Here is a 115,343-nt window from a genome sequence, read left to right as displayed (position 1 = left end):
ATAAAGATTCAATACTCTTGGTAGGCCGATTTCACCATGGACGGCATCTTTTTTACGCAAGGAACGGTACTTAAACAAGCGGCGATATTTTTCATCCACAAGATTGACTTTGCGGTCTTCTTTCTTGATTTTGATTCGCGCACCACGTTCGCAGCGATTTCCGGTAATAAATTTTCGACCGTCAGAAAAGAGGGTCACCGTCAACAAGCAATTGTTTTCGCATAGACCGCAATTCGTAAATTCTTTTTCTGCTTGGAAATCGGCCATTTCTGCAGGAGACAACAACGTACTAACATCGTCAAGGGCTGCTTCTTCTAAAGCGATCAAAGCAGCACCATATGCCCCCATCAAACCGGCGATCGATGGTCGAACGACTTCACGGCCGCTGATCAATTCAAAAGCGCGCAGAACCGCTTCGTTATAGAAAGTCCCTCCTTGACAGACGATTTTCTCGCCGAGGTCTTCAGGTCGCCGAACCTTGATTACTTTATAGATAGCATTTTTTATGACCGAGTAAGACAAGCCGGCTGAAATGTCGCCAACAGAAGCCCCTTCTTTTTGGACCTGTTTCACTTTTGAGTTCATAAAGACGGTACAACGCGAACCAAGGTCAACCGGTGCTTGGGCTTTTGTCGCTGCCAACGCAAATTCTTTGACATCCTGATTCATAGATTTGGCAAAAGTCTCAATGAAGGAGCCGCATCCTGAGGAACAGGCTTCATTCAATTGAATCGAAGACAACGCGCCATCTTTGACCGTCATCGCCTTCATGTCTTGCCCACCGATATCGAGGATAAAATCAACCCCCGGCTGGAAATGTTCGGCAGCTTTGTAATGGGCCATCGTTTCCACTTCACCGATATCGACTTTCAGTGCATGTTTGATCAAATGCTCGCCGTAACCTGTGATCGTTGACTTTGCGATGTAAACGTCAGAAGGCATCTGACAATAAAGCTCTTGTAAAACCGCCATCGTTGTCGCTAACGGTTCGCCTTCATTATTGCCATAAAAAGAAAACAATAATTCCCCTGCATCATTGATCAAAACCACTTTCGTTGTGGTTGATCCTGCATCGATGCCTAGATATGTAGCGCCTGTATGCTCAGACAACGCTTTTTCTGTGGCCACCGCTTGAGCATGGCGAGCACGAAAAGCAGTCAATTCCTCCTCGTCTTTAAACAATGGGGCTAATGTATCAGTTGGCGCGAGTTTGCCATCTTCTCCGTTGGCTAAGCGGGCTAATAGCACGGAAAGCTGTTGCTCTTCTTCTGCATATAGTGCAGCCCCCATCGCCACAAACAGTTCTGGGTTCTCGGGAAAAATGATATCTGCTTCTTGCAGGTTCAACGTATCGATAAATCGTTGACGCAATTCCGACATAAACGTCAACGGTCCACCTAGAAAGGCTACCTTGCCTTTGATTTTACGACCAGCAGCCAAGCCAGCAATCGTTTGATTGACCACCGCTTGAAAGATACTCGCCGCAATGTCTGCTTTTGCTGCTCCTTCATTGATCAGCGGCTGCACATCGGTTTTGGCAAAGACCCCGCAGCGTGAGGCAATCGGATAAAGGGTTTGATAATCTTTGGCTAGTTCATTGACCCCATTGGCATCCGTTTTCAATAAAACCGCCATCTGATCAATAAACGCACCCGTTCCACCGGCACAACTGCCGTTCATTCGCTGCTCCAATGCCCCTTCAAAAAAGGTGATCTTCGCATCTTCGCCGCCTAACTCGATAGCCACATCGGTTTCGGGAATCATTGTCTCAACTGTTTTGGTACAAGCGATGACCTCTTGGACAAATGGGATCCGCAAAACTTCCGCCAGACCCATCCCACCCGATCCGGTAATCGCCAGCGCCAGCGGCTGATCTTCGATCACTTCTTGCGCTTCTCTAATGATTTTTTCCGCTGCCTTCTGGATATCTGCATAGTGCCGTTCATATCTTGAAAAACACGTTTGATTGCCTTCATCTAACAGAACCATCTTGACTGTTGTCGACCCGACATCGATACCCGCTTTATATTTTTTCATTTGTTGCCTCCATCTAAACAACACTTTGTTGATTATCTAACAAGCCGTTTGTTATAATACTTATGTTCATTGTAATTCTTTTGATTGATAATTCAACAAACAATTCTAAGGAAGGTGTGGGATAAACAACAATTACCCGTTTTTTGTTGTTTATTTTGAAAGGAAATTCACAATATGAAAAAATTGGATTTACGTGTCAAACGAACCAATAAGTACATTATTGAAGCTTTTATCCGCTTAGTGGAAGAAAAAGGCTTCGAGCAAGTGACTGTCCAAAATATCGCCGATGAAGCCATGATCAACCGTGCAACCTTTTATGCCCATTACAAAGACAAACAAGACTTGTATGAAAAGATATTTGACTTGGCTGTCGAATCATTTACCGCGATTCTTGATTTTGAAGATTTTGTTCAAGGTAATCGCATCAAAATCCGCAAAATCGAAGCGGCCATGACCGAACTTTTTTTACACATTCAAAACAATCGTTCCTTTTATTTGACGATCATGGATGCCTCTGCCATTGAGATCATCCGTAAAAAGTTGGGCCTGATTTTGACTGAACGTTACCAAGAGATCTTTTCAACGTTAAGAATCACCGAAGGAGACATTGAAGTGCCCTTAGACTTCATCATTGACTATATGACCTCGATATTTGTTGGTACCTTGCATTGGTGGCTAACGGCAGAAACAACGATGACACCCGACCATCTAGCAAAACTTGTCATTAAACTGGTGGCAAACGGCCACCTGACTGTCTTGGGGATTGAGATTGAGGAATAAAAAAAAGAAGCTGCGAATATGCAGTTTCTTTTTTATTCCTCAATTAGTGATTCTTTGAACGCCATTTGATCGTGTCTTTCGTCTTGCGCTGTTTCGTTACTTTGATTCCTTTTGGAGCCACACGAATCGCATAATCTTCCTTTTTCACCACATCATAGACATGCTCTGCAACTTCCGTTACTTTTTCTTTTAGATTCAATTTAAATTTCATGTGTTTTCATCTCCCGAATGCTTTACTAATAGCCTATCGCAAATAAAAAAAATCTTCAACTTATAGCCCTTCATAAAAAAGGATTTTTAGGGTTTTCGTTCCTCTTTATTGGACAAGCGATTTAGACACAACCAATACTTCGTAATGCTGAACTGTTTTTCTAGGTTTAAAGGATTTGTTCAACAGATTGCCTCCAGTTAGACGCACTTATTTTCTATTTTCAATAAAAAAGTGTCAGTAGAAAATCCAACGATTTCCCACCAACACAAAATAGTGTAGTTTCCAACTACCACGAAGTTCGATTAATAAATCAAATAGTCAGAAGCACCAGCTTGCTTGATCTCGATCACTAGCTTATGAGGCAGGCAAATGCTCGTCTGTCCATTGCGATAGATCCAGCTGGTTTTGACAGCAATTTGGTCCGGGCTATTGTCTTCACGCACTCGGATCGCACCATCTTTGATCTCGACGATATTGTACTGACCTTCTGCTGGATAATACGTTTTTTCCATCGCATCGATTTCTTCCAAGTTGAAACGGTCAACTTCTTCCCCATTGATTCGCACGATCGCATAACGATCCCCAGTATCACTTTGGGCTTGCGCTTCAAATAGAAAAAGCGGTAAAAAAGAGCCAACAACTAATAGAACAAACAATAGATAATCATAGGGCTTTAATAGTTTTAAAAATGGCTGGATCGTCTTTTTCATCACATGTACGCCTTTCACTGTTCATTTTCGGAAGGTAATCGCTCTTCAAAAAAGGCAGTCAGATCAATGATCTCTTCCTCTGTGAAGGTTTCTCGTTCCCATTGGTCAAGAATTTTTTCTTGCAAAGCCAAATCCATTTCCCAAAAATGATTGATTTTTTTGAAATGCTTTGGATCAAAGGACCGAAAAACCGGATAGATCGCTAAAAACGCTTCAAAGGTAAGATCCCAGTCCTCAGTATAATCTTTAACGACCCCTTCTGACAAGGCTTTTTCCGTCGGATCGCCGTTTTCTTTGATCAAGCCTGCTTCGTAAAAATGGCGATAGATGGCCTCTTTGGTGATCTCAGGATGAAATTTTTTACTGTGATGGTAGGCTTCTTCAATCAATGACGGATAAATGATCTCCATTTTCCCCCTGCTTTCTGGACGGCGTCATAAGACGGCGTTAATTCTTTTCGATCGGGTGCTGTGCTTTGTATTCTGCTAAAGATACATGGTGGCTGCGCTTGAAGGTTCCTGTTGTCCCATCAAACGAAATCGCTGGGGATTTGACGCCATGGTGGGTCCGACGCTTATTCTTTTTTGCTTTTGATGTTTTTCTTGCAGGTACTGCCATGTCATTTCCAACTTTCTTTCACTTTTTCATTATGCACGCAGCTGCAATGCATTTTTTCGTTTGTTTCGTTTAAATTCATGAATGATTTTTAATGCGCGTTTCCTTGTTTTGATGTTCGGGCTCTTTAAACGTCGATACGCACTAGACAAGTCCGTTTTTTCCATGTTGACTCCTTTCTGTTACCAGCTTGCTTTTGTAACGCCGGGAATTTCTCCGAGGTGTGCATGCTTACGGAAATTGATCCGTGACATGCCGAATTTATTCATGTAGCCGCGCGGACGACCATCGATCATATCCCGTTTTTTCAAACGAGTCGGATTCGAATCCTTCGGTAGTTTGGCCAATGCTTGGGTATCTCCTTGTGCTTTTAGTTCTTGACGTACTGCTCGGTATTGTTCGATGAGTTGTACTTGTTTGTTGTATTTTGCAATTTTTGATTTTTTTGCCATTCAGTTATTTTCCTTCCTATTTCTTGATTTCACGAAAAATCGCTCTGCGCCGCAACTTTGGTGAATATTTTTTTAATTCTAAACGTTCCGGCGTATTGCGCTGGTTCTTATTGGTCAAATAAAGTCTTTCCCCTGTCTCCACACATGCCAAAATAATATTGTTTCTCATAATAACCAGCTCCTTTCTCTTGCGTCACACCAAAAAAGGTTAAAGTGTAACGATTACGTTTTGTATCATATCACACTAAAACACAGGAAGCAAGCAAAACTATTTCTTCTTTTTGTTATTTAACAAGTGAAGAAAACGTCATATGAATTTGGTTTCAATCGTCGCTGTTATTGGCGGCAAGGTAACAGGAACCTGTAGCTTTTGATCGCGCAAAAAAACCACCTGATCTTTAAGGAATCACTGGTCGGGCTTTTCAAGCAGCCCAAGTCGTGATTCTTTGTCAGGTGATTTCATTCGGTTAATTTACTGATTGGTTCTCATGTGATGCAAGCCATTCACTGATCGCCTGCAAGCGTTCTATCCGCAAGTTCGGCAAGCCATTGCGTGATAAACCATGAGAGGATTGAGGAAACAGCATCAGCTTCGTATCGACGCCTTGACGCTGCAACGCCATGTAAAACTGCTGTCCTTGTTCTTGCGGACATCGCAAATCATTTTCCCCATGGAGGACTAGCGTAGGTGTCTTGACTTGGCTAGCATAGGCCAAAGGCGACATCTTCCAAAGTCCTTCGATCGCATCAAGTTCCCGCAACAATTGGAATTTGACAAAGGCAGGACCAATGTCGCTCGTCCCATAAAAGCTGATCCAATTTGAGATCGAGCGTTGCGTAACTGCCGCACAAAAACGATCGGTATGACCAACGATCCAGTTGGTCATAAAGCCACCATAGCTGCCGCCAGCTACATGGATCGTGTTCGTATCGATTTCTGGATGGTTTGCCACCACGGCATCAACCCCCAACAATAGGTCTTGATAATCTTTATTGCCATAATCACCTAAAATCGATTTGACAAACGTCTGCCCGTACCCTTGCCCGCCACGAGGGTTCAACAAGATGACCCCATAGCCGTTAGCGGCATGGACTTGCATCTCGTGGAAAAATGTTTCGCCGTAGCAGACTTGCGGACCGCCATGGATGTACAAAATTGCTGGATGACTTTCTTGTGTTTCGGTCGGGGGTAAATACCAGCCTTGAATTTGCCAACCATCTGCTCCTTCGTACCAAAATGCTTCGGGTTTACTGATCGCTAACTGTGACATAACTGCTTGGTTGGGATCGTATAGATCGTTTACTTCGCCACTTGTTAAGTCAATCAAGCCTAAACGACTAGGGATCGTTGGCGTCGCATAAGCAACAGCAAGTTTGGCTTCCGAATAGATCGCCGCATCAAGGATATCCATTTTTTCATCAAGCAGTTTGGTCCATTCTCCATGGATCGAGGCGCGGTACAATTGTAGCTTGCCATGCTCCGTTACGGGTACAAGGAATGTGTCATCTGTCAACCAAGTGATCGCTACGCCACGATTTTTTTGTTGAAAATCACTGATGATCGCATTGCCAAAAGCGATGTCAAGATCTTGGGAAAGATTTTTGACCGCTTTTGTTTTTAAGTCGACCAAAAACAAATCATCCAAGGTCACAAAACCATAGGAAAGATCATTGCCTAATAGTAATAGCTGATCATTGCGCGCTGCAGCAAAAGCATACGTTCCTTCTGGCAGAATGTTTTCTAAACTTTCTGTCTTTTTCGTCTGACTATTTAGGAGACAAACCTTCGATCCATAGTCCCACTCGTCTTCTTCCTCTTTGTCAAAGGTGAGGAACAACGTCTTCTGATCATCCGCGATGCCAGAAAAAACAAAGGGAGAATCATGCTCAAAAATCAGTTCCGTTTCTTGTGTCGTGATCGTTTTTTTGATGATCGAATGTTTTTTTTCTTTTAAAAAGCCGACGCCATCCGCCAAGTAATTGACTTTCGTAGTAGCTTTTACTTGTGGAAATTCCTTTTGCTTGTCCGTCTTTTCTTTGTCAGCTTGATCCTCTGAGACTGTCTCTTCTTGTGCCAGCTTATAATAGACCGCCGTTGCGTCTTGCTTCCAAAAATAGTCGCCCAGACCTTTTTCAGTGACAAGTGCTTGGGGCTTGCCGCCGGACACTGGCATCGTCCATAACGTACTTTCACCTTTTTTTGGATCGGTCGTCACAAAACTGAGCCATTGCTCATCTGGCGAGACCTTTAGGTTGTTGTGGGTCGTCGCTTCGGTGCCCCACTCACGCCGTTCGTTGGTCTTTGGGTCAATACTATAAATCGCTGAATCATACGTATTAGTCTCTTGGTTGACTGCCGTTTCCAAGTAAAAAACCTGATTTTGCCCCACTGCAGGCTGCGCAATCGTTTTCAGTTCAAACAGTGTCTCATTCGTTATTTTTTCCATTCATTTCCCTCCAAAGATACGCATTTTCGCAGTAACTATCTACTAGTATATCAAAAGAAACGAATTTTTCTGCATTTTTTAATAGTGAAATCCTCGCAAATTCGCTACTTCTTCAAAACCAGCCGACTTCCCTGTCTGCCTTAAGATCTCTTGCCCATTTTCTAAAAGGGTTAAGGTGATTTCCGTACTGGCGCTTTCGCGAATGATCCGATTCATTTGTCCAATAGAAGGTGCTAACAACGAATGGCCTTCTTTCGTCAACACTTCGATCGTCAGCAGCCACTGTTTTTGTTTGAGATGGATCACTAAACGGTCTTCCGTGCGTTTGACATCATGAATCTTTGCACCATGATAAGTAGCAAAACGATATTCTTGGCTGCCGACTTGCAGAACACAAATCGTTCCCAAAAAAGCAAAACCAGCAAAGGGAATGTCGGCTGCGGAGAAAAAGAACCGAACATCTGGCGCATCAAAGCTGTTGCACTGAACCCAAATATAAGCTGCTGGAAAGGAGGTTCCCCAATCTTTTTCCAAATAACCGATCCCGTTCGTAAAATCGATTGGTTCTTCGTTCCAGTACAGCGTACCTTCTAAGGTATGACTCATGCTCAAGACCCCGTGGTAGCACTCCATAAATGACAGATACGAAAAAGGCCCCATGATACTCGGCGCATAACGTGTCCGCTGAATCGGTTTGTGGTCGTTGTATTTTACTGCTCCTTGTACTTGGAGATCGTTATTTTTTAAAGAAACTTGAATGCCTGCTTCACTAAAGATATTGTCACCAATCGTTACTTTTCGCTCCTCTTCTGAAACCTGAAAATCAGTTTCTGGAAAGGAGAAGTAATGCGCGCCCTCATGATTGATCACTTGAATGAACACTTCTTTGGTACCGTCTTCTTGAATCGAAAGACCAGGAATAAAAGCATAGACTTCTTCACCAATTTGGTGCTTATGGTACCAGCCTTCAAAAAAAGCGGTCTGCTTGTCGTGGCCGTGAAAGAACCGATCTGTTGTCAACATCTTGATTTCCCTCCGTTTCTTTTTTAGTGTAGCATGAAGCAGAAAGATTCCTCAGGATAATGCTTTTCTATGTAAAAAAAGCCAGAAACAAGTAAGACACTTGTTTCTGGCTTTGCTTATTGCTCTTTCATCACTCGTTTGAAAAATATTCTAGCAGAATAAAAAAATCGCCTAAGAAGAATTTTCTTCTAGGAGATTTTTTTATCAAATATATCAACGCTTCACCCCACGTTGATAGGAATCATTGTACGCTTGAAAGGACTTATCGTGAAGTTTAGCCGCTGCATCTGCCAACCAGTTGACATTTCTGATCAATGCGCGGCCTTGTAAAACCAAATCCACTTGATTGGTTTGCAAAAGATATTCGCAAAGATCAGGATTATCCAATAAACCGACTGCTGCTACGGGAATATCGACCACTTGCTTGATAGCTGCAGCAAAGGGCACTTGGTAGCCATCATAGATCGGAATATTAGGCTTTTTATCCACCACTCCACCTGTGGAACAGTCAAGACAAGCAATGCCATCCGCTTGAAGCCATTGGGCTACTTGCTGCCAATCTTCCAACGAATTTTGGCGTCCTGGTTCTTCATAGTCTGTCAGTGACAAGCGCATCCACAAGGACCCAGAAAAGACTGCCCGAACTGCTTGTACCGTTTCTTTTACAAAGCGATAGCGATTCTCTAAAGAACCACCATACTGGTCGGTGCGTTGATTGACGAAAGGCGAAAGAAATTGGTCCATCAAGTAGCCATGAGCCCCATGAAGTTCGATCATCGTGACACCCGCATTGGCTGCTCGTTGGGCAGCCTGAACAAAACTATCTTGCACCCGTTTGATGTCCGACAGGGTCATTTCTGACGGTAACGGGTAGCGTTCGTTAAAGGCAACGGCACTTGGTGCCAAAGGATTGCTGGCATCAACTGCTTTTCGTCCTGCATGGCTTAGTTGGATGCCTACTTGCGCATCGAACCCATGCAGCAGTTCCACCAATTTCGTCAGCTCTGTTTGCTGTTCTTCATTCCATAGCCCTAGATCATTGTTTGTGATTCGTCCGTCTGGTTCAACGGCAGTCGCTTCAATAATGATCAAGCCGACTTTGCTTAATGCTCGCGCCCCATAGTGAACAAAATGAAAGGGCTCCGCAACACCGTCTTCTTTTTTTACTTCATACATACACATCGGCGACATAACGACGCGGTTGGCCAATGTTAAATTCGCTAGCTTCACTGGTGACAATAGTTTGGACATGCTGACACTCCCTCAACGATTTTTCGCTTTGTATTTTTCTCTATATTCAGTATAAACAGCACCTTCAAAAACACAAGCAATGACCCTTTTTCTCATTTTTAAAACAAAAAAATAGACGCATTCTGCTTGCTCCCATGACATTGGAACAATCAGCTGCCTCTTCCCACTATTATTATACCGCATCCAGAGTCAAAAAAATAGACTAGTATTTTTGGTGGATGCTCGTATAATTGAGATACTTTGGAGAATGGATGTGAGTCTGAATGAACGACCTAAAGGCTGAAAAGAAGCATCTCGCAGACACGTACCAGCAATTGCTGACACGAAAGACAGTGTTGAACAGCTTCTTGACTGAAGGCAGAAAAAAAGATCGCCTTGCGATGCAAAGCATCGGCGAAGAGATTCGCTTAAACTTTGATAGTTTTGCTGACCGTTTAGATACTTTTGCTGCCATCGAAAGTAAGAACCGTGAGATCGACCAAATGAACGCCGCTCTTCAATCTGCTGAATGTGAATTAGCTGCCATCGACCGTCTACTGGATAGTCCCTACTTTGGTAAAATCTCCCTACAATTTGAAGATGAGGAAATGATAGAAGATTTTTACATTGGGATCAATGGTTTTGTTAATGAAAATAAGGAAGGGCTGATCTATGATTGGCGCTCCCCTATTGCCGAATTGTTCTATGCAAAACGCTTGGGCCCGGTCTCTTATCAAGTGAACAATCAGACGATTTCTGCTGCTCTTGAACATCGCCGACAATTTATTATCGAAAAAGATCACATGAAGCAAGCCTTTGATACCTCAGTCGCGATTCAAGATGAAGTGTTACTGGCAGCCCTTGAAGCCAATAATAGTCAAAAAATGCAAGATATCACTGCTTCGATCCAACACGAACAAAACGTCATCATCCGTGACTTAGCGCATAAAAACCTACTGGTCAACGGTGTTGCTGGAAGCGGAAAAACTTCTGCTGTCATGCAGCGGATCGCCTTTTTGCTGTACCATTTTCGTGATGAGATGACCGCAGAGAATGTCTTGATCCTCTCTCCGAACTCTCGGTTTATTGATTATATTTCGCAAGTGCTGCCTTCCCTCGGTGAAAAAAATCCATTGACGCTGACCATGCGGCAGTTTTGCCAAGCATTTCCTAGCGTTGACTTAGAATCGGAAGCGGCGTATTTTGACCGCATCCAGCAAGCCCCCTGTGAAGCAATCGACCTTTTGCGCAGTGCGGACTTCAGTCACTTTCTTCAATCCTTGAGCAAACAGCTGCCAGAAGAACTTGTGCTTCATTTTAAACCAATCAAAAGAAAAAACGTCGTCCTTTTTTCTGAAGAAACGATCGAGACTTTCTTCCAAGAGACACCGAAACAGGCACCCTTGCGCGATCGCATCCAAGCTGTCAAAAAGAAATTGGCTTACGCTTGGGAGGATCGATTGCAAAAAAATGCCTTAGCAGCGAATGTTCACGACCAAGTTCGTTCTTTGACTGAAGACGAGCAACGATCCCTTTTAGGGACAGTTTTAAAAGATGATTCAGAAAAAACGATTCAGAAAGCAGCCCTTCGCCTCCTGAAGAAAAAATATGCAAAAGTTACGAAACAAATCAACGACCTTACTTGGTTTGATACGAAACGATTGTTAGCAGACAGTGCCGACTATTTTACTCATGGACAGATCACTTTGACGCCAACAACAGCTAGTTTGGATTATACTGTTTGTCTATTGCTGATTCGTCATTTGCTTGCCGAAAAACAACCTGTCCCTGCGTTGCGCTATCTGTTTATTGATGAAGTCCAAGATTATACGCCAGCACAAATTCAGTTTCTATTATGTCTTTTTCCTATGACCGCTTTTACCCTCGTGGGGGATCAGCAACAGGCGATCTTTACTAGTGCCATCACCGTATCAGAAATCCAAACGTTGTTTCAACAACAGGCGAAATCCCTCGAAACGTATCAGCTGACTACGAGTTATCGGTCTAGCGGTGCAATCACACGGTTATTTGCCCAAATGCTGCCAAAAGAAACCAATTTAAACATCTCTGCCGTTCGACCAGAAGGAAAGTTGCCACAGTTTTATGCCAATCTGACTGACGTTGCGTTAGTAGACATAGTAAAGGAACTTAAGCAGCCAGTAACGATCATCACCAAAGATAGTCGATCCAGTGAGGAGCTCAAACAGTTCTTCGATAAACAGGCCGTGTCATTTCATGGAACGGTTTTACCGATTCATCTTGCCAAAGGATTGGAATTTAAGCAGGTCCTATTATATGATGTCTCAGAAGAAAATTATCATACCGATCAAGATCGACGGATTCTCTATACGGCGATTTCTCGGGCAATGGAAGAACTGGTGGTAACTTCAAAAGGAACCTTTTCGCCGTTTCTCACTCCTTGAATAGTAAAACGAGAAACCTCCTACTTTCTATAGAATCTTGATGAGATTTGAAAGAATCCTGTCTTGTCTCTCTAGGTAGTTCTCTCACCTAACTGATCAAGAAGTGAAAAAGCTATCGATCAAATAAAAAAGCATCAACGCGATTGCGTTGATGCTTTGCTTTTGATTTGATTAGCGATGGATGTAAGTATATCCAGATGCGCTCATTGTTGCAGTGTTTGGTCCACCAGGACTGTCAAAGCCCATTCCGCCTTGAGAGATCGTGATCGTATTGTTTGATGGGTTGTATGATTCAACATAGGCTACGTGTCCATAAGTTGGATCAGCAGTCCATTCACCACCAACTGATTGACCAGCGGCAAAGACTACAACGGCACCGGCTGCTGGTGTACCATTGACAGTGTACCCATCAGCTGCAGCTGACGCACCCCATTGTGCACCATTTCCCCAGTAAGTACCTACCCAAGGAGCACGGCTTTTCACGTACCAAGTACATTGACCCCAAGCATACATGTTCCCTGAGCTTGAATGATCTTTTCCGCCGCCAGTAGAAGTACTTCCGGTAGAATTATTGTTTGATGAAGAGTTTGAACCTGAGTTATTTGAACTTGAATTGCTTGAACCAGTGTTTGAAGAGCCTGCGTTCGATGAACTTGAGCTGTTAGAACTGCTGGTATTGCTGCTTGAGCTTATGTTGCTTGAAGAACTACTTGTTGCTGTTTCAGTAGAAGCAGTTGTGTTCTCTGTTGTGCTTTCCGTTGATTGAGCAGCAGCTTCTTGCGCTTCTTTCAAAGCAGCAGCTTGTCTTTCCTCTTCTGCTTTTTGAGCAGCAGCAGCTTCTTGTTGTTCTTTCAAGACACGGGCTTTTTCAGCTTCTGCTTCTTGTTTTTTCTTGTTCAATGCATCTTTGTCTTTTTCAGCAGTTGCTTGTTCAGCTGCTAAGTTTGCTTTCAAGACATTTAAATCAGCTTGTTTTGCTGCAATGGCATCTTTTTGTTGGCTAAGTTCTGCTTGGTTTGCAGCAACTTCTTGGATCTTGCTTTCGTTTTCTTTGACTTTGTCTTCAACATCTTGTTTGTCTTGTTTTTGTTGTTCAACTAAATCATTGTTCGCATTGACGATCGTTGTCATCGCTTGTACGCGACCGATAACATCCGTTAAAGAGTCTGCTTCTAAAACAGCATCAATGAAATTGGTGCTTTGACCGTTAACTTGTACATCACGGGCTTGCTTTTGGATTGCTTCTTCACGTTTGGCAATACGCAATTTCAATGTTGCGATTTTGTCTTGCAATTTCTCAGCTTCTTGACCTAACTCAACTTGTTTTGCTTCTAATGAAGCAACTTTTGCACTCACTGTTTCAATTTCTGCTTCTAGAGAATCGATCTGTGATTGGGCGTCAGCTTGCTGACCTTTAAGAGAATTGATTTTTTGGTCTTGCTGCTCGATTTGATCATCAATGGAATCTGCAAATGCTAATGCAGGTGCTGCAACTGCGGTTAATGTTAGTGAACACACCATTAATGCTGATAACAAACTATTCTTCACTCGTTTTTCCTCCGACTAGCTGGTTGATTTGACAGATGAACTGCCTTTATAAAAACTTAATTTTGTCTAAGAAAGTTTAATGTTCGATTTAACGACAAATGAATTCTACCATAATGATATGACACACAGATAAAGGAAATGTTACAAAAATGTTTCAATCTAACACTCCCTTTATCTCAGCGATAAATAACAGGACAATTAAAGACCGTTAAATCAATGTTTCTGAATAAGTCACCACGTTTTCTTTTCATTTTCAAAAAGTGACGTTCTTTCCATTTTAGTTATTTTTATCCCATAAAAACACCTAATTAATAGCACTTATAGTTTTTTTTGAATTATCTTAAAAGAAAAATTATGAAAACAAGAAATCATTCAAAAAAAGACCATTTATGTGACAAGATCCCTATTCCTTTCTATAATAAATAAAACAAGCGAGGAGGGAATCGCGATTCGTACACACAAAAAATGGTTTTGGCCATTGGCACTTCTTACACTTTTAGTCACCTGTTTCCTGTTATTCTTTCAATTTCGTAAGGTGCATGAAGCCGATACTCCATTGCAACAGGCAAGCAACAGTGAGTTTTGGCTCTTAAGTGATATTCATTTTCTTTCCTCCACGCTTCATGATAATGGCGCAGCCTTTCAGACCTTCACACAAGGAGCTGCTGGCAAAGAGATGACGTATCAAGAACAATCAATCGAGGCCTTCACCGCTCAAGCCTTAAAAGAGAAACCCACGGGAATTATTTTGACTGGTGATATGACGCTCAATGGCGAGAAAGCAAGTGCTCAAGAGTTGGCAAGATTGCTTGCACCATTGCAAGAAGCTGACATTATGGTTTTCGCATTACCTGGCAACCACGAGATTTACAATGGTTGGGCGCGAGCATTTAAAGGTGAAAAGGAATACTATGCCGATCAAATCAGTCCTGAGGATTTTCAAACGATTTTTGCTGAAGGTTACGAAAAAGCCAACAGTATCGACAAGTCTTCCCTTAGCTACAGCATTCAGTTAAATGACAAGTATCGCCTCTTTTTGCTCGATTCATGTATCTACGATTCTGAGGTTAATTGGGATGATCCTACAACGAATGGTGAGTTGAAACCAGCTACTCTAACTTGGTTGGATGAGCAATTAACCCTGACAAAAGAAGCAGAGCAAGTACCACTGGTCTTTTTACACCATAACTTGTTCAGTCATAATGAGTTGTTACAAGACGGTTATGTTCTCGACAATGCCTCCGAAACTGTCGCTTTGTTGGACCGTTTCAACGTGCCAGCCGTTTTCTCTGGTCATATCCACATTCAAGACATTAACGAAGGGAATGATTCGCTTTATGAAGCAGTCACTGGGTCTTATTCAACAGCAGAATTAGGCTACGGTGTCCTTTCTCTTTCTGAAAAGGAAATCGACTATGAAGCTCGTCAAATTGATCTCGATGCTTGGGCGGCTGAAACGAAGCAAACTGATGAACAGTTGCTGGACTATCAAAACTACCAGAAAAGTGTTTTTGAAAATGATACCGACCAACTGGTCCGCGACCAATTGTCCGCCGTGTCTGAACTGTCAGATGCCCAGATCACACAACTTTGCACGTTTGTCACGAAGCTGAACACTGCCCTTTTTACTGGCAATGATACTTACTCAGCCGAGAAAATAGCTGCCATCAAAGATTCCGAGGAGTATCAGTGGTTAGCGACCTATTCTTACTTTTTGAAGCAATATGTCGATTCAATGCTGGACGATCAAACCGATGATCGCAAGCTGACGATCCCCCTCACAGCAGAATAAAGCCAAAAAGTGTCTTCTTCCTTTCTTTTAGGAAAAAGACACTTTTTCTTTTCTAATGAACGATAGCCCTCTCGTTTGGGTAAACGAGAAGGCTATCTGACGAGTCAATATTTATTCTTTGAAAGTGCAGCATACTATTACTACTATTATTTATTTCTCATTTAAACGATACAATCCCTAACCTCTATTGTATCCTTGTAACTCTGAAGTTACGCCAGGTTTGAATAAATTTCTTCAAAACAAGTAACGTGTGGTACAAAAATATTTGTCGCTTATCAATAACTATACCATGAGACATAGTGCAAATGGAAGAAAACGTACTTATTCTTAAACATTACTTAAACAAAAAGCTTTGTTTTCATACAGTGTTGCCCTTTAAAAATTTTAAGTGAAGCGATTAACCTTCCTGTCATGCATATCTGCTAACCATTCGTATAAAGGAAATCCTTTTATTCAATAGGCAAGTCGTGCTGTTTTAAGAAAGATAATTTATCCCAGTAGCCTCTTTGAAATAAAATTTTATCATTTACTATTTGAAAAAAACCGCAGCCTCTCAAACCTAAAGGGTCACGCCACTCTAAAATTGCCCATTGTCCATCTTCAAAAATATTCTCCACGATACAAACCATTTTTGCGTTAGAAAAATCTTGCTCAAACATCTGCTTTATCGCTTCTTTTCCAATAACTGGTTCATTGGCAACCTGATGATTGATTGCATTGTCATCATATAATTCTGAAATACTTTCTACATCTGCCTGATTAAACGCATCAACCCATTGGCAAAGTATTTCTTTTGGCTTCATATAAATCCCCCCCTCGATAGGTAATCATCTTTGTTCCCATCTGCAATAAAAAAAGCAGCTAATTTGTATCAATATATTCTACTTTTACAATTGATTCAAGACAATATCGATGAAATGAATAAGAATTATCGATCTTTCACATCAATTACTCTTGTATAAGTACGGGGGACCATATATTGAATCGTGGCATTTTCCATTGTACCTGTTTCTTTATTCCATTCAAATGAGACATGCCATTTGAATCACGAGCGATCATTGCTTTTATTGATAGCGATGTTACTAAACCTATTCAATCACTTTTTCATTTACTTTGAACGGCATTTATTTATTGAATACGGTATAGTGCCCTCTTTCTCTTTTCCTCTTTTGATACGCTTATCATCGAATGAGAAATCATGGGTAAGATTAACGCAACGCTTAGGGCTAGTTGACTATTGAAAGCAAAGATGTGCTATTTACCATGTCAGGCACTCAAAACCTGCAACTATTCTCTTGTAGCAGGTCATCAAAACCCGATCCTTTTCAATATTTATATAAAATAAAACCAAAAAAAGCGAGAACCCAATGGATTCTCGCTTGTTAACGTCAATTAACCTTTAACGATGTTTGTTGCTTGTAAGCCACGTTGGCCTTCTTCAACGTCGAAAGTCACTGCTTGACCTTCTTCTAAAGTTTTGAAGCCGTCGCCTTGGATAGCTGAGAAGTGAGCAAATACATCATTGCCGTCTTCACCTGTAATAAATCCAAAACCTTTATCTGCATTAAACCATTTTACTGTACCGTTATTCATAAACGTATACCTCCATATTACACATCGACTGTGTTTATTTGTTTGTAATAGAAAATGATGTGTAATTGAAGTGTGTATCAATAGAAAAGATAAACAAGTATTAACATATCAGAACTTTACCTATTCATCATAGCACGGTTAAAATAAAATAGCAAATAAAGTTGGGCTTTTTTCTTGATAAAAAGCGAAATTGTTAAGAAACCTTATGATTAAGCCTAGCAATTGCTTTATCTGGAAGAATCAAAAATCAAAGAGTTGCGCCGTTTGAAGCAATTACTTTTTTGTACCAATCAAATGACGCTTTCTTGATGCGTTTCTTTGTGCCATTGCCTTCATCGTCTTGGTCAACATAGATAAAGCCATAACGTTTCGACATTTGTGAGGTCGAAGCACTGATGATATCGATGCAGCCCCATGCCTTTATGTATCAGTTCATCATGGATTTGATCGTATCGAGGTTCAAGCAGTTGACTGATCGAAAGCGAATGTAGCAAAAAAAACACACGCACAGCCGATAGTGGAAAGAAGCCTCCGCTCACATGACTGGACGTGTGTTTGTTTTTTATAGGAAAAATCTGCTTATTTATTGTCCGTTTCGCTACCTCTCATACGGTTCGAAGCTAAAACAAATGGAGTATAGATCAAAAAGGCTAGCACCAAAATAACTACTTGAACCAAAATGGCCGCAAAACTTTGATAACCTACAAAAGCATTGACAAATAAGGGCAATCCAAACGGCACTTCCACACTAGCTGCTGGAATAATCTGGGTCACTGTAGCAATGTAAGCAACAACGGTAGCCATCAATTGCGAAAGGATAAATGGAATCGCAAAAATTGGATTCATAACGATTGGTAATCCATAGACTAGCGGTTCATTGATACCGAAAATCCCAGGAATCAAAGCTAGTTTTGAAATGAGTTTTTGATCTTCTCTTTTTGAAAAAACCAGTAAAGAGAGAATCAAGGCAATCGTCACTCCAGCCCCACCCATTACCACATATACTCGAAAGAATGTCATGGTCAACGGATTTGTAGCAGCTTCTCCTGCTTGAACTTGCGCAATATTGTCTGCAAGACCTGCTAACGCCAATGGACTTAAGATAGGCATGATCACCATATTGCCATGCAGACCAAAGACCCAAAAAATGGCTGAAGCAAAAGCTAATAAAATGATTCCAACAGGACCGTTTTGCATCACTTTTTGCATCGGTACTTGCAATGTATTATAGATAATGTCACTTAAATAATTGCCCGTCCAATTGAAAATAACGGTACTAATAATTGAAAATACTAGAAGAACGAGTAGTACTGGTATCAAAGAATTAAAAGACCGAGCAATTCCGCTTGGTACGCTTTCTGGCATTCGGATTTTCAATTTTTCTTTTTTCATTAACCAAGAAAAAAGTTCCACTGAAAGAATAGCAATTAGCATCGCTACAAACAAGCCTTGTGCATTGATACTTGTTGTTGCAATACCACTGGTTAAAATGTCCTCCATTCCTTCCACCACTGTTACGATCGTTTGTGGCACGATCGTCAAAAATGAAACGACTGCTACTAACGCACTATAGTTTTCATCCACACCATTTCTTTGCCCAATAATTTTCCCAATCAAAAAGGCAATGGCAATACTCATCGTCGACATAGTTGCATAATTAATTGCTGTAAAAGCTGGACCGATAGCGCTTAAAAAAGAAAAAGCTGCAAATTGCGCCAAACCGACTTCTTCAGAACAAAGAATGGTGTTAAATAAAGTTGCGAACGAGCCAACAATAATAAATGGCATATAAACGGTAAAGGCTGTTTTAATACTGTAAAGATATTTATTCTGATTGATCGCTTCGGCAGTGTGGCCGATTTTATTCGCAAAAGAATCAAAAAAAGACATGATTTCCCCTCCTACATATCAGCTAGATTTTTATTTTGTTCGATTATTTTTTTGTAATACGCAAAGCTGTCTTTCTTGCGACGCTCAAATGTTCCGTTTCCTTCATTATCAACATCTACGTGGATAAAACCGTATCTTTTATTCATTTCTCCTGTGCCTGCACTTACAATATCTATGATCCCCCACCACGTATAAGCAAGGATTTCACAGCCATCATGGATGGCTTCAGATAAGGCAAGCAAATGATCTCTTAAATAGTTTTGGCGTTCTTTATCAATAATCTTGCCATTAGCGTCTATGTGATCTTCCATGCCGAGGCCATTTTCAGCAATCATTAATGGAATTTGATAGCGATCATACAATTCGTTACATACATACCGCAATCCCAAAGGATCAATTTGCCAGCCCCAAGGCGAAGTTTCTAAATAGGGATTTTTTTTCCCTTGTGGACCGCCAGTTCCCGTCTTCATCTTTAAATCATGAGAGTAGACTGTCGTTAAGTAGTAACTGAATGCTAAATAGTCACTCGTATAGGATTGAATCGTTTCTAAATCGCCTTTTTCTATTTCAAGATTGATAGATAACTCTTCAAATAATCGTTTAGAATATGCTGGATAGGCACCTCGGATCATCACGTCTGAAAAAAACAAAGATTTTCTGCGAAACTCATAACTACCAAATATATCTTTCGGATTGGGTGTATCAGGGTACACACCACTAAGTGAAAGCATACAGCCCATTTTTGCTTTAGGATTTATCTTCTTCAATGATTTGTTTGCTAAAGAATGGGCAACGAACATATGATGAGCTGCTTGATATTGCGCTTGTGCAGGATTTTCGTCTTCCTCAGTTCTTAAAGCGCCCGCAAACCACGGAATTTTTACAATATTATTGATTTCATTAAAGCTCATCCAATAAGTGACCTTTTTACCATATTCTGAAAAAATCAGCTCACAATAATTAAGAAAAAAAGAAATCAGTTGCCGATTTTTCCAGCCACCGTATTCTGTCGCCAAGAATAATGGTGTTTCATAATGAGAGATGGTCACGATTGGTTCGATCTTGGCAGCTATTAGTCCATCAATCAAGCGATGGTAAAAGTCTATTCCTTCTTGATTCGCTTCTTTCTCATCGCCACGTGGAAAAAGTCGCGCCCAGTTGATTGAAAAACGAAAGCATTGTAGACCCATTTCTTTTAACAAAGCAATGTCTTCTTCAACATGATGATAAAAATCGATTGCCTTGTGGGAAGGATAATAGTGATCTTTTTTTAACTGAGGATCAATCGTCAGTAATCGATCTTTCCCCACCGGTAAAATGTCGCAGATTCCCAATCCCTTGAACCCCTCTTGGTAGGCTCCTTCCGCTTGGTTTGCTGCAATGGCTCCGCCAAATAAAAACTTGTCGGGAAATCCTTTGCTCATAACTATCACTCCTCTTTCTTGATAGCTAAAATTTATCATAGAAAAAGAAAAGCACAATTTTATAAAAAGGCTTACAATTTTTGATTTAAAAAGGTTTCACAAAAAATCTGGTACCTTTTAAAGATAGAAATCCATCTATAAAAAGTACCAGAAAAATCAAAAATCATGAAGTTTATCTTGTTGATGTCGAAAATCGAAGGTTTCTTTATTAAATGGCAAACGGAAAGTCCCTTTATAATCTACAGCAATTCTTGAAGTTAACTCAACAATCAGTCCCTCAGTAGTAATCGTTCGGCTGGTGACTTTCATTGCAGCACTATTTTTTTTAAGATGAAAGACTTGCGCATCTTGCTCCGAGAGATTTACAGCTTCAAAACTCGTCAAACTATGAGAGATATAATAACCAGCATCAATCAATAGTTTCTGAATCGAACCTTTCCCCATCTCTTCATCAAAATAAGGAAATACTTTTTTAGGAAAAATCGACTCTTGGATCTCCGTTACCTTTTGATCAAGAATGCGTAGACGCTTCAATTCCCAAACAGATCCAATCAATTGGGCATCAAAGATATTCGCTTCTCTTTTTGTCATTTCTCGTTCTTTTAATAAAAGGACTTTTGATTCTATTTGATTCGACTTTTTTTCAGTTACCGAGCTGTAGATCAAGCTTGGGTTTACTTTTGTCTTCTTGATTAGATAACCTTTTTTAGGGACAGCTTCCAAAACACCTATATCGATCAATTTTTTTAACGCTTTTCTAACAGTATTTCGCGATACTTCATATTTTTCCGCGAGATTTCTTTCTGAAAGAATTTTTTGGGAGGGTTTGCTCTTCTTTTGATAGATTTTGCTTAATAAATCCTCCACAATAAACTCAGCTTTACTCATTCTTTCCCCCCCTCTTTTTCAGACCATAGCTTCCTTCAAATTTTAGCATTAATCTTTGTCAATAAACCACCTACGATTTTTTTAACCTACAGAAATTTTCCTATCTCTCCCATCTGTGAATTTGAAATTTTTTTAATCCTAGGCTGCTATTTATTAAATTTCTCCTCATTTATGTTTTTTGTTTCACAAACTTCACTTCGGTATGGTATAATCATTTTGTTTTTAAGAAAACTATGGGAATACAAAGGAGAAGGAAACATGAAAAAAACTAAAATCACTTTAATCGCTGCATCATTGCTTATGGGAGGCACTCTTTTAGCTGCATGTAGTTCAGATAACGATACAGCTGCAAGCTCATCATCATCAACAGCAGCTTCAACTGCTGCATCAACTGAATCATCAGATGACGTTGTTTCAACTGCTTCTATCAGTGACCAAACTTCAGTGATCGAAAAAGCATTGAGCGCAGATGGTAACTGGATCGTTGCTGTAACTGCTGACATGACATTTGATAACGATGTAACCGTTGATGGCGAATTCCACGACAAAGGTGACGACTCTGCTGATATCTACCGTAAATTTGCATTGTACTCACAAGATGAAGACCGCAACGTAACAGCTGAATACACAGTAACTGTTCCTAAATTGATCGTTAACTCAGAAAACTTCAACATCGTTCACGGTGTAATCAAAGGTGACGTTGAAGTGAATGCTAACGGCTTTGTATTGAACGGTGCAAAAGTTGAAGGTAACGTAACATTCACTTCAAAAGAATTCCAAGATTCAGCAACACTTGACGAAGATGGCGCTTCTGTAACAGGCGACGTAACAGTTAGCGAATAATCTTTCACTGGATTTCTGTGAAATAGATGAACAAAAAACGAGGTTGGCAAGTTGATCATTGATCCCTTGCCAACTTTTTTTGTTTTTTTATAAACAATTGCATCCGCTCTCATTACTAACATTGTGTAAGTAAGAACAAAGCACAAGAAAAAAACTGGTTTGCTTACGCAAAACCAGCTTCTTCTTTAGACGCTTATTCTTCAATAACTGCCCACTTGTAATCGTATTGCGCACCGGCACCGTGAGAAACGACCCCTTTTACTTTTGGTGCACGTAAATGAGCTTCAACGTTTTGGTACACAGGGATAACCCCTTGTTGATCCATAATGATTTTCTCTGCATCCAACAAATCTTGCCAGCGGGCATCGGGATTGCCAGCATTTGTCGTGGCAGATGATTTCACTGCTGCATCGTACTCCTCGCTTGTCCAACGACCGCGGTTGTAAGAATTATCGGTAACAAACAAATCAGTAAAACTGCTGGCATCCGCATAGTCAGCACCCCAGCCACCCATAACGACATCAAAATCACCTGAGTTTGAACGATCAAGGCGAACGGAGAAAGGTACGGGACTTAGGCTAACTTTCACCCCATCAAGCGTATCTTGAATCGCACTTTGAATATATTCAATGGCTTTTTTGGTTGAGTCTGTGTCAGAGGCCAAAATTTCAAAACTTAAAGAATCGATTCCCAAAGCCTCTTTGGCTTTTTCCCAATGTTCTTTGGCTTTTTCTTGATCGTATTCAATGACACTTTCCGCTTCATCGACAAAATCAGTATTATCAGTTGGGTTAAAGGTCATTCCTTTTGGTATCAATCCTGTGGAAGCCAATGAACCATCACCTAAAATCGATGTCACTAATGCATCACGATCGATGGCATAAGAGATTGCTTTACGTAGATCCTCATTGCGGAATGGCGAATCTTCTTCTCGCTGATTCAACTCAATATAGGAAGTACGGGCTAATGGTTCTGACACAAATGCTTCATCATTGGCCATTTGCTGTGCCAATTCTCCTGTTAAGATGACGTCGTCCGCTTGCCCATCCTGGAATAGATTCAAGGAGGTCGATGATTCTTTTACGACACTGACATTGATCGTATCAAGTTTCACCGTCTCTTTATCCCAATATTGGTCGTTCTTTTCATATGACCATTCTGTATCGGTTCCTGGACCATCAAAGCCAGCTAACACAAACGGTCCATTGTAAACAGCATTGTCGCTTGTTGAAGCATATTGATCGCCATTGTCTTCTACGACTGCTTGGCTTTGTGGGAAGAAGGATGGGAATGCCAATAAGTATTGGAAGTATGGTGTAGGAGTCGTCAGCGTGATTTCTAATTCATAGTCACCGACTGCTTTGATCCCCAATTCTGAGGCATCTTTTTCACCTGCTGTTATCGCTTCGGCATTGGTTACGGGCGCAAATAAGTACGCATATTCAGAACCTGTTTCCGCACTTACGGTGCGTTGCCAGCCAAAGACATAATCCGCTGCTGTTACTGGTTCTCCATTTGACCATTTGGCATCTTCTCGTAGTTTCAATTTATAGGTCAGACCATCTTCACTGACTTCCGCTAATTCGGCGGCACCTGCTGGTTCGGGCTTACTATCAGCATCTAAGCGGTACAACCCTTCATACACATTATTTAAAGCACTGAAACTGATCGTATCGGTGGCTAAGGATAGATCGGCACTCGGCATTTCTTGTTGAACCACAACATTAAAAATTTGTTCGGCAGCTGCTGTCCCACTACCACTTGAACTTTCACCTGTACTTGATGTCCCTCCTGTTGAGCAACCTGCTAATACGATTCCACAAACAGCGACGACACCATATCCCCATTTTTTCTTCATCTTACCTACCCCTTATGAAAATCCAAAATTTTCAGAATTATTACAAAAATCTGAATGTAAATAAGATTTTAATAAATATTAATTATAAAAGCAAGCTATTTTTCTCATTTTATTATTATTTATTTTTTATATTAACACTACATGTTATTATTTATGACACAAAAACAAAAAACACAAAGCGAACAAGATCTCGCTTTGTGTTTTTTTATCTTTGGATAGAAAAGTGGATTACTCCATTTTGTAGCTTTGACGCGTCACTTTACCATCTCGTACCGCAGCGATAATAGTTGGCACCGCCCCAATCGCCGTAAAGAGATAGACCAGACCTAAGTTCCCGTAATATTGACTCGCTTCCAAATACCCTTCACGAATCAAATCAGGTAAAATACGGAAAGCATAGAAGACATCAACGTCCGTGTAATAATTCGCTACACTGATCGACCAGTCAATACGATTCCCGACATAGACCATGATGATCATGACGATAATACTACTAATAATACCTTTTGTGCTGAGTTTTCCACCTAATAATTCATACCCTTTGATGGCACAGATCGCCATCGCGATCCCAGACAATGCAGCAACATACCCCAGTTGTCCTAATAAAATAATTGCGCCGGCACCAATCAGTGAGCCAAGAAACGCACCCATGGTTCCAGCTAACCAATTTTCTTTTTTCTGCCCTTTTTCCCGTTCTTGCGCAAGGACTGCTTCTTGTTGTTTCTTAAAGCAAGCTTCACAGGCAATGACGGGAGCGCCGCCAATAGCATACAGCGAAACCGGCTCAGTGACCGCGCCGCAGAAGGTACAAGCATTTTGGAAGCCTTTCGTCTTCAAAAAATTCGTCAACTGGTCCAACGCAGTACGTAACTTGTCCACAGTTTTCCCTGCAGTCATCGCTCCGCGTAATGTATAGGCAACTTGATATCCTTGGATCACACAGTCGATGATCTCTTTTGACTCACTTAAAACTTCTTTGACTTCTTCTTGGTTGGGAAGTTCGCCATCTTTGCTAAGTGAAAAGTGAGCCACTAGAGAATAACTATTGTTATTCTCTTGAACTAAAAAAAGTTTATAACTATGATACGTTCCATAAATCACCCCAGTGGAAGTATCAACGGAGAGCCCCAACGGCTCGGCAAATTTGGTCAATGTCTTCTCGATCTTCTTATTCATTTTTCTCCTTCTTTCCAACAAACACTTACCTTTTTAGGTATAGCTAAAAGTTTAAGGAGAGTAGAAATGAAAGTCAATCAATTTGTTCAAAAAACCTAGTTTTTTTATCTATTCTGTGACAAATCGTCGCAACGCATCAGTAACCCCATGATCTGTATTGCTAGCCGTCACAAAATCAGCTTTTGCTTTGACCAATTCGGGCGCATTCTCCATCGCAACACCAATACCAGCTGAAGCAATCATTGGCAGGTCGTTAAAATTATCGCCGATCGCTAAGGTTTGCGCCAGCGGCACTTGAAAATAGGCCGCCAATTCATTTAGCGCCTTATCTTTTCCCACAGCTTGATGAGTGACTTCCAAATAATTCTCTTTGGATAAGTAAAAGGCGCTTTCTAAAAATCCAGCGTTCTGGCAGGCAGCATGAAGCGCTTGGATTTCTGCCGTTGTGCCGATCAAAAGAAACTTATGAACCTCAAAAGCTTCTTGTGCCAACAGTTGTTCTAATAAAGTTTCTACAGGAGTCTCTTTGGTGATCGCCGCTTCTGCTAGTGCCCATTGGTCCACTCTTTCGCAATACCACTGATCACCAGAGTAGACATTGATGGAAACACCAGGAAAATCAGCTTTGATGCGCGCAACCAAAGTTTTTGCTTCTGCTTTTTTGACCTCATGACTGAAAATCGGTACCAGTGTGCCCTTTTGATCGTACCCTCCAATCAGGGCACCGTTGTAACAAGCCAAGGGCCAGTCTTCTATCCCTAATTCTTGAGCTATCGGTAGCATTCCTTTCGGGGAGCGAGCGGAAGCCAAAACAAAAGGAATCGCTTGCTGCTTCAATCGTTTGATTTCTTCAATCAAATCCAGATCGATTTGATGCTTATGATTCAAGATCGTCCCATCAATATCACTTAAAATAAACCCTATCTGCTTTTTTTCCAAATAAACCATCCTTTCCCATTCCCCATCCTTTTTACGAAAGCGGATCGATCCATCGCTTTCGACCAAAATAAGCGCCGTTTCCATAAAACGAAAACAGCTTCCTTGACCTTCTTTGCTTCCAGTTTACCATACTAGCCAATGAAAAAAGAGTGCGTCGCTGCACTCTTAGGAAGTATAGATATAAAACTCGATTTCCTTCTTGATTGGCTTTTTGATCCAGCGTTTCACAGCTGCTGCCCGCTTCAAGCCCATATGCTCATAAAAACCGTAATTACAGGTGGTATCGGTATAAAGGAAAAACGGAGCCGTTTTTTCCTGCTGGACCATCGCTAAAAAGGAAGTAAAGAGCTGCTTGCCTACACCCAATCCTTGTGTTTTGGGACTAACGGCAAACAAACCAACTTCGGTCTGAAAAGGAGTTTGTAAGTCTTTCAACATCGCTTGATTTAACTCAGCCACCTCTTTGGCATAATGCAACAGCGTGTTTCTCCCTTCTTTCGTAAGCAGTAAGCAGCCAGCATGCCAAATCGTTTTCCCCCAATAGTGCATTGGATGAAGCTTCTTCTCTCTTTTACTGTCTGCTAATAAGATACCGACAGCTTCACCATTTAAAAGAGCCACACGTGAATAGGTCGCACGGGCAAGTTCATAACACAAAAAGACGTGAGCAAAGTGCTTGGCGGTCTTCTTGTCAAATTGCTTGTCGTAGTTCCAGCTATCAATAATTACTTGCACAAGCGCAGGCAGATCTTCTCGTTTAAATGGTCGATATGTTACTTGTTTATTCATTCTATCTTCCTCCCAGTAGTTGACTATCCTTAGTATAAAGTTTACAGTAACTGTAAAGTCAAGGAGGAACGCCATGAAAACCAAATTAAAAGTATCGGAAATGGCACGCTTAGCGCGGATCAATCCTCGGACACTCCACTATTATGACGAGATTGGGCTATTTCAACCAAACAGCAAAGACGAGAATGGGTATCGGTATTATTCCCTTGATCAACTTTTGGATCTTGGATTGATCCTGTCATTGAAAGAATTATCGATGCCCTTAAAAGAGATCCAAACAGCGTTGCAGGGGGATGCCGAGACCATGAGAAACTTATTGGAAGCCAAGCGGCAAACCATTGATGAAAAAATTCAGCAGTTGATCAACATCAAAAAAATCATCGAACGAAAAGCGGCGGATTTGCGCCTGGCTGCAGAAAAAACTTCCCCCTTCACCTTAAAGGAACAGCCAGAGGAATATTTCTCCCTTAGTCCTAGATTAAACGGTAGCTCCATCCCAGAGATGATCACCCAAGCCTACGACCTTTTGATGGCACAGCCTTATCTTTTCTCGAATAACGAATATGGTTTTATGATTCGGACGAACAAAGACGATACGCAAGACATCGACTACGTTTATGTGCAGCAAGAAGAACCACAACGAGCTTCCTTCGTGAAACCGGCAGGTTGCTACTTAACCACCATTTATCAGGGGGATGACGAAGGATTGAAGCAGTTCTATCAAAAACTCAAGCAGCTGATTGCGACGCACCAATGGCAAATCGATGACTACTTCTATGAACGATCGATCCACGAAACGACCCTTAGCAACGAGCAAGCTTATTTGACAGAGATCCAAGTACGGATTTTATCTGAGGAATAAGGATTCGTTCAAACAACACTAAAAAGTAAATGAAAAAACGCAACGACCACGAGCAGTTTCTTTCGCCTCGTTGTCGTTGCGCTTTATTTAAATCAAATGGTTTTCTTTCAACAGATCGCCAATGTAGGTATGTTCGGTTTTCTTAACGAAGCCTTCCAAGAGTTTCCGTTCGATAAACGGCAGCTCCATTTCCGTGATTTTTTTCTTATCGGTCAGATAATAGACAGCTTTGGCCAAAGTACGTAGATCATAAGCGGAAGCAAACACTTCCGGCACCCCGCGTTCCACATCTAATAGCTGATAAACAGCCTCCATGGCGGTCCGAACGGAATATTCTGTTGTAAATACAGTGTCTCGTTCAGTCTCTGCGAAATTACCGATAAAGGCTAAGTTTTTGGAGCCATTTGGAATAACTAATGGCCGATCCCCTGGTTCACGCAGCATGAAGTAGGAAGTGATAAACGGCATGTAGACTGGAACTGCCACACTTGATTCTTTTGAAATGCGTTGGATTTCTGCTTCCGGCACGCCTAAATGGTAAAGCAGTTCTTGCACGATTTCTTGTCCAGAACATTGTTCAATTGGTTTTTTGATGTAGTTTCCTGGCGTATTTGACAACAAGCCATACACCCATGTGATCGTTTGTTGGTCTTTTTGTTCTTTAAAGTGCGGTTGGCGATGGGTCGCAAAGCTCATCATCCAATTGGAATCTTTGATGGTGATGATCCCGCCAGTGACGATTCTGCCTGTTCGTAACTTGCGATGGGTCAATTTTTCTAAATAAGGTTCCACATCAAAATTCTGCCAAGTAACAGTTGCCGAAACAAACCAGCTTTCTTCAGGTAAGTTTTCATAAAAGACTTCTGGATGACCAAACTCAGGCGATTGCGCCGCCAAGTTTTTCCATAAACGCCAGCTGCCACCAGGTGCTTTTGAGATAGGCGCTGGAGTATAATGGTCCCCTTGCGTGGAACTTTCAGTGATCGATCCGTTTGTAACAAAGACCAAGTCATCTTCTGACAAAGGAATTTCTTCGATTGCCCCCGCTTTTTCTAGCACAAGTTTTTGAGCAACTTTTTCCTCGCCCACGATCCGAACATCGATATTGCTGACTGTGCATTCATATTGGAAGTCGACTCCTTGTTCTTCCAAATAAGCAAGTAGTGGTTTGACCAATGACTCATATTGGTTGTAACGGGTAAATTTTAACGCGGTAAAATCAGGCAAGCCATCGATATGATGTACAAAACGCAACACATAGCGACGCATTTCAATCGCCGAATGCCATTTTTCAAAGGCGAACATCGTACACCAGTATAGCCAAAAATTGGATTCAAAAAATTCTTCGCCAAAAACATCTTCGATTTTTTTCCCGATCAATTGATCTTCTGAAGTCATAAATAATTGGGTCAATTCTTTTTGTGCTGTAGCAGACAACGTAAATTCTCCATCATCTGCTGCTCGTTGACCGCGATTGTGGATGATCCGACAGTTAGACGAATTTGGATCATCGTGATCCAACCAGTAAAACTCATCTAGCACCGAAGCATCTTCCACCTCCAAGGATGGAATCGAGCGAAATAGATCCCACAGGCACTCAAAATGATTTTCCATTTCGCGACCGCCGCGGGTCACAAATCCATCATGGGGAATGAATTTTCCGTCTAATGAACCGCCTGATAAAGAAAGTTCTTCAAGGACGTGGATTTTCTCACCCGCCATATGGCCGTCACGGATCAAGAAGACTGCCGCAGCAAGTCCTGCTAATCCCCCACCAACAATATAGGCTTCTTTCTTTTCGACATCTTTCGGTTTTCTGCTTCTTGCAAAAGCTTCGTAATTTCCGTTCGTATATCTCATGTAGATCCCTCCTAATATTGGTACGTTTTTATGGTATCAGTAACTATTTTTTTTGACAAAAATTTGTACTAGTAAAAACAAGATATTTTGACAAATCGGCCTTTTTGTCAAAAAAAAACAAGGGCAATGTCCCATATTTTAGAAGATCTGCGCCCAGCACAAAAAGCGCCCCTAAGAAAACTGATTGCAGCTTTCTTAGGGGCGTTTCTAACAAAGGACAAACCCTTTGCCTTTTCAATGAAATATTTATTTCACACGTAGAGCGAAGCTAGCAGTCGAAAAGCCTGATTGTGCTTCGGTGACTGTATAACCCGTGCTTGGCGCATGGATATAGCTTGTATTACTTGTAGCGATCGCTACGTGGTAGGTATTCCCTTTTTGACCCCAGAACAGCAAGTCGCCAGCTTGTGCTTGCGAGACAGGAATGATCGTCCCTGCGCTTTCTTGTGGGACTGTCCAATCACCGATGTTTTTGCCCGTCACTTTTAAGAAGACGTAGCGTGTAAACCCAGAACAGTCGAAGACATCTGGTCCTTTGCCTCCCCATTGATAAGGAGTGCCGATATGTTTTCTAGCTTCTGCAACGATCGCTGCTCCATCAACGCTCATTGGAACATTGGTATTGCCTGCGTTGTTATTGTTGCCATGAGTCGTTGCACTGACTTCTTTGACATATGCTGCAGATACCCAGCCACCCGTTGATAACTTATACCAAGTGGTATTGCCATTGACTGACGTGCCTTGTTTTTGAGCAACTGCTTTGAAGGTCGCATTGCTGCCCAAACTGCTGACTACACTTGCAGAAGTTGATGCATTTGAGCGGACATTCATACCAGTAGTTGTTTGGAACGTCTTATTGATGGCTTGCTCACTCGCATTGCTTGAGCCGTTTGATGAGCCAGTATTGTTTGAACCTGTGTTTGAATTATTGTTATTACTTGTATTTCCAGAACTAGACGTGACATCACGCACATATGCCGCTGTGATCCAGCCACCGGTCGATACTTTGTACCAAACATTGGTGCCGCCAACGGATGTGCCATTTTTCTGGGCAACGACCTTCACCGTCGTGCTGTTGCTTAGGCTGCCAACGACACTGCCGCTTGTGGACGCACTCGAACGAACATTTAATGCCGCTGTTGTTTTCACGTTCTTGTTGATAGCCGTTTCTGCAGAAACACTTGTATTGCCGCCAGAAGAACTATTGCCTGTGGAGCTACTGGAAACATCTTTGACATAGGCTGCCGTGATCCAACCGCCTGTGGACAATTTGTACCAAGTGGTCGTGCCATTCACCGATGTCCCACTCTTTTGTGCAACGACCTGTACTGTCGCATTACTGCTCAAACCGCGTACGACACTAGAACTTGTCGTTGCATTTGAACGGACGTTCAATGCAGTAGTCGTTTTCACTGATTTCGAAATTGCTTTTTCCGATGAAGAAGACGACGAATTGGACGAGCCTGTATTGGCAGAAGAAGAGCCTGAGGTGCTTTTCACATAAGCCCCTGAGATCCAGCCACCTGTTGATAGCTTATACCATGTTGTATTGCCATTCACTGAGGTACCGTTCTTTTGAGCCACCGCAGTGATTGTTGTATTTGCTCCTACACCACTTACGATAGAGGCACTTGTTGAAGCATTTGAACGAACATTCAGTGAAGCTGTTGTTTTAAATTGTCGATTGATCGCCGTTTCAGCTGACGATCTGGCAATAGTAGCAGTTGTGTTGGTTGATGACGAAGCGTTCGTCGTTTCGGTCGCATGAGCAAGAGACGTAAAGACACCTGATGTTGATGCTAACGCTGCTGTGATACCCAATCCTTTTTGTACGAAAAGGGACCGTTTTTGTTTCACTAAACGCTTACGTTTGATTTTCCGAGATTCCAATAAAACACCCCCTGTACCCCATTTTAACAAAAATTAATATTTTTTGATATTGTTTTCGTTTTGTATTTTTTTACTTTACGTTTAATAAAACGTGTCATTTATTTTCCTGCGTTATTCTTTTTGATCACTTTCTCTTTGGTGTTGCTCAATGGTACTCTATTTACAAAGATTTCTATAAACCACAGAAAAACGCTATTTCATTCAACGTTATTTTAAATCGCGAATAAAAACAGGAATTTTTTTGCAAACAAACCCACTTTTTGAAAAACAAGACTGTTATTTGAATAACATTTCTTTCCAAATCCCCTTTTTCAAAAATCGATACTAAAACCACCCATTTATCATTCCTTTTTTACACGAGGGATTCTGTGAAAAAGTTGTTTCAAAAAGAACACTGCTTCCAGCTGTGTGATCGACGCTAAGATGAGATCCTGTTACATCGCTTCCAACCGCATGCGAATTTCTTAATAGAGAAGTCCCACATCTCTGCCAAAAGAAATATTTTCACAATGTATTTCACGAGAAAGATTATAATACCAAGGAGAAAACTAAGAATTTGCATAAGTTTGTGAAATCATGCTATACTTAAAAAAAGGAAGAGGTGACCGAGTATGAAAACAAAGACGAAAGAAAAAGTGTATGCTGAACGACAACATAACTATAAAACGAAAAAAGAAGAGATTTTCAAAAAAGCCCTAGATTCCGTACCGACCACAGACAAGAAAAAAGAAGAACAGAAAAAGAAAGCGTAGACTCCTGCGTTTTCTTTTTCTGTTGATTTATAAAAAAGACGAGACTTCACCGATTTTGGCGAATCTCGTCTTTTTCACAATTTTTTTTGTAAACACATGATGCTCCCTATAACTGCCATAAATCCTACTAGCTCCACCACTGTGAAGTGATCATGAAAAACAATGATCGATAAGAAAGCAGCCAGCAGTGGCTCAACTGCTGTTAAAACTGTTGCAAGTGTTGAGGATAAATAGCGTAAACTTGTTAAAAAAATCAAATACGCTAGTGCTGTTCCAAATAAAATGACCACCAGCAAATAAAGAATCACTTGAACGTTCAGTTGACTATCAATCTGCCACATTGGATGAACCACATTCGCCAAGCCTCCACCAATCAACATCCCCCAGCCGACAATTGGTAAACTCCCATATTTTTGCAAGAGTTTACGCGGCTGTATAGAATAAAAAGCTAGTGATATCGCTGATGCTAACCCCCAGCCTAGCGCAGATTGGGAACTCGCTAATTGCTCAATCTGTCCTTTTGATGCCACAGCCGTCACGCCAAGTAAGGTTACCAATAACCAGAAACATGTCTTTAAAGAGGGGAACTGCCTTTTGGCTATCGCAGCATAGAGTAAAACAAAGAAAGGTCCAGTATATTGAATAATCGTTGCAAACGAAGCATTGCTTTGCTCAATCGTTTTAAAGTAGGTAAATTGAACGAGAAACATGCCTAAGAAAGAAAACAAGAGCAGCTGAATGAAGTCCTTTTTCTCACGAAATGGGGAAATCAATCGGGCGCGATCCTTTAACCCAATGCTTAGCAACAAACACCCTGAAAGAACCAATCGTGTTGAAACGAGCCAATTTGCTGAAATACTATATTTCGTAAATAAAATTTGTCCAGCGATGCCAGAAACTGCCCACAAAGCTGCTGCTGAACAAGCATAAACAATCCCAACTGTTTTTTTCATAAAAACACCTTTTGTCTTTCACTTTACTTTGTTAGTATTATACCGAATCAGATAGTGAACTTTTGTCAATATCCTGATTGTTTTTAACACTATTCTGTAAAAAGGTGGTGCAGTATGTACTTTGAACGCACAGAAGAAAACGAAGAAACGACCAAACATACAACTACAAATCGCTCCTTTGCAATTTATCAGCGTTGCTTGCAACAAAAGCGTGGCGACCAGCTGCCATTGCATTGGCACGACGAGCTGCAAATTGTATGGGTCGAAGAAGGTAGCTTCGTGTATACGATAGACGACGAGCAAATTTTGCTAAGCAAGAATGAGGCGATCATTATTAATAGCCGTGTACTCCATGGTGCTGTTTTAGCTTCAGAAAACGTCCGATATTGCTGCTTTGATTTTTCTTCAGGCTTTATTGCTGACCCTGCTTTTAAAGAAGCGATCGAACAATTAGTCCACGATCGCACCCGCAGCTATCGGCGCTTAACCTTAACCGCCCAACATCAAGCATTTGTTCAAGCCGTGCGTCTGCCTCTGCTTATTGAACAACGATTTACTCTCTATGAATTGTTTTTAGCTGCCCTTTCACAGCTAATGGCTGCAAGACCTGCTTCACCAAAGAAAGAAACTATCTACTTAATGCTGGCATTTGTCCATGAGCATTATCAAGAACCATTAACGGTTCCTGCGATCGCTAAAGCTGCTGCCATCAATACACGTACTTGTACCGCCCTTTTTCGGCAATACACGACATTGACCCCAATCAACTATCTGATTGATTATCGATTGTCTCAAGCCAAAAACCTATTGATCGAAACGGATGAGCCGATCTCAACCATCTGCTACCACGTTGGCTTCAATCACTTGAGCTACTTTAGCAAAAGATTTCAGCGTAAATTTGGTTTAACGCCGCTACAGTATCGCAAAACCTATCGCGAAGATGATAGAAATTAGCTGATCGGTACCAACAGAGCCTCTCATCTAGATAAATTTTGCTATATTCTATAAGCGTTTCAGTACTTTTTTCACTTTTACGCTCATTGGTCCATAAGAATCTCTTTGAAATCCTTTTCTAAAAACCACACACCCAATATTTAGTAGGCGAAAACATGTTCCTACAACATATTGTGGATAAACCTGTTGAAACTGTGCATAACTAAAAAGCCTGCGATTTTTTCGCAGACTTTTTTATTTATTGACAAGCTATTATTATTCTAGAGATAAATAATAGCTTACATTATCTGGTAGCGGTTTAAAGCCATTCTTTTTATAAAAATCCGCTGCTGGCATACTTTCTTCGGTATCTAACAGGATCGTTGGAATCTCTTTCTTGAGCAGATCCTCTTTGATCCTTTCTAAAAAAGTGGAACCAAGGCCTTTTCCTTGATGCGTGCCAGTAATTAAAAAGGTATCGATCACATACTCTTTTCCTTGATACCAGGGCTTGATAAAGCCTAATGAAAGACCAATCAATTCATTCGATGCTCGGTCTGTTAGTCGATAACCAATAAAAGTATTCATTGCCATCATTGAAGATACATAGTCGGTGATTTGCGGCACTGTCAATTGGTCATTCCATGGTTCTGCTGAAAATACGGCAATATAGTGGTCCACGACTTCTGCTAAATCCGCCGTGGTTAATTCACGCATGCTTACGTTCTTTTCCATCCTATCTCCTGCTTCCATTTCTATTTCGGTAAGGGCCTATACTCGAGGAATCCACTAGTTTTTGTGTGTGTATCAATTATCGATTCGTTTGGCATAGCCATTGCCATAACTCGTATAACGACGCTTTTGGTTGACGGCCATTTTTTTATTAATCTCTGCTTCAAGATCGATGGAAAGGATTTCCGCTAACCCAAGAAGATAAATCGCCACATCCGCCAATTCTTCTCCTACCTCTTGTTGCTTCCGATACGCGTCAAAGGCTTCCCCTACTTCAGCATATAAAGCCAAAAACTCTTTTTCAATATTTGTGACATTGAATTGGTGATCGATTTTGTTTTGATAAATCGCTTTTTGCATTTCTGAAAGTTTCATAGTCGCTCCTTTTGGGATAGTATACCATTTAATTAAAGTTCAAAATAGAAACTTAGTAAAAAAATCACCTCAAAAAATAGTGACCCCCAAAACGTTAGAATTTTGTTCTAACTTTTGTAGGTCACTCTAGTATAGGATTCATTCTGTTTTGTTTATTCTGCCCGCTCCAATTCAGCAGATTTGATTGCAACCCGTTGAGCGATTTTTAAAAATGGAAAATAGATTGCTACACAAACGACGATGATGATCACTTGAACCATAACAACTTTGAAATCCCCTTTTGATGCCAATAATGCACTAAGAATTGGCGGTGTCGTCCAAGGAACCATGACTGAAAGTGGCTCAATGAATCCTACTGCGGTAGCAAAGTAGCCAATCAACGTTGCAACAATTGGACTTGCAACGAAGGGAATGATCATTGGTAAATTGAAGACGATCGGTAAACCAAAGATGATTGGCTCGTTGATATTAAAAATACCCGGAGCTAAGGATAGATTGACGACATCCCGAAAAGGTTGGTAATTGCGGACGAATAAGAGCACTGCAATGATCAAACTGATCGTAAATCCAGTCCCGCCTAGTTGTGCGAAAACCGTCACGAATGCTGAATTTAAGATATTGGGCGGCGCAGCGCCTTCTTGCACGGCTTGCATGTTTTCATTCATATTGACTAACAGCAATGGATCTAATAAGGTGCCATTGATGACGGTTTGGTGAATGCCTAAAGTAAACAGAAAGTTGCCCGTTGAATAGATGATCAAGAACCCAAAATCGATGTGTTCAATAAACGCAGTGGTTCTTGGATCACTGTGGAAATGATTTGAATCAGATCGGTATCAAAGGCTGCTAGCACGGTCGCAACTACGGCAAAGAAGGAAATCACTAAAATAGCAGGGATCAACGTACTGAAGGATTTGCTGACGGCAGGAGGAACTTGATCCCCTAAATTGATTTTTAAGTGCTTGTTTTCTGACAGTCGAATAAATAATTCCGTGGCAACTAACCCACAAATGATGCCTGAAAACATCCCTTTGGTCCCGACATCGTCAAAAAGCATCACACCACTGATGGTCACTTCTGCTTGGGCGCCTTCTGGCATCACGGCATGAGCCATCGCCAACATGACCACTAAGCAAGTCGTTGCCACAAAGGTTGCATTGATGGCGCTCGGATTATTTTTGTTGCGGCAAAGAAAATAAGCGATCATCGGGGCGATCAGCAGACCGGCGATATTCAATGTTCCATTGGTGATGGAATTGCCAAACACTTGCATTCGCGCCAAGGCAGCCCCTTGTAAAAACCATGGAAAAAAGACATTATTAAACAACACAGCGATCCCTGCGATAATAAAGGCAGGCATTAAGGTCGCAAACGCATCACGAAGACTTTTGAGATGAACCTGATTGCCGAGACGGACCGAAAACTCTGTAAATTTATCTAAAAACGTGCGCTTTTCTGCTGCCATTTTCTGTTCCTCCTATTCTGTATATGGGTTTGTATAGATCGTACTACCATTCGTTTTGATCACTTCTTTGAACCATTCATACGATTTTTTCGGCACACGTTTCATATCTCGCAACTCATGATTGCCACGATTGACATACACAAGTCCGTATCGTTTCTCCATATCACCTTGGGAGCTCAAAATGTCGATCAGTCCCCAGCCAAGATAACCAAGGCAGACCACTCCATCTTCCACCATCGCTTCAAACATCGCTCGAATATGCTCTTGATGGTAGGCAATACGGTAATCATCTTGAATCGGTTCGTTGCCATTCCAATGCTCTCTGACACCAATTCCGTTTTCAATCGGAAACACTGGCAACCGATACCGCTGATAGACTTTATTTAAGACATCACGGAAGCCCAGCGGATCAATTTGCCAGTTCCATTCCGTTGTTTCAATATACGGATTGTCTTGTTTTCCAAAAGTCATGTACCGATTCGGCGGCGTTCCTTCAGGAATTTTTTCAGCATTCAAGGTAGAAGAAGCATAATAGCTAAAGGCAATGTAATCATTTTTCTGCGCTGCGATCGCTTCTAATTCCCCAGGTAAAATATTCATATTGAGTTGATGATTTTTCACGTATCGGTCTTGTGCTGCCGAATACTTGCCGTGCGCATAGCAATCTAATAAAGTAAAATTCGCAAATTCATCAAACTCTCTTGCTGCTTTGATGTCTTGTGGACGACAAGTCGCTGGATACGCTTCAGAATACGCCAGCATGCCGCCAATCTTCGCATTTGTTGTTTCATGAAGATAGTTACAGATCTCTGCATGGCAAACCATGACATTGTGGAAAATTTGATACAATTCTTCTGTTGTTTCTTCCCCTTCTAAATAGCCGCTGATCTTAAAACCATGGTCTTGGTGGAATAGATTTTGTTCGTTAAAGGTTAACCAATAATGGACTTTATCCACAAAACGATCCACCATTTCTTTTCCAAAGCGAATGAATGCGTCCTTCACTTCTTTGCTGATGAACCCGTTATAGGTTTTCGCCAGATGCAGGGGCATATCAAAATGATACAAACAAATCATGGGCTCGATTCCTCGAGCTAACAGATCATCAATAAAACGATCGTAATAGGCGATCCCTTCTTCATTAAAGGCACCATCTCCATCGTGAACGACCCTTGACCAAGAAATTTGGAAACGATACATGTTCATCCCCAAATCTTGCATATAATCAAAGTCTTCTGTATACGCATGATAGTTATCATTTGCTACATGCCAATCGCTAGCCTGTTCCGAAGCTTCCCGTATATCATAAACGGATAAGCTTTTACCACCTTCATTCCAACCACCTTCTGTTTGCATACTGCTGACACTGTTCCCCCAGTAAAAAGTTGTCATATTGATCCCTCCATTGTTTGTATTCGCTTATAAAACCTATTATAATTAGATGAAATCGGCATGTAAATTTTTCGAAAACACATGTAAAGCTTTTTCTGTACATGTGAATTGCAGTTGATTCTTTGGTGATAGAGCTTGTTTTTATCCCCTTCAAACAAAACTCAAGTCCATGAATTTTTTTACATAAGGAGTGATGACTATGACAAAATACAAAGAGATCGTTGATCAGTTGCGGACGAACATTTATGAAGGTGTTTTTCCAGCTTTATCAAAATTACCGGAACAGACTGCGTTAGCCAAACGATTTCAAACCTCGCGAATGACGATCCAAAAAGCGCTAAATCAATTGAAGCAAGAAGGCCTGATTTCTACCAAAAGAGGTCATGGCACCTATGTCAATTCAGCGACCTATCAAGGACAGATCAATGAGTATATTGGTCTAGTCAACCGATATGGCGGGCGGCATAAAGTGCAAAGTAAAATCATTAGTTTCAATGTTCGTTTTCCAGAAGCCAACGAAATGGATTACTTGTCCTTGCGAGAAAACGAACCTGTTTATGATATCGTACGACTGCGCTATGTTGATAACGAACCCTTTGAATTGGAGTACACGATCATGCCCATCAAAACCATTCCCGATATTGATATGGCGATCCTTGAACACTCGATCTATCGATATATCACTGATTCCTTACATCTCAAAATAGGTCCCGCCATACGTAAAATCCGTGCCGACAAAGCAGATTCCTATGATATCAAATATTTAGAAGTCGATCCCAATGATCCGATCTTAGAATTAGAACAAGTTGCTCGTCTCTCCGACGGACGGCCCTTCGAATTTTCGCAAACTCGTTATCCATACCAAAATCGTGAGATTTACTATCTTTCTGAACCTTAATGGCAAAAAAACAAGTCTGAAGAAAACTCAGACTTGTTTTTATTGTCCAGGGAAGGTGAATTCGTTAAGATTCTTCGTTTTTTTTCGCCGTTCGCTCAGGGCTGACCCAAACGCCGCTACCGTAGCCAAGGATGGTCTTGACGGCTGGAATAAAGGTAGTGACGATCGTTATGGCATTGATCATCCAGTAAAACAGCATGTAAAAAGGGGCAAAACGGAAATATTTCAGCTTGCTGCGGTTATCATCCGCCAAGAGGCTGGTAAATAGCTGCATGACCCCCGCAATCATCTCAAAACAAACGAAGAGAAAGGCCATCGTAAACATATGGTAGATCCGCTCGTAATTCCCAGTTGCCCCATAATAAATCAGATAAAAAACAAACAAAGCCGAAGACAACCAGAAAAAGAATGACCAGATAATACTTAAGGACTGATCCACAAACATGGCGGTTCGACCGATATTTTCAAAAGGGTGTAAGAACACTTTTTTAAAATTGGTCAACCACACTTCCGTTCCGCCTTTCGCCCAGCGTTTCCGTTGCCGATAGAGCATCTTGAGTGTTTCTGGCACCTCCATGAAAAACATCACTCGTGACGCAAATAGTGACAACCAACCACGGAATTGATGATCCCAGGCAATACTGATATCTTCCGTGGCACGATTTTGTCGAAAGAGACCAACATCCATCAATGCGGCTCTACGATACATTGTGTTGGCACCGCTATAGGCATAGATGACGCCGAAAACGGCTTGCTGGGTCCGTTTGATAATTCCTACGATACTTGAAAATTCAACGGTTTGTGATTTCCCGACGATGGTTGTGCGATTTTGAACGTCCATATTCGCCGTAATAGCAGAGATATTGATGGAATCTTGACGGATAAAATAATTGACATATTTCCACAATGCATCAGGTTCAGGGACCGTATCTGCGTCGTTACTCAAGATCAATTCCCCATTGGCAAACCCTACCCCAATATTAAAGGCATGAGCTTTCCCTTGGTTTTTTTCGATACACAAAACCCTTAGATTCGGGTACTGTTCCATCAAGCGATCCAGTATCACAGGAGTTTGATCCGTTGAGCCGTCATCCGTCACCAACACCTCATAGTTGCTGTAGTTTAGATTGTTCATTAAATAATGAATCGTGTCTTCAATGACGACTTCTTCATTATGAGCCGGCACCATAATGGTGATCATCGGCTCGATCTCTTCGGGGATCGGTATCCACTCTAACTGACGATAACGGAACAAAAAACGATTGCAGATCACCCCGATGAACCAAGCAAAGCCACCTAAAATGGGATACGTGAACAGAATCATTAAAACGACTGTTAAAAATGTATCCAACCACGGGAACCCAGTATCAAAATTGACAACCATCAGCCCACCCCATTTCTACGGAAAAGTTCTTGGATCTCTCTTTCTCCGATGTTTTGCTCCGGTGCAACCGCGTAGTATTTTGCCCCATGGCGTTCTTCTTTCGTCCCGAAGCGTTCTTCGTAAAATGCTTCTAGCAACTCTTTGCGTTTTTCCAAAGCAGCTTCATCATGCATCGATTGCTTTTGCAGCAATCGTTTGAAGCGGCGGTTGTTCCTCAAGGTCAACAAAGTAAATGTCAGAACCAAGACCAAAAAAGAAATTCCTAAAAACAACGCCAAAAAATCAAAAGTCACTGCTTCTTCCAGATATGTCCGAAAGGCAATCCGATCCGCCAGATTCGGTAAAGTCAGCGGAATGGCCAGCCAGACAAAAGGAACCAAGACCATCAGCCAAGCAAGAATCGTCAAAATCGTTTGGCGGGTCTTTAAAGCGGAACGACCTTTTTGAAAATACGCATCGGTGACCAACCGTTCTTTGACTTCTTCCCGTGTCACTCGTTGTTTCATTTTACTCACTCCTTTAAAATAACTATTTATTTGCTGTGAAGAAAAAGAAGCAACAAAAGCAAGTCCTCTGGACCTGCTTCGTTCTTCTTCTGTTTGTCTCACTTGGATTTCTTGCCAACTTTCAACGCATTGAACAGCGTGTGAAATTGGCCTTTAAAGGACATCACTTGCTCAAACACATCTTCCCCATCATTCAGCATCTTGACCGTCACCCAGCCTAATGCTTCGGTGATACCACTAGCCACACTGGCATTGATCGCAGCTCCAGCAACGGTGCCGACTGCTGGGACAAATTTCAAGATATTGCCAACGGCACTGCGACCAAAACTCACAACGACTAGCTCTTTCGAAATACTTTTCGCTAACCCTTCACGCCATGTTCGCCCAAAAATACGATACAAACGTGCCATCATCGTCATTTGAACCGGTACAAGTAACACTGCGTCTGAAAAGGGAATCGGTGAACAGCCGATGATCGCCGCCGTTAAAGAAGCCGCATGGATCGTGCGGTGGGCTTTTTTTCGCGTTTCATCATCTACTCCCACCAAAAACTCCTCAAACACCTGATCAAATTGATCCTTACTTTTCGCTAACACTTTTTCCGCCTGGGCTTTTGATCCGTCATAGCCTTTCATCACAAGGGCAGCCGATTTTTTCGGCATTCGCTTCATGACATCCGCAAAAAAAGAAGTAAACTCCGCTTCTTCTTGCAGCTCTTCTCTCGTTTGACTTTGCTCGACTTGAACGGACTGTTCCGTTAATAATTCATTTTCGTTTTGCTTCTTTTTGCGTTTTATCCATGGTTTTTTCAAAGAAATGTCTCCTTCTTTCGACTCGTTGTTCATTTAAAAATCAAAGTGAGCCATGATTTTGTTCCTCTTTCTATTTTAGCTCAGGTTTTTCAAGATAGCGAAAATGTAGCTTGAGAGAGCTTACACTTGCTAAAAAATGCAAATTTGCATCTTTAAATTATTTATTTATATTATCGTTTTTTTATGCTATGATACACAAAAGGAGTGGATCGAATGAAAAAGAAATTGAATTGGAAAGTCCTTTTTTATCTAGGCTTATTGACTTACTTTCTTTTAAGCGGGATCTTCGCATTCTTTGGCGTCGAAATACCGTTTCTTTATAAACGTTGATCTTCACGTTTTCTCAGAACCATATCATTCAACCCTTTGCTCTATGTTAAGATAATCCATCATTCTATCGTCCATTCAATCTAATCAGAAAAGGTGATTTTCTTGTCCATTTTATTTGATCTCTTGCAGCTGCTTTCCGTTATCTGTATCGCGTATTTATTATTCACAAAAAACCATTTCCTCAAACAATTAACAGATGTTCAGAAAATGGTCTTTCTCGTCTTATGTGTTTCGGTGATACTGCCGGTTCTCTACGAATTTAGTACTGGCTTTGCGCAGGGATTTTGGGAACGGTTGTAATTGACTTTCCTTAGAAAACACGCTGCCATTACAAGACAAATAGATAGCTCATATCTACCAATCCTTTCTCCTTTGATTCAAGCAATGAACCAATTCTTTGGTGCTTAGAATACTAAGAAGAAAGGTTTTTTGTCTTTTTCTGTGCTGAAGTATTTTTTGATCGCACAAAAAAAGAACCCCTCAAAAGAGGAGTTCTCAAGGCTTGCTTACATCATGCCGCCCATACCCATTGATGGGTCCATTGCAGGAGCTGCTGGTGCTGCTGGTTCTGGTTTGTCGGCAACGACTGCTTCAGTTGTTAACAATAATGCGGCAACAGAAGCTGCGTTTTGTAATGCAGAACGCGTCACTTTTGTTGGGTCAACGATACCAGCTTCTAGCATGTTTACCCATTCGCCAGTTGCTGCATTGAAACCAACGCCTAAGTCAGCGTTTTTCAATTTGTCGATGATGACTGAACCTTCGTAGCCTGCATTTTCAGCAATTTGACGAACTGGTTCTTCTAAGGCACGTAAAACGATTTTGACACCTGTTGCTGCATCGCCATCTGTTTCGATTTCTGTAACTTTGTTGATGACATTGACTAAGGCAGTTCCCCCACCTGAGACCATGCCTTCTTCCACAGCGGCACGTGTTGCATTCAATGCATCTTCAATACGTAATTTCAATTCTTTCAATTCAGTTTCAGTTGGTGCCCCAACTTTGATCACTGCAACCCCACCAGCAAGTTTTGCTAAGCGTTCTTGTAGTTTTTCACGGTCAAAGTCAGAAGTTGTATCAGCGATTTGGTTTTTGATCAATTGAACGCGTGCGTCAATTGCTTCTTTTTCACCAGCACCTTCAACGATTGTTGTGTTGTCTTTATCCACAACCACTTTGCTTGCTTGACCTAAGTTATCGATGGTTGCATCTTTCAGCTCAAGACCTAAGTCTTCAGTGATCACTGTACCACCAGTTAAGATCGCAATGTCTTCTAGCATTGCTTTACGACGGTCACCAAATCCTGGTGCTTTCACTGCAACAACATTGAATGTTCCACGGATTTTGTTCAATACAAGTGTTGGTAATGCTTCGCCATCAACGTCATCAGCGATAATCAATAATGGTTTTGATTGTTGTAAGATTTGTTCTAACAATGGCAAGATATCTTGGATGTTAGAGATTTTTTTGTCAGTGATCAAGATGTATGGATTTTCTAACGCTGCTTCCATTTTATCGTTGTCAGTTACCATGTATTGTGATAAGTAACCACGATCAAATTGCATTCCTTCCACAACATCTAATTCTGTTTCAATCCCTTTTGATTCTTCAATAGTGATAACACCGTCATTGCCGACTTTTTCCATTGCATCAGCGATGTATTGTCCAACTTTTTCACTACCAGAAGAAACAGCACCAACTTGTGCGATTGCTTCTTTTGAATCAACGATTGATGAAATGTTGTGTAGCTCTTCTACAGCCACTTTTGTTGCCATTTCGATCCCACGACGAATACCTAATGGGTTCGCACCAGCGGTGACATTTTTCAATCCTTCACGAACGATTGCTTGTGTCAATAACGTAGCAGTCGTTGTTCCGTCACCAGCGATATCGTTTGTTTTTGAAGCGACTTCAGAAACAAGTTTTGCGCCCATGTTTTCAAAATGATCTTCTAATTCGATTTCTTTAGCGATCGTTACACCGTCATTTGTGATCAATGGTGAACCGTAAGATTTTTCTAAAACCACGTTACGACCTTTAGGGCCTAAGGTTACTTTTACTGTATCTGCTAATTTATCTACCCCACGAAGCATTGCTGCGCGTGCGTCTTCTGCAAATTTGATTTCTTTTGCCATGATTTCATCACCTCAAGTATTTTTTATTTTTCTTATTCTACTACTGCAATGATATCTTTTGCAGCAACGATCAAATATTCTGTTCCTTCATATTTCACTTCTGTGCCAGCGTATTTTTCGAACATTACTTGTTCGCCAACGTTGACAGCAACAGGAGCTTTTTCACCGTTTTCGAGCGTGCGTCCTTCGCCGACTGCAATAACGGTACCCGTTTGTGGTTTTTCTTTTGCTGCTGATGCAAGCACGATTCCGCCTACAGTTTTTTCTTCTTCTTTTGCGACTTCGATAATCACACGATCACCTAATGGTCTTAACACGATAAATCCCTCCAATGAATGTTATAGAATTTAGCATTAGCACTCTCTTGTATCGAGTGCTAACTTACAGTTTCAATATTACTCATTTTCCCAAATTTTTGCAAGCCTTTTGCTAAATTTTTTTTTGCATTTCTAATTGATTGATAAATATAGTAGGATTTTTTGTTTCTAGAAGCAACCTAGTCTATAATGAAGCAAAGGAGTGTGAGGAAACAACTATGTCTTTATCAAAATATTCTTTAGCCACGATTCTTACTTACGGCATCGTCTTTTTTCTACCGATCGCCTTCGTCCCTAGCGGACATCAAGTAGCAGCAACGACGATCGGTTACTTAGCTGGTGCAGCGATCATGTTTTTCTTGTATTTCAAACAAACAGAACCGCTATCGTTTGAACACAAAAAAACCAAAGTCTCAGCGATTCTTATTTACGGGCTAACAGGCATTGTCGCAGCGATTTTGTTGCAAAATCTAGCCATCTTTATCGAATCCTTTTTCGGAGAAGTCAGCGCTTCGCAAAATACCGAAAACATTATTGCCATCGTGGTGCAAAACCCACTCTTTGCTCTCGCAGCAATGGTCGGTGGGCCAATTATGGAGGAATTTGTCTTCCGCAGAGCCTTAGTTGGCATCATTGGGAAATACAGCAATGTTTGGGTCGGTGTAGTGGTCAGCGCCGTAGCCTTTGCCTTTGCCCACAATGACAATCATCTCTTAGTCTATATTTTCTTAGGACTGTTCTTTTCTGGGCTGTATGCTTTGACCGGCAGTATTTGGACTTCCATGATCACCCATGTGGGAATGAACACTTTAGTGATTATTATTCAGTTATTGCTTCATTACGGCTATATCCAAATGCCCTAAAGAAAAAACGCTACGCAGAAATTTTGCGTAACGTTTTTTTCTTTAGACCTTCGTGCCATTGGACGCAATCACTTGCTGATACCATGCAAATGAATCTTTCTTCCGACGAGCAAGGGTTCCATTTCCTTCATTGTCTTTGTCCACATAGATCACACCATAGCGTTTCTTCATTTCCCCTGTCCCCGCAGAAACCAAGTCAATGATGCCCCACGGTGTATAACCTAATAAGTCGACGCCATCATAAGCTACTGCTTCTTTCATCATTTCGATATGGGCTTTTAGGTAGTCAATACGGTAGTCATCGTGGATCTGTCCATCCTCTTCCACCGTATCCACCGCACCAAAGCCATTTTCTACAATGAAAAGCGGCAATTCGTAGCGTTCGTTAAACCAGTTCATGGCATAGCGCAAGCCTACGGGATCAATCTGCCAGCCCCATTCAGAAGCATCGACATAAGGATTGTCCACCAGATCTTGGCTCTCATCATAGTCATAGGTTGGATCATTCTCCTTGCCTTTGATCGCAAAAGACATATAGTAGCTAAAACCCATGTAGTCAACACAGCCTTTTGCCAAAGCTGCTTCATCTTCAGGGGTGATATCTAAATCAAATTGTTTTCTTTCAAAATAGCTGCGCATATAACTCGGATAGTGCCCACGGGCATGAACATCTGAAAACCAATAGCGCCGCTGCATGGCCACCGTGGCTGCCATCATGTCTTTGGGATCGCAAGAATACGGATAGATTGGGCACATCGCGATCATCGATCCGATTTGAAACGCAGGATTGATCGCATGTCCTAGCGCCACCGCTTTTGCACTGGCAACGAGCTCGTAATGAGCTGCTTGGTACATGACTTTTTCTCGGTCTTCTCCTTCCGTAAAGAACAGACCAGAATTGGTAAATGGCGCAAAATCTTCTTTATAGTTTGCTTGATTATTGATTTCATTGAAGGTCATCCAATACTTCACTTTCTTTTGATAGCGCGTAAAACAAACTTCTGCAAAGCGGACAAACAAATCGATCAATTTACGGTTACGCCAACCTCCGTATTCGGTCACTAAATGATAAGGCATTTCAAAGTGAGACAGGGTAATGACTGGCTCAATGCCATAGCGTAAACACTCATCGAATAATTGATCATAAAAGGCCAGGCCTTCCTCATTCGGCTCGCGCTCATCCCCCTTTGGAAAAATACGGGTCCAGGCAATCGATGTTCGGAAGCACTTCAACCCTAATTCGGCAAAAAGCTTGATGTCTTCAGGATACCGATGATAAAAATCGATCGCTTCATGATTGGGATAGCTTTCGCCCGGTTGGATACCTTCCGTGATTCGGCGAGGAATTCCGTTGCCTCCGACAGTCATGACATCAGCAACACTCACGCCTTTTCCACCCGCACGATAGCCGCCTTCCAATTGGTGAGCAGCGACTGCGCCACCCCATAAAAAATCGCTTCTTAGTTTATTCATTTCTATTCAACCTGCTTCCTTGGTATTAAACGATCTCTGTTTCTTGTTTATAGTTCAAACTATCGACCTTACGAATGAAAGGATAGTAAATAAAGAAGCCGATTGCTAAAACAACAAATTGTAAAATAGCGGTACGGATGCCCCCTACTAGAAATCCTGAAATGATCGGCGGGGTCGTCCACGGAACTTGCACAGCAGTAAATAGCGGTACGATACCGGTATAAAGTGCAAAATACGTGATCACGCCTGATACCATCGGTGTCAAAATAAATGGTAATACCATGATTGGGTTCATGACGATCGGTGTCGCAAAAATAATTGGTTCATTGATATTAAAGAATGCTGGGATCAGGGAGAGACGTCCTAATTGTTTGAACTGCGCTGAACGGGCAAAAGCCACCATGTATAGCACGATGCCAATTGTCATTCCTGCACCAGTTACCGTCATAAATTGATCCAAAAACTGTTGGGTCACGATGTGTCCGCCATTTTCCAATGTCAATGCTTTACCAGATTCAAGAATAGCCGTATTTGCTAATGAATTGGCTTGTAAAATCGGCCCCATGATACCGCCCACGATCGTCGAACCATGAACCCCGAAGAACCACAAGAATGGCACTAAGAAGCCTAGCATCAAGGCACCGCCAAGGGAATCCGTCACCCCTTGCATCGGACTTTGAATCACGGTGTAGATCCATTCGACCACGGTTGTCTGAAAGACCTTATCAAAGAAAACATAAATGCCTAATGCGATGGTCGTCAAAACAGCTGCCGGAATCAACGCTGTAAATGAGTTTGCGACATTGGTGGGTACTTGTTCTGGCAGTTTGATCCGGATGTCGCGTTTTAAGAACCACGTATAGCCCCAGCCCACAAAAAGTCCCACTAAGATGGCACTGATCATGCCTTGTCCACCGGTCCATGTTTTATCAATGACATTTGCGATGGTCACACTTGTTTCAGCATCCGTCACACTTGACTCCATAGTTAATAAGAAAATAACTAAACCAATCATTCCTGCAGGGAGTCCTTCATAACCTTCTGCTTTTACATATGAATAGGCGATACCCATTACGGCGAAAAAGGCCATAATTGCAAAAGAGGCGCCATAGGCTTGGTTGAAATATTCACCTAAGCCGCTATTCGTTACCCAATCCGCAATCGACTGGACGGGAAAGTTTGCTAATAGTAGGAAAATCGATCCTACGATTGAAAAGGGCATCGTATAGAGCATGCCGTTCCTTAATGCAGTAATTGCTTTCGTATTGACAAATTTTAATATTGGGGGTAATAATTTCTCATTGATCCATTCGTTCATCTCACATCACTCCTAAAATAAAATTCTATCCACCGGCCGATGAATTCGCTTACAAATAAATCTTAATGGATAATACGCTCCTTGCCTATAGCTTCTCTGAGATATGAAACATGTTCCAACAAAAAAAACAGCCGAAGCTGTTTTTTTACGATCACTTAGATTTGCTTGTAGACTTGATGGGCTAAAAGTTCGATCAGTGTAATCACCGGGACTTGCGTCGTCAGGTTCAAATCGACTTCTTTTCCTCCACTGACAACAGGCATATAGTAGGAAATATTGTAATCGGCCATTTGGGCGATCGTCGATTTTTCATCATTGGTGATGCTGAGTACTTTTGCCCCATACCGTTTAAAGTCCTCCGTTTGCTTGATCATTTGAATGGTTTCACCCGACACCGATAAAATGATCGCTAACGTATTTTCCATCCCACGAGGCGGTACTGGCAAAAAGGGATCGACGATGCTATAAGCATTGATACCTAAGTTGGCAAAATAGCGACTGCCATAAGTACCAAGAATCCCACTTGTGCCGATTCCTGAAAACGCCACATGGCGTGCGGAAAGAATCAGTTCTACTGCCGGCTGGATAAACTTACGGTAATCTTCATTATTGACTTTTTTTAAGAATGTATTGACTTGAATCGTTGCATCATAGAAAAGATCAAACGCTCGTGCGTCTTGTTCCTTTTTTTGACAGATCGCATACTTTAACTCTGAATATCCACGATAGCCCAATTTCGTGATACATCGTAAAATCGTCGACGTTGAGACGTGGCATGCAGCTGACAATTCGCGAATCGTCAGCTGATCGATCTCTTCAAAATGCTGGACAATGTATTTATAAACTGCCATTTCCAGCTCGTTCAAAGTCTTGATTTTTTCTTCATCAAACATCCCACTGCCTCCACCCAACAAATTCATCCCTCTGATGATCGATTAGATCGCAAATAATTCCGTCGCTTTGTCAGGATCGGTATCATAGACTTCAAACGTTTCTCCAACACCTAGATCATGTTCTTTCATGGTGTTGACCATCGTTAAGTGCGCCAACTCTTTCAGGTTGTTTTCTTTACTTAAATGACCAAGATAGACCCGTTTGGTGTTGTCGGTCAAGATGTCCGTCATGACCAGAGCCCCATCTTCATTCGATAAGTGACCGCGATCTCCAAGAATCCGCTGCTTGAGGCTCCATGGGTAAGGGCCCATTCGCAGCATTTCTAGGTCATGGTTGCTTTCCACAAGGTATGCATCGGCGCCTTTGATGATGCCTCGCACATGATCACTGCAATAACCAGTATCCGTCAGCATCACGAATGATTTGCCGTCTTTATGGAAACGATAAAATTGTGGCGCTGCAGCATCGTGGGAGACACCAAAGCTTTCGATGTCCAAGTCACCCAAAGTTAGCACTTTTCCCATCTCAAAGATGTGTTTTTGTTCGACAGCGACGTTGCCGATCATTGGGTCCATCGCTTGCCATGTTTTTGTATTCGCATAGACATCAAGTTTGTATTTTCGCGCCAGCACTCCGACACCGTGGATATGATCCCGGTGTTCGTGGGTCACAAGAATGGCGTCCAAGTCTTCTGGTTTACGCCCTACTTCATCCAATAATGAAGTGATCTTCTTGCCGCTCAAACCGGCATCCACTAAGATCCGCTTTTTATTGCTTTCGATATAGAGCGAATTCCCTGAGCTTCCGCTGGCTAGAATACTTACTTGAAAGGCATTTTCCTTCATCATGGTTTACGTGACTTCCTCTCTGGTTGTTTCAACGAGTTCCATTATACCCGCTTTTTTATGGATTTTCTACCTTTTGAACGGCATTATTCGTGATGATCCGATTGCTGAAGGCATTGACCGTTTCGATTTGGATGGTGTCATCGCCATCTAATTGGAAAGCAATAAACCATGCAGGAATATACACATTTTTTTCCCTAACTTTTAAAATCATCGTATAGGCTAATTCCGTCCAGAGAATTTTCGAGTGACTCGGCAGCTTATTGTTCAGATAAAGTGTATTTACTGCTTCTTTTTCTGAATAGACCGTCATCTTTTCCCTTAGAGGCGTAATATTGGAGATATGTGTTTGCGTGTAACGGGCAATCTGCAAAAGATCATCCGTTTGTTCTAAGGTGATATCGATTCGACTTGAGCTGTCATTGAAAGGAATGCCTTCATAGGATTGAACCGCCACCACGGTCGGATGATTGGCGTTCAAGACAGAGAGGTTTTCCAAATAGTCATATTCATCCCCAAACAGGACTTGATCTTTTCGTTGCAAAAAACCATTGACGGTTTCTTCCGTTTGGGAATCATCACTGATATAAAAGCCATTGGTTGAGACATGGATCAACTGCTGCCCTTTGACCGTCGACCCTCTTTTGAACTGAGTATTAAGTTGCGGATCTCGTAGTTCCACATCAAAATCCGTCTGTTCACCGCTCAAATAATAGCCACTCAAGACCTCATCTGATAATTCGCCAGAATACCGAATGTCCTCAGAATCGAGTCGTTGTTCGATAGGAATCGTTTGGTTTGATTGTGAAACCATCTGATGCTCGCTGCGAGCCTCACTGTAGACATTGAAAAGGAAGACATTCAGGCCAAGAAAAGCGAGGAAAAAAATCCATTCGATTCGTTTAAAATCCAATTAATTCTCCTCCGTTTCTGCTAATTTTGTCATTAATGCATCATAACTGATCCAAGACGAGTCATAATTGACATACCAAGCAGGCGTCAAATCAACAAGTGGTGCATCTTTGATCTCCCCCCATTGATAGCCGACGATGATCTGTTGCAACAATTCAGGATCAGCCCCTGCCGCAATCAGCTCATTTTTGACCGACAAACTAGAGGGCAATTCAATCTCCGTTTCAGAAGGAATCGGCACTTGGATCGCGTTCAAGCTGGCAGAAATCGTCATTTCCCGACTGCCGGTCTGACCACTTTCTGAAAAAGCCACACTGATCACCCCTTGACCACCAGTACTAAAGACTGGATAGCCTTCAACGAAAACCCGATAATCCAAGTGCTTGTCTTGTTGATCAAAATAGCGGATCGTCCCAAAATTGTTGCCTAAACGAATAATATAATCCGCACTCAACATCGCCAGATCCGTTTCATCGGAACCATCTGTGGTGGTTTCAAACTTGACTTGCTGTTGATCTTGCAAGACCGTCATGTTTTGCCCACCTTCATAATAGTAGGTATCGACACTTTCATCATTGATTTTGACGTTTTTAGGATTGCTGAAAAAGGCTTCTCGAAATAAACTCTGAGACTGTGTCGAAGAATAGTAGCTGTATTTTTTCAGCTTGATCGAATCTTGCGTATAATATTGATTGCTGGATCGTTCTTGATCAGTCCTCATTGCCGTCCATTCCCGAGGATTGTCTGCCAGTAAGTGTTTTACTTGGCTTTTATCCCAGTCGATCTTGCCTCGAACTACTCGTTGATGGGTAAAGTCAACAAATTGGATCGTGTTTTCTTCGAGATCAAACTGGATGCGAGAAAACGGAAAATCCTCTGTTTCACTTTCGTCCTCTAAGGACAGCTCTTTATCAAAGGTTTTCTCGTAGTCTTTCAAGTAAAACGTCGTATAGTAGTTTAAGGATATTCCTTGATTGACTTCTTGGGCTTTTGAAAAAGCTTGTTCCTCACCATAGGTCCGCAGGGTCAAATCACTGATCGTTGCCTCGTTGATCACCTCTTGGATCTCTCGAATCACCGCTTCAGAATTGGTTTCTTTGATATCCTCTTCATCATTCCAAGTCAGATATAGGGGCAAAAACAAATCGCTTTTTTGTTTGTAGGTTTGAACCGAAGGATTGACGCCAGTGTCTGTTTCCGTGCTGGCATTGTTGAACCCGGTCGGATTTAGCCAAATCATATAGGAGAAATAAAAACTCAAGGCGATCATCACGATCAAGCCTACACGAATGATTTTTTCTGAGATTCTCATACCCACCAATCCTCCTCATACGGTTCATACGGCAACATGATGTAAAATGTTGACCCGCGATTTTCTCGACTTTCCGCCCAAATCGCACCTCCATGAGCTTTGATGACTTCACGTGAGATCGCCAACCCTAAGCCGGTGCCTCCTTGTTGGCGGGCTCGAGCTTTATCGACTCGGTAAAAACGATCAAAGATCTTCGTGAGATCTTTTTTCGGAATTCCTAGTCCTTGGTCATTGATGCTAAGGACGATGTTGTTATGAGTCTCCATCAATTTCACCGTAATAATCCCACCATCTGGGGAATATTTGATGGCATTATTCATGATGTTGTCGATCACTTGGATCATTTTGTCCGTATCGACTTCCACCCACAATTCTCGTTTGGTGAACTCGCGGCGAATCAAATATTTTTTACTTTCATTCGTCACCATCATGTCAAAACGATCCAACACGAAATTAACCATTTCATTGAAATTGATATATTCTAACTGCAGTTGCGAATTGCCACTATCCATCCGCGACAAACTCAACAGATCATTGATCATACGAATCATCCGATCCGTTTCATCCAAGGTCACTTTCAGAAAGTTCGGTGCAATTTCTGGATCTTTCCAAGCCCCTTCACTCAGCGCTTCGATGTAGCTGCGCATACTCGTTAGAGGCGTTCGCAACTCATGAGAAACGTTGGAGACAAATTCTCGCCGTTCCTGCTCATTCTTTTCTTGTTCCGTGACATCGTGCATTACGGCAACTAGACCGGAAATGAACCCGGACTCTCGACGGATCATGGAGAAATCAATGCGCAAAATCAGATTTGTTCCCGTCGAATCATTGCTAGGACGCTCCAATAGCATGTCTTCAGGGTTTTCCAAAAGCTTTCGTAACGTGTATTCTTCATCGATTTCCAATAACGTCAAAATCGACTGCCCGATCGCTTCTTCGTTAGTGACATTCAATAAGGACATCGCCATCTCATTGATGGTAATGACTTTGCCTCGTCGGTCGGTGGCAACAACCCCATCTGTCATGTGAGACAAGACGCTGTCCAAGCGGTTTCGCTCGGACTCCATCGCCTCTTGGGTCTCTTCGATTCGTTCCCCTAATTGATTAAAGGTTTCCGCCAGTTGCCCCAATTCATCTTTTCCATGAATCGCGACCTTGCGGCTATAATCTCCTTTGGCGATACGAATCGCTTGTTCCCGCATCTCTCCAATTGGTTGGGTAATGGAACGAGAGACCAATAGTGCCACAATGATCGAAATCACTGCCGCAATTAGCGAAGCGGTAACAAAGATGACCGCTGTTGTACTAACTTCATTGTATTTTGACTCAAGATTGCTCCGTAAATAAAGCGTTCCTAAGACGGTATCCCCTGTCGGTGATTGGATCGACTGTACGATATTGAACACCCGCTGGCCGCTGGATTCATCATAAAGGACTTCACTACGGTTCGTATCGTAATCACGGTAATCATTTTTTTCTCCCACCGAGCCACGATCATTGATATTGGTGGTTGCACGAATAATCCCTTGCTCATCCACCACCCGCATCTCCAAAATTTCCGATGAGTTGGTACTCGTTAAGATTCGATTCAAGGAAGCATTCATGGAATCCCAATCCAAACCGTCATCATTATCCATTCGACTCAATTCAGAGCCTAACGTTACCACTAACGTACTGGCCCGTGCCTCCATGTCGCGTTTGAAGGCATCGACCGTTGTTCTTTCCAATTCGCGAATAAAATACGCCCCGATAATCTGGATCGCAATCAATAAGATCAAGATAAAAGTCAGGGCGATTTTGAAGTTCACCGATTGAAAAAAGCGAACTCTATTTTTCATAGCTTATTCCTGTTCTGGGTTCCGCAAGTAATAGCCCACTCCGCGACGAGTAACCAAATAATTTGGATGGCTCGGGCTGTCTTCGATTTTTTCACGTAAACGACGCACCGTCACGTCAACGGTCCGAACATCACCAAAGTAGTCATAGCCCCAAACCGTTTGCAATAAATGCTCCCGGGTCATCACTTGACCAAGATGTTTTGCCAAGTAGTGCATCAATTCAAACTCTCGGTGCGTCAATTCGATGGCTGCACCATTTTTAGTGACCATGTAGGCATCCGGATGAATGGTTAAATCACCAATCGTTAATTCGCTGTTGGCGTTATCGTCTGCTTCCTTCGCAGCTGCCGAGCCGCGACGCAGATTGGCTTTGACGCGGGCCACCAATTCCCGGTTTGAAAATGGTTTGGTTACATAATCGTCCGCACCAAGCTCGAGGCCTAGTACTTTATCGATTTCAGAATCTTTGGCTGTGACCATGATGATCGGCATGTCATGGGTTTTGCGCACTTCCCGTGCAACTTCCAACCCATCCATTTTTGGTAACATCAGATCAAGCAAAATCAGATCAGGATCGACCTCGGCTACTTTTTCTAATGCCTCTTCTCCATCATAGGCGGTATATACTTCATATCCTTCTTTGGTTAAATTAAATTTGACGATATCAGAAATTGGTTTCTCATCGTCCACGACTAGGATCTTTTTCAAAAATGTCACCTCAATTTTTTTTGGTTTCTTACTTATTATACATTATTTAAACAGGCTTTTCATCTTTCCCAAAAACCGCCGCCTCATTCTTAAGGAAAGCACAAAAAAAGAAAGGCACGGGGCCTTTCTTTTTTACTCTTCTAAAAGCTGGATACCGATCCCTAACAACCCAGGACCCGTGTGGACAACTAATGCGGGAGAGATTTGCCCAAACAAGATTTCTTTGACCTTTGGAAATTCGGCTTCTAATCTTGCCTTCATCTCTTTGGCTTCTTGTAGTGCATCACCTTGGGCCACAGCTAAACGCACATGGCGATGATCACCGATAAATTGCTTGATCAAGTCGACGGTTTTGTCCAAGCTTTTCTTCCGTCCACGAGATTTTGCGACCGTATAGTAGATTCCCTCTTCATTACAAGAAATGATGGGATTCAATTTTAAAGCATTACCTAAGATGGATGCGACAAGACCGATCCGGCCGCCTTTTTGTAAATACTCTAAGGTAGCTACGTTGAAAAAGACTTTGTTTTTCGGGACTTCATTCGTTAGTTGTGCCCGCAATTCTTCCCAGGTCACGCCTTTTTCTAACAGTTCTGCTGTACGAATCGCTTGCAGCCCTGCACCGATTCCGATATTTTTCGTATCAAGCACGAAAACCTCAAGGTCGGTCCGTTGTTCACCTAACAGGCGAACAACATTAAACGTTCCACTCAATCCGCTGGAGATGGTTACGGCAAAGACTTTTTCATACCCATCGGCTTTGATCCGATCAAAGATTTCCCCGATCGCCGCACCATCAGGTAATGAAGTACTAGGAATCTCTTGCGGCAAACGTTCGTAAATTTCTTCGGCAGTAATATCAACTTTATCGGTATAGGTCCGATCCTTGTAAATAATTTGCAATGGCAGCATATACATGCCGTATTGCTCCATGATCTGTGCGGGAACATCGGTACCTGAATCAACTAATAGGGCAATTTTCTCTTTATTCATGGGCTTCTCCTTTATGTGTTTCTAAATAAATGACTTCTAATTCGATTGTTTTTTCTGCCAATAATTTATTAGCAAAGGAACGCGTTGCACCTTTCATGGCCACTAATTCAATCGGGATTGGTTCCGATGCCATTTGCTCGGGCTCTCCCATTGCTTCTTTGCCAACAAGATGAATTGCTTTTTCTTGTTCTTCACAAAATACATTATAGGCATTTCTGATTCCGACAGCTTTCCCTTGAAAAAGGATGCCTGTCTTTATTTCTGGAATCGTCAACACTTGCTTCAGCATCGTGATCGCGATCAAAAATGCGAGATGCTTTTGGTTGTAACGTTTTTTTTCTGGTGCGGGGATCATCCCTTTTTTGACATAATTATTGACCATAGACGAGGTCAATAGCGGATGTTTTTCTGTTTGGATCACTGGTGATAAATATTGGTCAATCAAAGTGATTACCTGATCCATATACAGTTCCAGGGTCGGTAATTCTTCCCACCTAGGCAGATGGAATTCCAGCAGCGATTCGCCCCATGTTTTCATGTCCGATCGTAATTTTTCCATGTCATCCTCCATTTTGACTAACAGAAGGTTAGATTATCACAAACTAATCACCTAGTTTCGATAACTAGATACATTTTATCACGGCTTTCTGAGTTTTTAAAGCATTCTGATCAATCTTTTAAGAATTTCCTATCATTTGAAATTGGGGAATGAATGGTATTTTTTTAAGATAACCTCTGTTTTCCAACTGAAAAAGCACACATTTTTTTCAAAAGAATGATTGATTTTTAAACAACGGAGTGCTAAGATAATGAAGTACTTTTGGTACGGGCCGTTAGCTCAGTTGGTAGAGCAGCTGACTCTTAATCAGCGGGTCGCGGGTTCGAGCCCCTCACGGCCCATTGGGTGCCAAACCCACGGAACAGGTAAATGTTGGTGCGAAAGCATTTCGAAAACATTTATGCTGTTCCATTTTTTTGTTTAAGCCTTTTTTTATCACCTTGAAAAGATGCACCAGGGTTTCCTTCTCCACTGCTGATCATTCAGAAACTTATATGACTCTCCTTAACACTTATCTCTATCCCCAAAAAACACCTCGCTTCTAAGTAGTTCAGCTATGCTCTTTTCAAAAATCAAAGTAATTCGGTCTAACTTTTTAGGAAGAACTTCCACTTCTCAGACGTCTTTCAATGATAGATTGCTGCCATTTATTACAAATATTAGAAACCTTTTGATTCAGCCTCCCTCTTTTTCCCGTTAACTTTAAACTAACTTAATTGCCTTTCGTTAGTTTGTTATCAACAAGGAAGTATTAGATTTTAGTAACTGTTTAAGTCCCTTCAAATCCTTTCCCTTTTTCTTTTCGTTTCTTTTTGCTCCTCCAATAAATACCAAAAAAGCGTTCCATCAACATTTAGTTAACGAAACGCTCTATACATTGTTAAATTATGAATTCAGGTGTTCTTCATTTATGAAGTTTAAGAATAGATCACTTTTTCTTATTAAGGTAGCTTCCCTATCCACTCCATAGAAACATTATATTTCAGTGTTCTTTTGGGTTATCTTTCTATCGATCCTATTCCTCTTGGTTTTCTATCAGTACTCGAATTGGCGATAGTAGCGCCGAATTTCCATTGGGTGACAATTCATTTGTTCGACATAGGCATCAATGCGCTGCGTCACACAATGCATCAGTAAGTGGGACAGCACTCGGCCGCGATATTTCTCACTGATTCCTGAAACAGGATAATCCTTGGTATCGATCAATGTATAGTTTCCACAAATTCTTGGCAATAATTTAGCTACTCTTTCTGATAATGGACGTTGCTCGTCTTCTCCTAAAAACACTGTGACAGGTGTGGTTTCGTCAACGATTTCCAACGTTCCGTGAAGAAACTCAGCAGCATGGATCGATTTTGAACGCAACCAGCTTTGCTCCTCCCAATAACACATAGCATAAGAATAGACAGCCCCCCATTGATTTCCCGCACCGATAAAATAATGCATCGCATCATGACGATGCTGCTCCGCAAATGCTCGCCCAAATTTATCCGCCTGCTTTTCAGCTTCTACTAATCCTTTTGCTAAATATTGATCCAATTCTCGATAGTAGGCGTCGTAATCAGGAAAATCCCCATGGTTTTTCATCAATCGATCGGCAACCATAAAGAATTTGATTTGTTCGGTTCCCGGTGCAGGATACGTGATGACATGGTCACATTGTTCCGCCAAAATACTGCCTTTTGAATCAATAAATCCTAGTAATGTCGCTCCTACTTTTTTGATTTCTTCAACTGCTTTAACCACTTCTTGTGTCGTTCCAGTAACAGAGGACAAGATGACTAACGAGTCTTTGGTCAAACGACGGTTGCCGGTTGTATAATATTCTGCCGCATGTTGGACGTAAACCGGTAAGTCACTTTTTCCATTAATGTAAGTGACAGCTTGCATCGCAGAAGCATAGGTACCGCCAATTCCTAGATAATAGATGGCGTCAAAGCCATTTTCGTCAAGGGCGTCGACTAATTTTTCAACTTCTGGACGTAACGCTAACATTCCTTGAATATCATCAATTTGTTGTTGTTCATTAAATTTCAGCATCTTTTCCACCTCTAAATTTTACTTTTTAGCACTTGATCAAAGTCATCAAAAATACGTTTACTCAAATCGATCCCTTTAGCAGCAGCCCCGAGATAGGAGAAAATTTGGAACGGAATAACTAAGAGCAAAGAAGAAAACGTTTCTTCACATGCAACATCCAACCAAAGTGTATCGGGATTCTTTGCCGCTGCTGTGGTGATCGTATAAGCTTTTCCCACATGGGATGCTAAATAATCATGCAACAGTTGGGCTCTTGATTGATTCGGGCTTGGTGCTTCAATAAAGAAAAGCACATGTTCATGGTTGGCTTCAAGATACGGCCCGTGCATATACGCTTCCAATTCAAATCCTTGCGAAGGCACTCGAATCGTTTCCGTAAATTTCGTTTCAAATTCTTTAGCGGTTCCCCAGTTTGGTCCATAACCGACTGCCACAAACCGATTCGCTAGTTTAAAAATACTTGCGTTTTTCTCAAAAAAATCAATTGTCTTAGCAATGACCTGAGGAATGGCTTCAATCATCTCCTCTAACTGATTTTTGATCATCGACACTTGGTCGTCGGATAATATACCTTTGCTGTAGCCAATAGATACCCCCATTAAATAGAGTTGCAATACTGTAGCTACATATCCTTTGGTCACGAATCCAACGGTCTCGATCCCAGTTCCTAGATCAATGCTTTCGTTAACTTTTTGAGCAAGGGTACTTTCAGGATCACTGCTTAAACCGATCGTATAAATATCTTGCTTGGACAACTGCGCCACTGCATCTATCGTAGAAGCACTTTTTCCGCTTTGAGAAACCGCCAAAACTGTCTCGACTTCTTTAGAAAGATGGCCGTAATGATTAAAGTGGTATGGCTCTTCAATCGTGACAGTGATCTGCGCTAATTTCTCCATTGCGTACTTTGCTGCTAAACAGGCATTGGCAGAAGAGCCCGTTGCCAAAATCAGTAAATTCTCGATTGCAGCTCTTTTTTCTTCTTTTTTAGGAACAAACCCCTGCAAAATCTCAACTAGTGTTACTTGCTCTTCTTGTATATAGTCCATCATCGTTGCCACAACAATTCCTCCTTAAAAGAGTCCAATCAAGGATCCTAAAATACCTACGACTGCTAATCCCAGCAGAATAATTAGCGGTTTGACTTCTTTTTTCAAAAGATAAAAGACAGCCCCAAAGGCACCCAATGACAATATTTTCGGAACGATATCATCAAAGATACTTTGAACCGTAACTGCATTTTCTCCTGAACCAATCTGCAACGGAATGTTGATGTCGATCATCGTAGCGGTCATTCCTCCTACGACCATCAAACCAATGATTGCAGCGCCATAGGTTAAACTTTCCATCAAACCGTTTTCCTGAATTTTCTTTAAAAATCCTGTCCCAAGTTTATATCCCCAACCAGTCGCAAAATAACGAAATAGTAGATGAGGAACATTGAAAATCACTAGAAACAGAATCGGACCTAAGATATTTCCTTGTAATGCCAATGAAGTTCCTACCCCAGTAGCAATTAGCCGCAACGTTCCCCAAAAGAAGGAATCTCCGATTCCCGCTAAAGGGCCCATCAAAGAGGTCTTGATGTTATCAATCGCTGAAGAATCAAAATTTGGATCATTGACATTTTCTTCTTCCATCGCCGCATTGATTCCTAAAATAAGCGTGACGATATGCGGGGTCGTGTTGAAAAATTCCAGGTGCCGTTTCAACGCATCGGCCATCGATTCTTTTGTTTTGTAGAGTTTCTTTAAAATCGGAATCATCGCATAGACATAAGCTAGGTTCATCTGTCGCTCATAGTTCCATGAGAACTCCATTTGAAACGAACGCCAGAAGACACGATTCAACTCTTTTTTGGTAATTTCGGATTTCTCATTAGAAGTCTTCATCATCATCTAGTACCTCCCCTGAAGTCATTTGAATAGATTGCCCTTGTCCACGAATGTTTCTTAAATTCACGACTACAACAGCCGTTATTGCTCCGAAGATTGCAATCCCTGTAACAGGAATCTCTAAATAAGCTGCTAATGCAAAACCTAAAAAGAAGTACGGTGCAACTTGTTTGTTAATCAGTAACCTAGCCAACATGGCAAACCCAAGGGCTGGAATCAAACCAGTTGCAACTGATAGGCCGTTCTGTACAAAGGCTGGAATCATAGCCAATAACTTACTAATCGTATTGCTGCCTACCATAAAGGAGATCGTCACTACAAGGGCTAACATCAGAGATAGGCCAAAACCTGCTAATAAGTGCATTCGTTCTACACCTTTGTAGTTTCCATCTGCCGCGTATAAATCGGCTTTTTGGTTCATCATTGGGATAAGCAACCCCAAGTAAACATTTTTCAAGATAAGGGTCAATGTGGCGATTGGAAGTCCCAACAGTAAAGCCGTCTCGGTTCCCGCTCCTGCCGTAATTGCGAAAGCTGTACCCAGAATTCCTCCAGTTACGACATCTGGCGGAATAGAAGCACCGACAGAAAATGAGCCGATAAACGCTAACTCTAGTGTTGCACCCATAATAATTCCAGTGTTTATGTCCCCCAATACGATTCCTGTAAACAATCCAGTGACAATCGGACGCGACAGTAATGACGTTCCTAATGCGTATTCAGACTGCGCAATAAATGCAACAATTCCAAGTAATATTGCTTGCAGCATCTCTTTTGCTCCTTTCTTTATAAAACATCTTCGACAGCGACTTTTTTATCCGAAGGTACTTGACGGATATCGACAGTGATTCCTTTTGCAACCATTTTTCTCAAGAGTTCTTCTTCTGCTGGTAAAACATTGACTGCTTTGCCAATATTTTTAGAGCCTTCTTTGGCTTTGATCCCACCGAGATTGATCTTGTCGATCTCTGGACAGTTTTCTGCTAACTTATACGCATCTTTGATGGAATCAACTACGATGAATAATTTGTATTTATCCGTCACACCGCTTTGCAGGGCATGAATTGAATCCTCAATTGATTTGATCACCAGTTTTACGCCTTGCGGTTTTGCTAATTTGATCGTTGTCTTACGGATATCATTTGTCGGTACATCATCATTGGCAATCAAAATACAATCTGCGCCTAAATTTTGAGTCCAAGAAAATGCGACTTGGCCGTGTAATAGCCGATGATCGACTCGTGTTAAAATAATCATGTCGTCCCTCCTAAAATTCTTCTTCTTCGATTTCTTTTGCTACACTATCATTGCAAAACTGGATCATATCTTTCGAATTTGCCAGCGCTTGATGGATCGTTTCTAAAATTGCACCTCCTCCTTGAAGTTGTGTCGTCAATTCAATCAACAATGGCAAATTCAAACCTGCGATTAAATAAAAATTGGGTTGTTGGATATAACGCAAAAATTCATTGTTCACGCTGCCGCCAAAAATATCTGTGATAACGATCACTTCATGTTCTTTATATGTTTCCATCAGGGTATCTACCGTTGTCGTTAGATCAAATGCTTCGTCCACATAACAGTCAATCGCAAGGACTGATTGTTTTTTACCGCAGATAAGTTCTAACGAATGCAAGATTCCTGATGCAAATCGTCCGTGGGATGCTAAAATAACGAGTCGTTCCACTGCTTTCACCTCACTTTGCTCCAAGTTACATCTTACTAAACGCAAAAAGCGTGCCAAAAAAAGTGGCACGCTTTTCTTATCGATTAAAAATCCGCTTCAACCATTGAAGAATCAGTATTTCCAAACAAAACATCATAGATGTAGCAAACTTCAGATTCCGGTATCGCGACACTGTAAACCTTTTCAATGACACTAAATGCTTTTTTGATCTCATTCAGCTGCTTTTCATGACACTGGAGTAATGTGTCGCTGGCATGATAAGTATCAATGGCTTCATTTCTAATAAGACGCTCAATTAAGCAACTCGTATGGACAAACAACGCGAGTTTGCGATCATTGGCGATCCGTTGCTGCCACATGCGCTCCAGATTTCCCACGAAAAATTCCATTTGAGAAATCACTTTTTCTGTATCTAGAATCGTTACCGATTGAATCACTCGATCCAATGAAAAGTTTCTTACTAATTGATTGTTCACATAGGCAATCATCTCTTCATCCAATTCTTCTTTTAGCCAACTTAATAGCACCTCTGTCCCAGCACCCGAAATTAGTTCTTCTAAAGAAATAAAAGGAGCCAGCTCTTGGCGAGGTTTAGTGGTTCCCACAACACCAACAATGTCATACGCTGCCAATGTCTGTCTTATATGTTCACTGTTTTCCAGCTGGTTGAATTCATAAGGAAGGATCCGAATCTGTAAATGATCAGGAATACTCTTTTCTAATAAGGTAGAGATTTGAACAGCAGTTCCAATTCCGGTTGAACAAGTTGTAATGACAACTTTCTCTTTTTTCACTTTTGGAAGAATGATTTCCCATTCGTTTTGGTGAAAGGTATTTACTCGCTCTGGAATTTCTCTCAAGGAAATATTCTGTTGGATACACTCCCCCACAGCGAGGGCTACACTTGTCGTTACATTGTTCATCATAACAATTGGAACCGCCAATTCTGGAATATATTGATAGACTTCTTTCAAAGATCCCATGTCGAACAAGACAACGAGTCCATTAGATACATCGTTTTTCTGAATATAGGTGGTAACCCTTTCCGCAATTTGTTTGGGCGTGACCTCTAATGGCATATCGAAAGACTGAAAAACCGATTCATTCAATAAGCGGTTCGCAACATTCGCGATACTACTGGCGGTTGCGTAACCATGGGCTACTATGATGCTGCGGGGGAGCGATGAATCTTTGGAATACCCCATATCATTGATATAAAGTGTAAAAATGATTCGGTCCATACTTGTTAACTCGATATCCAATGCTTTTTGCACTAGGCCTAACAAATTCTCGGTGTAACGATCACTTGTAGAATAATGCTTTTTCACACTTTTCAATAGATTTTCTGTCAATAAAAGTTTGTCTTGATCATCCGGCAGCCACTCCACATTTCTCCGCAACCATAAATAATAACTGATTGTATAAACCATGCTACCATTAAAACTGATTTGAAAAGAATGCTCGATCTGCTCCATCATTCGCTGAACATGTTCTGTCACAAAAATCATTGTCCGCTGCTTTTGTTCCTGTTTATGATCAAACAATAAATTTTCGAAAAGCCTTTCGATCACTTTTGAAATAGGCTCGGCTGCCGCCGCAAAGTCCTGCCCTGCTTGGACATAATTAAGTAAGATCTGTTCATACGTTTGAATGATCTTTTGTTGTTCAGGTTCACTTTCCGCAGTTAGCTGCTGGATTTGAGTTTGGCTATCAATAAGAACCGGTTGCATTGTCCCCATTTCATTAGGTTCTTCTGTCAGTTGCAGTAAGTGTTCTGGCAAATGATACACAGTGACTGCTATTTTTTTTACTTCTCGTTTTAAACTGGCTGTATAGCTTTTGGCTGTAATAATTTTGATTGTACTTTTCAATTCACCGACATTCCCAGAAAAATGACTGGTCGTTAAAATTTCGATTACTTGAGGTGAGAGCTCTAACGGCAAACCGATACGTTTTTGTTCTTCAATAAATGCTTGCAAAATCAACTGCTTCCTTTCGGAAACTGTCCGTTCTTCCAAAGCGGGCAGTGTCGCTTGGATCGGAATTCGCCGAATAAAGGTTGTTAGAAATGTTTGTTTCAAATCTTCGGTGGTCGCAAACACCAACCGACAATCAACTGAGATTGGCCGGCCCGTATCCCCCATTCGATAGATAACTCCCTGATCCAGAAAAGTGAATAATTTTTCCTGTCCTTCAGCATTCAGTCGATGAACTTCGTCAAGAAAGAGGACTCCACCGTCTGCTGCTTCAAATGCACCTCCGCGATCTTCTTCTGCGCCAGTGAAGGCTCCTTTTACATGTCCAAATAAATTGCTCGTCAATAGCTCATGGTTATTGGCATACTGTGCGCAATTGATCGTAATCAGCGGCGCATCACTTTCTAGTAATTCATTTGCCACACAATAATGATGGAACATTTTTACGAGAAAACTCTTCCCAGTTCCACTTTCTCCCGTTAATAAGAAAGGAAGCCCGCCATTTGGATAGAAGGCTGCCATCTTAATCTGTTCAATGACTTCTGCCAGACTACCTTTGCTGCCGATCACACTGGAAAAGAAATCTTCTTTTTGATCAAAAAAAGGCTTTTCTTCCGCCACAGCAGCCAGACTATCATACACGTTTTTTGTTAAAGGATAATTTTGGATTTCAAATGCCTGCTTATGAAAAAAATAAACGGGTCGGGTCGCAATTTTCACAAGGCGACCTTCTTCCGTTAACTGATTCAAGTAGTGACTGATGGTATTTCTCTTGACGGAAAACTTCTCGGCAATATCTTTCGCAGTAAAGACATCGCTTACATTTTCGATAGAGAAAAAAGCTGTTTGATTTTGCAAATACGCGAGTAATTGTTCTTTCATTGTCGTTCTCCTTGTCCGCTTTCTCTGATTATCATAACTTAAAAAGCTTGGGGATGCTATAGAACTTTTCGTAGAGTGATTGTCCTTTCTAAACACATAAAAAGCAGCATCCTTAGTGGCAGCTGCCGCTTTTTATTTTATCTATACAATACTTCTATGACCAATAGCAAATCATTCAATCACTATTTCTGATTCATTTCTATTTGCTAAAATACGATAATTGCCAATGCGATAACGTCATTTGCCACTACTGTTTTCATTTAATCCTTTCCCATATTGGCGAAGGTTGCTTGTTCCTTCTAAATTTTTTCTGATCCAAGCGACAATTATTCTTGCTTGATTTCGACCCATTTTCTTTAGTTGTTTTTGTAGCTGAGGCATGTATAATACTCTATACTTCATCTAACAATTTCTCCATATCAGCTTAAGAAATACCGACCTCTTCTTTCTTTTTAGAAAGAGCCGTCGCTTCTTTTAAATGAAATGGTCCCTCTCCTATCCATCCCCTTGACCGAATGTAGTAGCATTTCTTTCAGATTATTAATGAATGATGATGTTTGCTTTTTCAATCATCAGAAATTTATTATTTTTTTAAAATAACAATTTAATTTTTCTTGACCAAAAGAATTCAGAGGTTTATCCTAACTATGGAAAATCGACGACTGGATAAAAAAGAAGCAAGTGAAATTTTTTATTCAATTTGACCTTTGACATTTGTGAAAAAATGCATAAGAAACTTGATCGTGATCAAGCGCTTATGGAAAGAAATTTTTTTCTCACTAAATTTCAAAAAACGCTCTATTTTAACCAGTCAGAAAAATCATTTTAAGAAGGAGAAAGCGATGAATGAGAAACAATTACGCTGGTATAATATTGCGCTGATGGCGTTCGTCTCTGTTTGGGGACTGGGAAATGTTGTAAACAACTACGCTCAACAAGGGTTGACTGTTGTTGTTTCGTGGCTATTAATTATGGCTCTTTATTTTGTACCCTATGCATTAAGTGTTGGTCAGTTAGGATCGACCTTCAAAGAGTCAAGTGGTGGGGTCTCCTCATGGATCAAAGAAACCTCAACAAAGCGGTTGGCTTTTTTTGCTGCTTGGACTTATTGGGTCGTGCACGTGCCCTATTTGGCACAAAAACCCCAAGGAATCTTAGTATCATTGAGTTGGTTATTTAAAGGAAATGGTACATTTGTATCAACGATGGGTTCCATGGAAGTCTCGTTGATTTGTTTAGCTATTTTTCTATTCTTTTTATGGATTGCCTCTAAAGGATTGACGACCTTAAAAATGATTGGGAACATCGCCGGAACAGCCATGTTCGTGATGTCGATTCTTTTTATTCTTTTAGCAGTGACTGCTCCAGCAATGACTAGTGCTGAAATTGCTACACCAAACATGTCATCTGTTTCAACCTATATCCCTAAATTTGACTTTACCTATTTAACCACGATCTCGATGCTGGTATTTGCAGTAGGTGGCTGTGAAAAAATCTCGCCTTACGTAAATAACACAAAAAATCCTGCCAAGGAATTTCCAAAAGGCATGATCTTTTTAGCCGGTATGGTGGCGTTATGTGCCTTGCTCGGCTCGATTGCTATGGGGATGCTTTTTGATGCCAACCATATTCCAGAAGATTTGATGGTCAATGGCGCTTATGAAGCCTTTCAACGACTAGGAAACTTCTACGGAATCGGCAACTTCTTTGTCATTCTTTATTCCATCGCCAATGCGTTGGCGCAAATCTCTGCTTTGGCCTTTTCAATTGATGCCCCATTGAAAATATTATTGTCTGATGCTGATTCAGAATTTGTACCAAATGGCTTAGCAAAACTAAACAAAAAAGGAACACCAGTGAATGGGTATATTATGACTGGTATCCTAGTCAGCATTTTGATCATTATTCCAGCACTAGGAATCGGCAATATGACCGAACTGTATCGTTGGTTGTTGAACTTGAATTCAGTTGTCATGCCATTGCGTTACTTATGGGTCTTCTTAGCCTTTATGCTAGTCAACAAACATGCCAATCGCTTTACTTCCGATTATAAATTCGTGAAAAACACCAAGGTTGGCTTTGGGATCGGCTTATGGTGCTTCTTGTTCACGGCCTTTGCCTGCATTTTAGGGATGGTTCCTAAGCTTGATTATGCGGCAGATCCGCAAGCTTGGTTCTTCCAATTGGCCTTAAATATCATTACGCCAATCGCCTTTCTTTTGATTGGCTTGATCTTGCCGATCATTGCGAAACGTGTAAATAAAAAATAATCATTCCCTCAAAAAAGAGGTGTCCGACAACTATTTCAGTTGTCGGGCACCTCTTTCTTTGTAAATGAACTTCTTCGCCGCTCGCGGTATTTGGTCCATCCTCTTGCCGAAGCATTCATTCCTCTTTGTCGTCCTTTTTGATTCCATACTTGATCCATTGCACCTTATAGCGAAAATCTTTGATCAGCTCTTTTGCGGTCCATTCATTCGAAATGAAATCTGTCAGACTATCCATCACAACCGCCATAATAAAGTAAAGGAAACTGACGGCTTCTTGCGTATCATGGATCGTAAAGCGATTTTCTTCTAACAGTTCCAACCACTGACGAATCATGGGCGAATCGTCAGGGATCGCATCGCGCTTCGTCCAGGCATTGCTTTGGGTACATAAGTGGATCATTTTCCAATGATCATCTTCAGGTGACCATTGACTGCACCAAGCCAAGTATTCTTCGATCCCTTTGAAAAAATCATTTTTGTTGCGGTTGATAAACGTAAAAATCGCAGAATGGATTTGGTTGGAATAGTTGGTGATCGCATAGTCATAGGCATCTTCTAAGTTTTGAAAGTACTTGTAAAACGCCCCTCTAGAAATGTGCGATTTTTCGACGATGGCAGAGACCTTGACTTGACTGATATGCTTGCTGAAAAATTCTTCTAAAAGCACGGCATCGATTTTTTCTTTTTTCTCTTGTTTTAAATGAAAAAATGTTGTACTTGGCAAGGGATTCTCCTCCATCATTCGCAATCTACTCCCTCTATTATAAACAAATCCCTCTACTTTTCCACTCAGACTTGTGCAGTTTCTCTTGATGGGGCGTTTTGTTCGATGAGATTGCCATCTTCCATTCGGAAAATGCGATCACTCCATTGGATCATTCGCTCGTCGTGGGTGACCATGACTGTCGCTTTCTTTTTCTCATGTGCTTCTTTCACCAATAACTTCACGACTTCATACGCATGATCGGTGTCTAAGCTGGCAGTTGGTTCATCCGCTAAAATCAAGCTTGGGTCATTAAACAACGCCCTGCCGATCGCTACTCGTTGACGTTCCCCACCAGATAAATCGCGGGGAAACTTGTCTTGAAGGTCGAGAATATCTAATGAAGCAAGCAATTCATCAATCCGTTCCTTTTCCTTGGCTTTTCCTGAAACTTTGTCGACCAAATAAAATTGTTCCTTTACCGTTAGAAAAGGGATCAAATTCGAGCTTTGCAAGATAAACCCAATCTCTTTAAAACGCAACTTCCCTCGTTGCTTTTCATTTAATTGGGAAAAGTTCACCTGGTTGATGATGATCTCTCCAGATGTTGGACTTTGTAAGCCGCCAGCGATGGTCAAAAAGGTACTTTTCCCTGAACCAGAAGGGCCGATGATACTGACAAACTCCCCTTCTTGAACATGAAAATTCAGTCCTTTTAATGCCGTTACTTCCGTATGTTGCTTGCCAAATTTTTTTATAATATCCTTCATTACTAAAATGTCTTTCATCTTTGTTACCCTCCTATTGCCGTGATTGGATCGACTTTTGTGACCGTCCGAATGGAGAATAAGCCGCCTAGAACTGCCACGAGAATCAAGATGCCGCTATAAAGCAGCCATTGCTTGAATTCAAAGAAAAATGGCATGGCATCTGGTAAAAATAAACTGGTGCCGTATGCCGCCGCAAAGGCTAGGGCTACCCCGATCACACCGACCATAAATGCTTGCGCAATAATTGATTTAGCAATAAAGCTGGTCCGAATCCCTTGGGCTTTCATCACACCAAAAATCGCCGTTTTTTGTAGGGTGATCACATACATGAAAATTCCCACGATTGCCGTTGCAACAACAAACAAGAAGTAGATCATGGCATTTAAGGTCAAGTTTTGGGCAGAAAATCCAGGAAGCTTTTCAATAAAGTCTTCCGTTGCCAAGACTTTGAGCTGGGTTCCTTCTTGGTTATCGACTTTCGGATCGCTTGATTTGGTCACAATGATATTGATGGGCTGCTCCTTGTCAGATGCAAATGGTTGATTAGCAAACTTCATTTTCGTCCAAGTATCGAGGGAAGTATAAATCACTGGTGACACCGTATAAGACGTTTCTGGGGTGATCCCAACGACTTTGAAGGTTTCATCTGAACGCCCGATTTTCACTTGATCCCCGACCTTGATACCTTCTTCTGCTAAGTTTTCTGAAATCGTAATCTCATTTTCTTTTGAAAACAGCTTGCCCTCTAAGGCTTCTGGTAACAAGAACGCATCGTCTTGTGTACCAAAAACAGTCACATTGACTTGTTCATCGTTGACCGTGATGACACTGCTGTATAAACCAATCGGGGCTTTTTGAGTCCCTGCTACACGGTCTAGATCCCCTCTCGACAATTGCGAAGCCGCAAATGTGTCATTCGCATCTTCTGATAAAACGATCGCGGATGAATCCCAGTCGACGATGGCCTTTTTAAAATCCCAGTTAAGCCCGGTAGCTAAGCCAGACAATATAAAAACAACATAGGCGATCAAAAACATGATTCCTACGATCAGCCCATATCTTAATTTTGAATAACGCATTTCTTTTATAGCCAGAAACATTGCTCTTTCCTCCTGTTTTACAAATGTTGACAAAGTGTCACTTTTTGAAGAATACCACACAAAGTGACACTTTGTCACTTTTTACAACTCGGAAAGTTTGCAAGGTTGATCGATCATTCTTTTTCTGTCATTCACTGAGGATGTTTTTTTTTAAAGGAGTGAGAAAAAAGAGCGTTGAATAGTGGCCGTTTCGCGTAAAATACGTCATTTCCTTTTAACATTCTTGGCTAGATGTAAAAAAAGCATGGCCGACCGTAAATAGTCGAACCATGCTTTGGCAAAAACGAACACGAGGATTTCATTACTGGTATTCTTGAGATCAGCTGACCTTGCTTTGTCCGATAGTGGAAATTACTGCTCGTAACTGATGACACGAAGTATCAAACTGCCGTTTTTCCTCAGGAGTAAGCGTCAATTCAATAATTTCGCGAACACCGTTTTGGTCCACAACTGCAGGAACTCCTGTGAATAAATCGTTGATGCCATATTCTCCATCAAGGTAGGAAGAAACCGGTAGAATCGCTTGCTCATCATTTAAGATCGCTCGAACGATTCTTGCGACACTCATCCCTATCCCGTAAAAAGTAGCTTGTTTTCGATCGATGATTTCATAGGCGGCATTTTTTACTCGTTCAGAAAGAACCGCTAGATCGGCAACGGTCAAACGATCCTTTTGCTTGATCAATTCTACGATCGGTTGCCCACCGATCGTTGTATGGGACCAGACAGCGACTTCTGAATCACCATGTTCCCCAATGATATACCCATGAATATTCCGTGGATCGATGGCTAATTTTGCCGCCACTTCTTTTCGAAGTCTTGTGGTATCGAGGGTCGTTCCCGTACCAACGACCCGATTGGCTGGCAACCCGGACACGCGCCATGCTTGATAAGTTAAGACATCGACTGGGTTTGAAGCGATGACAAGCACGCCATCAAAGCCTGAAGCCATCACTTGTTTTGTGACGCTTGCCATAATTTCGGCGTTCACATCGATCAATTCAAGCCGAGTTTGTCCTGGCTTTTGGTTGACCCCTGCGGTAATAACGACGATATCAGCATCTTTACATTCCGAGTACTCTCCCGCCCAGACTTTGATGTTTTCTTGCCCCCATGACATACCGTCTAACAAATCGAGGGCTTCTCCTTCTGCTTTGTCCCGATTGACATCGATCAAGACCAATTCATTGATCAGTCCTTGATTGATCATGGAATACGCAATGCTCGTTCCAACGAAACCTGTTCCGACAACGACAACTTTTCTGCGTGTACTTTTCATGTGCGATCCCTTCCTTTTCTTTTCAAATACTTGTGCTATTGTTTTGCGTAGATTGCGCATTTTCTTAAAAATGAATGATCTTTTGTGCTTTCTTAGTAACTATGACCGGCAATCAGTGCTTTGGTTTGCTGATACAAATGAACAGCGTATTTTCCTAACACATAGCTGACGACGATCACGGCAAAGCTAGTTTCAATAATCGTTAAGGCTTGTAGAAACCCAAATATCAGTGGGTGATTCGCAAAAAACAGTGCTGATTTGAACATAGCAGTCGCCGAAATCACAAGAGGAAAGGTAAATGCCGCATAGCTTGGGTAAAAACCGACTGCCAGCATGTTTTTCATATAAGCGACGACACAAAAATAAATCGTTTGTGACAATAACAGCATAAAGGCGACAAACCAAGCAGAGCCTTGTTCAAATACGGAGAGGTAACCCGCTAAACAAAGAGAACCTGGTGCTGTTAAAATCGTGATCAAAGGAACTGCCGCACGTTCCGTCAGCTTTTGATGGACGATTCGCTTTAAAATAATCGGCAAAAGCGCAAAATACAATACCAATGCGATCCAGACGATCACTTCTCCTAGCTCTTTAAAAAAGACAGCAGAAGTATTGGGAATGACGCCAATCCCGACGAAGGTAATAAACCAGCTTGGATAAATGTATTCCAGCGAAAGGTCGACAGGCAAAATATGCACGACAACAAAATAGATCATTAAAGCAAAATGTAAGCCGATAGCCCCCCACCAGAGAAGATCATTCACCACTGCATTGGGAATGACCCGTTCAAAAACAGTGGAGATCACCATCAGCGCCATCGTAAAGGTCGGCGCCACCGAAGCAACGATTGGGTTTTTCAACTCTGACATCGTGTGCTTAAATGTAAAGCATACTTTCAGAAGGAAGAGCCCCATGATGAAAATACCAAGGGTGCAAAACGCATTTCCAACCGTCTCCATTCCTTCTGAATACAATAAATTCCCCAAAGACACAGTGCCTAAGATCAAGCCGCAAATCGGGATTGGCAATGAATGTAAAAAATGCTGGATCGATGTTTTCATCAACTCATCCTTTCTTAATGTATGAAAATTTCAATTAAATTTGCTTTCTTTTTTCTCTACACTTATACTATAATCACCTGCTAACTATTTGTAAAATTGTACTTTTAAATACTAATTATAAATATTATTAATAATAAAGGAGTCCGCAAAATGATTGAATTGCTCAAAACCTTCATTGTTGTTTATGAAACGAGAAACTTTAGTCTTGCCGCCAAACAGCTCTATAAAACTCAGCCAACGATCTCCTTACAAATCCAACGCTTAGAGGCGGAACTTGGCTTCAAGCTTTTTGAACGTAAAGGAAAACAATTGATTTTACCCACCAGCCAAGCGGAGTTTTTGTATCCTCGTGTGGTCGAGTCTCTCCGCTCATTGTCCACTATTTTTTCGCAAGCCAAAGACGCCAAAAATTTTAAAACAGAGTGTGTGCTCGCTTGTTCGAATACCACCGCTGTTTACTTACTGCCCAGCATCATGGCGCAGCTGATTGCAGAATTTCCAACGTTTGCCTTTGAAATCAAAATCATGAATTCCCAAGAAGTGATCGATGCCGTCGAATCAAACAAAGCCCATATCGGCCTGATTGAAAAATCAATCGTTTCGCCATTGATCCAAAAAGAATTCGTTTATCGTGATGAATTGGTGTTAGCAGGCAACCTCGCTTCTGATTTTTGGGTCTTGCGGGAAAACGACTCGGGGATGTACTACATTAACGAAACCTATCTATACGCACAGCACCTAAATCCGCAAATCATCAAAGCCAATAACAGTGAAGTGATTTTGTCCCTCCTAAAACAAAACATCGGCAAATCGATCATTTCGAAACTCTCATTACCAGAAGAGTTGCCTTGGCAGGAACTTGATCCAGAGTACCGCTATCGCGATCTTTTTATCATTCAAAATCGTCAGCGTGTGACACCGGAAACCGGAGAGGTTTATGAGGAGATTAAACGACTGTTGTTGGCTTTGATTCCATAAATATTAGTCTTTTGAACCAATTAAAGTGAATACAAAAAAAGACGCTGGAGTGTCGTTTGTCACTCCTCCAGCGTCTTTGTATTTTTATAATTCCTTGATAAACCGTTTCTGTTCATGACTGCTATGATAGCCATGGTTTTCATAAAACCTGTGGGCAGCATGGCGTTTGACATTCGAATTTAATCGAATGCCTTGCATTCCTCGCTGTCGGGCTTCTTCTTCAATTGCCGACAGTAGTTTCCCGCCAACGCCTTGCTTTTGCACTTGATCATCCACTACCAAACCTAGGACATTAAAAAATTGCCCAGCAGAATAAACTGTTGAATACGGCTGTGCTTCAATCATCCCAACTGCTTTACCCTTTATTTCGGCAACAAGCAAGAGATGATCCTCCTCAGCTAAAATTCTCTTTAGGCCTTCGATCAATACTTCTTCTTCGATTGGATAGCCTAGTACTTTCGACAAATGAGTCAGTTCTTTATGATCAGACAATGCTGCGGCTCTAATTTTCATAGTATTCTCCCGTCTTACAGCTTTTGACTCAACTATATTTTTTGAATGCTTATTTGTCAAGAAACGCTCGTTCTGCATTGCTAGTGTGAAACACGATAAAAGTACACGAACTGAGATTCAAACAAGAAATGAATGAAAAACGGCAAACAGTCTTCTTAGTTTCACCCTTTTTTACTGAAACAACGGAGAGACTATTGCACATCTTGTAAGGGAGGGATCAGGTGTAAATTAGCTAATAGTATTCAATATGTTATTGCTTAGTGAGCATAGGGACGGATGATGCTATAGTAGAAACAATCGAAAAAAATTTTTTCTAAGCATTCATTACTGCCAGCCAATCACCGTAAGTCCTGGCCATTTCGCCCCCCACTTCTCAGCTTTTTTTTCATAAACTTCCCGAGAAATCATCGCTTTGTTTGGTCTTACTACCCCAGAAAAGAGGTCATACATGCCATAAGGAGCAAAAATCTGGAGCTTATTTTCCTGATCGAAAAAAACACCGATCGAAGTTGCAGTACTGGGCCAAGTACTGATTGCTTCTTCAGTAGAGGTATATGCGGGAATAGAAAAGCCGAATTCTTCTTCATACCATAGGTGCACCCTTGCCTCATTCTTTACATCCAGCGCATATTGATTTTGTTTAGTAGTTTTCACTATTTGTTCTAGTACCATTCGTTCTTTCTCTAGACTCAAATCTGTGTCAAAATAAACAATATCCACATCACTTATTCCGTAACCGATGGGTTTAGAAAAAAGATGATTCCATACAGACTGCGTGACACTTCCTCCGCCAACATAAAGGTTTGGAATACCTAAAGCCGAAACATCTCTAATGATCTTGTAAAGTGCATTATCTTTTTCCAAAATTTTGTTTAATTCCGTTTCTTGGATGCTCAGAGCCTCATACTGATACATTGTTCTTCTCCTATCTGAAGTTTTCTAAACTGTTTATCCTAATCTTTTCGTTTCGGTTTTTCACATTAAATTTCACTTAATACATATTGGTTGCACAAAGCACTATTGAATTATAAATGTAACTCATAAAAAGATTTGCCTCCGCTAAATTTGGAATTAGCATACCATCTACTTAACTTCTATAGACCTTTTGCTCTTTTTTCAACTGCTTGTAAAAATTTCATCCTTGTTTTTATCGTATTACTTTCTCTTCTCATATTTCCCAGCACAAGAATTTTTTTTTGTTTTTATTCCACAATGACTCAGAACTGCATTTTTTAATACAGATATACCGTAACTATCAGGAACGCTAATTGGACCGCTAAATATTTTATAGAAAAAGGTAGGAGCCATACTCGTTACAATAATGTCGGCAGTTCGGCCACTTAAAAGCTTCTTGAATTGTCTTCCGCGTATGTAGTTTATTAAGAAAAATCCAGAGTAATTCGAGGAATAAGCGATACCTGGTGTGAAGACTCGGTCAATCCATCCTTTTAGGAGGCTCGGCATGGAGCTCCACCAAATAGGATATATAAAAACAAGATGATCAGCCCATTGAATCAGTTTTTGCGATTCTTCTATGATTGGGTCAACAGTCATACGTGTGCGGTAACCATAGCGTAATACTGGATCAAAAAATAGTTCTCCTAAATTTAAATGAGCAATATCGTGACTACTCGCATCAATATTTTCTTTATACACTTTGTATATCTCTGAACAAAAACTTGCTTTATCAGGATGGCCATTAACAATCAATACCTTCATTTTATGCTCCTTAGTGTAAACTTTTTGGTTCACTAATCATCTCATATCTTAAAGAAAGATCATATAGTAAAAAAAGAAGAAGTGAATTTATCAACTTCTTCCTTAAAAATAGTACCTATCTATCAAAGAACTGTATTCCAAAGTTATTGGTATTAACTCTATACGAATTCAATTCTTCGTATGTGTTTAATCAAACACGAGTAAAACTAGTTCTTACTTTTTTTATTTTTTAAAACCAACAGTGCGAAAATAAAGATCAAAATTGATCCAATTAAACCATATAATGGATTGAAAACCTCTCCTGTCTTAGGTAATGTCTCATTATTCGATTTCTTCAGTTTATCATTTTCTTTCTCCAACACTTTTTCCCTGGTTGCTTTAATTGAACGATCATTTATTGAAAATTTGATAGGGGTTTTATCGATTTGATACCCATCTGGCGCTTTAGTTTCAACTAACTGATATTCTCCTATGTCTAAATTGCTTATCTCAACTTTTCCATCTTTATTTGTAACTATTTTTTTCTGTACAATATTTCCTTTCGAATCTCGCAGCTCAAACTCTGCATTTGCCAGTAGCTTTCCTGTTTCACTGTCTACTTTTTTCAGAGTTACTTTCCCAAGTTTTGGTGATACATAAGTATTCTTGAAAATAATCGATTCTTGGTACGCTGGACTTGCCACTAATTGCCCCGTTTGGTCTTCCACTTTCACGGTCACGTGGTAGACTGTATCATCGTAGGTGATCGTGCTATCTGTCCCTGCGACTTCTCGGATCGTATACTTGTATGTCCCTACTTGGTCATAGTCGATTGCATCGAAGTAAATTTTTCCGTTGGCATCATTGGTCTTGGTTTGGAGCACTTCCCCTTGCTCATCCAACAGTTGGAATTGAAATTCATCTGCACTTAGTGCTTTGCCAGTTAGTTCTTTGCTTGCTTCTAGAACCGCACTCCCTTTTGCGGGATTATAGCTATTTTTAAAAACAGCACTACCTTCATAACTTGGACTTGCCACTAATTGCCCCGATTGATCCTCCACATTTACGGTTACATGATAGACCGTGTCATCATAGGTGATCGTGTTATCTGTTCCTGCGACTTCACGAATCGTATACTTGTATGTGCCAGCTTGGTCATAGTTGATTGCATCGAAGTAAATTTTTCCGTTGGCATCATTGCTCTTAGTTTGGAGCACTTCCCCTTGCTCATCCAACAGCTGGAATTGAAATTCATCCGCACTTAGTGCTTTGCCAGTTAGTTCTTTACTTGCTTCTAGAACCGCACTCCCTTTTGCGGGATTATAGCTATTTTTAAAAACAGCACTGCCTTCATAGCTTGGACTTGCCACTAATTGCCCCGATTGATCCTCCACATTTACGGTTACATGATAGACCGTGTCATCATAGGTGATCGTGTTATCTGTTCCTGCGACTTCTCGGATCGTATACTTGTATGTCCCTGCTTGGTCATAGTCGATTGCATCAAAATAAATTTTCCCACTGGCATCATTGCTCTTAGTTTGGAGCACTTCCCCTTGCTCATCCAACAGCTGGAATTGAAATTCATCTGCACTTAGTGCTTTGCCAGTTAGTTCTTTACTTGCTTCTAGAACCGCACTTCCTTTTGCGGGATTATAGCTATTTTTAAAAACAGCACTACCTTCATAACTTGGACTTGCCACTAATTGCCCCGCTTGATCCCCCACATTTACGGTTACATGATAGACTGTGTCATCATAGGTGATCGTGCTATCTGTCCCTGCGACTTCTCGGATCGTATACTTGTATGTCCCTGCTTGGTCATAGTCGATTGCATCAAAATAAATTTTTCCGTTGGCATCATTGCTTTTAGTTTGGAGCACTTCCCCTTGCTCATCCAACAGCTGGAATTGAAATTCATCCGCACTTAGTGCTTTGCCAGTTAGTTCTTTGCTTGCTTCTAGAACCGCACTTCCTTTTGCGGGAGTATAGCTATTTTTAAAAACAGCACTACCTTCATAGCTTGGACTTGCCACTAATTGCCCCGCTTGATCCTCCACATTTACGGTTACATGATAGACTGTGTCATCATAGGTGATCGTGCTATCTGTCCCTGCGACTTCTCGGATCGTATACTTGTATGTCCCTGCTTGGTCATAGTCGATTGCATCGAAGTAAATTTTTCCGTTGGCATCATTGCTCTTAGTTTGGAGCACTTCTCCTTGCTCATCCAACAGCTGGAATTGAAATTCATCCGCACTTAGTGCTTTGCCAGTTAGTTCTTTGCTTGCTTCTAGAACCGCACTTCCTTTTGCGGGAGTATAGCTATTTTTAAAAACAGCACTACCTTCATAGCTTGGACTTGCCACTAATTGCCCCGCTTGATCCTCCACATTTACGGTTACATGATAGACTGTGTCATCATAGGTGATCGTGCTATCTGTCCCTGCGACTTCTCGGATCGTATACTTGTATGTCCCTGCTTGGTCATAGTCGATTGCATCGAAGTAAATTTTTCCGTTGGCATCATTGCTCTTAGTTTGGAGCACTTCTCCTTGCTCATCCAACAGCTGGAATTGAAATTCATCCGCACTTAGTGCTTTGCCAGTTAGTTCTTTACTTGCTTCTAGAGTCAAAGCGACAGGTTTTTCTATTTTCTTGTTTACAACAGTTTTCGTCACTTCTTTATCGTTGCCAAAGTCGCTTGGGGTAACAGTTAGTACCTGATCCAATAATTCATAACCCGCAGGAGCTTTTATTTCCTTTATCGTATAATTATCCTTCAGAAGATCATTGATAGAAGCTCGCCCCTCGTCATCTGTTGTCAATTTTCCTACAACTTGTCCCGTTGACTCACGTAGAACTTCAAATTGTGCACCAGAAAGAACTTCCCCTGATTCATTCGTTTTAAGAATACTTACCGTGTAATTATATCCTTCGGCTTCGCCTCCTCCTTTTTGGTAATTTGTATAGGCAACGCCATCCTTTATCACTACGTCATTTGATGTCAATACAGCCGTATTAACGACATTCTCTCCATCAACAGGTGTATAGGCTAGTTCTGCTTTATAGTAAATTGCATATTGATCTTCACTACCAATATCTCCAAAATCTATTGAGAATGATCGTTGATCACTAGAAATATTGATTTCATAATCTCCAGTCACGTTGACACGATTTACTAATTCCCAATCATTTCCAGCAGCATTTAATTGCCACTTTCCTTTATAAATAATGAACGAACCTGGAACATAAGTGACAGCCTGACTATTTATCGCATCGGTGATCGTAGCATCAGGATAATTACCGCTACTTCGATTGATTGCAACATAATATTGAATCGTTTGATCACTTCCGTCTGTAAACCAACCAGATTTCGTTAAAGGATATGTGGTTGTATCTATACCAGCATAACCAATTTCAATTGGAAAGGTCGTTCCTTCAACATCAATCGTCGTCGTGATTGTCTGTTCCTCTTGAACAATTGTTGAATCAACGCCCGCGTAAAAATAAAAAGAGCCATGTATATCTGAATGGGTTTCTGCATAATCTGTATAGGTCAGAATAATCTGTTTTGAATCTGACAGAACGGTTGCATTGGCGACGATGTTTCCATTCGAATCTTTTAGTTCAAACGATTCGTTACTACCAAATCTAAGTTCAGACGGTAAGGTGATCGTTGTCGTATCTCCTTCTTTTACTTGGTTATTTGGTAGATCAAACGTCCCATTGATTCGAAATGTCTCCCACTGTCCAACAGCTTCCGTCAGAGGATCTCCATTTTCATCCGTGATACTAAAGGAAGTGATCACATCATCAACTGCTGAAAATGGAGCAATGGTTGGCGCTCTTGATTGTTTCTCCGAAGTCTGTAAAGTTTCTGATTTAAGATCTGATTGTACCTCTGTGTTCTGTAAATCTGTAGATTCTACCGATCCACTTGATATGGTGGTTGATGTTTCACTTTGAGACTCACTTGTTCTATTTGTTACATCACTCGTCTCACTTGTGGCTTGTGTAGCTTGGGTTTCACCAATACTCATTTCAGCAATCGCGTGCAATGGCGCAACTAAGATAGATGTTACAATTACTAAAAGGCTAAAATAAGTAGAAATTCTTCTTTTCATATTCACCGATTCCTTTTCTATACTATTAATGTGTTGCATACTGACATTTTTATACCGTCGCTATAAGATTCATCTATTTCAACTACTATCTTTTATGTAAATATTCCGTGTACTTTCTTCCATATAAAATTCCTCCAGACATGCTTTCTAAAATTTTTCCTAAATAAATGGGTTTCTCATTTGAAGGCAAATAAGGTTGTTCCGTTAACATTGTTAATTGTTGCTCAATTGAGAGGAAATTTTCCTTTTGTTTTCTGTATTTTGCTAATTTTTCTGAATCATTCTCAACGACGATTTCATTCTCATTGGAACCTACTTCAAACGCGTATACAGGTTCTTCTTCTTTCATATGTTCGCTAGGCAAAAAACTCAATTGATTGATTAGAAAAAAGGGCAAAACTACCCATGAAAAATATTTATCTTTCAAAAGCTACCTCCTTTAGTTTTACTAGCAACTCTCCCAGTTCCTTCCAATCATTAGATGTTGGCGGTTTTTTCCAAATAAGTTGTTCACAGTTCAATTTATCCATGGCACAGTCCGAAAGAAATAACTTGGTATTATTACTAATTTTGGCTTCAAAGATAAGATTCATCGATTGTAACGACTGTAGCATCATTTTTATATAGCTGTTGTAATTATTCCCATGAGAAAAATCAATACAGATATTTAAAGGTGTCTCAATTTTTTCCATGGGTAGCTGCGTAACTAATAAGAAAAGATAGTCATAATAAAGCTTGTTTTTCTCGGAATCAGATTGGAAAAAAGTGGATTTTTCTATTTCCCGAAAAAAATCCTGAATAAATTTATCAATTGCTGGATTGGTTTCCTGAAAATAATTAAACTTCCCTTTGATAATGAATGACTGATTTTTAAAGCGATAAACTAACCATTTAATATGTATATTTGTTAGTTCCTTCTCTATAAAATCATCTTTTATTTCATAACTGAATGTGTCAAAAAACATAGAAATAAATTTTTGAGTTAACTTAACTGCTTCTTGATACAAATCAAATGTCCTAAACTTCGTAACGAATTGTTCATTGTCGATTTCAAAATGACAGAACATCAAAAAATAACCAATTTCATTCTCTAACTGCTCATCGTCGATCGAAGAGTCACTGTTTATCGCTTTTTTCAACCACTTCGTGAAATCATTTTTCGCATAGTCCACATAATTCTCTTGTATAAAATGTTTATTTTTTATTCGAATGAACCAAATACTAATAAAGATTGCTAGTTTTATTTCTTTTGTTTTGGGGATAGTTACTATATATTGTGATGAAAATTGCTTTATAATTTTATCGGTCATTTGACGGATTTCTTTTGGAAAAGGATTTTCAATGCCGTTAAATAATTCATAGTAAGTACTAAAAAATATACTGCGTACGCTCAACTCATTCCCAATAATTCTGCTCTTTTTAATCAAAATGTTTTCTTCATTTAATAAAGACTTTAAATGGCGAAACTTCACATAGCTAGCTGTCTGGCTGCTGTGAAGCAAAGCAACTTGCTTTTTCATAGGAATCTCATTAATGAAAAAATTATCCAAAATATTAAAAAGTTCACAAATTTTCATAAACTTAATTCTTATTTTCTTTACCGTTACGTAGTCGAGATTAGCACAAGTGATTTCTCCTGATTTTTTGATACAAATTGCAGTATCCTTGGAAATTAAGCTCAAATACGTATTCAATTCATCTATGTAAGTTTCAACTTTATAGCTAGAAATAGCCAAAATCTTACTTAATTCTGAAACTGTACAATAATGATTTTTATAATTCTCTATGTATTTAAGAATTACCCACTCATAACGATACCTATCAATCAATAGTTCTTCTGACAACATAGAAATACGCCCTCCCCTATATAAGTTTACAAGATTAGTCAAAAAGTAGTATAAGCTTTTTTAAACAAAATTGCTTATTTTTTTTATTTATTAGAAAAATATAGTAATTTTGAATTGGATCTTTTGATTAGAATCTAAATTAAGAATTGATAATATAACTTTACGTATGATTAATAACTAGTTTTCCTAACATCTTTTCTTTTTACAACTATTATTAATTACTTGCTAAAAAATAACTTAATGGCTAGTCAAAGACAAACTGATTGAACCTTGATTTCCTTGGCTATCTAGACGACAAAATTACCTTTCGTTCTTGAAAAAAACTTGATAGCTGACTTCGCTTATCGTTGACATTTCGCCTCTTTTCAACTAATATTTTATTATTGTTACATTAATTGAATATCCAAACCACCACCGGGTGATAGAAGTGTTTGGTAAACTCATTAGGTCCTTGAAGAGTTTACTGAATGCTTATTTTTTTTGAGGAGGAGAACAAATTATGACATGGATTTATTTATTTTTAGGAGGATTTTTTGAGGTGGTATGGGCATCTACCATGAAACTGAGCAACGGGTTTAGCCACTTTTGGTACAGTTTTTCAACGGTCATCGGAATGATTTTCAGTTTTGGCTTCTTGGCTTTAGCGGTCAAAAATCTACCATTAAGTATCGCTTATCCTGTTTGGACAGGGATCGGCGCGGTGGGATCGATTATTGTGGGGGTCGTGTTCTTTAAAGACCAGCTGTCTCTCCTGACTTGGGTTTTCGTCATCTTATTAATAGTTGGTATTTTGGGCATCAAGTTTACCAGTGGCCACTGATTTAGCCCTTTGATAATAGTTTTGCTAGCCTTTTTGTAGGTACCTTCATCAATCAAGCGCCTTGACTCCTAGAACGAAACCCGGATCCAAATCGCCTTTTTCAGCCCATCTAAAGATTTTTTTGCAATTAGCCTATAGGTACAAAATATTTTCAAAAAACATTTGACCTTATAGTCACTCTAACCTTTATGCTATTCATGTAAAGAAAACGGAGGGAAAATAATGAAACAATGGCATAATTTGGATATTGACAAGGTGCAGTCAGCGACAAGTGAGACGCTTGTCACAAATGAGGTACGTAAAGCGTATCAAGAAAAACACGGGAAAAATAAATTACAAGCATCAGAAAAGACACCCGAATGGAAGAAGTTTCTATCTTACTTCCACGATGCGTTAATGTATGTCTTGATCGGTGCAGCTGTTTTAAAATTTATGACGGGAAGTCTAATTGAAGGAGCGATCGTTTTACTAGTGGTCGTTTTAAACGCAATGATTGGTTATTACCAAGAGAGAAAAGCAGATGATTCACTATCTAGCATTTCAAAATTACTTAGTTCAAAGGCGACAGTCGAATCTGAAAACGGACGTCTTTCAATCGATGCAGAAGATTTGATTCCAGGGGACCTCGTTTATTTAGCACCGGGTGATATTATTCCTGCTGATTTGCGTATGGAAACCGTGAATGAACTAAAAATCGATGAATCGATTCTAACTGGAGAGCCTGACGCAGTCGTAAAGACAACTGCTCGTTTAGAGGGGCAAATAGCACTTGCTGAACGAACCAATATGGCGTATTCGGGTACCCAAGTTCAGTCAGGAACTGGAAAAGGGATCGTTGTTGAAATTGGTTCGGACACTGAGATTGGTAAAATCAATGCTTCTTTAGCAACCATTGAAGTGAAAGAAACCCCTTTATTGAAAAAAGTGAACGAAATGAATCATGCTATTTTTAAAGGGATCGGCGTCTTTATCTTCTTATTAGGATTGATCAGCTACTTCATTTATGGCATGAGTCCGATGTATATCGTGTCAGCAATCATTGCTTTGATCGTTTCTTCTATTCCTGAGGGATTGCCTTCTATTTTGACGATTATTTTGTCTTCCGGCGTGAAAAATATGTCGGATCAAAATGCAATCGTAAAGGGACTGCCTACTGTCGAAACACTTGGCTCAATGACAGTCATCTGTTCTGATAAAACAGGTACTTTGACCAAAAACGATATGACACTTACCAATGTATTTTCTAATAATCAGGTAACAGTGCTTGGTCATGAAGACCAAGCAGATCCTTCGAACAATGAACTGCTAGCCAAAATCATGCAAAACTGTCAAGAAACACAAAGTTTCGATGATCGCCACTGTCCAGTGACCGGAAATGCAACAGAATTAGCGTTATTACGTTGGACCAATCGTATTGGTACACCGCGGATCAAGAGTCTAGAAACATTACCTTTTGACTCAAAATATAAGTATATGGCAACAAGCCACCTGATCAATGGGAAAAAGCGGATTTTTGTAAAGGGTGCTCCAGATATCGTTTTAAATAAAGCGACTGCAGCACATATTGATGGGCAGATAGCGGAGTTTGATCATGCACAGTGGGAAAAGATCAACTTGGCTTTTGCTTCAGAGGGACAACGAGTGATCGCGTTTGCTTATAAGGATGTAGATACAACGACAGAATTGACTCATGAGGAGATGGACGAACTCGTAATCATCGGATTAGCTGGCATTATTGACCCAGCAAAAGAATCAGCGATCGAAGCGGTAGCAGATTGTAAAAAAGCCGGCGTCAGAGTCGTAATGATCACCGGAGATCACCCAACGACCGCAAAAGCGATTGCCAAAAAATTAGGAATCGACCATTCTGAACGGGCAATCACTGGAACTGAACTGGATTGTTTATCCACAGATGAGTGGCAAAGAGTGGTAAAAAATACGAATATTTTTGCCCGAACGACACCTGAGCATAAGCTTATGATCGTTACTTATTTACAAGAACAAGGCGAAATCGTTGGAATGACTGGTGATGGGGTCAATGACGCACCCGCACTTAGAAAAGCAGATGTAGGGATCGCCATGGGAATTAAAGGAAGCGATGTTAGTAAACAAGCTGCCGACATGATCCTCATTGACGATAATTTTGAAACGATTGCAAAAGCAATCAAAGAAGGCCGTCGAATTTTTGATAACTTAAAAAAGACGATCCTCTTCTATTTGCCAACCTGTCTAGCCCAAGGGCTTTTGCTGATCGTCTCTATGTTGGGAAATCTCCCTTTACCACTAAGTACAGTGCAGATTCTTTGGTTAAATCTAGTTGCGTCAATTACACTCTCCTATGCGTTAGGTTTTGAACCAGCTCACAAAATGATCATGAATCGTGCACCTCGAGATATGAAAGAAAAAATCATTTCCAAATATACACTCTTTCGAATCGTTTATGTTGGCCTACTCTTGACCTTCTTCGGCTTTCTAACGATGAATGCATTCAGCGACGAAGCTGTCAGACAAACCGTTTTGATCAATGCGATCGTTTTCGGTCAAGCTTTTTACATGATCAACTGTCGTGAGATCACGGATTCAGCCTTCAGTAACAAAATCAAGCAGAATAAAGCCTTGATTTACTCATTACTTGTTATGGCAATTCTCCAATTAGGAATGGTCTACTTTTCACCATTGCAAAGTATCCTACAGACCACCTCTTTAACTTTATCCGAATTGCTTATCAGTGTTCTCCCAGCAACTCTACTTTTCTTGTTAGTAGAATCCGAAAAGCACGTAACACGAGTCATTCTAAAGGAAAATGTTCCCGCCTACTCAATGGATACCAAAGTAGAGAAATAAGAACAGCTCCATTTCATAAGTTATCTTATCGATAAACTTGCTGAATCACTAAGTACCAATAGATACGTTTCTCCTTGATCGATCCCGTTTTAATCGGGTTGATCAAGGAGAATTTCTATTTTACTCACGTATTCTTCCGGTAAATTCGTCTCATGAAAATCAATCAAGTAGAACTCATAAAAATTCCCTTTCGCGACCAGTCTATTTTTCTTTAGGTAACTGTTTAGTTCTGCTAAAGCAGCTAAGCGCTGCTTATACGTGCCTGTATAATAAATAGCGAGATACTCTCCTGCCGGCATGGTAAATGCCTTCTCATCTGCTAAATCGTTTGTCAGACAATAGAAAACTTGATGCCTAAATGCGTCTTCGTGCGGCAGTAAAATCGTTCCGAAAACATTTTGATTGTTGGCATGGAGTTCTTTTTCAAATTGTTTGTGCAGGCGCTTAAGTTCAAAGTATAGGTCTTTCCCCAACGTATCTTTTTCTTGGCTTAAAACAAGGTAGCGTTCTTCATAAAAAGTACGTTCAATTTCATGGTTTTGCTTTTTTTCAGCATAGACAAGCAAGTCAATTCGCTCTTTTAACAAATCTTGTTTCTCTTTTAACGCATGGATTCTGTCTTCTAATTGCTCCATCTCGAAATGCAGGATTTCTTTAGTCAACGCTTTATTCTTTGTATCCAAGTAGTTCTTAATTTCCTCAAGTGACACATCGAAAAAACGCAGATCTCTAATGGTATTTAATCGCTCAATATCCTCGTATGAGTAATCTCGATAGCCATTCTCAGTATAGTTGGGTGACAATAAACCAATCTGTTCATAGTATCTAAGAGTATGCGGTGTAATATCATAATTTTCACTCACTTGTTTTATCTTCATCATTCCATCCCTATCTTTCATAGCGTGTCTCTGTCACAAAATCATATCATAGTTTTCTACAGAAAACGAAGGAGTTTTTGTATTAAAGCAGTCAAAATTTTTGGTGTTTGTCAGTACTCGGGCAAGATTCAAATCGTAACAAAAAGACTACTGATAATTTTCCAAAATTAGTATTGGAAATAATCAGTAGTCTCCTACTTCGTCAGTACTCTATTCCATTTCAGCTGGCGCCGTCCCCCAATTGCCTGACCAAAGGAAATTGTCTGATTCCGCTGCTTTTATTTTCAACTCCTCATCAGATGTTGTACCACTCTCAGTTACTTCTGCCTCAGTGGATTGTTCTACTATTTGCTCTGCGGATGATTCTGATTGAGAATCATTTGCTGGTGATGATTCCGCTAACGCTTGTTCTTCTGCGCTTTTTTCTATTTGTGTTTCTGAATCAACGGTTTCTTCGACTACTGCTTGCTCGGCTGTGACTGATTGTTGTTCAGGTACTAATTCGTTAGTACTTAGTGTCGTTTCTTCTGTCGGTGATGTATTGATCGTTTCCGCTGCTGCCGGAATACTGACAAATACTTGGGTAATCAAGGGACTGCCTAATATAAAAACAGAAGAGCTGACCAAAATACGTGATAAAAGCTCTCTCTTCACGGGTATCATCATTTTTTCCTTCTTTCAGTTTAAGTAAATGAAATCAACGACACTCTTTCCAATTAAAAAAAAGCTGCCCTTTGACAACTCCGTCTTACAGCTATGTAATGCGTTCGTAGTCTCATTCCTTATGATTGCATTATTGCATGGTTTTCAATTGCGGACACGACAACAATCGTCACGAAAAAGACAAAATAAGTCCTATTTTATAAAGCGAAAATAAAAGAATATAAATACATCTGTTTCTGAAAGTGTTAACAAAATAAAAAAATATTACATAATTTGTTACCTAAAATTGATGTGCACCATTTTTATAAACTATTTGGGTACCTAATGAAAAAACTTTGAAACAATCGAACACTCCAATTATTTCTAAGGAAAAGATGGTTACAGAGGGTTAAAAAAGGAGACTGGATATTCAGCCTCCTTTTTATTACTCCTTTTTATAGGAACAGCCAAAAATCCCTGTTCTTTCAAGTTCTCCTGCGATTAAGGGTGAAAAACTAAACCGAATTTTGAATCCTCCATGCTTCCCAGACATGTTATCCTTTGAAAGCAATGGCGTCGATTTGAAAAAGGATCCCTACCTCACCCGAATGAGCAAATGCTGTCTGAATCGATTTTCTCACCGGAAATTTTCTATGGAATTTTTCTTTCAGAATCTTTTCCATAATCGGGATATCAAAAACATCTTTAAAAAGTACATCCATTTTGACTACATCTGTTAATGACAAATCCACTAATTTCAAGCGTTCTTCCAATTGATCCAGTGCTCCTACAATCTGTTGTTCGATAGACTGTCCGATATTTCCCACACAGTAGCCAACAAAAACAAAATTCCCTGCTTCGATCACGCCTGAAAGTGCCCAATCCTCATTGATATCATATCGTTTCATTCGCTTCTCCTTTATATTTCTTTTTGTAATAGACGCTGTCTAATACTTGCCTTGTTCTATTCTTGACCTTGTATGACTTCAATCGTCAACCATGGCATACCAACTGATGAATTCCTAATCCACCGAAAAATGCAAAGAGTGCGGGGTTGGGGCGGTCAAAGTCAGCCCACATCTTTCTTTAAAGTAAGTCTTGCTGTCTTCGTTTGCCACTTGCAAGATTTCCGCTTCAGTAAAAGGCACAACATTATCACTTCCCCGCAGCTCAATACACTCCAAAATAATCAAAATTTCTGCTTCAAGCGTATTGATTCTTGCAAACTGTTCGAAAAAATTTTCTTGATTGACTTCTTGAATTGCTCTGCGAACTTCTAAACAATTTTTTTGAATCTTTTCTTTGAGTTTTAAATACCCATACTTACTGAAAATTCGTTCAGATTCCTCAATATAAAAGTTCAAATATTCTTGCAATGTGTGGATCTTAAATGGTTCCTCCATCGTAAGCACCTCCTTTATTTTAGCTGTTGATTCTTATGTAAAAGGAATTGTTCTAGCTTTGTATGTCTGTATTATCACACGGTTTTTAGCTGGAAACGCGTCAATATGTGACTGATTAAATACAAAATACGTCCTGTTATATACAGCTAATTGATTTACCTCCAAACTTCGTTGGCATTCAAGAGAACCTGAAACACTCCTGTTCAACGAATTTATATCCTCTGGGTATAAAGAAAAAACAGTCAATACTCTCAGATTTGAGAATACTGACTGTTTGCTGAAACTTGGATAAATCAATCACTTTTTTATTTTTGATTGGACATATTCTGAAATGTTTCCACCGCCTCAATTAGTTCTAGCCAACGATCGCCAGTTGGAAAGCTATTCCATTTAAAAAATTGGACGTTCGGATTTTGATCAAGAAAGGCTTGTCGATCGACTGGATAATCGGTCACAACAAAATCTGGTTTCTCAGAAACGAAAGATAGGGTATAGCCAAACCAGCGTTTCAACCGTTCTTTTTGCCTGATTTCTTGGATTTTTCCGAATTTTGATTCATGAAAAATCCGCACGGTCGATCGATCGATCTTTGCTACAATTGAAAGAAGCATGCTGTATTGAAATAACAAGCGATTATTGCCAGCGTACATACTAGCAAAGAGTGGTGTTTGTTGGGTAAGGGTTTGATACAGCTCCTGAACAAGTGGAAAAATCTTTGGAAAGACTCTGCGATAGTCCTTATCCGTTGTCGTTTTTCCAAAAGCATCGATTTTGTTTTTCGATGGAAAAACAACAGAAACAGAATGAATGTACAAAGCATTAACAAGAAGATAGTCAGTCTCACCTTCTGGTACAAGAAAAATCTTCTGAGCAGTTTCCGCAAATAATCTTGCTGTTGCTAGTGCTTGTTCTGAGAAATGATCGTCAATTGATGGATGGCTAGGAATCTCTTCAGGTAAATACGTCGTCATTACAGAGAACATGTAATATAAGAAAAAAAATTCTGCTTCTGGAACGTCATTTAGAATCAAGTTATCTCTTAACAATGGTTTAATAAGCTCTTCTTTGAATTGTTCAAAGGAAATCGTGAGATGGACCATTTCCTTCATCTCCTGAGGAATCTCATTCACAGGAAACCCTCTTTTTAAACGATAAAGACTTATCGCAAGCAGCTGAACAAATTTTTCCTGATCAATACCGCGATAGCAGCTGGGGTAACTCGTTAACTTGTCCTTAAAGGAACGAATGCTCTGTTTCGGCAATCCGAAATGACGGACATTTGTTGCATCATAGATCTGCCAATACATAATATGGAAAAAATGACGAATGCGGTATTCTTTTCCCACGAATAGTGGTTTCCTTTTTAAGTTAAGTTTGATTTGGTAATTTTCTAAGATACTCTCAATTTCCTTGAGTTTTCTTTGAACGGTGCGATTACTGACATAGTGTTGTTGGGCGGTTTCTTCTAAGGACACATATTTATCACTAAAGAGTCTGTCTATAATTTGAAATGGCATACTCTCTGAGAGCATGACCGAATAGAGCTTGGATAATAAAAAATTGGGAGCAAAATAAAGCGTCAACTCCCTCCCCTCATGTATTTCGATCTCAAAAAAAGGATAGGAGTTTTGTAAGTCTCTGGCCCGCTCAAAAACTAGCGCTATTCTTCTTTTTGACAGATTTACTTTGTCAGCAAGGTCACTCAATCGTTCACGATCAATCGCCTGTTCAAAAAAATACGCAAATAGTTCATAGACATCTTGGTCTAATTTAGTTAAAAGAAACTTATACATAGCACTACCTCTTAACTTTTTTTTTAAGGTAATTATACTCTTTTAAACATGTATTTTCATTTAGTAGGTATTAATTCTCGTATCAGTGGTGAATGAGTACGTCAAGTTCCAACAAAAAGAATTGAAAAGAATAATCTGTCAGTTGAGTTACTCATTTTTACTCCTTGTATGAACCCTATCAGTTTTATAATTGTTCAACAAGAGCTGATACTATGAGATTTCAAAAAAAAAGACACATAAAATGCATCTCTTTAACGGCCATTTTGTAAGCTCATCCTATTTTTAAATTTTTACTTGTTGTCGCGATACTCGATCGTCAATCCTTTTAAAAAGTTACGGGCATATTTGTCTAAGCATGGTTTGTAATTGCGATGGCCTTCTTTGCGTAAAATGGCGCCTAGTTCACCTTTTGAAACTGTAACTCCAGCCTGCTGGAAAATGTCCAGCATTTCATCCGTGGTTAGGGAAAGGGCAATTTTTATTTTCTTCAACATCAAATTATTCACATTGCCATTGTTTAGCTCTAAGACAGGTTCTGCAGCATCTGGCTTTGTTCCTCGTTGCGAGCGAATCAAACCATTTAAGAAACGCTCAAAGGCTTCATTGGTACACTCAATCTCGTAGGTCTCAGGATCTTTTTTCTTCAATAATTGTCTTACTTCTTCTTTTGTGAAAGAAGCGCCGCCAAGTTCAAAAATTTTCACCATGTCGGTATCCTTGATATCCAAAGCATAGCGTAAACGCGTTAAGCGATCATTGTGATTCATTCTATACACCATCCATTTCTTAGGTTGATTATAACAAATAAACCTAGACGAGTAATCCTGTTTTCGCTTTTTTACTTTGAGAATCCATTGTTTTCGTTCAGATGTATATCGCTTCTCTCCTTCCACTTCCTCCGCTATACTTGATTTAGGGAGTAAAATTCTTCTAACAGAACAATAAACGAAAAAAAGCATCAGTTACGATGATGTTTTGGATTGCTTTATTGTTTTTATTTTGTATACAAAAAGGAGAGGAAAGAAATGAAGAAATACGGGAAATTTTTGGTGATGATCGGGGTATCGACGGTGATTATGTTTTGTATGATGTATTTCAATGTCTATGCCCTTGATCATATCTTTTTCAGCCAAACCCGCCTATTTATGGCACTGATGATGGGCGCGATGATGGCGATCATCATGCTGTTATTTATGTGGAAGATGTATAACAACAAGAAAATGAATATCGGCATTCTAGTTGTCAGTGTTGTACTCTTTTTTGGTTCACTGTTTATGGTCAGAAGCCAAACCGCCGTGGGAGATACGGCCTGGATGAAAGCCATGATTCCCCATCATTCGATTGCGATTCTAACCAGTAAAAATGCCGATTTGTCTGATCCAAGAGTAAAAGAACTTGCAGAAAAAATCATTGACGCACAGGAAAAAGAAATCAAAGAAATGAAAGAATTGATCGAAGAGTTGGAAAACAAATAGCCAGTTTGTGTGCTCACTCAAAGTACCAGCAGATCAACTTTATCGCCACGGTTACGAAGCCCTTCAAGCAATGGCTGAAGGGCTTCTTTTTTTATCGTCAGTTGCTTTCTTTCTACTGAAAAACCCTGACCGTTATTGCATCCGTTCTTGTTTGACTTTCTTATCCACAACATGACGCTTGGCAAGCTCTTGGCGAATAGCCGCTAACTCAATCCCCATTTCTGCCATTAAAACCAATGTGTGGTACGCCAAATCAGCAATCTCATAAACGGTTTCTTGACGGTCTTCCTTCATCGCCCCAATCACGACCTCGGTTGCTTCCTCGCCGATTTTTTTTAAGATTTTTTCACTGCCTTTTTCAAACAAGTAGCTGGTATAGCTGCCTTCTTGTGGCGTATCTTTACGACCTTTTATCAGCTCATACAACGCATCAATGGTCGGAGAGGATTCTGTACCATAAAGCACTTCTGTAAAGCAGCTTTCTGTGCCTGTATGGCAAGCAGGTCCGTCTTTTTTTACTTTGGCGACTAAGGCATCTTGATCGCAATCTGCTGTCAAAGATACTAAATGCTGGTAATTGCCGCTGGTTTCTCCTTTGCGCCACAATTCTTGACGACTGCGGGAATAAAAGGTCATCAATCGGTCCTTCAAGGTCAAAGTCAAACTTTCTTGGTTCATATAAGCCAAGGTCAAAACTTCATTCGTTTCCACATCCTGCACGATCACTGGAACCAATCCTTGTTCATCAAATCGTACTTGCACCATGTTATCCACTCCTTCTATTGCCTATCAAAATGCCAACGCTATACGATTCGTACGGGAATATCAACGGCCTGTAATTGTTTTTTCAGCTCTGGGATTTTTACCTCGCCATAGTGAAAAATCGAGGCTGCCAGACCTGCTTCAATATTTGGCAACTGAAACAGCTCGATAAAATCAGAACTTTTGCCAGCACCACCGGATGCGACGATCGGTAATTTGGTGATTTCGCTGACAGCTTTCAGCAAGTCGAGATCAAACCCCTGCTTCACGCCATCGGTATCCATGCTGTTGATGACTAGTTCACCAGCACCTAACTGCTCAGCTTGGTGAATCCACGCCAATGCTTCTAAGCCTGTATCTTCCCGTCCGCCTTTGGCAAACACATGCCAGTTCTCCCCGACGCGGCGAACATCAACGGATAAAACAACGCACTGGCTGCCATAGCGTTTCGCGCCTTCTGCGATCAGCTCTGGTCGGCGAAGCGCTCCCGAATTGACGCTGACTTTGTCGGCGCCACAGTTTAAGACTCGCTCAAAATCTGCTACTTGATTGATGCCACCGCCCACCGTCAAGGGAATAAACACTTCTGACGCTACGCGCTGCAAAATGTCCGTGAATAAGCCGCGTTCTTCTGCAGAAGCAGTAATGTCATAAAAAACCAGCTCATCGGCGCCTTGTTCATTGTAAAAGCGCGCCAAAGTCACCGGATCATTGACATCTTTTAAGCCAGCAAAGTTGACCCCTTTCACGACTCGCCCATCTCGCACATCAAGGCAAGGAATGATTCGTTTGGCGATCATGCTTCTGCCTCCCCTGCTGCTAAGACATCGGCCAATTGGAGACTGCCGTTATATAAGGATTTCCCGACGATCACGCCAGAGATGCCCAACTGTTTTAATCCTTTGATATCTGCCAATGAAGCCACGCCGCCAGATGCCACGATGTCGCAATCCAATTGATTGAGTTTTTCGTATAAGGGCAGATTGATGCCTTCTCCTGTACCGTCACGGGAGATTTCGGTAAAGATGATCGTTTGCGCTCCCCATGCCACCAATTGTTGGCAAAAAGTAAACGCGTCTGTTGCCGTTTTCTCGAGCCAACCTTCCACTGCCACTTTTTCATCCTTGGCATCGACCCCAATGGCGATCTTATCGCCGTATTTCTTGAGCATCGCTTTTGTGAATGCTGGGTCTTTCTGGGCAATCGTGCCGAGGATCACCCGATGAACGCCTGCTGCCAAACAATGCTGGATCGTTTCTTCCTCACGGATCCCGCCGCCAACTTCGACAAACAGATTGGTCTGCTGGACAATATTTTTTGCGATATCAAAGTAATGGAGTTTGCCCGCTTTGGCACCATCTAAGTCGACGAGGTGTAGATAGTTGGCACCCGCTTCTTCAAATGAACGAGCAAATGCCACTGGATCATCCCCAAACACTTCTTTTTGCTCATAGTCTCCTTGGTACAAACGGACCACTTTTTGATCTAACAGATCAATTGCTGGAAAAATTTTCATAGCGGCACCTCCGTAAATGCTTTTAAAATCTTCAACCCGACAGCCCCACTTTTTTCTGGGTGGAACTGAGTACCGAAGACATTGTCTTTTTGCACGATACCGGGAATTGCTAGACCATAGTCACTGTCTGCTATGACATACTCTTGGCAATCAGTAGCAAAATAACTGTGGACATAGTAGACAAAGTCTTGTTCCCCTAGCCCGCTGACTAGAGGACTTTCCTTTCTGACAGTCAGCCGATTCCAACCAATCTGCGGCACTTTCAGATTCAGTTTGGCTTCTTCAAAGGCGCTTTGCATGGAAACGATCCGTCCTGGAATCAAACCGAGCCCCACATGTGTGCCAAACTCCTCGCTGCTGTCGAACAACAGCTGCATCCCTAAACAAATGCCTAAAAAGGGTTTGCCAGCTGCTGCCAATTCTTGGATCGGTTCGATCAGCGACAACTCTGCCAACTTTTGGCGGGCATCGCCAAAAGCGCCTACGCCAGGTAAAAGAATGCGGTCGGCAGCTTTTAATTCTGCTAGTGAACGCGTGATTCGGCAGTCAACCCCCAAATAATCCAGCGAACGAGACAAGCTGAACAAATTGCCGACCCCATAGTCGATGATTGCTAACATAATACGCCCCTTTCCTTATCTCATCCATCTGTGTGGAAGATACGTAATCATTTTTCCCTCATGAATCACTGGATCGTCCCTTTGGTTGAAGGGATCTCATCTGGGGCTGCTTGATTGATCGCTACTGCTTCACCTAAGGCACGCCCAAAGCCTTTAAAACAAGCTTCCACAATGTGGTGGCTGTTTTTGCCAGCGATTTGATGGAGATGGATCGTAGCACCTAATTCACGGGCAAAAGCAATGAAAAATTCTTCAACCAATTCCGTATCAAACTGCTGCCCGATTTTTTCGCTCGGTATCGCCAACTCTACGACTGCCATGCCACGACCGCTGATATCGATCGCTGTCATGACTAAGGCTTCGTCCATCGGCAGCAGCATACTGCCATAGCGTTTGATGCCTCGTCGCTCCCCAAGACTTTCTGAAAACGCTCGGCCAATGGCGATGGCAACGTCTTCTGTTGTGTGATGGGCATCTACTTCTGTATCGCCATCACAGACCAACGTCAAATCAAAGCGACCGTGGCGGACAAATAATTCCAGCATGTGGTCTAAAAACCCCACACCAGTCTTGATTGATTGCTGACCAGTACCATCGATCGTCAACTGCAGGTGGATCTTGGTTTCAGTCGTATTGCGGGTAACTTCTGCTTTTCTCATTCCTTCACCTCTTCTATGATCGTTGTTAACACCGTCATCAATCGTTCCATCTGGGCCCTCGTTCCTACCGTGATCCGTAAATACTCTTTGATACGGGGCTGATTAAACCAGCGGACGAAGATTTTCTGCTCTTTCAGTGCCTGATACAACTCTTCCCCAGCAATCGCAGGGTGCCTTGCAAACAAAAAATTTCCTTGGCTGTCGGTCTGCTCAAAGCCGAGCTTCGCTAGGGCTTGCTTGCTCCACTCACGCACCTGGATCGTTGCTTGGATCTTCTCATCGACATACGCTTGTTCTTGCAAAGCGGCTGCACCAGCGGCTTGGGTCAAACTATTGACATTGTAAGGATTCAAGCTAAATTTCAACCGATTCAAGTCTTGGATCAGTCCTTCATTAGCAACCGCAAAGCCTAGGCGTGCCCCTGCCAACTGCCGAGATTTTGAAAACGTCCCCACAACCAAGAGATTTGGGTATTGATCGATCAAAGAAACCATTGAAGAGCCGCCAAAATCGATATAGGCCTCATCGACAATCACTAAGCGATCGGGATGCCGTTTTAGAAAGGCACAAATTTCGCTTTGTTCTTGATAAACCCCAGTCGGCGCATTGGGATTGGCAAAAATGACAGTCCCTTTGAGCGAATCGTAGTCCGTTAACGCAATCGAGAAATCTTCTTGCAGCGGAACAACGGTGGCAGCGACTTGGTACAAGGCACTATACACTTGATAAAACCCATAGGTCACATCGGGAAAGGCGATGCCGTTTTCCGTGAAGCCTTGAAAGAGATAGGACAAGACTTCGTCACTGCCATTACCGAGAAACAGCTGGACTGGTGTAACGCCAAGATAGGCAGCCAGAGGGGTTGTCACCACTTCAGCAGCAATATCCGAGTAACGATTCAGCTTGTGGGCGGCATCGGCAACCGCTGCTTGAACACTTGGCGCTGGCGGATAAGGACTTTCATTGGTGTTCAGTTTAATAACGGCTTGCTCGTCTACTTGTTCCCCTGGTGTATAAGGAGTCAGCTTGTGATACTTTTGATGTAAAAAGGTCATTTATCTCCCTCTCTTCGTACATTGATCGAACGGGCATGGCCGATCAAGTCTTCGGTTTCTGCGAACAATGCTACGGCTGGACCAGCCGCCTTCATGGCTGCTTCTGGGTAATACAAGTAGCTGCTTTTCTTAATAAAATCATCCACTGATAACGGTGAGTAAAAACGGGCGGTCCCTTCTGTTGGTAGGGTATGATTTGGTCCAGCAAAATAATCTCCCAGCACTTCTGGTGTATGATGTCCTAAAAAGACACTGCCCGCATTTTCTACTTGTCCCAACAAAGCAAAAGGATCTGCCACTGCTAATTCAAGGTGTTCAGGGGCGATTTGATTGGCAATGGTAAGTGCTTCGGACAAATCATTGACCAGAATCAGCTTTCCGCTAGATTCAAGCGCCGCAGCAGCAATGTCTTTTCGGGGCAGTTCCTTCAGCTGCAAGTCAAGCTCTACTTGGACTTGTTCAATCAAGGCTGCTTCTGTTGTGACTAAGATGGCTTGCGCTAAGGGATCATGCTCGGCTTGTGCCAAAAGATCTGCTGCCAGCCAACGAGGATTTGCGCTGGCATCGGCGATGATCAGCACATCGCTAGGCCCTGCGATCATATCGATATCAACTTCGCCGTACACCATTTTTTTCGCTGTGGCGACATAAATATTTCCTGGACCGACGATTTTGTCGACTTTGGGAATCGTTTCTGTCCCATAAGCCAATGCCGCTACGCCATGGGCCCCACCGACTTTGTAGATTTCATCCACTCCGGCAACGAAAGCTGCCGCTAAGATAGCAGCTGGAACTTTTCCTTGGCTGTCCGTCGGTGTGATCATAACGATTTTTTTGACCCCGGCGATTTTTGCAGGCAGGACATCCATCAAAACCGTACTGGGATAAGCTGCTGTGCCGCCAGGAACGTAGACCCCGACTTTTGCTAGTGGCAAGACCCGCTGTCCCATCACAACGCCATTTTCCTTCGTTAAGACAAAGCCTTGCTGGACTTGCTTTTGATGAAATGCCAAAATGTTTTCTTTCGCCTGTTCCATCACCTCAAGCAGCTCAGGGGAGACGGCTTGGACAGCCGTTTCAACCTCCTCAAGACTGACGGTTAAGGAAGTCAAGCTCACTTGATCGATTTCTTCAATTAATTGAAACAACGCCTGATCTCCTTGCTGCTGAACACGGGCAATGATTTGGGCAACAACGGTTGAAACATCCTTCGTTTCCGACTGTTTCCTTGCCACAATCGTTTCGATCGTATCTTTTTGGGTCGAAAAAATTCTCATAATTGCTCCCTCACCTTCTCAATCACTGTTTGAATGCGTTCTTGCTTGAAACGCCACGTGGCGTGGTTGATCACTAAACGCGCTGAAGACGGCGCGATGTCTTGGATCACTTCTAAATCATTTTCTTTTAGTGTCGTCCCCGTTTCGACGATGTCAACGATCACATCGGAGAGACCTAACAAAGGAGCCAATTCAATCGATCCATGCAGTTGGATCAATTCCACCGAGCGACCTAATCCTTGATAAAACTGGCGGGTGATCTGCGGATATTTTGTGGAGACCCGCAGCGGGCGGGAGAAATCTTCTTCGAAATCCGTACGCGCTGCTACTGCCAAACGGCAGACCCCCATATGCAAATCAAGAAATTCGATGACTTCTGCCTTGCTTTCCATTAAAATATCTTTGCCTACGACACCGATATCCGCCACTCCGTGCTCCACATAGATTGCCACATCACTAGGCTTGACTAAGAAAAAGCGCAGTTTGTTTTCTTCATCACAAAAAATCAGTTGGCGATTGTCTTTGAAAACACCTTGTGCAGCCACACCGGCTTTGGTGAATAAGTCGTATACGGCATCCCCCATGCGGCCTTTAGGTAGCGCAATGTTCAAATAGCCTGAACTTTCGTTGTCAGTCGGCACCTTTTGCCCTACATGGTTGAGTTTCATACCAAACCCGATCGCCCCTTGCTCTTTGCCTTGGCGACTCATCAAGCGATCATAACGGCCCCCATATAAAATCGTCTCTCTTGCTTCTTCGATGAATCCTTGAAACAGCAAACCACTGTAATAATCGGCATCATTTAAAATCGAAAAATCCAGCCTTATCCGAATGGAGGCTGACAGTTGTTCTTTTTGCAATGCTTGATACAGTTGGTTCAGTTCTGCTAAACCAGCTTGTGCTTGGGGATATTCTGCCAGCAGCTCTTTGGCTTTTTGATACTTGGTTTCAAAATCACCTGACAAACGTACCAGTTTCGCTAATTTTTCAGCTTCTGTTGCTGACAAGCCAGCTTTTTCAGTCAGTGCATCCATGCCATGAGAACTCTTGTCCCGCAGGCAGTGCAGTACTTTTTGTCGATCCGCTTCGGGGAAGCGTTGGCAGATGCCATCCAAAATCCCCATATGGGACAGATCTAAGGTCCCTTTTCCCACCTGAGCCAAACTTTCCCAAGCCAGTTTTACAACCTCCAGTTGATCTTCCCACGTGATTTGATCAATGAGCTCCAAACCGATTTGATCGATCTTTTGGTATTCCCCTGCTTGACGATCCTGTCGATAGACATCTTCCACATAATACACTCTGCGGGCTTCTCCAGACGGTGTATTTTTGGCAATCGACAAGGTGACATCGGGTTTTAGCGCCATCGTCCTACCATCCGTACCCGTAAACGTGATGATGGAAGAACCACGTAAGAACTGATCATTTTGCTGATAGTTGCGATACTCTTCAAAGTTGTTCGAGTGATAAGGGGAAAAATGATGCTGCGTATACAATTTTCTTAATTTCAGTTCGACTTGTTCGGCTGGTTTCAATACATTCCATAACTCTTCCACACTTATCACTCCTATTTCATGCCACTGATCCGGCTTTTCCGTTGTTAAAACTAAACTTTTTCATCGGTTCACCATCAGTTTTTCTAATAATACTAATGGTTTTGCCATAAATAAGCAATGGTATTTTTCGAAATATTCTGGATTTTTTCAAAGTAAATCTAGCAATTATTCTTAATAAAGAGCTGTCTCTGCAAAAAGGACCAAAACAAAACGAACCGATTCTTCGTTTTGTTTTGGTCCTTTACTATTTTCTATAAACAGTAGCTTGGGCATTCACCCATTCATTCTTATACAGTCTTGCGAAATACCTTTACTAGACACGTGCTTTCCTCTTCATTATAGAACAAGTCTTTTTTCATACTTATTCAAAATAACAAAAAAAGGTGTTTCCCATCGTCTTTATGAAACCTGACTAGCATAAAAAAGCATGTGCTGGACATGCTTTTTGGTGGCTACACCAGACCGTGCTTTTGTAACGCTTGCGCAATCCCGCCGTCTTCTGGTCGAGCCGTCACCTCGTCAGCTACTGCCAATAGCTGTTCACAGGCATTGCCCATCGCAATTCCTGTCGCAACAGCTTCAAACATTTCGACATCATTATGGCCGTCACCAAACGCCAATGTATCTTTGTTATCGATCCCTAGATGGTTCAAGAGAAAATCGATAGCTGTTTTCTTGTGGATATTCTTGATGCCGATCTCGCCACTGTCTTTGCCAAAAACAGGTACCGTACTGCGAATCATTTGGAATTGATCGTGGTATTGGTCATGGACCCGTTCATAAGGAATCGAATGATTGATAAAGGAAACTTTATTCACGTCATCATAATCAATTTTCGCTTCGTCCTCAATCAGTAAGTCAAGGAACCACTGAATAGTTTGAACGCGTTGTTTTCCTGCTTCACTTTCAACAGGCTCACCTGCCAAGACGATCTCCAGCAAGCGATTTCGTAGATTGGTACTTGCAAATAATCCTTGATTCGATTCTAAGTAATACTCGATTTTGTTTGCTTTTAAGAAATCGATCAACGTTAATAAGGCTTCCTTTTCAAAAACTTTGTGCAAAATCACCTCATCGTGCACCTCACAATAACCGCCGCCGGCACCAATCATTCCGCTTAAGGGCAGGGTCAGTACATCTTCTGTGATTTCGGCTTTTGAACGACCGGTACATAAGAAAAACTCATGTCCCTTCTTATGTGCCGCTGTGATCGCTTGGCGTGCACTTTCTGGTACGTTCCCCGCGTCATCACATAATGTTCCATCTACATCTAAAAAGACAATTTTTTTCGTCATTTCTTTCCCTCTTTTCTCACTCAATCAATAAAGCGCTCACATGAACGTACTTGCCGAATACAAGATGTCAAGATCAGCTACTTAGATTTAGTATAACAAATCACAAGGAAAGTGCGCTAGACTATTTTAATTGATCATAAGATGGGATTCTGTTATTGTGGTCGCTCTTTCTATTCCTTTACTCCGTGTTCATCACGCTATTACTCCATGTGTTTTTTCTTGAGATGGTTGAATTTTCCTAAATTGTGCTTACTCCTCACTTAAATAAATTAAGCTCCATTTTGGTAGTTGATTGTTTTTTTGGCCTGTAAGCTCGCGATAATAAGATTTTTTATCATTTTTGATCATACAAATTATTTCATGCTCATCCATACAAAACTCTTGGCATAAGTTTGTTCTACTATTTTCAAAAAGTTCCAGTAAAATTTGAATCTGCGCATCTATTGCTAGAAGTGCTTTGAGCTGAACAAATAAACTCTTTGATTGATCATAGTAAATGTGCTCAAATTCATCACAGAGTTCTTGATAATAATGGAAGATTTTTGGATAATCAGTCACTACCCCTACACTTAGCAACACTTCTTTTGAATAACACAAATAGTCTTTCGGTTCCTTGATATTTTCTGATATCATATCCTTACTCCTTTACATCTATGTTTTTTTCGGTGAAAGTAGCGCTATCACTTCTGCTCGCTTTGATTTTCTTCCGCTAGGTGTTTTTATTCGCTCAGACAAATTGAAGCTTAGCTGTCCAAAAACGACTAAAAGTGATTGGGTCCTTAGCTCTTACCAGTGCAGACACGTTAAGAAAATCAGTTACTCCTATTATAGTTTCCCTTTCGTGTCCTCTTATAATTACTTTTTATTAAATAAGAGAAATAAGAGTGAAAAAGTGGCGGACAACTCGTCTCCTTCTACTAAAAAGTAGTGCTCGAACGAAACTAGATCGGTTCTAGTAAAAAGAAAATGACTACAATATCGATAAAAATCAACAGATAGCTAAAGTTGTTGCTTCAAGGAACAAAGACACCCCCTATCCATACCAAAAAAACCAATAATCGAATCTATCGATCATTGGTCGAAACCTTAAATATTTTGTTGGAAGAAGACGTTCAGTCCATACTATTTTATCACTCTACAGGTCAAAAATAGTATGGACTTTGGGACAGTGTCAGTAAAAATGGATCAAGCATAAATACAATCTAAAATCTCCTGCGGTGTCTCTGCCACAGCATCTGGTTTTTTCGGCAGAAAGTTTTTTTGCATTGTGGCTGCCCCACGTTATGGCGATGGTTTTGACACCAGCTGCTTTGCCCATCTGAATATCAAAAATAGCATCTCCTACCATGATCGTCTTGGTCGGATCAAACTGATACTGCGTTACTAATTGATTGATTCCTTCTGGATGAGGCTTGTAGTGGGACACCGCATCTGAGCCGATGATTTCCTCAAAGAAATCCACAAGATCCTGAGCAGCCAAGTTTCGTTTGACGACTGCTGTCTTCTTACTTGAAACGACGAAACAAGGAACCTTTCGTTTATTTAAACTCTCTAAGATATGGGGAATTTCAGGAAATACTTTCAAGGTACTTTCTTCATATGTTTGGTAATAGGCACGAAAAATCTGAATCAATTCCGCTGCGATTTCTTGATCTAATGGCTGTTCTGACATTTTAAAAAATGATTCTTCGATCGGTATCCCCATATAATGTTCAATGACTACTTCACTGGGTACTTTGAGTCCCATCTCTGTAAAAGCCGCTTTTGTTGCCTTAACACTGCACTCTTTTGAATCCAATAAAGTTCCGTCCAAATCAAATATCACACACTCAATCTTCTTCACGCCATTTCCTCCTCTGAAAGATACTACAACACTTTTCTACCAAGCACTTTTTAAATCCTGCAGTATTCCTTTTCATTACTGATTATCTCTATTTTAACACTAAAAAAAAGCATTATCATAATTTTCAATACCATCACTCATTTAATACTAATGTTTTTATATAAAAAAACGACTCAATTTGAAAACAGAGTCGCTTCTACAAAATAGACTGATTTAAAGAGGTTTACTCTTGATAGAAAAAGCTTCAATACACTTCTTATCACACATTGGTTCTTTTTATTGTAAAATATAGCCTTTGCCCCAAGCGGTTCGCACCCGCTTTTCAGTATAGTCGTATTCATCTAGTTTTTCATTGATGCGTTTCGCTAATATCGACAACTGGGATTTTCTTGAGTTCGTTCCACCATTCCCCCAAATTTTCCAACACAAATCTTCCCGGTTGATGAATTGTTCTTCTCCTAAATTGTTAAAAAAAATCTGTTCTTGCAGACTAAGAAACTTAGGAAAGGATTCTTTTGTGACGGATGCTTTTTCTAATTTACGACTATTTGGTGGTAATGCTGCTAAAAATTCTCTCAGCTCGACAAAAGAGCGATTCAGGTACGTGGCATTCTCAGCTTTTTCAATCATACCTTCTTGTTCACGATCCCCTGCCAAGATGCGGACGATCCGCTGTTGATAATAAGGAGCCAATGTCTGATTGATCAATAAAAATTCTGGATCAGCAATTGTTTCACTGACAAATAAACAGTCAAATAACTTGGCGCTTTCTATCAACCATTCTTCCTCTTCCGTAGTTCTCCCTACGAATACTTCATGACTCAACATCTGTAGCTCCCGCTGCAAATCAATCTCATATGATATGTTTTTTGTCAGTATAATAATTCTCATGACACATCCTGCTTTCATTCCCCATTTATTCAGAAATCATTTACTGAATCCATTCGGACTCATTTCTGAATGCTTTATGTTGACATTATTACTTATTTTTGTCCGCTTGAGGTGTCATTTTTTGTTCATAAATACTGATATGGTGTCATGTTTTGTGGGAAAGCCCAACGTTCATTTCATAATTCGTTTTTTCGATAACCTATAAAAAACAACCATTGTCAGATTGCCGTATTTGCCATTTTGAGTTTCTCATCACTGCTCCCACTTCAAATCCAACAGCTCCAGCATTTCATGGTAGGCGGTTTCGATTCGCTGTCGCTTTTCTTCAGGGACATTTTTGGCATATCGCCCATCTGGCAGATAATCTTCAGCAAGGCAGACTTGAAAATCAAAGGCCTGCAAGACGCCGTATTCTGGATCATAATAGGTACGATCAGGGATTGGTTCTTTGGAGACCCAAGTTGGATGCAAGGCAATCTGGCTTAAATAGGTTCGCTGCCCTTCTTTGGAGATTTCAACTTCTGGAATGACGCCTCGTTCGGTCCAATAGTTGTCATTGACGGTTTCATAACGTTGATTCGACAGTAAGTTCCCCATTGAGTAAATGATAAATTTCTTTTCGCCGTCCTTTTCGATGATTTCGGTTGGTTCTGCTACATGCGGATGGCCGCCGAAGATAATATCAGCACCAAAATCGATCATCTTCCGATAAACAGTTTGTTGTTCTTCCGTTGGTTCTAAAGAATACTCAACACCAGACTGAGGCATCACGATGGTGATATCCGCCAAGCTTTCCGCTTCTTTGATCTCTGCTTCCACTTTATCTAACGACAAGTCTTTCAAGTAGGTATCATACTCTGCTTGAGTTAAGCTTTCTTCAAGGCCATTGAAGCCGTAGGCATAGGCCAAGAGAGCAACTTTGATCCCGTTGACTTCTTTGACCAGGATTCCACTGTTGTCGACCGTGACACCAATCGTTGCCAAGCCTTGGTCGTGAAAAGCAGCCGCCGTCGTTTTGATTCCTTCGATCCCCGTATCTAAAATATGGTTATGGGCAAGATCGATCACATCAAAGCCCGCGTCTTTGATGCTGGCAACAGCATCGATAGGGGCGTTGAATAGGGGAAAACCGCCAAGCGGTTTATTAGGATTGATGGTTCCTTCAAAATCACCTAAAGCAAGGTCCGCCGATGCAATCAACGGTTTGACCTGCTCAAAATCGTTGTCAAAATCATAACGCTTTCCGTCGTAAGCGCTTAAATAAACAGGTGTATGATAAAGCATATCACCACTAGCTGTCACTGTGATGGTTTTTACTTCTGACTTTGTTTCGGTAGAACTACTTGATTCTTGCATTGTTTTTGTCGGTTTTGTCGATTCTGCTGTAAGACGCTGTTCGGGGATACCTATCGCTTGAATCACTAGATAAATCACTCCAAGTGTGATTGCCAGCAGCGCTATACTTAACCCCGCAATGATCCGCTGGCGTTTCTGACGTTCCTGTCTTCGTTGTTGTCTCATGCCCTCACCCTTTCACTCTGCTTTATCAAAAACCTATCTTCATTTACGTTCTAACTAGATTCCCTTCGCCTTTTCCTGCGACCCATACCAAATATTATCTTTTCATTAAATAATTATACTATACTTATCAGCCCTTTAATAGGTCATTTTACAAAGCATAAAAAAACAGCCCGATCGTAATCGAACTGTTTCACACATCTCTTAGCAGTGGATTCCTCTAAAATCATTCCTGCAGGTCTGTGTTGTCTAAGGTCTTGTATCATTTAGTATCTTAGGCTGCGATTTTTAGCTAAGGATTCTTCTCATTCATCATGAATGATAGACTTCCGATCATATATGGACTCCGTATCTCCTGTACGTAAAAGCTCTACAAACCATTGATAAACTGTTTCCGGACATTCATGTTTTTCTAATTCTTGAAAAAAATCTTTGGATTCAATAAGGGTAATAAACTGAGTCATCGCATTTAGATGCTGCTTGCTGTCTAACGCGGAAAGGGTAAAGATGTACTTTACAGGAATCGTTCCCAAGACATATACTTCAGATTCTAACGTTGTCAATCCCATGCCAAGTTTTTTTGCACCTGCTTCAGGAACCGTATGCGGTAAGGCAACTTGATCGAATATCACCATATAAGCGCCTTCTGATCGGGTTTGTTGAATGATCGAATCGATGTAATTTCTAGTGATGATCTTTCTTTCAATCAATGGATTGGCTGCGAGATAAAAGGCCTCTTCCCACGTTCTGACTTTTTTGTTTAATTGTATCAATTCTGGACGCATCATATCCAACAGCATTGCAGGTTCTTTTGACTTTTTCTCTTTTTGAGACATGATAGATGCCGTTGGCGAGCAGGTCTCTTGTACAAATTTCTCTAGATGATGTCGCAGAGCTGACTCGCTAGTAACTGTTGAATATTGTTGAATAATTTGCATCAAGCCGTCGATCGTAACAGTATTGGGCTTGATACTTGTACTGGTTTCAAATTTGACATCTAAAAATAACTGGGTTCGTTCCTCGTAAGACATGATCGGGTTTACTACAAAAATCGGTTTTTTTAACGGATAAAGTTGAAAGTTGGGTTTTGTCGTAAAAATGATATCGTACGACTGATCAAATGAATGTAGTTCGCTTGTTTCAATCGGTCCCAATAAGATAAAAGAGGGAAAGATTTCCTTTAATTCATTGTAAATGATTGCTGAGCTTCCAATACCATTTGGGCAAACAACGACCCCCACTTTTTGTTGCACCATATATTCTTCAGAATTCCTGATCAAAAGCGCAAAGTGCATGGTTAAAAAGGCTACTTCTTCATCTGGAAGCTTTGAATCAAAACTATCACTGATTGGTCTCAAGGTTTCTTTTACGATCTGATAAAGGTCATTATATTTTTCAAAAATTTTCTCCTGCATAGGATTGATGATCGGTAATCGAAACAGCATTCGGAAATAGGTCGGTCGAAAATGACTATATAATTGCTTGATGACAGAGTGTTTATCCTTGAAACGAATACCTGAAAGCAATTCAAATCGCTCGACAATTCTTTCTACCAAGTCAATGATGACCAAATTTCCTTGAAGCCATTCCTTTTCATTCCCTAATGCCATTCCCAGTACCCACCCACAGAGATAGTTCTTTTCTATACTATTCATCACCCCTGCGTTTTCTAAAACTTCTTCAGCAAAACGGTACTCCTTCATTTTTACTAACTCATGATCATTAGAAAAGGTCTTTAGATCAAATTCATTCAAGCCCATTCTTGGGTATAAAAAAATAAGGATATAGTTCAATTCAATCAACCTATTTTCAACTAACTCTATCGCATATTTTTCTAAAAGAAGAGAAAGATAGGTGTCCTGATCATCCGCCAATTGTATTCGTTCATTATGAATAAAGTAACGGTAAATAAAATCATCGTCCTTGCTAGTCACATCTTCCAAAATCATTCGAAATAAAGCGTAACGAATCATCAGTTCATCACCTGCTAAGTGATACCCCTCTTTTCTCGAATAACTGATTGAAATATCGTACCCCTGCAATTCCGCTTGTAATTTGCGCAGATCACTCATAAAGGTTGTTTTGCCGATTTTTAACGCATCTAAAAAATGGTTGACCGACAGATAGTCTTTCTCGTAGTAAAAGAGCGTCAAAAAGATATATTTTCCTCGTTCTTTTGAACTCATCTCATAATATTTAAACATACGCTCACGTAAAAATGACTCCAACAAATATTCCTTGCTTTTTTCAGGAAGTCGAATCACACTTTCCTTATTCACGCTAAGTGGTAGTTTTTGGGCAGATAGAAACTGGTTGATTTTATCAATGGTATACTCTATTTGAGTGCGGTTCATAGAATAATTCCGCTGAAGATAATCGTAACTGATGGTCGGTTTTTCAATCAGAGCCATCATCATCTTTCTCGTCCTATAGTCAATTTTTACCATCAATATTCCCCCATTTCTGCAGCCTACTGTTCTACTTTCAATGTAAATCCTTCCGCTTGTACATATTTTTGAAGCACTTGATCCACCTGTTGCTTTTCTTCTTTAGTAAGATCTAGAACAGGCAGTTTCGGTAAGCCCACGTCTTGCCCAATTGTCCTCAGACAATACTTTAAACCGGCCGGGATTGTCGAGAGTTTGCAGGCCTCTCTAAAATCATCAATACTTGCTTGTGCTTGCCACGCTTGTTCTATGTTTCCAGCTACAAATTGTTCATAGATCGCCACATCTGTTTTCGTCACAACATTTGCGGTTGAAGCCACAGAGCCATCTGCTCCTAACTGTAATGCTTCTAAAATCTTAGAGTCGCTTCCCATCAGCAAAGAGAAATCCTCTCGATGATTTAATTCAAGATAGCCCTTGAAGTTTTCTAGATCACCGCTTGAATCTTTTATCCCAATAATCGAGTCAATTTTGAGTAATTCCGAGAAAACATGACGATTGATGAAATTTCTAGTATTTGGCGGAATATTGTACAAAATGATTGGTAATGTCGTTTGCTCTGCAATCACACGGTAATGATGAATCAGCTCCTCATCGGTATACTTCAAAAGATATGGCGTTATAATGGAAGCAGCATCAACGCCGATTTTTGCAAACTCATTTACTAATTCAATCACTTTATTCGTTGCGATGTCTCCGGCACCTGCAAATACTGGTACTCTGCCCGATACTTCATCGACAACGATTTTGGCAAACTGGATTTTCTCTTCTTTGCTTAAGGTATGAAATTCGCCATTGGTTCCTAAAATAAACAACCCGTGGACACCACCAGCAATCAAATGCCTGACAAGCTTTCTGGTGCCCTCTTCATTGATGCCGTTCTCATTTAATGGTGTGACCATTGCTGGTATAATTCCTCTGATTTTCATTGTGTAAGCTCCTTTTTTGTCGTTGCTCCTAAGCTTCCCCCTGGATGCCATTTAAGGTAATCTTCTAAATTGATTTCTTTTGCTTCTTGCAGCAACACCGACAGAATCTGCAGCTGGATCATTTGGGCAATCACAGAGGAACGTGGCGGTTTATTCAATGAGTCCCCTTCTTGGGAAACATAAGAAGACAATGTGACTTCAGCACAGGAAGCTAGGGAAGAATCTTCATTTCCTGTTATCGCTAAAATTACAGCGCCATTAGCTTTTAAGGTAGCAAGCGCATATTCTAATTCTTTGGTATTCCCACTATTACTTATCGCAATCACTACATCGCCAGCCACGACTTGTCCTGCCGATCCGTGCACGGTTTCGGTTGTGTCTAAAAAATAGGCGGGTGTACCGACAGATGAGAAAAGTGAAGCTGCATAGCCTGCTACATAGGAACATTTTCCCACGCCGGTTACATGAACGCGCTTATGATTTTTTTCTGCATGGAGAATAAGTTCTTTGGCCTTCACCATCTGTTGATAGACTTCTTCGTCTTCAAGCCGATAAAATTGAGCATCGCTTTGGGCTTTTAAATTCGTACTATATGCAAACAAAACGTTTTTTTCATTCAATACAGATGTTCCTTTCTTATAGCAAGGAGAAATGGTATTCATCCTTCTCCTTGCTAATCATACTGTTTAACTAAATAGTTTTAAGATTTTGTCTAGTAAAATTCCGATAATATTGTAGTCGATTTGAGGAAATCCAGCGTCTGTGATGCCTAATTCAGAAAAAGCTGGGAAAAGCACCAAAGGCAATGCAGTCAGCAAAATACCGCCTAAGAAGGATGCGATGATCGCCCCTTTCAACCCGCCTCTTATTGAACCAAAGACACCCATGGTTCCACCCGAGAAAAAAGCAATCCCAGCTGCTGGCAAAAGCACAACGGGAGAACCCATAGCAGCCATGGCAAACGTCGCTGTTAACCCACCTATAAACGAGGTAATAAAACCGACAGGAACCATGGTTGGCGCATATTGGAAAAACACAGGAACATCTACTGCCGGCATTGATCCCGGGATATATTTTTCAGAGATCGCCACGAAGGCAGCCGTTAATTCAGCAATAAATTGACGCACACCATAAATCAGTACAGACATCCCCGCCGCAAATTGCAACCCTTGAATCAACGGATACAAGAACCATAAGTCGTTGCCAGCCATTTCTTGAACGACATCCATATGACCACTTATAACTGCTGCGATCGTTGCAATGTAGAAAAGAATAATCATGAAAAATGCAACAGAGAAGACAAAATCTCGGAATACGGAGAAGAAATCAGGAAGCTCGCGATTGGCTGCTTTCTCTTTCTTTGCTTGCCAATTTTTCCCGCCAATGACACTGCCGATGACACCTGAGAACCAGTAAAAAATCAAGTTAAAGTGACCTAGTGCAACCCCTGCATTACCTGTCAGCTCATCTGTATATTTCTGAGCCAATTTGGGCAACCCTGCTCCTGCAAAACCTAGCACCAAAGAACCAAAGATAACTGTTACCCAAGTGGGCATACCATTCGAAATAAAAATCAACCCAATGACAGCAGCAAAGAAAAGATAATGCTGACCGGTTAAGAAAATTGATTTTAAAGGCGTCAATTTCGCAATAACTAATCCGAATATGAACCCTAGCCCCATAATCATTGATATTTCAAAACCATATACATCCATAGCTAACGCTGTAGCAGGCTCTACTGCTAGAACCGTCCCTTGAACACCAAATGCGGTCTGAAACAACGTGGCGAAATTTGCAGCAATCGTTCCTACATGACCACCACCAATATTAAAAATCATAAACCCAATGCCCACTTTGAGGACACCGCTCAGGGTCTCCTTCGCAGGCTTTCTTTGTGCAAGTAACCCGATCAAAGCCAAAATCATTAGCAACACAGCAGTATTTCTGAATTGGTTCATTACTAAAATTGCCATTCAATTTATTCCTCGCTCCATCAATTTATTTTGTTTGCATCGTTTCAAGAAATGTTTCTAGTTTTCCTTGGATCTCTTCTTTACTCATAATATTTTGAATGCCTATGACTTCATAAGGTTTGTTTTGAAAATCAGGTTCCGCTGCGATATCTGCCATACTCATAAAGGCATCGCCGGTAAAACCAATGAGAACGTCTAGATTTCCATGAATTGTTTCAATAGGATAGCCGTTTTCTTCAATCACTGATTTTACTTTTATGTGAAGCAACGTTGAACTCCCCATCCCTGCACGGCATGCAACCGCTATCAAATATTTCTTGCCAATACTCGCCTTATGCTTTGCATCTGATTGGATCGATGCATCATTTTTCTTTTTTTGAAAAAATCCCATCTTAACTCCTCGTTTCTTCTAATAGTTGTATAAATGCTTCTGGTGTCTCCACATTTGCTAAACGATCAATGATACTGTCCCTTGCTAAAACCTCTGCTAACTCACCCATCAGTTCCAAATGACTCGTCGGGTCTATCGCTGCTAAACAAAAAATGACTTTCACTGGATCATTGGGCGAACCAAATGAGATGGGGGTATTTAATGTCATCGCACTTAGTCCTAAGCGACAAACCCCATCTTCTGATCGGGCATGCGCCAAAGCAAACCCAGGCATAAGCACGATATACGGCCCGGCATCTAAGACGGATTGAATCATCGCTTCGACATACTGTTTTGTAACGTTGCCATTCCTCAATAACGGCTGGGCAACTTTTTTGATTGCTTCTTGCCAACTGGTACTCTCTTGCTGAAGTAAAATGTTTTCTTTTGTTAATAATGTAGTTTGCAAACGACTATTTCCTTTCTAAAAAAATTTCTTTAGGTTTTAGTAAAGAATTTCTCGAGATAATTCCTATACACACACTATAAGTGAAAAGTTTCGGCCTGAATAGACGATTTTAGACCACATGTTTGTACACGCTTCCAGATTAAGTGAACTGCTCTTCTCAAAAAGACCAGGTATACTGGCTATTTTTTTTATTAGCCTCCATTTTTTCTCGATAACCTTCTTGAGCAGTTCACAAAACTTATTCCATCAAGGAAAAAGTGAACCAAAAATGGACAGATCTTTTGCTTGCATCCACAAAAAAAGAAGCTCTTAAATAAACTAAGAACTTCTTAAGGCAAACACTCTATTCATGGCTATAGATCTACCGTTTTAATTGTATTTCTAGCCGTAGGTATTTTCACACGAATTTTTACTTGCAACTGCTATTTTCTACTTTGCTTCCTCATGCTTCACGGGACAACTGCTGTGGCAATCAGAACAATGATCCTTTTTCACCATGCGGTAAACCACACGGCCGCCATAGCCAAAGATCAGTCCGCTTAGAATTACTGTAGCAATCATTTTTCGCCTCCTACGACTTGGATCAAGGGTGCACTCCCTCGGAATGGTTTCTTCACCAGAGCAAATACTAATAGACCAGTAACGACTATTGCCGCGAAAACACCTAGCGTGAGGTGTCCGCCTTCAAAGATGACGTGTCCGAATTGGTAGACCAACAAACTGGCGCAGTACGCCAAGCCACATTGATAGCCAATGGCTAACCATGTCCACTTGCTGTCCCCCATTTCACGGTGGATCGCACCGATGGCAGCAAAACAGGGGGCACATAGTAAATTAAAGACCAGGAAAGAGTATGCCGCCACAGCAGTGTAATCGCCGCGCAACACTTGCCAAATCTCCGTCCCACTTTCTGACAACTCACCGGTTTGTCCGTAGAGAATCCCAAAGGTGCCGATCACATTTTCTTTGGCCACCAAGCCAGTGATCGTCGCCACGGCGCCTCGCCAAGTTCCCCAGCCTAGGGGAGCGAAAAGCGGCGCCAAAAGTCGACCGAAAAAGGCCAAAATGCTTTGGTCTTCACTGACCCGCTGCAAGGCAAAGTTGTAGCTGGAGGTAAACCAGACAAAGATACAAGCTACAAAAATTATCGTACCGGCTTTTTTTACAAAAGCAACGGCTCGATCACAGGCACTTTTCAAAATCGTTGTGAGCTGCGGCAAATGATACGCTGGCAGTTCCATAATGAATGGTGCCAGATCACCTGCAAAAAGCGGCGTTTTTTTCAAGACGATCCCTGAAAAAATCACAGCACCCATGCCGACAAAATAGGCCGATGGTGCGACCCAACTATAATGAGGGAAAAAGGCTCCGGAGATCAATGCGATGATCGGCAATTTGGCAGAACAAGGCATGAAGGTCGTGACCATCACCGTCAACCGACGATCCTTTTCGTTTTCAATCGTTCGGCTTGCCATCACCCCCGGCACGCCGCAGCCTGTGGCAATCAACATAGGGATAAACGACTTGCCGGATAGACCAAATTTGCGAAACAACCGGTCCATGACAAATGCCACCCGTGCCATGTATCCACAATCCTCCAAGATAGCCAAGCAAAAAAACAACACGAAAATCTGCGGCAAAAATCCTAAGACCGCACCGACCCCTGCCACGATGCCATCCAAAATCAATTCTTGCAGCCACTGGGCGACCCGCAGCTGTTCTAGCCAGTGCGCTGCTGTTTCGGGTATCCAGCTGCCAAATAATACATCATTGACCCAATCGGTGCCGATCGTGCCAATCGTCTGAATCGATAAATAGTAGATTCCCCACATAATGAAGGCAAAAATTGGTAGCGCCAATACGCGATGGGTCAACACGCGGTCGATTTTGTCGCTGAAGGCTAAGTGCTGATCTGTTTCCTTGATGACTGCCAGCGCCAACAATTCTTCAATGAAGCCATAGCGCTCATTGACGAGAATGGCGTCACTGCTGTCTTTAAAGATCATCTCTAAAATCGAAATCGTCTCCTGAATGACTGCTTGCTGGGAATCAGTCAGTTTACACATTGCTTGAATCGCTTCATCTTTTTCAAAGAGTTTTATGGCAAACCAGCGTTTTTGCTGCTGAGGGATCGTCTCTGGCAAAATCGCCATAATCTCGGTCAAGCCAGCTTCTAAACGATCATCGTAGCGGGGAGGGAGCTGTTGTGTGTTGACTGCGTGCTTCGCTGCCTCGATCATTTTGGCTAAACCACGTTGTTTCAAAGCACTGATCCCCACTACCGGAATCCCTAATCCGTAAGCCAATTTTTCGAAGTTGATCTGCAAGCCTTTTTTCTTTAATAGATCGATCATGTTGATGGCTGCCACGGTGGGAACATTCATTTCTAATAATTGCAAGGTTAAATACAGATTTCGCTCAAGATTAGTTCCGTCAATAATATTGATTACCGCATCCAGCGATGCCTCCATCAAATAATTGCGGGAAATCAGTTCTTCCGGCGTATAAGGCGACAAGGAATAGATCCCGGGCAGATCTTGGATCAACACGTGCCGGTCTTTTCGCAGTCTCCCCGCTTTACGTTCTACGGTGACACCCGGCCAATTGCCCACTGTTTGTTTGGCACCAGTCAATTGATTGAAAGTACTTGTTTTCCCGCTATTGGGATTTCCTGCTAATGCAAAGTGATAGGTCATAACGTTTCGACTCCTTTTTCGACAAAAACCAACGCTGCTTCTTGCTTTCTCAAAGACAATTCATAGCCGCGGAGCCGAATCTCCATTGGATCACCCAGTGGAGCCAGTTTCACTACTTCCAAATGAACGTTTTTCGTAAGACCCATATCCATCAAACGACGGCGCAAAGCACCTTTTGCACCAATCTGATTGACCTTCCCGCTTTCACCGACTTGTAGCTGATCCAAAGAGGTAATGACGGTTTGCTGCTGGATCTCTGTGACATCGATTTGTTCCATGACCCTTGCATCTAAAGCAATCCGCGTTCCCTGGTGCAAAATGATGCCGCCTTTGCGATCTTTTTGTATCACAACGATTTCAACGCCCGTGCGAATGCCAAGATCGTTTAAATGAACCGTGATTTCTTTGGTTGTTGCGAACGAGTCGATTTTGTATGTCCCAGAAGCCCGAGTTTGCGCCATTTTCATTGGTTCTTACTCCTTTTGTGAAGTGTTGTTTTAATTAACCCACTTTAATTGAGAATGATTATCATTATAATAGAGCCATTTCCACAGGAAGTCAATCTGTTTTCGACTTAACTTTGAATCTTCCTTCACAATGGAGATTTTTTTTACTCATTTTGATTGCATATCCCCTCTAATAATTACGCAAAAACCTTGTAATTCTACGTATTTTCCGCTTTTTTCATTTGCATAAAAAACACAGAAACACTATAAATTGTGTATGTCGAATTCACAAGCACAAGATATAGTGTTTTTTCGTTGACTTTCTCCGAGACTTATTTATACTAGGTTTATAACTATTACAACTCGGAGGAAACAATTATGAATATCAAACTATTTTCTAAAAACAACTGCATGCAATGTAAAATGGCGAAACGCTTTTTAAGTGAAAATCAGATTGCCTTTGAAGAAATCAATATCGATAATGAGCCTGAAGCATTAGAATTTTTGAAAGAACAAGGATTCCAAAGTGTGCCAGTCATTACCTCTGATGCGCAAACGATCATCGGTTTCCGTCCAGATCAACTACGTCAATTAGCGAGCTAAGATTTTTCTCAATGTGATGCTTTTGAGGGATTTGTCAGTCGTCCAGACCGCAAGTCCTTTTTTATACGAACAAAACAAGAAAAGAGGTTAGCCATTTATGAGCTTGAAAGAAATCAAAGATGTCAGTTATTTCAAATTGAATAATGAGATCAACCGTCCAGTAGATGGTCAAATTCCATTAAATAAAGACAAAGAAGCCCTAGCGGCATTCTTTAAAGAAAACGTTGAACCAAACACCTTAACCTTTGCGACTGCAATGGACAAAATCAATTATTTGATTGAAAATGATTATTTAGAAGAAGAATTTATCAAAAAGTACCGTCCTGCTTTTATTGAGGACTTGTATCAATTCTTAGACGAGCAACACTTTACTTTCAAATCATTTATGGCTGCTTACAAGTTTTATTCACAATACGCACTAAAAACCAATGATGGTACCGCGTATCTAGAACGTTACGAAGATCGGGTCGCTTTCAACGCCCTTTACTTTGCGGATGGCAATGAAGAGTTAGCCATGAGCTTGGCAGATGAAATGATCTACCAACGTTACCAACCAGCAACTCCTTCTTTCTTGAATGCAGGACGCAAACGTCGCGGTGAATTGGTTTCTTGTTTCTTGATCCAAATCACTGATGACATGAACGCGATCGGTCGTGGGATCAACTCCGCGCTGCAACTTTCACGGATCGGCGGCGGTGTCGGGATCACATTATCAAACTTGCGGGAAGCCGGCGCGCCTATCAAAGGCTACGAAGGTGCAGCAAGTGGTGTAATGCCTGTAATGAAATTGTTTGAAGATAGCTTCAGCTATTCAAACCAATTGGGTCAACGGCAAGGGGCTGGCGTAGTCTACTTGAACGTCTTCCACCCAGATATCATCAGCTTTTTATCAGCGAAAAAAGAAAATGCGGATGAAAAAATCCGTGTCAAAACCTTATCATTAGGCGTGATCGTACCTGACAAATTTTACGAATTGACGCGTAAAAATGAAGAAATGTATCTCTTTAGTCCCTACAGTGTCGAAAAAGAATATGGCGTACCCTTCTCTTATGTCGATATCACCAAGGAATACGACAACTTAGTTATGAATCCACGGATTCGCAAAACCAAAATCAGAGCCCGTGATTTAGAAAACGAAATTTCTAAATTGCAGCAAGAATCTGGTTATCCTTATATCATCAATATCGATACCGCAAACCGCAGCAACCCAATCGATGGCAAGATCATCATGAGTAATCTTTGTTCCGAGATCCTTCAAGTCCAAGCACCATCTGAAATCAACGGCAAACAAGAATACGAGGTTTTAGGAACAGATATCAGCTGTAACTTAGGTTCCACCAATATCGTGAACTTGATGGACAGCCCTGACTTTGGGAAATCTGTTCGAGCAATGACTCGTGCCTTGACCTTCGTTACTGATGCGTCTGACATTGACGTGGTACCATCGATCCAAAATGGGAATGCCTTGAACCACACGATCGGTTTAGGCGCAATGGGCTTGCATACCTATTTTGCAAAAAATCAAATGGAATATGGTTCACCAGAATCTCTTGAATTTACTGATCTTTATTTCATGTTGTTGAACTATTGGACATTGGTTGAAAGCAATGCCATCGCCAAAGAAAAAGGCGAAGTTTTCCATAACTTTGAAAAATCAGCTTATGCAGATGGCAGCTACTTCACCGATTATATCCAAGGTGACTACCAACCAAAATCGGAAAAAGTCAAAGCATTGTTTGAAGGCGTCTTTTTACCAAC

The 115,343-nt window shown here is 41.1% G+C and carries 104 protein-coding genes, 1 tRNA gene and 4 pseudogenes (2 of these 109 running past the window's edge); 18 read left to right on the top strand and 91 right to left on the bottom strand.

The genetic code is table 11. The features are described from left to right. Window positions 1-2,037 carry the 5' portion of an acyl-CoA dehydratase activase-related protein gene (locus IGI84_RS03970; protein ID WP_430600798.1) on the bottom strand. The gene continues 2,190 nt to the left of window position 1, outside the view, so 2,037 of the gene's 4,227 nt are visible here — the first part of the coding sequence; the start codon lies at window positions 2,035-2,037; its stop codon lies off the left edge, out of view. Window positions 2,038-2,211: 174 nt separating this feature from the next. Here IGI84_RS03970 and IGI84_RS03965 point away from each other — a divergent pair, with 174 nt between their 5' ends. Beyond that, window positions 2,212-2,817 carry a TetR/AcrR family transcriptional regulator gene (locus IGI84_RS03965; RefSeq protein WP_005237309.1) on the top strand — a complete coding sequence of 202 codons (606 nt, stop codon included), beginning with the start codon at window positions 2,212-2,214 and terminating at the stop codon, window positions 2,815-2,817. A gap of 43 nt (window positions 2,818-2,860) precedes the next feature. Here the strand turns inward: IGI84_RS03965 and IGI84_RS03960 are convergent, their stop codons facing one another. The 10 genes from IGI84_RS03960 to IGI84_RS03915 all read right to left on the bottom strand — a co-directional run bounded on the left by IGI84_RS03960 (window position 2,861) and on the right by IGI84_RS03915 (window position 9,526). Further along, window positions 2,861-3,028, bottom strand: coding sequence for a hypothetical protein (locus IGI84_RS03960; protein ID WP_005237320.1), 168 nt, complete (start codon window positions 3,026-3,028; stop codon window positions 2,861-2,863). Between the two features lie 302 nt (window positions 3,029-3,330). Beyond that, the gene (locus IGI84_RS03955) at window positions 3,331-3,738 is read right to left on the bottom strand and encodes a NusG domain II-containing protein (protein WP_005237322.1); all 408 of its coding nucleotides are present in this window, start codon (window positions 3,736-3,738) and stop codon (window positions 3,331-3,333) included. A gap of 14 nt (window positions 3,739-3,752) precedes the next feature. After that, complete coding sequence (locus tag IGI84_RS03950) at window positions 3,753-4,148, bottom strand: hypothetical protein (RefSeq protein WP_430600796.1); 396 nt, start codon at window positions 4,146-4,148, stop codon at window positions 3,753-3,755. A gap of 37 nt (window positions 4,149-4,185) precedes the next feature. Continuing rightward, the gene (gene rpmF, locus IGI84_RS03945) at window positions 4,186-4,356 is read right to left on the bottom strand and encodes a 50S ribosomal protein L32 (protein WP_005237324.1); all 171 of its coding nucleotides are present in this window, start codon (window positions 4,354-4,356) and stop codon (window positions 4,186-4,188) included. A 29-nt stretch (window positions 4,357-4,385) separates the two neighbouring features. After that, entirely contained in the window at window positions 4,386-4,520 is a 135-nt protein-coding gene (locus tag IGI84_RS03940) for a putative metal homeostasis protein (protein WP_005237325.1), read from the bottom strand. Window positions 4,521-4,535: 15 nt separating this feature from the next. Next, the gene (gene rpsN, locus IGI84_RS03935) at window positions 4,536-4,805 is read right to left on the bottom strand and encodes a 30S ribosomal protein S14 (protein ID WP_005225340.1); all 270 of its coding nucleotides are present in this window, start codon (window positions 4,803-4,805) and stop codon (window positions 4,536-4,538) included. A gap of 16 nt (window positions 4,806-4,821) precedes the next feature. Continuing rightward, window positions 4,822-4,974 carry a 50S ribosomal protein L33 gene (gene rpmG / locus IGI84_RS03930; protein ID WP_005225339.1) on the bottom strand — a complete coding sequence of 51 codons (153 nt, stop codon included), beginning with the start codon at window positions 4,972-4,974 and terminating at the stop codon, window positions 4,822-4,824. A gap of 298 nt (window positions 4,975-5,272) precedes the next feature. Continuing rightward, window positions 5,273-7,252: a prolyl oligopeptidase family serine peptidase gene (locus tag IGI84_RS03925; RefSeq protein ID WP_430600795.1), complete on the bottom strand. Its 1,980-nt coding sequence runs from the start codon at window positions 7,250-7,252 to the stop codon at window positions 5,273-5,275. A 78-nt stretch (window positions 7,253-7,330) separates the two neighbouring features. Then, the gene (locus tag IGI84_RS03920; protein ID WP_430600794.1) at window positions 7,331-8,275 is read right to left on the bottom strand and encodes a tocopherol cyclase family protein; all 945 of its coding nucleotides are present in this window, start codon (window positions 8,273-8,275) and stop codon (window positions 7,331-7,333) included. A gap of 213 nt (window positions 8,276-8,488) precedes the next feature. Next, on the bottom strand, window positions 8,489-9,526 hold the full coding sequence (locus IGI84_RS03915) for an NADH:flavin oxidoreductase/NADH oxidase (RefSeq protein WP_430600792.1): 1,038 nt from the start codon (window positions 9,524-9,526) through the stop codon (window positions 8,489-8,491). Window positions 9,527-9,789: 263 nt separating this feature from the next. On the opposite strand from IGI84_RS03915, the gene IGI84_RS03910 reads away from it, so the two are divergent. Next, window positions 9,790-11,928, top strand: a complete 2,139-nt coding sequence (locus tag IGI84_RS03910; RefSeq protein ID WP_430600791.1) for a HelD family protein — start codon at window positions 9,790-9,792, stop codon at window positions 11,926-11,928. A gap of 171 nt (window positions 11,929-12,099) precedes the next feature. Here the strand turns inward: IGI84_RS03910 and IGI84_RS03905 are convergent, their stop codons facing one another. After that, on the bottom strand, window positions 12,100-13,476 hold the full coding sequence (locus IGI84_RS03905) for a PcsB-like coiled-coil domain-containing protein (protein WP_220426625.1): 1,377 nt from the start codon (window positions 13,474-13,476) through the stop codon (window positions 12,100-12,102). Between the two features lie 391 nt (window positions 13,477-13,867). On the opposite strand from IGI84_RS03905, the gene IGI84_RS03900 reads away from it, so the two are divergent. Continuing rightward, window positions 13,868-15,268 carry a metallophosphoesterase gene (locus IGI84_RS03900; protein WP_430600790.1) on the top strand — a complete coding sequence of 467 codons (1,401 nt, stop codon included), beginning with the start codon at window positions 13,868-13,870 and terminating at the stop codon, window positions 15,266-15,268. A gap of 449 nt (window positions 15,269-15,717) precedes the next feature. Here IGI84_RS03900 and IGI84_RS03895 read toward each other — a convergent pair whose 3' ends face one another. The 6 genes and pseudogenes from IGI84_RS03895 to IGI84_RS03870 form a co-directional block, all read right to left on the bottom strand. Beyond that, complete coding sequence (locus IGI84_RS03895) at window positions 15,718-16,071, bottom strand: nuclear transport factor 2 family protein (RefSeq protein ID WP_081118384.1); 354 nt, start codon at window positions 16,069-16,071, stop codon at window positions 15,718-15,720. 589 nt (window positions 16,072-16,660) lie between these two features. Further along, entirely contained in the window at window positions 16,661-16,861 is a 201-nt protein-coding gene (locus IGI84_RS03890; protein WP_005225331.1) for a cold-shock protein, read from the bottom strand. Window positions 16,862-17,108: 247 nt separating this feature from the next. Next, window positions 17,109-17,279: pseudogene (locus tag IGI84_RS03885) on the bottom strand (family 1 glycosylhydrolase); the annotation flags it as partial. A gap of 161 nt (window positions 17,280-17,440) precedes the next feature. Beyond that, on the bottom strand, window positions 17,441-18,751 hold the full coding sequence (locus IGI84_RS03880) for a PTS transporter subunit EIIC (RefSeq protein ID WP_220426627.1): 1,311 nt from the start codon (window positions 18,749-18,751) through the stop codon (window positions 17,441-17,443). An 11-nt stretch (window positions 18,752-18,762) separates the two neighbouring features. Continuing rightward, a complete protein-coding gene (locus tag IGI84_RS03875; protein WP_430600789.1) occupies window positions 18,763-20,175 on the bottom strand; it encodes a glycoside hydrolase family 1 protein in 1,413 nt (470 codons plus the stop codon). A gap of 156 nt (window positions 20,176-20,331) precedes the next feature. Beyond that, on the bottom strand, window positions 20,332-21,063 hold the full coding sequence (locus tag IGI84_RS03870; RefSeq protein ID WP_123834646.1) for a GntR family transcriptional regulator: 732 nt from the start codon (window positions 21,061-21,063) through the stop codon (window positions 20,332-20,334). Between the two features lie 258 nt (window positions 21,064-21,321). Here IGI84_RS03870 and IGI84_RS03865 point away from each other — a divergent pair, with 258 nt between their 5' ends. After that, a complete protein-coding gene (locus IGI84_RS03865) occupies window positions 21,322-21,906 on the top strand; it encodes a polymer-forming cytoskeletal protein (protein ID WP_086293139.1) in 585 nt (194 codons plus the stop codon). Window positions 21,907-22,099: 193 nt separating this feature from the next. On the opposite strand, the gene IGI84_RS03860 is transcribed toward IGI84_RS03865, so the two are convergent. The 4 genes from IGI84_RS03860 to IGI84_RS03845 form a co-directional block, all read right to left on the bottom strand. Continuing rightward, window positions 22,100-23,764 (bottom strand): peptide ABC transporter substrate-binding protein, encoded by a 1,665-nt coding sequence (locus tag IGI84_RS03860; RefSeq protein WP_081118380.1) that lies wholly within the window; start codon window positions 23,762-23,764, stop codon window positions 22,100-22,102. Between the two features lie 228 nt (window positions 23,765-23,992). Continuing rightward, a complete protein-coding gene (locus IGI84_RS03855; protein WP_430600787.1) occupies window positions 23,993-24,940 on the bottom strand; it encodes a hypothetical protein in 948 nt (315 codons plus the stop codon). Between the two features lie 108 nt (window positions 24,941-25,048). Then, the gene (locus IGI84_RS03850; RefSeq protein WP_430600955.1) at window positions 25,049-25,888 is read right to left on the bottom strand and encodes a Cof-type HAD-IIB family hydrolase; all 840 of its coding nucleotides are present in this window, start codon (window positions 25,886-25,888) and stop codon (window positions 25,049-25,051) included. A gap of 156 nt (window positions 25,889-26,044) precedes the next feature. Beyond that, window positions 26,045-26,668: a GNAT family N-acetyltransferase gene (locus IGI84_RS03845; RefSeq protein WP_430600785.1), complete on the bottom strand. Its 624-nt coding sequence runs from the start codon at window positions 26,666-26,668 to the stop codon at window positions 26,045-26,047. Window positions 26,669-26,741: 73 nt separating this feature from the next. Between IGI84_RS03845 and IGI84_RS03840 the strand changes: the two genes are divergently transcribed. Next, entirely contained in the window at window positions 26,742-27,530 is a 789-nt protein-coding gene (locus IGI84_RS03840) for a MerR family transcriptional regulator (protein WP_430600784.1), read from the top strand. An 87-nt stretch (window positions 27,531-27,617) separates the two neighbouring features. On the opposite strand, the gene IGI84_RS03835 is transcribed toward IGI84_RS03840, so the two are convergent. Together IGI84_RS03835 and IGI84_RS03830 are read right to left on the bottom strand one after the other, a co-directional pair. Then, window positions 27,618-29,390, bottom strand: a complete 1,773-nt coding sequence (locus IGI84_RS03835) for an oleate hydratase (protein WP_008377255.1) — start codon at window positions 29,388-29,390, stop codon at window positions 27,618-27,620. A 246-nt stretch (window positions 29,391-29,636) separates the two neighbouring features. Next, the gene (locus IGI84_RS03830; RefSeq protein ID WP_430600783.1) at window positions 29,637-31,280 is read right to left on the bottom strand and encodes an SH3 domain-containing protein; all 1,644 of its coding nucleotides are present in this window, start codon (window positions 31,278-31,280) and stop codon (window positions 29,637-29,639) included. Between the two features lie 611 nt (window positions 31,281-31,891). On the opposite strand from IGI84_RS03830, the gene IGI84_RS03825 reads away from it, so the two are divergent. After that, window positions 31,892-32,032 carry a hypothetical protein gene (locus IGI84_RS03825; protein ID WP_005237363.1) on the top strand — a complete coding sequence of 47 codons (141 nt, stop codon included), beginning with the start codon at window positions 31,892-31,894 and terminating at the stop codon, window positions 32,030-32,032. A 74-nt stretch (window positions 32,033-32,106) separates the two neighbouring features. On the opposite strand, the gene IGI84_RS03820 is transcribed toward IGI84_RS03825, so the two are convergent. After that, the gene (locus IGI84_RS03820; RefSeq protein ID WP_430600782.1) at window positions 32,107-32,985 is read right to left on the bottom strand and encodes a DMT family transporter; all 879 of its coding nucleotides are present in this window, start codon (window positions 32,983-32,985) and stop codon (window positions 32,107-32,109) included. 114 nt (window positions 32,986-33,099) lie between these two features. On the opposite strand from IGI84_RS03820, the gene IGI84_RS03815 reads away from it, so the two are divergent. Then, window positions 33,100-33,939, top strand: a complete 840-nt coding sequence (locus IGI84_RS03815; protein ID WP_430600781.1) for a helix-turn-helix domain-containing protein — start codon at window positions 33,100-33,102, stop codon at window positions 33,937-33,939. A gap of 255 nt (window positions 33,940-34,194) precedes the next feature. Here the strand turns inward: IGI84_RS03815 and IGI84_RS03810 are convergent, their stop codons facing one another. The 4 genes and pseudogenes from IGI84_RS03810 to IGI84_RS03795 all read right to left on the bottom strand — a co-directional run bounded on the left by IGI84_RS03810 (window position 34,195) and on the right by IGI84_RS03795 (window position 37,882). Next, window positions 34,195-34,653 (bottom strand): GNAT family N-acetyltransferase, encoded by a 459-nt coding sequence (locus IGI84_RS03810; RefSeq protein WP_005225310.1) that lies wholly within the window; start codon window positions 34,651-34,653, stop codon window positions 34,195-34,197. 72 nt (window positions 34,654-34,725) lie between these two features. Continuing rightward, window positions 34,726-35,025, bottom strand: coding sequence for a MazG-like family protein (locus IGI84_RS03805; protein WP_430600779.1), 300 nt, complete (start codon window positions 35,023-35,025; stop codon window positions 34,726-34,728). A gap of 152 nt (window positions 35,026-35,177) precedes the next feature. Continuing rightward, a pseudogene (locus tag IGI84_RS03800) lies at window positions 35,178-36,490 on the bottom strand (PTS sugar transporter subunit IIC). Between the two features lie 12 nt (window positions 36,491-36,502). After that, window positions 36,503-37,882: a glycoside hydrolase family 1 protein gene (locus tag IGI84_RS03795; protein ID WP_430600778.1), complete on the bottom strand. Its 1,380-nt coding sequence runs from the start codon at window positions 37,880-37,882 to the stop codon at window positions 36,503-36,505. A gap of 199 nt (window positions 37,883-38,081) precedes the next feature. Between IGI84_RS03795 and IGI84_RS03790 the strand changes: the two genes are divergently transcribed. After that, on the top strand, window positions 38,082-38,780 hold the full coding sequence (locus tag IGI84_RS03790; RefSeq protein ID WP_034868333.1) for a GntR family transcriptional regulator: 699 nt from the start codon (window positions 38,082-38,084) through the stop codon (window positions 38,778-38,780). Window positions 38,781-38,844: 64 nt separating this feature from the next. On the opposite strand, the gene IGI84_RS03785 is transcribed toward IGI84_RS03790, so the two are convergent. The 3 genes from IGI84_RS03785 to IGI84_RS03775 all read right to left on the bottom strand — a co-directional run bounded on the left by IGI84_RS03785 (window position 38,845) and on the right by IGI84_RS03775 (window position 41,515). After that, window positions 38,845-40,164 carry a glycosyltransferase family 2 protein gene (locus IGI84_RS03785; RefSeq protein WP_430600776.1) on the bottom strand — a complete coding sequence of 440 codons (1,320 nt, stop codon included), beginning with the start codon at window positions 40,162-40,164 and terminating at the stop codon, window positions 38,845-38,847. After that, window positions 40,164-40,670: a hypothetical protein gene (locus IGI84_RS03780; RefSeq protein WP_142963158.1), complete on the bottom strand. Its 507-nt coding sequence runs from the start codon at window positions 40,668-40,670 to the stop codon at window positions 40,164-40,166. Before IGI84_RS03780 ends, IGI84_RS03785 begins: the two co-directional genes overlap by 1 nt. A gap of 98 nt (window positions 40,671-40,768) precedes the next feature. Further along, on the bottom strand, window positions 40,769-41,515 hold the full coding sequence (locus IGI84_RS03775) for a YcjF family protein (RefSeq protein WP_005225303.1): 747 nt from the start codon (window positions 41,513-41,515) through the stop codon (window positions 40,769-40,771). 399 nt (window positions 41,516-41,914) lie between these two features. On the opposite strand from IGI84_RS03775, the gene IGI84_RS03770 reads away from it, so the two are divergent. Then, a complete protein-coding gene (locus tag IGI84_RS03770; RefSeq protein WP_430600775.1) occupies window positions 41,915-42,112 on the top strand; it encodes a hypothetical protein in 198 nt (65 codons plus the stop codon). A gap of 206 nt (window positions 42,113-42,318) precedes the next feature. Here IGI84_RS03770 and groL read toward each other — a convergent pair whose 3' ends face one another. After that, window positions 42,319-43,947, bottom strand: coding sequence for a chaperonin GroEL (groL, locus tag IGI84_RS03765; protein ID WP_430600774.1), 1,629 nt, complete (start codon window positions 43,945-43,947; stop codon window positions 42,319-42,321). Between the two features lie 32 nt (window positions 43,948-43,979). Then, entirely contained in the window at window positions 43,980-44,264 is a 285-nt protein-coding gene (groES, locus tag IGI84_RS03760; RefSeq protein WP_005225291.1) for a co-chaperone GroES, read from the bottom strand. A 218-nt stretch (window positions 44,265-44,482) separates the two neighbouring features. Between groES and IGI84_RS03755 the strand changes: the two genes are divergently transcribed. Continuing rightward, window positions 44,483-45,127, top strand: a complete 645-nt coding sequence (locus IGI84_RS03755) for a CPBP family intramembrane glutamic endopeptidase (RefSeq protein ID WP_269924382.1) — start codon at window positions 44,483-44,485, stop codon at window positions 45,125-45,127. A 42-nt stretch (window positions 45,128-45,169) separates the two neighbouring features. On the opposite strand, the gene IGI84_RS03750 is transcribed toward IGI84_RS03755, so the two are convergent. The 10 genes from IGI84_RS03750 to IGI84_RS03705 form a co-directional block, all read right to left on the bottom strand. Next, on the bottom strand, window positions 45,170-46,600 hold the full coding sequence (locus IGI84_RS03750) for a 6-phospho-beta-glucosidase (RefSeq protein ID WP_430600773.1): 1,431 nt from the start codon (window positions 46,598-46,600) through the stop codon (window positions 45,170-45,172). Window positions 46,601-46,625: 25 nt separating this feature from the next. Continuing rightward, window positions 46,626-47,918, bottom strand: coding sequence for a PTS sugar transporter subunit IIC (locus tag IGI84_RS03745; protein ID WP_081118367.1), 1,293 nt, complete (start codon window positions 47,916-47,918; stop codon window positions 46,626-46,628). A gap of 155 nt (window positions 47,919-48,073) precedes the next feature. Then, window positions 48,074-48,811, bottom strand: coding sequence for a MurR/RpiR family transcriptional regulator (locus tag IGI84_RS03740; RefSeq protein ID WP_034872439.1), 738 nt, complete (start codon window positions 48,809-48,811; stop codon window positions 48,074-48,076). A gap of 42 nt (window positions 48,812-48,853) precedes the next feature. Continuing rightward, complete coding sequence (locus tag IGI84_RS03735) at window positions 48,854-49,660, bottom strand: MBL fold metallo-hydrolase (protein WP_005231151.1); 807 nt, start codon at window positions 49,658-49,660, stop codon at window positions 48,854-48,856. Between the two features lie 55 nt (window positions 49,661-49,715). Continuing rightward, the gene (locus IGI84_RS03730; protein WP_081118365.1) at window positions 49,716-50,570 is read right to left on the bottom strand and encodes a two-component system regulatory protein YycI; all 855 of its coding nucleotides are present in this window, start codon (window positions 50,568-50,570) and stop codon (window positions 49,716-49,718) included. Beyond that, window positions 50,571-51,881, bottom strand: coding sequence for a YycH family regulatory protein (locus IGI84_RS03725; protein ID WP_325907568.1), 1,311 nt, complete (start codon window positions 51,879-51,881; stop codon window positions 50,571-50,573). Further along, window positions 51,878-53,719, bottom strand: a complete 1,842-nt coding sequence (gene walK / locus IGI84_RS03720) for a cell wall metabolism sensor histidine kinase WalK (protein WP_220426641.1) — start codon at window positions 53,717-53,719, stop codon at window positions 51,878-51,880. Before walK ends, IGI84_RS03725 begins: the two co-directional genes overlap by 4 nt. 3 nt (window positions 53,720-53,722) lie before the next feature. Continuing rightward, entirely contained in the window at window positions 53,723-54,427 is a 705-nt protein-coding gene (yycF, locus tag IGI84_RS03715) for a response regulator YycF (RefSeq protein ID WP_010747607.1), read from the bottom strand. A 132-nt stretch (window positions 54,428-54,559) separates the two neighbouring features. Then, the gene (locus tag IGI84_RS03710; protein ID WP_220426642.1) at window positions 54,560-55,420 is read right to left on the bottom strand and encodes a DegV family protein; all 861 of its coding nucleotides are present in this window, start codon (window positions 55,418-55,420) and stop codon (window positions 54,560-54,562) included. Next, entirely contained in the window at window positions 55,413-55,979 is a 567-nt protein-coding gene (locus tag IGI84_RS03705; RefSeq protein ID WP_140965717.1) for a DUF1836 domain-containing protein, read from the bottom strand. Before IGI84_RS03705 ends, IGI84_RS03710 begins: the two co-directional genes overlap by 8 nt. A 268-nt stretch (window positions 55,980-56,247) precedes the next feature. Between IGI84_RS03705 and IGI84_RS03700 the strand changes: the two genes are divergently transcribed. After that, window positions 56,248-56,320 (top strand) — tRNA-Lys (locus IGI84_RS03700). A 694-nt stretch (window positions 56,321-57,014) separates the two neighbouring features. On the opposite strand, the gene IGI84_RS03695 is transcribed toward IGI84_RS03700, so the two are convergent. The 8 genes and pseudogenes from IGI84_RS03695 to IGI84_RS03660 form a co-directional block, all read right to left on the bottom strand. After that, the gene (locus IGI84_RS03695) at window positions 57,015-58,019 is read right to left on the bottom strand and encodes an SIS domain-containing protein (RefSeq protein ID WP_081118362.1); all 1,005 of its coding nucleotides are present in this window, start codon (window positions 58,017-58,019) and stop codon (window positions 57,015-57,017) included. An 11-nt stretch (window positions 58,020-58,030) separates the two neighbouring features. Further along, entirely contained in the window at window positions 58,031-59,080 is a 1,050-nt protein-coding gene (locus IGI84_RS03690) for an SIS domain-containing protein (RefSeq protein ID WP_430600771.1), read from the bottom strand. Window positions 59,081-59,092: 12 nt separating this feature from the next. Continuing rightward, window positions 59,093-59,911 (bottom strand): PTS system mannose/fructose/sorbose family transporter subunit IID, encoded by an 819-nt coding sequence (locus IGI84_RS03685; RefSeq protein ID WP_170920130.1) that lies wholly within the window; start codon window positions 59,909-59,911, stop codon window positions 59,093-59,095. Next, window positions 59,898-60,683, bottom strand: coding sequence for a PTS mannose/fructose/sorbose/N-acetylgalactosamine transporter subunit IIC (locus tag IGI84_RS03680; RefSeq protein WP_074536862.1), 786 nt, complete (start codon window positions 60,681-60,683; stop codon window positions 59,898-59,900). The genes IGI84_RS03685 and IGI84_RS03680 overlap by 14 nt, the downstream gene beginning before the upstream one ends. A gap of 17 nt (window positions 60,684-60,700) precedes the next feature. Beyond that, window positions 60,701-61,171, bottom strand: a complete 471-nt coding sequence (locus IGI84_RS03675) for a PTS sugar transporter subunit IIB (RefSeq protein ID WP_081118360.1) — start codon at window positions 61,169-61,171, stop codon at window positions 60,701-60,703. A gap of 10 nt (window positions 61,172-61,181) precedes the next feature. Continuing rightward, window positions 61,182-61,601: a PTS sugar transporter subunit IIA gene (locus tag IGI84_RS03670; RefSeq protein WP_074536866.1), complete on the bottom strand. Its 420-nt coding sequence runs from the start codon at window positions 61,599-61,601 to the stop codon at window positions 61,182-61,184. 83 nt (window positions 61,602-61,684) lie between these two features. Next, entirely contained in the window at window positions 61,685-64,459 is a 2,775-nt protein-coding gene (locus IGI84_RS03665) for a sigma 54-interacting transcriptional regulator (RefSeq protein WP_081118359.1), read from the bottom strand. Between the two features lie 171 nt (window positions 64,460-64,630). Next, window positions 64,631-64,861, bottom strand: a pseudogene (locus IGI84_RS03660) (type II toxin-antitoxin system RelE family toxin). A gap of 440 nt (window positions 64,862-65,301) precedes the next feature. On the opposite strand from IGI84_RS03660, the gene IGI84_RS03655 reads away from it, so the two are divergent. After that, complete coding sequence (locus IGI84_RS03655; RefSeq protein WP_081118358.1) at window positions 65,302-66,729, top strand: APC family permease; 1,428 nt, start codon at window positions 65,302-65,304, stop codon at window positions 66,727-66,729. Between the two features lie 115 nt (window positions 66,730-66,844). Here the strand turns inward: IGI84_RS03655 and IGI84_RS03650 are convergent, their stop codons facing one another. The 5 genes from IGI84_RS03650 to IGI84_RS03630 all read right to left on the bottom strand — a co-directional run bounded on the left by IGI84_RS03650 (window position 66,845) and on the right by IGI84_RS03630 (window position 71,642). Continuing rightward, window positions 66,845-67,471: a TetR family transcriptional regulator gene (locus IGI84_RS03650; protein WP_081118357.1), complete on the bottom strand. Its 627-nt coding sequence runs from the start codon at window positions 67,469-67,471 to the stop codon at window positions 66,845-66,847. Window positions 67,472-67,518: 47 nt separating this feature from the next. Next, window positions 67,519-68,220, bottom strand: a complete 702-nt coding sequence (locus tag IGI84_RS03645) for an ABC transporter ATP-binding protein (protein WP_077453594.1) — start codon at window positions 68,218-68,220, stop codon at window positions 67,519-67,521. A 5-nt stretch (window positions 68,221-68,225) separates the two neighbouring features. Beyond that, window positions 68,226-69,302 (bottom strand): ABC transporter permease, encoded by a 1,077-nt coding sequence (locus tag IGI84_RS03640; RefSeq protein WP_077453595.1) that lies wholly within the window; start codon window positions 69,300-69,302, stop codon window positions 68,226-68,228. 319 nt (window positions 69,303-69,621) lie between these two features. Further along, entirely contained in the window at window positions 69,622-70,581 is a 960-nt protein-coding gene (locus IGI84_RS03635; RefSeq protein ID WP_077453596.1) for an L-lactate dehydrogenase, read from the bottom strand. A 92-nt stretch (window positions 70,582-70,673) separates the two neighbouring features. Beyond that, complete coding sequence (locus IGI84_RS03630; protein WP_153883478.1) at window positions 70,674-71,642, bottom strand: TDT family transporter; 969 nt, start codon at window positions 71,640-71,642, stop codon at window positions 70,674-70,676. A gap of 150 nt (window positions 71,643-71,792) precedes the next feature. Here IGI84_RS03630 and IGI84_RS03625 point away from each other — a divergent pair, with 150 nt between their 5' ends. After that, a complete protein-coding gene (locus IGI84_RS03625; protein ID WP_081118354.1) occupies window positions 71,793-72,620 on the top strand; it encodes a LysR family transcriptional regulator in 828 nt (275 codons plus the stop codon). Window positions 72,621-72,704: 84 nt separating this feature from the next. Here the strand turns inward: IGI84_RS03625 and IGI84_RS03620 are convergent, their stop codons facing one another. From IGI84_RS03620 to IGI84_RS03595, 6 genes and pseudogenes are all read right to left on the bottom strand, one after another. Further along, the gene (locus IGI84_RS03620) at window positions 72,705-73,133 is read right to left on the bottom strand and encodes a GNAT family N-acetyltransferase (RefSeq protein ID WP_005225265.1); all 429 of its coding nucleotides are present in this window, start codon (window positions 73,131-73,133) and stop codon (window positions 72,705-72,707) included. 324 nt (window positions 73,134-73,457) lie between these two features. Continuing rightward, window positions 73,458-74,048: a nucleotidyltransferase family protein gene (locus IGI84_RS03615; RefSeq protein ID WP_081118353.1), complete on the bottom strand. Its 591-nt coding sequence runs from the start codon at window positions 74,046-74,048 to the stop codon at window positions 73,458-73,460. A gap of 179 nt (window positions 74,049-74,227) precedes the next feature. Further along, a pseudogene (locus IGI84_RS03610) lies at window positions 74,228-74,852 on the bottom strand (NAD(P)H-dependent oxidoreductase). Between the two features lie 206 nt (window positions 74,853-75,058). Then, window positions 75,059-78,958: a Spy0128 family protein gene (locus tag IGI84_RS03605; protein WP_430600769.1), complete on the bottom strand. Its 3,900-nt coding sequence runs from the start codon at window positions 78,956-78,958 to the stop codon at window positions 75,059-75,061. An 85-nt stretch (window positions 78,959-79,043) separates the two neighbouring features. Then, complete coding sequence (locus IGI84_RS03600; RefSeq protein ID WP_061053836.1) at window positions 79,044-79,385, bottom strand: hypothetical protein; 342 nt, start codon at window positions 79,383-79,385, stop codon at window positions 79,044-79,046. Continuing rightward, complete coding sequence (locus IGI84_RS03595; protein WP_081119059.1) at window positions 79,375-80,805, bottom strand: helix-turn-helix domain-containing protein; 1,431 nt, start codon at window positions 80,803-80,805, stop codon at window positions 79,375-79,377. The genes IGI84_RS03600 and IGI84_RS03595 overlap by 11 nt, the downstream gene beginning before the upstream one ends. Window positions 80,806-81,304: 499 nt before the next feature. On the opposite strand from IGI84_RS03595, the gene IGI84_RS03590 reads away from it, so the two are divergent. Continuing rightward, window positions 81,305-81,625 (top strand): DMT family transporter, encoded by a 321-nt coding sequence (locus IGI84_RS03590; protein WP_077453606.1) that lies wholly within the window; start codon window positions 81,305-81,307, stop codon window positions 81,623-81,625. A 222-nt stretch (window positions 81,626-81,847) separates the two neighbouring features. Further along, on the top strand, window positions 81,848-84,469 hold the full coding sequence (locus IGI84_RS03585; protein WP_081119060.1) for an HAD-IC family P-type ATPase: 2,622 nt from the start codon (window positions 81,848-81,850) through the stop codon (window positions 84,467-84,469). A gap of 89 nt (window positions 84,470-84,558) precedes the next feature. Here IGI84_RS03585 and IGI84_RS03580 read toward each other — a convergent pair whose 3' ends face one another. The 6 genes from IGI84_RS03580 to IGI84_RS03555 form a co-directional block, all read right to left on the bottom strand. Further along, a complete protein-coding gene (locus tag IGI84_RS03580) occupies window positions 84,559-85,368 on the bottom strand; it encodes a MerR family transcriptional regulator (protein WP_081119061.1) in 810 nt (269 codons plus the stop codon). 189 nt (window positions 85,369-85,557) lie between these two features. After that, complete coding sequence (locus IGI84_RS03575; protein WP_081119062.1) at window positions 85,558-86,013, bottom strand: hypothetical protein; 456 nt, start codon at window positions 86,011-86,013, stop codon at window positions 85,558-85,560. A 530-nt stretch (window positions 86,014-86,543) separates the two neighbouring features. Then, entirely contained in the window at window positions 86,544-86,897 is a 354-nt protein-coding gene (locus tag IGI84_RS03570) for a RidA family protein (RefSeq protein ID WP_077453995.1), read from the bottom strand. A 114-nt stretch (window positions 86,898-87,011) separates the two neighbouring features. Next, window positions 87,012-87,392, bottom strand: coding sequence for a DUF7006 family protein (locus IGI84_RS03565; protein ID WP_077453996.1), 381 nt, complete (start codon window positions 87,390-87,392; stop codon window positions 87,012-87,014). 305 nt (window positions 87,393-87,697) lie between these two features. Then, complete coding sequence (locus IGI84_RS03560; RefSeq protein ID WP_081119063.1) at window positions 87,698-89,185, bottom strand: helix-turn-helix domain-containing protein; 1,488 nt, start codon at window positions 89,183-89,185, stop codon at window positions 87,698-87,700. Window positions 89,186-89,475: 290 nt separating this feature from the next. Further along, window positions 89,476-89,952 (bottom strand): DUF1456 family protein, encoded by a 477-nt coding sequence (locus IGI84_RS03555; RefSeq protein WP_081119064.1) that lies wholly within the window; start codon window positions 89,950-89,952, stop codon window positions 89,476-89,478. A gap of 258 nt (window positions 89,953-90,210) precedes the next feature. On the opposite strand from IGI84_RS03555, the gene IGI84_RS03550 reads away from it, so the two are divergent. Then, window positions 90,211-90,660, top strand: a complete 450-nt coding sequence (locus tag IGI84_RS03550; protein WP_081119065.1) for a DUF305 domain-containing protein — start codon at window positions 90,211-90,213, stop codon at window positions 90,658-90,660. A 132-nt stretch (window positions 90,661-90,792) separates the two neighbouring features. Here IGI84_RS03550 and hisIE read toward each other — a convergent pair whose 3' ends face one another. The 22 genes from hisIE to IGI84_RS03440 form a co-directional block, all read right to left on the bottom strand. After that, window positions 90,793-91,425 carry a bifunctional phosphoribosyl-AMP cyclohydrolase/phosphoribosyl-ATP diphosphatase HisIE gene (hisIE, locus tag IGI84_RS03545; protein ID WP_081119066.1) on the bottom strand — a complete coding sequence of 211 codons (633 nt, stop codon included), beginning with the start codon at window positions 91,423-91,425 and terminating at the stop codon, window positions 90,793-90,795. A 38-nt stretch (window positions 91,426-91,463) separates the two neighbouring features. Beyond that, the gene (hisF, locus tag IGI84_RS03540; protein ID WP_081119067.1) at window positions 91,464-92,222 is read right to left on the bottom strand and encodes an imidazole glycerol phosphate synthase subunit HisF; all 759 of its coding nucleotides are present in this window, start codon (window positions 92,220-92,222) and stop codon (window positions 91,464-91,466) included. Beyond that, window positions 92,219-92,938, bottom strand: a complete 720-nt coding sequence (hisA, locus tag IGI84_RS03535) for a 1-(5-phosphoribosyl)-5-[(5-phosphoribosylamino)methylideneamino]imidazole-4-carboxamide isomerase (RefSeq protein ID WP_077454003.1) — start codon at window positions 92,936-92,938, stop codon at window positions 92,219-92,221. Before hisA ends, hisF begins: the two co-directional genes overlap by 4 nt. Beyond that, complete coding sequence (gene hisH / locus IGI84_RS03530; RefSeq protein WP_074934506.1) at window positions 92,935-93,558, bottom strand: imidazole glycerol phosphate synthase subunit HisH; 624 nt, start codon at window positions 93,556-93,558, stop codon at window positions 92,935-92,937. Before hisH ends, hisA begins: the two co-directional genes overlap by 4 nt. A 65-nt stretch (window positions 93,559-93,623) precedes the next feature. Further along, the gene (gene hisB / locus IGI84_RS03525; RefSeq protein WP_005225202.1) at window positions 93,624-94,217 is read right to left on the bottom strand and encodes an imidazoleglycerol-phosphate dehydratase HisB; all 594 of its coding nucleotides are present in this window, start codon (window positions 94,215-94,217) and stop codon (window positions 93,624-93,626) included. Then, complete coding sequence (hisC, locus tag IGI84_RS03520) at window positions 94,214-95,272, bottom strand: histidinol-phosphate transaminase (RefSeq protein ID WP_220426753.1); 1,059 nt, start codon at window positions 95,270-95,272, stop codon at window positions 94,214-94,216. The genes hisB and hisC overlap by 4 nt, the downstream gene beginning before the upstream one ends. Further along, complete coding sequence (gene hisD, locus IGI84_RS03515) at window positions 95,269-96,549, bottom strand: histidinol dehydrogenase (protein ID WP_081119069.1); 1,281 nt, start codon at window positions 96,547-96,549, stop codon at window positions 95,269-95,271. The genes hisC and hisD overlap by 4 nt, the downstream gene beginning before the upstream one ends. Then, window positions 96,546-98,105, bottom strand: coding sequence for an ATP phosphoribosyltransferase (hisG, locus tag IGI84_RS03510; RefSeq protein WP_077454007.1), 1,560 nt, complete (start codon window positions 98,103-98,105; stop codon window positions 96,546-96,548). The genes hisD and hisG overlap by 4 nt, the downstream gene beginning before the upstream one ends. A gap of 452 nt (window positions 98,106-98,557) precedes the next feature. Further along, window positions 98,558-99,400 carry a Cof-type HAD-IIB family hydrolase gene (locus IGI84_RS03505; RefSeq protein WP_195266054.1) on the bottom strand — a complete coding sequence of 281 codons (843 nt, stop codon included), beginning with the start codon at window positions 99,398-99,400 and terminating at the stop codon, window positions 98,558-98,560. 249 nt (window positions 99,401-99,649) lie between these two features. Beyond that, on the bottom strand, window positions 99,650-100,033 hold the full coding sequence (locus IGI84_RS03500) for a DUF7006 family protein (protein WP_195266056.1): 384 nt from the start codon (window positions 100,031-100,033) through the stop codon (window positions 99,650-99,652). Between the two features lie 538 nt (window positions 100,034-100,571). Continuing rightward, entirely contained in the window at window positions 100,572-101,243 is a 672-nt protein-coding gene (locus IGI84_RS03495) for an HAD family hydrolase (RefSeq protein ID WP_430600767.1), read from the bottom strand. Between the two features lie 276 nt (window positions 101,244-101,519). Beyond that, window positions 101,520-102,134 (bottom strand): transcriptional regulator, encoded by a 615-nt coding sequence (locus tag IGI84_RS03490; protein WP_077454014.1) that lies wholly within the window; start codon window positions 102,132-102,134, stop codon window positions 101,520-101,522. A 252-nt stretch (window positions 102,135-102,386) separates the two neighbouring features. Continuing rightward, window positions 102,387-103,655, bottom strand: a complete 1,269-nt coding sequence (locus IGI84_RS03485) for a CapA family protein (RefSeq protein WP_142962989.1) — start codon at window positions 103,653-103,655, stop codon at window positions 102,387-102,389. 302 nt (window positions 103,656-103,957) lie between these two features. Further along, the gene (locus tag IGI84_RS03480; protein ID WP_430600766.1) at window positions 103,958-106,099 is read right to left on the bottom strand and encodes a BglG family transcription antiterminator; all 2,142 of its coding nucleotides are present in this window, start codon (window positions 106,097-106,099) and stop codon (window positions 103,958-103,960) included. Window positions 106,100-106,122: 23 nt separating this feature from the next. Then, complete coding sequence (gene dapA / locus IGI84_RS03475; RefSeq protein ID WP_368255503.1) at window positions 106,123-107,028, bottom strand: 4-hydroxy-tetrahydrodipicolinate synthase; 906 nt, start codon at window positions 107,026-107,028, stop codon at window positions 106,123-106,125. Continuing rightward, window positions 107,025-107,690, bottom strand: a complete 666-nt coding sequence (locus IGI84_RS03470) for an SIS domain-containing protein (RefSeq protein WP_200126028.1) — start codon at window positions 107,688-107,690, stop codon at window positions 107,025-107,027. Before IGI84_RS03470 ends, dapA begins: the two co-directional genes overlap by 4 nt. A gap of 24 nt (window positions 107,691-107,714) precedes the next feature. Further along, window positions 107,715-109,001, bottom strand: coding sequence for a PTS ascorbate transporter subunit IIC (locus tag IGI84_RS03465; RefSeq protein ID WP_077454019.1), 1,287 nt, complete (start codon window positions 108,999-109,001; stop codon window positions 107,715-107,717). Window positions 109,002-109,026: 25 nt separating this feature from the next. Then, the gene (locus tag IGI84_RS03460; protein ID WP_430600765.1) at window positions 109,027-109,392 is read right to left on the bottom strand and encodes a PTS sugar transporter subunit IIB; all 366 of its coding nucleotides are present in this window, start codon (window positions 109,390-109,392) and stop codon (window positions 109,027-109,029) included. A gap of 1 nt (window position 109,393) precedes the next feature. Beyond that, window positions 109,394-109,840, bottom strand: coding sequence for a PTS sugar transporter subunit IIA (locus IGI84_RS03455; RefSeq protein ID WP_200126030.1), 447 nt, complete (start codon window positions 109,838-109,840; stop codon window positions 109,394-109,396). Between the two features lie 429 nt (window positions 109,841-110,269). Next, window positions 110,270-110,401 (bottom strand): hypothetical protein, encoded by a 132-nt coding sequence (locus IGI84_RS03450; RefSeq protein ID WP_005237465.1) that lies wholly within the window; start codon window positions 110,399-110,401, stop codon window positions 110,270-110,272. Continuing rightward, window positions 110,398-112,536 carry a ferrous iron transport protein B gene (gene feoB / locus IGI84_RS03445; RefSeq protein WP_368255499.1) on the bottom strand — a complete coding sequence of 713 codons (2,139 nt, stop codon included), beginning with the start codon at window positions 112,534-112,536 and terminating at the stop codon, window positions 110,398-110,400. Before feoB ends, IGI84_RS03450 begins: the two co-directional genes overlap by 4 nt. Next, complete coding sequence (locus IGI84_RS03440; protein ID WP_142962983.1) at window positions 112,533-113,003, bottom strand: FeoA family protein; 471 nt, start codon at window positions 113,001-113,003, stop codon at window positions 112,533-112,535. The genes feoB and IGI84_RS03440 overlap by 4 nt, the downstream gene beginning before the upstream one ends. 357 nt (window positions 113,004-113,360) lie before the next feature. Between IGI84_RS03440 and nrdH the strand changes: the two genes are divergently transcribed. Then, a complete protein-coding gene (nrdH, locus tag IGI84_RS03435; RefSeq protein ID WP_005225182.1) occupies window positions 113,361-113,585 on the top strand; it encodes a glutaredoxin-like protein NrdH in 225 nt (74 codons plus the stop codon). Window positions 113,586-113,682: 97 nt separating this feature from the next. After that, window positions 113,683-115,343, top strand: partial view of a class 1b ribonucleoside-diphosphate reductase subunit alpha gene (gene nrdE, locus IGI84_RS03430; RefSeq protein ID WP_008377092.1) — the 5' portion only. It continues 499 nt past the right edge of the window; only the first 1,661 of its 2,160 coding nucleotides appear in the window; it begins with the start codon at window positions 113,683-113,685; the stop codon falls past the right edge of the window.

Source organism: Enterococcus sp. DIV0008, assembly GCF_050542615.1.
GTDB lineage: Bacteria > Bacillota > Bacilli > Lactobacillales > Enterococcaceae > Enterococcus_D > Enterococcus_D innesii.
The sequence above is the reverse complement of the archived record's forward strand: the minus strand, read 5'-3'. Positions and strand labels throughout refer to the sequence as shown.

What these genes read in the sequence shown, in the direction of transcription:
- IGI84_RS03875 (WP_430600789.1), bottom strand. Translation starts at nt 20,175, where the DNA reads ATGAGCAAAGGATTTCCCGACAAGTTTTTATTTGGCGGAGCCATTGCA.
- nrdH (WP_005225182.1), top strand. Translation starts at nt 113,361, where the DNA reads ATGAATATCAAACTATTTTCTAAAAACAACTGCATGCAATGTAAAATG.
- IGI84_RS03735 (WP_005231151.1), bottom strand. Translation starts at nt 49,660, where the DNA reads ATGATGAAGGAAAATGCCTTTCAAGTAAGTATTCTAGCCAGCGGAAGC.
- IGI84_RS03855 (WP_430600787.1), bottom strand. Translation starts at nt 24,940, where the DNA reads ATGAATAAGAAGATCGAGAAGACATTGACCAAATTTGCCGAGCCGTTG.
- IGI84_RS03825 (WP_005237363.1), top strand. Translation starts at nt 31,892, where the DNA reads ATGAAAACAAAGACGAAAGAAAAAGTGTATGCTGAACGACAACATAAC.
- IGI84_RS03880 (WP_220426627.1), bottom strand. Translation starts at nt 18,751, where the DNA reads ATGTCTTTTTTTGATTCTTTTGCGAATAAAATCGGCCACACTGCCGAA.
- IGI84_RS03815 (WP_430600781.1), top strand. Translation starts at nt 33,100, where the DNA reads ATGTACTTTGAACGCACAGAAGAAAACGAAGAAACGACCAAACATACA.
- IGI84_RS03915 (WP_430600792.1), bottom strand. Translation starts at nt 9,526, where the DNA reads ATGTCCAAACTATTGTCACCAGTGAAGCTAGCGAATTTAACATTGGCC.
- IGI84_RS03710 (WP_220426642.1), bottom strand. Translation starts at nt 55,420, where the DNA reads ATGAATAAAGAGAAAATTGCCCTATTAGTTGATTCAGGTACCGATGTT.
- IGI84_RS03740 (WP_034872439.1), bottom strand. Translation starts at nt 48,811, where the DNA reads ATGTTTGATGAAGAAAAAATCAAGACTTTGAACGAGCTGGAAATGGCA.
- dapA (WP_368255503.1), bottom strand. Translation starts at nt 107,028, where the DNA reads ATGAAAATCAGAGGAATTATACCAGCAATGGTCACACCATTAAATGAG.
- IGI84_RS03810 (WP_005225310.1), bottom strand. Translation starts at nt 34,653, where the DNA reads ATGGAAAAGAACGTAAGCATGCGTGAATTAACCACGGCGGATTTAGCA.
- IGI84_RS03865 (WP_086293139.1), top strand. Translation starts at nt 21,322, where the DNA reads ATGAAAAAAACTAAAATCACTTTAATCGCTGCATCATTGCTTATGGGA.
- IGI84_RS03615 (WP_081118353.1), bottom strand. Translation starts at nt 74,048, where the DNA reads ATGTATCAGTATGAGGCTCTGAGCATCCAAGAAACGGAATTAAACAAA.
- IGI84_RS03960 (WP_005237320.1), bottom strand. Translation starts at nt 3,028, where the DNA reads ATGAAATTTAAATTGAATCTAAAAGAAAAAGTAACGGAAGTTGCAGAG.
- IGI84_RS03920 (WP_430600794.1), bottom strand. Translation starts at nt 8,275, where the DNA reads ATGTTGACAACAGATCGGTTCTTTCACGGCCACGACAAGCAGACCGCT.
- IGI84_RS03910 (WP_430600791.1), top strand. Translation starts at nt 9,790, where the DNA reads ATGAACGACCTAAAGGCTGAAAAGAAGCATCTCGCAGACACGTACCAG.
- IGI84_RS03840 (WP_430600784.1), top strand. Translation starts at nt 26,742, where the DNA reads ATGAAAACCAAATTAAAAGTATCGGAAATGGCACGCTTAGCGCGGATC.
- IGI84_RS03650 (WP_081118357.1), bottom strand. Translation starts at nt 67,471, where the DNA reads ATGATGGAGGAGAATCCCTTGCCAAGTACAACATTTTTTCATTTAAAA.
- IGI84_RS03500 (WP_195266056.1), bottom strand. Translation starts at nt 100,033, where the DNA reads ATGATATCAGAAAATATCAAGGAACCGAAAGACTATTTGTGTTATTCA.
- IGI84_RS03790 (WP_034868333.1), top strand. Translation starts at nt 38,082, where the DNA reads ATGACAAAATACAAAGAGATCGTTGATCAGTTGCGGACGAACATTTAT.
- IGI84_RS03695 (WP_081118362.1), bottom strand. Translation starts at nt 58,019, where the DNA reads ATGCTGAAATTTAATGAACAACAACAAATTGATGATATTCAAGGAATG.
- hisH (WP_074934506.1), bottom strand. Translation starts at nt 93,558, where the DNA reads ATGTTAGCAATCATCGACTATGGGGTCGGCAATTTGTTCAGCTTGTCT.
- IGI84_RS03620 (WP_005225265.1), bottom strand. Translation starts at nt 73,133, where the DNA reads ATGAAAATTAGAGCCGCAGCATTGTCTGATCATAAAGAACTGACTCAT.
- IGI84_RS03870 (WP_123834646.1), bottom strand. Translation starts at nt 21,063, where the DNA reads ATGAGTAAAGCTGAGTTTATTGTGGAGGATTTATTAAGCAAAATCTAT.
- IGI84_RS03955 (WP_005237322.1), bottom strand. Translation starts at nt 3,738, where the DNA reads ATGAAAAAGACGATCCAGCCATTTTTAAAACTATTAAAGCCCTATGAT.
- IGI84_RS03575 (WP_081119062.1), bottom strand. Translation starts at nt 86,013, where the DNA reads ATGATGATACCCGTGAAGAGAGAGCTTTTATCACGTATTTTGGTCAGC.
- IGI84_RS03590 (WP_077453606.1), top strand. Translation starts at nt 81,305, where the DNA reads ATGACATGGATTTATTTATTTTTAGGAGGATTTTTTGAGGTGGTATGG.
- hisIE (WP_081119066.1), bottom strand. Translation starts at nt 91,425, where the DNA reads ATGGTGCAAGTACGATTTGATGAACAAGGATTGGTTCCAGTGATCGTG.
- IGI84_RS03485 (WP_142962989.1), bottom strand. Translation starts at nt 103,655, where the DNA reads ATGAGACAACAACGAAGACAGGAACGTCAGAAACGCCAGCGGATCATT.
- hisD (WP_081119069.1), bottom strand. Translation starts at nt 96,549, where the DNA reads ATGAGAATTTTTTCGACCCAAAAAGATACGATCGAAACGATTGTGGCA.
- IGI84_RS03965 (WP_005237309.1), top strand. Translation starts at nt 2,212, where the DNA reads ATGAAAAAATTGGATTTACGTGTCAAACGAACCAATAAGTACATTATT.
- IGI84_RS03555 (WP_081119064.1), bottom strand. Translation starts at nt 89,952, where the DNA reads ATGAATCACAATGATCGCTTAACGCGTTTACGCTATGCTTTGGATATC.
- IGI84_RS03785 (WP_430600776.1), bottom strand. Translation starts at nt 40,164, where the DNA reads ATGGTTGTCAATTTTGATACTGGGTTCCCGTGGTTGGATACATTTTTA.
- IGI84_RS03665 (WP_081118359.1), bottom strand. Translation starts at nt 64,459, where the DNA reads ATGAAAGAACAATTACTCGCGTATTTGCAAAATCAAACAGCTTTTTTC.
- rpmF (WP_005237324.1), bottom strand. Translation starts at nt 4,356, where the DNA reads ATGGCAGTACCTGCAAGAAAAACATCAAAAGCAAAAAAGAATAAGCGT.
- IGI84_RS03685 (WP_170920130.1), bottom strand. Translation starts at nt 59,911, where the DNA reads ATGAAGACTTCTAATGAGAAATCCGAAATTACCAAAAAAGAGTTGAAT.
- IGI84_RS03895 (WP_081118384.1), bottom strand. Translation starts at nt 16,071, where the DNA reads ATGAAGCCAAAAGAAATACTTTGCCAATGGGTTGATGCGTTTAATCAG.
- IGI84_RS03835 (WP_008377255.1), bottom strand. Translation starts at nt 29,390, where the DNA reads ATGAGATATACGAACGGAAATTACGAAGCTTTTGCAAGAAGCAGAAAA.
- IGI84_RS03725 (WP_325907568.1), bottom strand. Translation starts at nt 51,881, where the DNA reads ATGAGAATCTCAGAAAAAATCATTCGTGTAGGCTTGATCGTGATGATC.
- IGI84_RS03755 (WP_269924382.1), top strand. Translation starts at nt 44,483, where the DNA reads ATGTCTTTATCAAAATATTCTTTAGCCACGATTCTTACTTACGGCATC.
- IGI84_RS03680 (WP_074536862.1), bottom strand. Translation starts at nt 60,683, where the DNA reads ATGCTGCAAGCAATATTACTTGGAATTGTTGCATTTATTGCGCAGTCT.
- IGI84_RS03595 (WP_081119059.1), bottom strand. Translation starts at nt 80,805, where the DNA reads ATGTTGTCAGAAGAACTATTGATTGATAGGTATCGTTATGAGTGGGTA.
- IGI84_RS03490 (WP_077454014.1), bottom strand. Translation starts at nt 102,134, where the DNA reads ATGAGAATTATTATACTGACAAAAAACATATCATATGAGATTGATTTG.
- IGI84_RS03570 (WP_077453995.1), bottom strand. Translation starts at nt 86,897, where the DNA reads ATGAAACGATATGATATCAATGAGGATTGGGCACTTTCAGGCGTGATC.
- IGI84_RS03605 (WP_430600769.1), bottom strand. Translation starts at nt 78,958, where the DNA reads ATGAAAAGAAGAATTTCTACTTATTTTAGCCTTTTAGTAATTGTAACA.
- IGI84_RS03640 (WP_077453595.1), bottom strand. Translation starts at nt 69,302, where the DNA reads ATGTTTCTGGCTATAAAAGAAATGCGTTATTCAAAATTAAGATATGGG.
- groL (WP_430600774.1), bottom strand. Translation starts at nt 43,947, where the DNA reads ATGGCAAAAGAAATCAAATTTGCAGAAGACGCACGCGCAGCAATGCTT.
- IGI84_RS03860 (WP_081118380.1), bottom strand. Translation starts at nt 23,764, where the DNA reads ATGAAGAAAAAATGGGGATATGGTGTCGTCGCTGTTTGTGGAATCGTA.
- IGI84_RS03550 (WP_081119065.1), top strand. Translation starts at nt 90,211, where the DNA reads ATGAAGAAATACGGGAAATTTTTGGTGATGATCGGGGTATCGACGGTG.
- IGI84_RS03850 (WP_430600955.1), bottom strand. Translation starts at nt 25,888, where the DNA reads ATGGTTTATTTGGAAAAAAAGCAGATAGGGTTTATTTTAAGTGATATT.
- hisA (WP_077454003.1), bottom strand. Translation starts at nt 92,938, where the DNA reads ATGAAAATTTTTCCAGCAATTGATCTGTTAGATCAAAAAGTGGTCCGT.
- IGI84_RS03845 (WP_430600785.1), bottom strand. Translation starts at nt 26,668, where the DNA reads ATGAATAAACAAGTAACATATCGACCATTTAAACGAGAAGATCTGCCT.
- IGI84_RS03780 (WP_142963158.1), bottom strand. Translation starts at nt 40,670, where the DNA reads ATGAAACAACGAGTGACACGGGAAGAAGTCAAAGAACGGTTGGTCACC.
- IGI84_RS03440 (WP_142962983.1), bottom strand. Translation starts at nt 113,003, where the DNA reads ATGAAAATGGCGCAAACTCGGGCTTCTGGGACATACAAAATCGACTCG.
- IGI84_RS03775 (WP_005225303.1), bottom strand. Translation starts at nt 41,515, where the DNA reads ATGAACAACGAGTCGAAAGAAGGAGACATTTCTTTGAAAAAACCATGG.
- IGI84_RS03705 (WP_140965717.1), bottom strand. Translation starts at nt 55,979, where the DNA reads ATGGAAAAATTACGATCGGACATGAAAACATGGGGCGAATCGCTGCTG.
- IGI84_RS03450 (WP_005237465.1), bottom strand. Translation starts at nt 110,401, where the DNA reads ATGATTGCTACAGTAATTCTAAGCGGACTGATCTTTGGCTATGGCGGC.
- IGI84_RS03645 (WP_077453594.1), bottom strand. Translation starts at nt 68,220, where the DNA reads ATGAAAGACATTTTAGTAATGAAGGATATTATAAAAAAATTTGGCAAG.
- hisC (WP_220426753.1), bottom strand. Translation starts at nt 95,272, where the DNA reads ATGACCTTTTTACATCAAAAGTATCACAAGCTGACTCCTTATACACCA.
- IGI84_RS03635 (WP_077453596.1), bottom strand. Translation starts at nt 70,581, where the DNA reads ATGAAAAGTACACGCAGAAAAGTTGTCGTTGTCGGAACAGGTTTCGTT.
- IGI84_RS03585 (WP_081119060.1), top strand. Translation starts at nt 81,848, where the DNA reads ATGAAACAATGGCATAATTTGGATATTGACAAGGTGCAGTCAGCGACA.
- IGI84_RS03625 (WP_081118354.1), top strand. Translation starts at nt 71,793, where the DNA reads ATGATTGAATTGCTCAAAACCTTCATTGTTGTTTATGAAACGAGAAAC.
- IGI84_RS03745 (WP_081118367.1), bottom strand. Translation starts at nt 47,918, where the DNA reads ATGAACGAATGGATCAATGAGAAATTATTACCCCCAATATTAAAATTT.
- IGI84_RS03795 (WP_430600778.1), bottom strand. Translation starts at nt 37,882, where the DNA reads ATGACAACTTTTTACTGGGGGAACAGTGTCAGCAGTATGCAAACAGAA.
- IGI84_RS03655 (WP_081118358.1), top strand. Translation starts at nt 65,302, where the DNA reads ATGAATGAGAAACAATTACGCTGGTATAATATTGCGCTGATGGCGTTC.
- rpsN (WP_005225340.1), bottom strand. Translation starts at nt 4,805, where the DNA reads ATGGCAAAAAAATCAAAAATTGCAAAATACAACAAACAAGTACAACTC.
- IGI84_RS03630 (WP_153883478.1), bottom strand. Translation starts at nt 71,642, where the DNA reads ATGAAAACATCGATCCAGCATTTTTTACATTCATTGCCAATCCCGATT.
- IGI84_RS03820 (WP_430600782.1), bottom strand. Translation starts at nt 32,985, where the DNA reads ATGAAAAAAACAGTTGGGATTGTTTATGCTTGTTCAGCAGCAGCTTTG.
- hisB (WP_005225202.1), bottom strand. Translation starts at nt 94,217, where the DNA reads ATGAGAAAAGCAGAAGTTACCCGCAATACGACTGAAACCAAGATCCAC.
- IGI84_RS03750 (WP_430600773.1), bottom strand. Translation starts at nt 46,600, where the DNA reads ATGAATAAACTAAGAAGCGATTTTTTATGGGGTGGCGCAGTCGCTGCT.
- IGI84_RS03805 (WP_430600779.1), bottom strand. Translation starts at nt 35,025, where the DNA reads ATGAAACTTTCAGAAATGCAAAAAGCGATTTATCAAAACAAAATCGAT.
- IGI84_RS03470 (WP_200126028.1), bottom strand. Translation starts at nt 107,690, where the DNA reads ATGAATACCATTTCTCCTTGCTATAAGAAAGGAACATCTGTATTGAAT.
- IGI84_RS03890 (WP_005225331.1), bottom strand. Translation starts at nt 16,861, where the DNA reads ATGAATAACGGTACAGTAAAATGGTTTAATGCAGATAAAGGTTTTGGA.
- hisF (WP_081119067.1), bottom strand. Translation starts at nt 92,222, where the DNA reads ATGATCGCCAAACGAATCATTCCTTGCCTTGATGTGCGAGATGGGCGA.
- IGI84_RS03940 (WP_005237325.1), bottom strand. Translation starts at nt 4,520, where the DNA reads ATGGAAAAAACGGACTTGTCTAGTGCGTATCGACGTTTAAAGAGCCCG.
- feoB (WP_368255499.1), bottom strand. Translation starts at nt 112,536, where the DNA reads ATGACCTATCACTTTGCATTAGCAGGAAATCCCAATAGCGGGAAAACA.
- IGI84_RS03925 (WP_430600795.1), bottom strand. Translation starts at nt 7,252, where the DNA reads ATGGAAAAAATAACGAATGAGACACTGTTTGAACTGAAAACGATTGCG.
- IGI84_RS03950 (WP_430600796.1), bottom strand. Translation starts at nt 4,148, where the DNA reads ATGGAGATCATTTATCCGTCATTGATTGAAGAAGCCTACCATCACAGT.
- IGI84_RS03580 (WP_081119061.1), bottom strand. Translation starts at nt 85,368, where the DNA reads ATGAAAGATAGGGATGGAATGATGAAGATAAAACAAGTGAGTGAAAAT.
- IGI84_RS03505 (WP_195266054.1), bottom strand. Translation starts at nt 99,400, where the DNA reads ATGACGAAAAAAATTGTCTTTTTAGATGTAGATGGAACATTATGTGAT.
- IGI84_RS03460 (WP_430600765.1), bottom strand. Translation starts at nt 109,392, where the DNA reads ATGGGATTTTTTCAAAAAAAGAAAAATGATGCATCGATCCAATCAGAT.
- rpmG (WP_005225339.1), bottom strand. Translation starts at nt 4,974, where the DNA reads ATGAGAAACAATATTATTTTGGCATGTGTGGAGACAGGGGAAAGACTT.
- IGI84_RS03560 (WP_081119063.1), bottom strand. Translation starts at nt 89,185, where the DNA reads ATGTATAAGTTTCTTTTAACTAAATTAGACCAAGATGTCTATGAACTA.
- IGI84_RS03480 (WP_430600766.1), bottom strand. Translation starts at nt 106,099, where the DNA reads ATGGTAAAAATTGACTATAGGACGAGAAAGATGATGATGGCTCTGATT.
- IGI84_RS03675 (WP_081118360.1), bottom strand. Translation starts at nt 61,171, where the DNA reads ATGATTATTTTAACACGAGTCGATCATCGGCTATTACACGGCCAAGTC.
- IGI84_RS03565 (WP_077453996.1), bottom strand. Translation starts at nt 87,392, where the DNA reads ATGGAGGAACCATTTAAGATCCACACATTGCAAGAATATTTGAACTTT.
- walK (WP_220426641.1), bottom strand. Translation starts at nt 53,719, where the DNA reads ATGAAAAATAGAGTTCGCTTTTTTCAATCGGTGAACTTCAAAATCGCC.
- IGI84_RS03465 (WP_077454019.1), bottom strand. Translation starts at nt 109,001, where the DNA reads ATGGCAATTTTAGTAATGAACCAATTCAGAAATACTGCTGTGTTGCTA.